Annotated in this window: 103 protein-coding genes and 6 tRNA genes (1 of these 109 running past the window's edge); 65 read left to right on the top strand and 44 right to left on the bottom strand. The window is 54.6% G+C overall.

Features of this window, described 5'->3' with window-relative positions:
- The 6 genes from DBY68_RS06070 to DBY68_RS06045 all read left to right on the top strand — a co-directional run.
- Positions 1-64, top strand: a tRNA-Leu gene (locus DBY68_RS06070); it begins 21 nt to the left of the window's first position.
- A 23-nt stretch (positions 65-87) separates the two neighbouring features.
- A tRNA-Gln gene (locus DBY68_RS06065) sits at positions 88-162 on the top strand.
- Between the two features lie 36 nt (positions 163-198).
- Positions 199-273 (top strand) — tRNA-Gln (locus tag DBY68_RS06060).
- Positions 274-292: 19 nt separating this feature from the next.
- Positions 293-369 (top strand) — tRNA-Met (locus DBY68_RS06055).
- A 44-nt stretch (positions 370-413) separates the two neighbouring features.
- Positions 414-488: transfer RNA gene (locus DBY68_RS06050), tRNA-Gln, on the top strand.
- A gap of 36 nt (positions 489-524) precedes the next feature.
- A tRNA-Gln gene (locus DBY68_RS06045) sits at positions 525-599 on the top strand.
- A gap of 92 nt (positions 600-691) precedes the next feature.
- On the opposite strand, the gene ubiF is transcribed toward DBY68_RS06045, so the two are convergent.
- Positions 692-1,867, bottom strand: a complete 1,176-nt coding sequence (ubiF, locus tag DBY68_RS06040; protein WP_108473919.1) for a 3-demethoxyubiquinol 3-hydroxylase — start codon at positions 1,865-1,867, stop codon at positions 692-694.
- A 162-nt stretch (positions 1,868-2,029) separates the two neighbouring features.
- On the opposite strand from ubiF, the gene miaB reads away from it, so the two are divergent.
- From miaB to rihA, 10 genes are all read left to right on the top strand, one after another.
- Positions 2,030-3,454, top strand: coding sequence for a tRNA (N6-isopentenyl adenosine(37)-C2)-methylthiotransferase MiaB (miaB, locus tag DBY68_RS06035; RefSeq protein WP_108474102.1), 1,425 nt, complete (start codon positions 2,030-2,032; stop codon positions 3,452-3,454).
- 186 nt (positions 3,455-3,640) lie between these two features.
- Complete coding sequence (locus tag DBY68_RS06030; protein ID WP_108473920.1) at positions 3,641-4,687, top strand: PhoH family protein; 1,047 nt, start codon at positions 3,641-3,643, stop codon at positions 4,685-4,687.
- A complete protein-coding gene (ybeY, locus tag DBY68_RS06025; protein WP_108473921.1) occupies positions 4,684-5,151 on the top strand; it encodes an rRNA maturation RNase YbeY in 468 nt (155 codons plus the stop codon). Before DBY68_RS06030 ends, ybeY begins: the two co-directional genes overlap by 4 nt.
- A gap of 97 nt (positions 5,152-5,248) precedes the next feature.
- Entirely contained in the window at positions 5,249-6,127 is an 879-nt protein-coding gene (corC, locus tag DBY68_RS06020) for a CNNM family magnesium/cobalt transport protein CorC (RefSeq protein WP_015965366.1), read from the top strand.
- A gap of 22 nt (positions 6,128-6,149) precedes the next feature.
- Positions 6,150-7,688, top strand: a complete 1,539-nt coding sequence (gene lnt / locus DBY68_RS06015) for an apolipoprotein N-acyltransferase (RefSeq protein WP_108473922.1) — start codon at positions 6,150-6,152, stop codon at positions 7,686-7,688.
- Positions 7,689-8,120: 432 nt separating this feature from the next.
- Positions 8,121-9,026 (top strand): amino acid ABC transporter substrate-binding protein, encoded by a 906-nt coding sequence (locus DBY68_RS06010; RefSeq protein WP_108473923.1) that lies wholly within the window; start codon positions 8,121-8,123, stop codon positions 9,024-9,026.
- A gap of 161 nt (positions 9,027-9,187) precedes the next feature.
- Positions 9,188-9,928, top strand: coding sequence for a glutamate/aspartate ABC transporter permease GltJ (gene gltJ, locus DBY68_RS06005; protein WP_015965369.1), 741 nt, complete (start codon positions 9,188-9,190; stop codon positions 9,926-9,928).
- Positions 9,928-10,605: a glutamate/aspartate ABC transporter permease GltK gene (gltK, locus tag DBY68_RS06000; protein ID WP_108473924.1), complete on the top strand. Its 678-nt coding sequence runs from the start codon at positions 9,928-9,930 to the stop codon at positions 10,603-10,605. The genes gltJ and gltK overlap by 1 nt, the downstream gene beginning before the upstream one ends.
- Positions 10,602-11,327: an amino acid ABC transporter ATP-binding protein gene (locus DBY68_RS05995; RefSeq protein WP_108473925.1), complete on the top strand. Its 726-nt coding sequence runs from the start codon at positions 10,602-10,604 to the stop codon at positions 11,325-11,327. The genes gltK and DBY68_RS05995 overlap by 4 nt, the downstream gene beginning before the upstream one ends.
- Before the next feature lie 122 nt (positions 11,328-11,449).
- Positions 11,450-12,388 (top strand): pyrimidine-specific ribonucleoside hydrolase RihA, encoded by a 939-nt coding sequence (gene rihA / locus DBY68_RS05990; protein WP_108473926.1) that lies wholly within the window; start codon positions 11,450-11,452, stop codon positions 12,386-12,388.
- Between the two features lie 83 nt (positions 12,389-12,471).
- Here rihA and DBY68_RS05985 read toward each other — a convergent pair whose 3' ends face one another.
- Complete coding sequence (locus DBY68_RS05985) at positions 12,472-12,954, bottom strand: zinc ribbon-containing protein (protein ID WP_108473927.1); 483 nt, start codon at positions 12,952-12,954, stop codon at positions 12,472-12,474.
- Positions 12,955-13,177: 223 nt separating this feature from the next.
- Between DBY68_RS05985 and leuS the strand changes: the two genes are divergently transcribed.
- From leuS to nadD, 4 genes are read left to right on the top strand one after another with little or no spacing between them, the layout of a single operon-like run.
- Positions 13,178-15,760, top strand: a complete 2,583-nt coding sequence (leuS, locus tag DBY68_RS05980; protein WP_108474103.1) for a leucine--tRNA ligase — start codon at positions 13,178-13,180, stop codon at positions 15,758-15,760.
- Between the two features lie 14 nt (positions 15,761-15,774).
- Entirely contained in the window at positions 15,775-16,356 is a 582-nt protein-coding gene (gene lptE, locus DBY68_RS05975) for an LPS assembly lipoprotein LptE (RefSeq protein WP_108473928.1), read from the top strand.
- Positions 16,356-17,387, top strand: coding sequence for a DNA polymerase III subunit delta (holA, locus tag DBY68_RS05970; RefSeq protein ID WP_108473929.1), 1,032 nt, complete (start codon positions 16,356-16,358; stop codon positions 17,385-17,387). The genes lptE and holA overlap by 1 nt, the downstream gene beginning before the upstream one ends.
- Before the next feature lies 1 nt (position 17,388).
- Positions 17,389-18,030, top strand: a complete 642-nt coding sequence (gene nadD / locus DBY68_RS05965; RefSeq protein ID WP_108473930.1) for a nicotinate-nucleotide adenylyltransferase — start codon at positions 17,389-17,391, stop codon at positions 18,028-18,030.
- Here the strand turns inward: nadD and cobD are convergent.
- Positions 18,005-19,099 carry a threonine-phosphate decarboxylase CobD gene (cobD, locus tag DBY68_RS05960; RefSeq protein ID WP_108473931.1) on the bottom strand — a complete coding sequence of 365 codons (1,095 nt, stop codon included), beginning with the start codon at positions 19,097-19,099 and terminating at the stop codon, positions 18,005-18,007. The genes nadD and cobD overlap by 26 nt on opposite strands.
- Positions 19,100-19,159: 60 nt before the next feature.
- On the opposite strand from cobD, the gene DBY68_RS05955 reads away from it, so the two are divergent.
- The 11 genes from DBY68_RS05955 (at position 19,160) to lipA (ending at position 29,787) form a co-directional block, all read left to right on the top strand.
- Complete coding sequence (locus tag DBY68_RS05955; RefSeq protein WP_108473932.1) at positions 19,160-19,771, top strand: adenosylcobalamin/alpha-ribazole phosphatase; 612 nt, start codon at positions 19,160-19,162, stop codon at positions 19,769-19,771.
- Positions 19,772-20,028: 257 nt separating this feature from the next.
- On the top strand, positions 20,029-20,346 hold the full coding sequence (gene rsfS, locus DBY68_RS05945; protein WP_041686290.1) for a ribosome silencing factor: 318 nt from the start codon (positions 20,029-20,031) through the stop codon (positions 20,344-20,346).
- 3 nt (positions 20,347-20,349) lie between these two features.
- Positions 20,350-20,817 carry a 23S rRNA (pseudouridine(1915)-N(3))-methyltransferase RlmH gene (gene rlmH, locus DBY68_RS05940; protein WP_108473933.1) on the top strand — a complete coding sequence of 156 codons (468 nt, stop codon included), beginning with the start codon at positions 20,350-20,352 and terminating at the stop codon, positions 20,815-20,817.
- A gap of 27 nt (positions 20,818-20,844) precedes the next feature.
- Positions 20,845-22,746, top strand: a complete 1,902-nt coding sequence (mrdA, locus tag DBY68_RS05935) for a peptidoglycan DD-transpeptidase MrdA (protein ID WP_108473934.1) — start codon at positions 20,845-20,847, stop codon at positions 22,744-22,746.
- 2 nt (positions 22,747-22,748) lie between these two features.
- Positions 22,749-23,861 carry a peptidoglycan glycosyltransferase MrdB gene (gene mrdB / locus DBY68_RS05930; RefSeq protein WP_108473935.1) on the top strand — a complete coding sequence of 371 codons (1,113 nt, stop codon included), beginning with the start codon at positions 22,749-22,751 and terminating at the stop codon, positions 23,859-23,861.
- Between the two features lie 10 nt (positions 23,862-23,871).
- On the top strand, positions 23,872-24,972 hold the full coding sequence (gene rlpA / locus DBY68_RS05925; protein WP_108473936.1) for an endolytic peptidoglycan transglycosylase RlpA: 1,101 nt from the start codon (positions 23,872-23,874) through the stop codon (positions 24,970-24,972).
- A gap of 145 nt (positions 24,973-25,117) precedes the next feature.
- A complete protein-coding gene (dacA, locus tag DBY68_RS05920) occupies positions 25,118-26,317 on the top strand; it encodes a D-alanyl-D-alanine carboxypeptidase DacA (RefSeq protein WP_015965385.1) in 1,200 nt (399 codons plus the stop codon).
- 104 nt (positions 26,318-26,421) lie between these two features.
- Positions 26,422-26,685 (top strand): DUF493 family protein YbeD, encoded by a 264-nt coding sequence (gene ybeD / locus DBY68_RS05915; protein WP_015965386.1) that lies wholly within the window; start codon positions 26,422-26,424, stop codon positions 26,683-26,685.
- Positions 26,686-26,776: 91 nt separating this feature from the next.
- Complete coding sequence (lipB, locus tag DBY68_RS05910; protein WP_108473937.1) at positions 26,777-27,418, top strand: lipoyl(octanoyl) transferase LipB; 642 nt, start codon at positions 26,777-26,779, stop codon at positions 27,416-27,418.
- Between the two features lie 250 nt (positions 27,419-27,668).
- A complete protein-coding gene (locus DBY68_RS05905) occupies positions 27,669-28,622 on the top strand; it encodes a YbeF family transcriptional regulator (protein WP_108473938.1) in 954 nt (317 codons plus the stop codon).
- 199 nt (positions 28,623-28,821) lie between these two features.
- Positions 28,822-29,787, top strand: coding sequence for a lipoyl synthase (lipA, locus tag DBY68_RS05900; protein WP_108473939.1), 966 nt, complete (start codon positions 28,822-28,824; stop codon positions 29,785-29,787).
- Positions 29,788-30,014: 227 nt separating this feature from the next.
- Here lipA and tatE read toward each other — a convergent pair whose 3' ends face one another.
- Both tatE and DBY68_RS05890 read right to left on the bottom strand, forming a co-directional pair.
- On the bottom strand, positions 30,015-30,221 hold the full coding sequence (tatE, locus tag DBY68_RS05895; RefSeq protein WP_108473940.1) for a twin-arginine translocase subunit TatE: 207 nt from the start codon (positions 30,219-30,221) through the stop codon (positions 30,015-30,017).
- A gap of 127 nt (positions 30,222-30,348) precedes the next feature.
- Complete coding sequence (locus DBY68_RS05890) at positions 30,349-31,137, bottom strand: deaminated glutathione amidase (RefSeq protein ID WP_108473941.1); 789 nt, start codon at positions 31,135-31,137, stop codon at positions 30,349-30,351.
- Between the two features lie 93 nt (positions 31,138-31,230).
- Here DBY68_RS05890 and crcB point away from each other — a divergent pair, with 93 nt between their 5' ends.
- The gene (gene crcB, locus DBY68_RS05885; RefSeq protein WP_108473942.1) at positions 31,231-31,608 is read left to right on the top strand and encodes a fluoride efflux transporter CrcB; all 378 of its coding nucleotides are present in this window, start codon (positions 31,231-31,233) and stop codon (positions 31,606-31,608) included.
- 59 nt (positions 31,609-31,667) lie between these two features.
- Here the strand turns inward: crcB and cspE are convergent, their stop codons facing one another.
- The 7 genes from cspE to DBY68_RS05850 form a co-directional block, all read right to left on the bottom strand.
- Positions 31,668-31,877: a transcription antiterminator/RNA stability regulator CspE gene (cspE, locus tag DBY68_RS05880; protein WP_000034825.1), complete on the bottom strand. Its 210-nt coding sequence runs from the start codon at positions 31,875-31,877 to the stop codon at positions 31,668-31,670.
- 193 nt (positions 31,878-32,070) lie between these two features.
- Positions 32,071-32,640 (bottom strand): lipid IV(A) palmitoyltransferase PagP, encoded by a 570-nt coding sequence (pagP, locus tag DBY68_RS05875; RefSeq protein ID WP_108473943.1) that lies wholly within the window; start codon positions 32,638-32,640, stop codon positions 32,071-32,073.
- Positions 32,641-32,795: 155 nt separating this feature from the next.
- Positions 32,796-35,915 carry an efflux RND transporter permease subunit gene (locus tag DBY68_RS05870; RefSeq protein WP_108473944.1) on the bottom strand — a complete coding sequence of 1,040 codons (3,120 nt, stop codon included), beginning with the start codon at positions 35,913-35,915 and terminating at the stop codon, positions 32,796-32,798.
- On the bottom strand, positions 35,912-37,348 hold the full coding sequence (locus tag DBY68_RS05865; RefSeq protein WP_108473945.1) for an efflux RND transporter periplasmic adaptor subunit: 1,437 nt from the start codon (positions 37,346-37,348) through the stop codon (positions 35,912-35,914). The genes DBY68_RS05870 and DBY68_RS05865 overlap by 4 nt, the downstream gene beginning before the upstream one ends.
- Positions 37,345-38,601, bottom strand: a complete 1,257-nt coding sequence (locus DBY68_RS05860; protein ID WP_108473946.1) for a TolC family protein — start codon at positions 38,599-38,601, stop codon at positions 37,345-37,347. The genes DBY68_RS05865 and DBY68_RS05860 overlap by 4 nt, the downstream gene beginning before the upstream one ends.
- Before the next feature lie 12 nt (positions 38,602-38,613).
- The gene (locus tag DBY68_RS05855; protein WP_108473947.1) at positions 38,614-38,946 is read right to left on the bottom strand and encodes a copper-binding protein; all 333 of its coding nucleotides are present in this window, start codon (positions 38,944-38,946) and stop codon (positions 38,614-38,616) included.
- Positions 38,947-39,000: 54 nt separating this feature from the next.
- On the bottom strand, positions 39,001-39,345 hold the full coding sequence (locus DBY68_RS05850; RefSeq protein WP_349254578.1) for a DUF2946 domain-containing protein: 345 nt from the start codon (positions 39,343-39,345) through the stop codon (positions 39,001-39,003).
- Positions 39,346-39,727: 382 nt separating this feature from the next.
- Here DBY68_RS05850 and dcuC point away from each other — a divergent pair, with 382 nt between their 5' ends.
- The 4 genes from dcuC to uspG all read left to right on the top strand — a co-directional run bounded on the left by dcuC (position 39,728) and on the right by uspG (position 43,159).
- The gene (dcuC, locus tag DBY68_RS05845; RefSeq protein ID WP_108473949.1) at positions 39,728-41,098 is read left to right on the top strand and encodes an anaerobic C4-dicarboxylate transporter DcuC; all 1,371 of its coding nucleotides are present in this window, start codon (positions 39,728-39,730) and stop codon (positions 41,096-41,098) included.
- Between the two features lie 89 nt (positions 41,099-41,187).
- Entirely contained in the window at positions 41,188-41,994 is an 807-nt protein-coding gene (rna, locus tag DBY68_RS05840; protein ID WP_108473950.1) for a ribonuclease I, read from the top strand.
- 159 nt (positions 41,995-42,153) lie between these two features.
- A complete protein-coding gene (gene rnk, locus DBY68_RS05835) occupies positions 42,154-42,564 on the top strand; it encodes a nucleoside diphosphate kinase regulator (protein ID WP_108473951.1) in 411 nt (136 codons plus the stop codon).
- A gap of 166 nt (positions 42,565-42,730) precedes the next feature.
- Positions 42,731-43,159 carry a universal stress protein UspG gene (gene uspG, locus DBY68_RS05830; protein WP_015965402.1) on the top strand — a complete coding sequence of 143 codons (429 nt, stop codon included), beginning with the start codon at positions 42,731-42,733 and terminating at the stop codon, positions 43,157-43,159.
- Between the two features lie 220 nt (positions 43,160-43,379).
- On the opposite strand, the gene ahpF is transcribed toward uspG, so the two are convergent.
- Complete coding sequence (ahpF, locus tag DBY68_RS05825; protein WP_108473952.1) at positions 43,380-44,945, bottom strand: alkyl hydroperoxide reductase subunit F; 1,566 nt, start codon at positions 44,943-44,945, stop codon at positions 43,380-43,382.
- Positions 44,946-45,135: 190 nt separating this feature from the next.
- Positions 45,136-45,699 carry an alkyl hydroperoxide reductase subunit C gene (gene ahpC, locus DBY68_RS05820; RefSeq protein ID WP_002894394.1) on the bottom strand — a complete coding sequence of 188 codons (564 nt, stop codon included), beginning with the start codon at positions 45,697-45,699 and terminating at the stop codon, positions 45,136-45,138.
- Between the two features lie 412 nt (positions 45,700-46,111).
- On the opposite strand from ahpC, the gene dsbG reads away from it, so the two are divergent.
- The 4 genes from dsbG to DBY68_RS05800 all read left to right on the top strand — a co-directional run bounded on the left by dsbG (position 46,112) and on the right by DBY68_RS05800 (position 49,963).
- The gene (gene dsbG / locus DBY68_RS05815; protein WP_108473953.1) at positions 46,112-46,858 is read left to right on the top strand and encodes a thiol:disulfide interchange protein DsbG; all 747 of its coding nucleotides are present in this window, start codon (positions 46,112-46,114) and stop codon (positions 46,856-46,858) included.
- Between the two features lie 203 nt (positions 46,859-47,061).
- A complete protein-coding gene (locus DBY68_RS05810) occupies positions 47,062-47,976 on the top strand; it encodes a LysR family transcriptional regulator (RefSeq protein ID WP_108473954.1) in 915 nt (304 codons plus the stop codon).
- 152 nt (positions 47,977-48,128) lie between these two features.
- Positions 48,129-49,352, top strand: coding sequence for a DUF3440 domain-containing protein (locus tag DBY68_RS05805; RefSeq protein WP_108473955.1), 1,224 nt, complete (start codon positions 48,129-48,131; stop codon positions 49,350-49,352).
- Complete coding sequence (locus tag DBY68_RS05800) at positions 49,337-49,963, top strand: ParB/RepB/Spo0J family partition protein (RefSeq protein ID WP_189623388.1); 627 nt, start codon at positions 49,337-49,339, stop codon at positions 49,961-49,963. Before DBY68_RS05805 ends, DBY68_RS05800 begins: the two co-directional genes overlap by 16 nt.
- On the opposite strand, the gene DBY68_RS05795 is transcribed toward DBY68_RS05800, so the two are convergent.
- Complete coding sequence (locus DBY68_RS05795) at positions 49,964-51,124, bottom strand: pyridoxal phosphate-dependent aminotransferase (protein WP_108473957.1); 1,161 nt, start codon at positions 51,122-51,124, stop codon at positions 49,964-49,966.
- A 114-nt stretch (positions 51,125-51,238) separates the two neighbouring features.
- On the opposite strand from DBY68_RS05795, the gene DBY68_RS05790 reads away from it, so the two are divergent.
- From DBY68_RS05790 to DBY68_RS05780, 3 genes are all read left to right on the top strand, one after another.
- Entirely contained in the window at positions 51,239-52,327 is a 1,089-nt protein-coding gene (locus tag DBY68_RS05790; RefSeq protein ID WP_108473958.1) for an oxidoreductase, read from the top strand.
- 184 nt (positions 52,328-52,511) lie between these two features.
- Complete coding sequence (locus DBY68_RS05785; protein ID WP_108473959.1) at positions 52,512-52,805, top strand: type II toxin-antitoxin system RelE/ParE family toxin; 294 nt, start codon at positions 52,512-52,514, stop codon at positions 52,803-52,805.
- The gene (locus DBY68_RS05780) at positions 52,786-53,190 is read left to right on the top strand and encodes a helix-turn-helix transcriptional regulator (protein ID WP_108473960.1); all 405 of its coding nucleotides are present in this window, start codon (positions 52,786-52,788) and stop codon (positions 53,188-53,190) included. The genes DBY68_RS05785 and DBY68_RS05780 overlap by 20 nt, the downstream gene beginning before the upstream one ends.
- Here the strand turns inward: DBY68_RS05780 and DBY68_RS05775 are convergent.
- From DBY68_RS05775 to entC, 7 genes are all read right to left on the bottom strand, one after another.
- Positions 53,187-53,384 carry a YbdD/YjiX family protein gene (locus DBY68_RS05775; RefSeq protein WP_108473961.1) on the bottom strand — a complete coding sequence of 66 codons (198 nt, stop codon included), beginning with the start codon at positions 53,382-53,384 and terminating at the stop codon, positions 53,187-53,189. The two genes, DBY68_RS05780 and DBY68_RS05775, sit on opposite strands and share 4 nt — an antisense overlap.
- 144 nt (positions 53,385-53,528) lie before the next feature.
- Positions 53,529-55,634 (bottom strand): pyruvate/proton symporter CstA, encoded by a 2,106-nt coding sequence (cstA, locus tag DBY68_RS05770; RefSeq protein WP_108473962.1) that lies wholly within the window; start codon positions 55,632-55,634, stop codon positions 53,529-53,531.
- 279 nt (positions 55,635-55,913) lie between these two features.
- Positions 55,914-56,327: a proofreading thioesterase EntH gene (gene entH, locus DBY68_RS05765; RefSeq protein WP_015965415.1), complete on the bottom strand. Its 414-nt coding sequence runs from the start codon at positions 56,325-56,327 to the stop codon at positions 55,914-55,916.
- Between the two features lies 1 nt (position 56,328).
- Positions 56,329-57,084, bottom strand: a complete 756-nt coding sequence (entA, locus tag DBY68_RS05760) for a 2,3-dihydro-2,3-dihydroxybenzoate dehydrogenase EntA (RefSeq protein ID WP_108473963.1) — start codon at positions 57,082-57,084, stop codon at positions 56,329-56,331.
- Complete coding sequence (locus DBY68_RS05755) at positions 57,084-57,938, bottom strand: isochorismatase (protein ID WP_108473964.1); 855 nt, start codon at positions 57,936-57,938, stop codon at positions 57,084-57,086. The genes entA and DBY68_RS05755 overlap by 1 nt, the downstream gene beginning before the upstream one ends.
- Positions 57,939-57,951: 13 nt before the next feature.
- Positions 57,952-59,562 carry a (2,3-dihydroxybenzoyl)adenylate synthase EntE gene (gene entE / locus DBY68_RS05750; RefSeq protein WP_108473965.1) on the bottom strand — a complete coding sequence of 537 codons (1,611 nt, stop codon included), beginning with the start codon at positions 59,560-59,562 and terminating at the stop codon, positions 57,952-57,954.
- Positions 59,563-59,571: 9 nt separating this feature from the next.
- Positions 59,572-60,747 (bottom strand): isochorismate synthase EntC, encoded by a 1,176-nt coding sequence (gene entC / locus DBY68_RS05745; RefSeq protein ID WP_108473966.1) that lies wholly within the window; start codon positions 60,745-60,747, stop codon positions 59,572-59,574.
- A gap of 247 nt (positions 60,748-60,994) precedes the next feature.
- On the opposite strand from entC, the gene fepB reads away from it, so the two are divergent.
- Positions 60,995-61,960, top strand: coding sequence for a Fe2+-enterobactin ABC transporter substrate-binding protein (gene fepB / locus DBY68_RS05740; RefSeq protein ID WP_108473967.1), 966 nt, complete (start codon positions 60,995-60,997; stop codon positions 61,958-61,960).
- 84 nt (positions 61,961-62,044) lie between these two features.
- Here the strand turns inward: fepB and entS are convergent, their stop codons facing one another.
- Positions 62,045-63,286 (bottom strand): enterobactin transporter EntS, encoded by a 1,242-nt coding sequence (entS, locus tag DBY68_RS05735; RefSeq protein ID WP_108474104.1) that lies wholly within the window; start codon positions 63,284-63,286, stop codon positions 62,045-62,047.
- Between the two features lie 112 nt (positions 63,287-63,398).
- Between entS and fepD the strand changes: the two genes are divergently transcribed.
- From fepD to fepC, 3 genes are read left to right on the top strand one after another with little or no spacing between them, the layout of a single operon-like run.
- Positions 63,399-64,406: a Fe(3+)-siderophore ABC transporter permease gene (fepD, locus tag DBY68_RS05730; RefSeq protein WP_108473968.1), complete on the top strand. Its 1,008-nt coding sequence runs from the start codon at positions 63,399-63,401 to the stop codon at positions 64,404-64,406.
- On the top strand, positions 64,403-65,395 hold the full coding sequence (gene fepG / locus DBY68_RS05725; RefSeq protein ID WP_108473969.1) for an iron-enterobactin ABC transporter permease: 993 nt from the start codon (positions 64,403-64,405) through the stop codon (positions 65,393-65,395). The genes fepD and fepG overlap by 4 nt, the downstream gene beginning before the upstream one ends.
- On the top strand, positions 65,392-66,195 hold the full coding sequence (gene fepC / locus DBY68_RS05720) for an iron-enterobactin ABC transporter ATP-binding protein (protein ID WP_108473970.1): 804 nt from the start codon (positions 65,392-65,394) through the stop codon (positions 66,193-66,195). Before fepG ends, fepC begins: the two co-directional genes overlap by 4 nt.
- Before the next feature lie 82 nt (positions 66,196-66,277).
- On the opposite strand, the gene wzz(fepE) is transcribed toward fepC, so the two are convergent.
- Positions 66,278-67,414, bottom strand: coding sequence for an LPS O-antigen length regulator Wzz(fepE) (gene wzz(fepE) / locus DBY68_RS05715; RefSeq protein ID WP_108473971.1), 1,137 nt, complete (start codon positions 67,412-67,414; stop codon positions 66,278-66,280).
- A gap of 409 nt (positions 67,415-67,823) precedes the next feature.
- Between wzz(fepE) and waaB the strand changes: the two genes are divergently transcribed.
- Positions 67,824-68,963 carry a lipopolysaccharide 1,6-galactosyltransferase gene (gene waaB / locus DBY68_RS05710; protein WP_108473972.1) on the top strand — a complete coding sequence of 380 codons (1,140 nt, stop codon included), beginning with the start codon at positions 67,824-67,826 and terminating at the stop codon, positions 68,961-68,963.
- Positions 68,964-68,992: 29 nt separating this feature from the next.
- Here the strand turns inward: waaB and entF are convergent, their stop codons facing one another.
- Genes entF through fes form a run of 3 tightly spaced genes read right to left on the bottom strand, consistent with a single transcriptional unit; the run spans position 68,993 to position 74,327 of the window.
- Complete coding sequence (entF, locus tag DBY68_RS05705) at positions 68,993-72,868, bottom strand: enterobactin non-ribosomal peptide synthetase EntF (RefSeq protein ID WP_108473973.1); 3,876 nt, start codon at positions 72,866-72,868, stop codon at positions 68,993-68,995.
- Positions 72,865-73,083: an MbtH family NRPS accessory protein gene (locus DBY68_RS05700; protein WP_108473974.1), complete on the bottom strand. Its 219-nt coding sequence runs from the start codon at positions 73,081-73,083 to the stop codon at positions 72,865-72,867. Before DBY68_RS05700 ends, entF begins: the two co-directional genes overlap by 4 nt.
- A gap of 29 nt (positions 73,084-73,112) precedes the next feature.
- Entirely contained in the window at positions 73,113-74,327 is a 1,215-nt protein-coding gene (fes, locus tag DBY68_RS05695; protein WP_108473975.1) for an enterochelin esterase, read from the bottom strand.
- A gap of 252 nt (positions 74,328-74,579) precedes the next feature.
- Between fes and DBY68_RS05690 the strand changes: the two genes are divergently transcribed.
- Positions 74,580-76,808, top strand: coding sequence for a TonB-dependent siderophore receptor (locus tag DBY68_RS05690; protein ID WP_108473976.1), 2,229 nt, complete (start codon positions 74,580-74,582; stop codon positions 76,806-76,808).
- A gap of 55 nt (positions 76,809-76,863) precedes the next feature.
- Entirely contained in the window at positions 76,864-77,517 is a 654-nt protein-coding gene (entD, locus tag DBY68_RS05685; RefSeq protein WP_108473977.1) for an enterobactin synthase subunit EntD, read from the top strand.
- Between the two features lie 38 nt (positions 77,518-77,555).
- On the opposite strand, the gene DBY68_RS05680 is transcribed toward entD, so the two are convergent.
- Entirely contained in the window at positions 77,556-78,656 is a 1,101-nt protein-coding gene (locus tag DBY68_RS05680) for an NADH:flavin oxidoreductase/NADH oxidase (RefSeq protein WP_108473978.1), read from the bottom strand.
- Between the two features lie 354 nt (positions 78,657-79,010).
- On the opposite strand from DBY68_RS05680, the gene DBY68_RS05675 reads away from it, so the two are divergent.
- From DBY68_RS05675 to DBY68_RS05665, 3 genes are all read left to right on the top strand, one after another.
- Entirely contained in the window at positions 79,011-80,576 is a 1,566-nt protein-coding gene (locus tag DBY68_RS05675) for an AbgT family transporter (protein WP_108473979.1), read from the top strand.
- A gap of 93 nt (positions 80,577-80,669) precedes the next feature.
- Complete coding sequence (locus DBY68_RS05670; protein WP_108473980.1) at positions 80,670-81,785, top strand: YbdK family carboxylate-amine ligase; 1,116 nt, start codon at positions 80,670-80,672, stop codon at positions 81,783-81,785.
- 73 nt (positions 81,786-81,858) lie between these two features.
- Positions 81,859-82,584, top strand: coding sequence for a phosphodiester glycosidase family protein (locus DBY68_RS05665; protein ID WP_108473981.1), 726 nt, complete (start codon positions 81,859-81,861; stop codon positions 82,582-82,584).
- An 83-nt stretch (positions 82,585-82,667) separates the two neighbouring features.
- Here DBY68_RS05665 and DBY68_RS05660 read toward each other — a convergent pair whose 3' ends face one another.
- The gene (locus DBY68_RS05660) at positions 82,668-85,382 is read right to left on the bottom strand and encodes a cation-transporting P-type ATPase (protein WP_108474105.1); all 2,715 of its coding nucleotides are present in this window, start codon (positions 85,380-85,382) and stop codon (positions 82,668-82,670) included.
- A 507-nt stretch (positions 85,383-85,889) separates the two neighbouring features.
- Here DBY68_RS05660 and DBY68_RS05655 point away from each other — a divergent pair.
- Positions 85,890-86,135, top strand: coding sequence for a DUF1158 domain-containing protein (locus DBY68_RS05655; RefSeq protein WP_108473982.1), 246 nt, complete (start codon positions 85,890-85,892; stop codon positions 86,133-86,135).
- On the opposite strand, the gene DBY68_RS05650 is transcribed toward DBY68_RS05655, so the two are convergent.
- The 3 genes from DBY68_RS05650 to DBY68_RS05640 all read right to left on the bottom strand — a co-directional run bounded on the left by DBY68_RS05650 (position 86,067) and on the right by DBY68_RS05640 (position 89,464).
- Positions 86,067-87,689: an alpha/beta hydrolase-fold protein gene (locus tag DBY68_RS05650; protein ID WP_108473983.1), complete on the bottom strand. Its 1,623-nt coding sequence runs from the start codon at positions 87,687-87,689 to the stop codon at positions 86,067-86,069. The two genes, DBY68_RS05655 and DBY68_RS05650, sit on opposite strands and share 69 nt — an antisense overlap.
- A 277-nt stretch (positions 87,690-87,966) precedes the next feature.
- A complete protein-coding gene (locus tag DBY68_RS05645; RefSeq protein ID WP_108473984.1) occupies positions 87,967-88,311 on the bottom strand; it encodes a RamA family antibiotic efflux transcriptional regulator in 345 nt (114 codons plus the stop codon).
- 37 nt (positions 88,312-88,348) lie between these two features.
- A complete protein-coding gene (locus DBY68_RS05640) occupies positions 88,349-89,464 on the bottom strand; it encodes an MBL fold metallo-hydrolase (RefSeq protein WP_199538652.1) in 1,116 nt (371 codons plus the stop codon).
- 173 nt (positions 89,465-89,637) lie between these two features.
- Between DBY68_RS05640 and DBY68_RS05635 the strand changes: the two genes are divergently transcribed.
- The 5 genes from DBY68_RS05635 to DBY68_RS05615 all read left to right on the top strand — a co-directional run bounded on the left by DBY68_RS05635 (position 89,638) and on the right by DBY68_RS05615 (position 94,161).
- Complete coding sequence (locus DBY68_RS05635) at positions 89,638-90,216, top strand: TetR/AcrR family transcriptional regulator (RefSeq protein ID WP_108473986.1); 579 nt, start codon at positions 89,638-89,640, stop codon at positions 90,214-90,216.
- A gap of 131 nt (positions 90,217-90,347) precedes the next feature.
- Positions 90,348-91,529, top strand: a complete 1,182-nt coding sequence (locus DBY68_RS05630; RefSeq protein ID WP_108473987.1) for a PLP-dependent aminotransferase family protein — start codon at positions 90,348-90,350, stop codon at positions 91,527-91,529.
- Between the two features lie 49 nt (positions 91,530-91,578).
- Positions 91,579-91,947: an MmcQ/YjbR family DNA-binding protein gene (locus DBY68_RS05625; protein ID WP_108473988.1), complete on the top strand. Its 369-nt coding sequence runs from the start codon at positions 91,579-91,581 to the stop codon at positions 91,945-91,947.
- A gap of 123 nt (positions 91,948-92,070) precedes the next feature.
- The gene (gene nfsB / locus DBY68_RS05620; protein ID WP_108473989.1) at positions 92,071-92,724 is read left to right on the top strand and encodes an oxygen-insensitive NAD(P)H nitroreductase; all 654 of its coding nucleotides are present in this window, start codon (positions 92,071-92,073) and stop codon (positions 92,722-92,724) included.
- A 189-nt stretch (positions 92,725-92,913) separates the two neighbouring features.
- Positions 92,914-94,161 (top strand): mechanosensitive ion channel family protein, encoded by a 1,248-nt coding sequence (locus DBY68_RS05615; RefSeq protein ID WP_108473990.1) that lies wholly within the window; start codon positions 92,914-92,916, stop codon positions 94,159-94,161.
- On the opposite strand, the gene DBY68_RS05610 is transcribed toward DBY68_RS05615, so the two are convergent.
- The 3 genes from DBY68_RS05610 to DBY68_RS05600 all read right to left on the bottom strand — a co-directional run bounded on the left by DBY68_RS05610 (position 94,162) and on the right by DBY68_RS05600 (position 99,318).
- The gene (locus DBY68_RS05610) at positions 94,162-95,142 is read right to left on the bottom strand and encodes a LacI family DNA-binding transcriptional regulator (protein ID WP_108473991.1); all 981 of its coding nucleotides are present in this window, start codon (positions 95,140-95,142) and stop codon (positions 94,162-94,164) included.
- A gap of 281 nt (positions 95,143-95,423) precedes the next feature.
- Positions 95,424-96,812 carry a phenylalanine transporter gene (gene pheP / locus DBY68_RS05605; protein WP_108473992.1) on the bottom strand — a complete coding sequence of 463 codons (1,389 nt, stop codon included), beginning with the start codon at positions 96,810-96,812 and terminating at the stop codon, positions 95,424-95,426.
- A gap of 301 nt (positions 96,813-97,113) precedes the next feature.
- Positions 97,114-99,318: a TonB-dependent siderophore receptor gene (locus DBY68_RS05600; protein ID WP_108473993.1), complete on the bottom strand. Its 2,205-nt coding sequence runs from the start codon at positions 99,316-99,318 to the stop codon at positions 97,114-97,116.
- Positions 99,319-99,539: 221 nt separating this feature from the next.
- Between DBY68_RS05600 and DBY68_RS05595 the strand changes: the two genes are divergently transcribed.
- Entirely contained in the window at positions 99,540-100,379 is an 840-nt protein-coding gene (locus tag DBY68_RS05595; RefSeq protein WP_108473994.1) for a DMT family transporter, read from the top strand.
- Here DBY68_RS05595 and DBY68_RS05590 read toward each other — a convergent pair.
- A complete protein-coding gene (locus DBY68_RS05590; RefSeq protein ID WP_108473995.1) occupies positions 100,369-101,589 on the bottom strand; it encodes an HD domain-containing phosphohydrolase in 1,221 nt (406 codons plus the stop codon). The genes DBY68_RS05595 and DBY68_RS05590 overlap by 11 nt on opposite strands.
- 458 nt (positions 101,590-102,047) lie before the next feature.
- Here DBY68_RS05590 and DBY68_RS05585 point away from each other — a divergent pair, with 458 nt between their 5' ends.
- The 4 genes from DBY68_RS05585 to DBY68_RS05570 are packed head-to-tail and all read left to right on the top strand — an operon-like array spanning position 102,048 to position 106,040.
- On the top strand, positions 102,048-103,394 hold the full coding sequence (locus DBY68_RS05585; protein ID WP_108473996.1) for an LLM class flavin-dependent oxidoreductase: 1,347 nt from the start codon (positions 102,048-102,050) through the stop codon (positions 103,392-103,394).
- A gap of 10 nt (positions 103,395-103,404) precedes the next feature.
- Complete coding sequence (locus tag DBY68_RS05580) at positions 103,405-104,241, top strand: ABC transporter permease (protein WP_108473997.1); 837 nt, start codon at positions 103,405-103,407, stop codon at positions 104,239-104,241.
- 52 nt (positions 104,242-104,293) lie between these two features.
- Entirely contained in the window at positions 104,294-105,256 is a 963-nt protein-coding gene (locus tag DBY68_RS05575; RefSeq protein ID WP_015965457.1) for an ABC transporter substrate-binding protein, read from the top strand.
- 10 nt (positions 105,257-105,266) lie between these two features.
- On the top strand, positions 105,267-106,040 hold the full coding sequence (locus DBY68_RS05570) for an ABC transporter ATP-binding protein (RefSeq protein WP_108473998.1): 774 nt from the start codon (positions 105,267-105,269) through the stop codon (positions 106,038-106,040).
- Positions 106,041-106,069: 29 nt separating this feature from the next.
- On the opposite strand, the gene DBY68_RS05565 is transcribed toward DBY68_RS05570, so the two are convergent.
- Genes DBY68_RS05565 through DBY68_RS05555 form a run of 3 tightly spaced genes read right to left on the bottom strand, consistent with a single transcriptional unit; the run spans position 106,070 to position 108,350 of the window.
- On the bottom strand, positions 106,070-106,792 hold the full coding sequence (locus DBY68_RS05565) for an amino acid ABC transporter ATP-binding protein (RefSeq protein WP_108473999.1): 723 nt from the start codon (positions 106,790-106,792) through the stop codon (positions 106,070-106,072).
- Entirely contained in the window at positions 106,779-107,543 is a 765-nt protein-coding gene (locus DBY68_RS05560; RefSeq protein ID WP_108474000.1) for an amino acid ABC transporter permease, read from the bottom strand. Before DBY68_RS05560 ends, DBY68_RS05565 begins: the two co-directional genes overlap by 14 nt.
- 39 nt (positions 107,544-107,582) lie before the next feature.
- Positions 107,583-108,350, bottom strand: coding sequence for a basic amino acid ABC transporter substrate-binding protein (locus tag DBY68_RS05555; protein ID WP_108474001.1), 768 nt, complete (start codon positions 108,348-108,350; stop codon positions 107,583-107,585).
- Positions 108,351-108,574: 224 nt separating this feature from the next.
- Between DBY68_RS05555 and DBY68_RS05550 the strand changes: the two genes are divergently transcribed.
- Entirely contained in the window at positions 108,575-109,393 is an 819-nt protein-coding gene (locus DBY68_RS05550; RefSeq protein ID WP_108474002.1) for an SDR family oxidoreductase, read from the top strand.
- Between the two features lie 18 nt (positions 109,394-109,411).
- On the opposite strand, the gene DBY68_RS05545 is transcribed toward DBY68_RS05550, so the two are convergent.
- From DBY68_RS05545 to DBY68_RS05525, 5 genes are all read right to left on the bottom strand, one after another.
- On the bottom strand, positions 109,412-110,308 hold the full coding sequence (locus DBY68_RS05545; RefSeq protein ID WP_108474003.1) for a helix-turn-helix domain-containing protein: 897 nt from the start codon (positions 110,306-110,308) through the stop codon (positions 109,412-109,414).
- A gap of 517 nt (positions 110,309-110,825) precedes the next feature.
- Positions 110,826-111,149, bottom strand: coding sequence for an NIPSNAP family protein (locus tag DBY68_RS05540; RefSeq protein WP_108474004.1), 324 nt, complete (start codon positions 111,147-111,149; stop codon positions 110,826-110,828).
- Positions 111,146-112,267: an NADH:flavin oxidoreductase/NADH oxidase gene (locus tag DBY68_RS05535; protein ID WP_233503878.1), complete on the bottom strand. Its 1,122-nt coding sequence runs from the start codon at positions 112,265-112,267 to the stop codon at positions 111,146-111,148. Before DBY68_RS05535 ends, DBY68_RS05540 begins: the two co-directional genes overlap by 4 nt.
- An 8-nt stretch (positions 112,268-112,275) precedes the next feature.
- Positions 112,276-114,012, bottom strand: coding sequence for an FAD-dependent oxidoreductase (locus DBY68_RS05530; RefSeq protein ID WP_108474005.1), 1,737 nt, complete (start codon positions 114,010-114,012; stop codon positions 112,276-112,278).
- Between the two features lie 459 nt (positions 114,013-114,471).
- A complete protein-coding gene (locus tag DBY68_RS05525; protein ID WP_108474006.1) occupies positions 114,472-115,137 on the bottom strand; it encodes a hypothetical protein in 666 nt (221 codons plus the stop codon).
- Positions 115,138-115,343: the final 206 nt, after the last annotated feature.

Genomic DNA, 115,343 nt, shown 5'->3' with positions numbered 1-115,343 from the left:
GACGCACCAGATTTAGGTTCTGGCGCCGCAAGGTGTGCGAGTTCAAGTCTCGCCTCCCGCACCATTCACCAATAAGCGTTGCACGGATGGGGTATCGCCAAGCGGTAAGGCACCGGTTTTTGATACCGGCATTCCCTGGTTCGAATCCAGGTACCCCAGCCATTTTTCTTCGATATGTGCGGATAACCGCGACGGTATTGGGGTATCGCCAAGCGGTAAGGCACCGGTTTTTGATACCGGCATTCCCTGGTTCGAATCCAGGTACCCCAGCCATCGAAGAAAGCAGTAAATTGGCTACGTAGCTCAGTTGGTTAGAGCACATCACTCATAATGATGGGGTCACAGGTTCGAATCCCGTCGTAGCCACCAAATTAGAAATTTATCGATTCTTTCGGTAAACTTGCAAGACTTGTTGGGGTATCGCCAAGCGGTAAGGCTCTGGTTTCTGATACCAGCATTCCGAGGTTCGAATCCTCGTACCCCAGCCATTTTCAAAAGACGTTCACGTTGTGAGCGCACCCTGTTGGGGTATCGCCAAGCGGTAAGGCACCGGATTCTGATTCCGGCATTCCGAGGTTCGAATCCTCGTACCCCAGCCATATAAAACAAAAAAGCTCGCTTCGGCGGGCTTTTTTGTTTTTGTCATTCAGGGGAAGAGCCGGATGCGCTGCGCTTATCCGGCCTACGAAAATTACAACCCTAACGCATACTTCAGCGCCTGCCGTTTCAGCACACCTGCGCGCTGGGCAGCCATTAACCCAATGTTGCGCACAACCTTCAGCGGGCTGAGATCGTTACTGAATCCCGCGTAGAAAAGATCCATACCTGACTGCATCAGGAAATTATCTGCGAGGCGGCGAGCCTGGTAGCGCTTCAGTACGTGCTCACTGGCCCAGTCTTCAGCATATCCGCGCGCATTCGCCAGCACGTCAATCAGCGCATCCACGTCGCGATAGCCCAGATTCACCCCCTGCCCCGCCAGCGGATGAATGGTATGCGCCGCATCGCCCACCAGCGCCAGCCCCGGCTGGACGTACTGCAACGCGTGACGACGCGTCAGCGGGAACGAACCAGCGGCAACCGGCGTGACCTGCCCTAAACGCTGCGGAAAATGCGTATGAATTTCCTGTTGCAGCTGCGCCATGGTGAGCGTCTGCAACTGGCGAATCCGCGCGGGGGTGTCGTACCACACCAGCGACGCCCAGTTCCCGAACAACGGTAAAAACGCCCGCGGCCCGGTTGGGGAAAACTGCTGCCAGGTGCTGTCACCGGGATCGTTTTCACACTGCACGGTGATCAACATGCAGGATTGCGGATACTGCCAGCCATGCGTGCCAATTCCAGCCATCTGACGAACCTGCGAAAATGCGCCGTCCGCGCCGACCACCAGACGCGCGGAAAGCGTCTCGCCTTCCGTCAACGTCACCAGACGTCGCCCGGCTTCCATCGTCATTGCACTGAACGTTTGCCCGATTTTCAGCGTGACCTGCGGATGCGCTTCCAGCGCCTGCCACAGCGCCAACTGTAAGACATTATTCTCGACCATGTAGCCCAGTTGCGGCAGCTTCAGCTCGGCGGCATCAAACACCACGTGCGCGTTTTGCCACTCCCAGGTCTCCAGGCGACGCCAGGCATGCACACGCATCGCCTGAATCGCATCCCAGACGTCAAGCCCGCGCAGGAGCGATACGGACGCAGCGCTGATGGCCGAAATGCGCACATCCGGCTGCGATGCCGGATCAAACGCAGCAGGTGCCGATTTCTCCAGCACGGTGACGGAGAAACCTTCCCGCGCCAGCCCTAACGCCAGCGCGCCGCCGACCATCCCCCCGCCTACCACGACGATGTCTGTTTGCTGAATTGTCATAGTCAATTATCCTTAACCGTTAATGCCTTAAGTTTACCGGATTTTATGCCGCTTGAGGTCATACTGGTCACAACCGCGTCAAAGCATTACAATACGCGCCCTGCATTCCTGGCTATTTCCCCGCCATTTTCGGGGTTTAAACATTTGAGCAAGAGCGAGTCGATGACAAAAAAACTCCATATTAAAACCTGGGGCTGTCAGATGAATGAGTATGATTCATCCAGGATGGCCGATCTGCTGGATGCCACTCATGGGTATCAACTCACTGATGTGGCTGAAGAAGCGGATGTGCTGCTGTTGAATACCTGCTCAATCCGCGAGAAGGCTCAGGAAAAAGTCTTCCACCAGTTAGGCCGCTGGAAATTATTAAAGGAAAAAAATCCGAAGCTGATTATTGGTGTAGGCGGCTGCGTGGCTTCTCAGGAAGGGAAGCTGATCCGTCAGCGTGCACACTACGTCGACATTATTTTTGGCCCACAAACCTTACACCGCTTGCCTGAGATGATTGATACCGTGCGTGGCAACCGCCGCCCGGTCATCGATGTCAGCTTCCCGGAAATCGAGAAGTTTGATCGTCTGCCGGAACCGCGCGCAGAAGGCCCAACCGCCTTTGTTTCCATTATGGAAGGCTGCAACAAATATTGTACTTACTGCGTGGTGCCGTACACCCGCGGTGAAGAAGTTAGCCGTCCGTGCGACGATATTCTGTTTGAAGTGGCGCAACTGGCGGCACAGGGCGTGCGTGAAATTCACCTGCTCGGCCAGAACGTTAACGCCTGGCGTGGTGAGAACTATGACGGCACAACCGGCTCGTTCTCCGAACTGCTGCGTCTGGTCGCCGCCATCGACGGCATCGACCGCCTGCGTTTCACCACCAGCCACCCTATCGAGTTTACTGACGATATCATTGATGTATATCGCGATACCCCGGAACTGGTGAGCTTCCTGCATCTGCCGGTCCAGTGCGGTTCCGACCGCGTACTGAACCTGATGGGTCGTACCCACACCGTGCTGGAGTACAAATCGATTATCCGCAAGCTGCGCGCCGCGCGTCCGGATATTCAGATTAGCTCTGACTTTATCGTCGGCTTCCCGGGCGAAACAACCCAGGACTTCGAGCAGACCATGAAGCTGATTGGCGAAGTGAATTTCGACGTCAGCTACAGCTTTATTTTCTCCGCCCGTCCGGGTACGCCAGCCGCTGATATGGTGGATGACGTACCGGAAGAGGAGAAAAAACAGCGTCTGTACATTCTGCAGGAGCGTATTAATCAGCAGGCCATGGCGTGGAGCCGCCGCATGCTCGGCACCACCCAGCGTATTCTGGTTGAAGGTTTGTCACGTAAGAGCGTGATGGAACTGACCGGACGCACCGAAAATAACCGTGTGGTGAACTTTGAAGGCACCCCGGATATGGTCGGTAAGTTTGTCGATGTCGAAATTGTGGATGTCTACACCAACTCACTGCGCGGCAAAGTGGTGCGTACGGAAGATGAAATGGGGCTACGTGTGGTCGAATCACCGGAGTCCGTCATTTCTCGTACCCGTAAAGAGAATGATCTGGGCGTCGGCGTTTATCAGCCGTAAACCTTTCGGCCTGCCGCTCCGGCAGGCCTTGTTTTCTCTGCCTTTCACCCAAATATCCACTGCAATGCTTGCGCCTTTATTCGCTGGCGTGAATAATTTCATCAATGATGACCCGATTGTCGGGATGAGCCTAATCGTAGGCCGGATACGCGTATTGCTTTCCGGCAAACATGAAAGAGGAACAGTTTGAACATAGACACTCGCGAAATTACGCTAGAACCAGCAGACAACGCCCGCTTGCTGAGCCTTTGCGGCCCGTTTGATGACAACATCAAACAGCTTGAACGGCGACTGGGCATCGAAATTAACCGTCGTGACAACCATTTCAAACTCACCGGACGCGCGATTTGCGTCACCGCTGCGGCAGATATTCTGCGCAGTCTGTATGTCGACACCGCTCCGATGCGCGGCCAGATTCAGGATATCGAACCGGAGCAAATCCACCTCGCCATTAAAGAAGCGCGCGTGCTGGAACAGAGCGCCGAAAGCGTGCCGGAGTACGGTAAAGCGGTCAATATCAAAACCAAACGCGGCGTGATTAAACCGCGTACGCCGAACCAGGCGCAGTACATCGCCAATATTCTTGATCACGACATCACTTTCGGCGTGGGCCCGGCAGGTACCGGTAAAACCTATCTGGCGGTAGCGGCGGCAGTCGATGCGCTGGAACGTCAGGAAATCCGCCGTATTCTGCTCACGCGTCCGGCGGTAGAAGCCGGTGAAAAGCTCGGCTTCCTGCCGGGGGATTTAAGCCAGAAAGTTGACCCGTACCTGCGTCCACTGTACGACGCGCTGTTCGAGATGCTCGGCTTTGAGAAAGTGGAAAAACTGATTGAGCGCAACGTGATTGAAGTGGCCCCGCTGGCCTACATGCGCGGGCGCACGCTGAACGACGCGTTTATCATTCTCGATGAAAGCCAGAACACCACCATCGAACAGATGAAGATGTTCCTGACGCGTATTGGCTTTAACTCGAAAGCGGTGATCACCGGCGACGTTACCCAGATTGACCTGCCGCGTAACACCAAATCCGGCCTGCGCCACGCCATTGAAGTGCTGGCGAACGTCGATGAAATCAGCTTTAACTTCTTCCACAGCGAAGACGTGGTACGTCACCCGGTCGTGGCGCGTATCGTTAACGCCTATGAAGCCTGGGAGGAAGCAGAACAAAAACGTAAAGCTGAGCTGGCTGCGGAAAGAAAACGCGAAGCTCAGGAACAGGAGCAGAAATGAGTCAGGTGATCCTCGATCTCCAGTTGGCCTGTGAAGACAACACCGGTCTGCCCGACGAAAGTCAATTTCAGACATGGCTGGATGCCGTTATCCCACAATTTCAGGAAGAATCAGAAGTGACGATTCGCCTGGTGGATACTGCGGAAAGCCATGAACTCAACCTGACCTATCGCGGGATGGACAAGCCAACCAACGTGCTCTCTTTCCCGTTTGAAGCACCGCCGGGAATGGAGATGCCGCTGCTGGGCGATCTCATCATTTGTCGTCAGGTGGTTGAGCGTGAAGCCAAAGAGCAGAATGTGTCGCTTGATTCCCACTGGGCGCACATGGTGGTGCACGGCAGCCTGCATCTGCTGGGCTACGACCATATCGAAGATGACGAAGCCGAAGAGATGGAAGGCATCGAAACGGAGATAATGCTTGCTCTGGGCTATGAGGATCCGTACATTGCCGAGAAAGAGTAACTGTCGGGCTTCGGCTCGTCAGTGCCTTATTGCCGCCCAACGCTGAGTTTGCGCGTGGCGGCCCAGATTAACTAACCATGAGAACCCAAACGACGCCATGAGCGACGACAATTCACACAGTAGTGACACAGTAAGCAGCAAAAAGGGATTTTTCTCCCTCTTACTCAGCCAGCTTTTCCACGGTGAACCGAAAAACCGCGACGAACTGCTGGAGCTGATCCGTGATTCCGGGCAGAACGACCTTATCGACGAAGATACGCGCGATATGCTCGAAGGGGTAATGGACATCGCCGACCAGCGCGTTCGCGATATCATGATCCCGCGTTCCCAGATGATTACCCTGAAACGTAACCAGACCCTTGATGAATGTCTCGACGTCATCATCGAATCTGCGCACTCCCGTTTCCCGGTGATCAGCGAAGACAAAGATCACATCGAAGGGATTTTGATGGCCAAAGACTTGCTGCCGTTTATGCGCAGCGATGCCGAAGCCTTCAGCATGGACAAAGTGTTACGCCAGGCGGTTGTCGTGCCTGAGAGCAAACGGGTTGACCGGATGCTCAAAGAGTTCCGCTCGCAGCGCTATCACATGGCGATTGTTATCGATGAGTTTGGCGGCGTCTCCGGCCTCGTCACCATCGAAGATATTCTGGAACTGATCGTCGGTGAAATTGAAGATGAGTACGACGAAGAAGATGATATCGACTTCCGTCAGCTCAGCCGCCATACCTGGACGGTGCGCGCGCTGGCCTCTATCGAAGATTTCAACGAAGCCTTCAGCACCCATTTCAGCGATGAAGAAGTCGATACCATCGGCGGGCTGGTGATGCAGGCGTTTGGTCATCTGCCGGCACGCGGCGAGACCATCGACATCGACGGTTACCAATTCAAAGTGGCAATGGCGGACAGCCGCCGTATCATTCAGGTTCATGTCAAACTTCCTGATGACGCGCCACAGCCGAAAATGGAAGACTAAACTAACAGGACATTTCGCCTAAATGGTATTTGCCTCTCTTATTGAACGCCAGCGCGTGCGCTTACTGCTGGCGCTGTTATTCGGAGCCAGCGGTACGCTGGCTTTTTCTCCTTATGACTTCTGGCCTGCCGCGCTCATCTCCTTAATGGGCTTGCAAGGGCTCACCTTCAATCGCCGCCCACTACAAAGCGCCTGGATTGGCTACTTCTGGGGGCTGGGGCTGTTCGGCTCAGGTATTCACTGGATTTATGTCAGCATCGCCCAGTTTGGTGGTATGCCAGGGCCGATTAACGTTTTCCTCGTGGCGCTGCTGGCTGCTTATATGTCGCTTTATACCGGGTTGTTTAGCGGTATTCTGTCGCGCCTGTGGCCAAAAGCCACCTGGATACGCGTCGCCATTGCTGCGCCCGTGGTATGGCAAATCACTGAATTCCTGCGCGGTTGGGTGCTGACCGGCTTCCCATGGTTGCAGTTTGGCTACAGTCAGATTGACGGCCCACTTAAAGGCATTGCGCCGATTATGGGTGTCGAAGCGATTAACTTCCTGCTGATGGCAGTCAGCGGTTTACTGGTGCTCGCGGCCTGTACCCGTAACTGGCGTCCTGCGGTTGTTGCCATCGTGCTCTTCGCGCTGCCCTTCCCGCTGCGTTACATTCAGTGGTATCAGCTTGAACCACAGCGCGCGACACAGGTTTCTCTGGTGCAGGGGGATATCGCGCAGTCATTAAAGTGGGATGAAAATCAGCTCATTAATACGCTGAAAATTTATCTCAATGCCACGCAGCCAGAGATGGGTAAATCGCAACTGATTATCTGGCCGGAATCGGCAATCCCGGATCTGGAGATTAATCAGCAGAACTTCCTGCGCATGATGGACGATCTGCTGCGCTCTAAAGACAGCACGCTGGTGACCGGTATCGTTGACGCGCGTCTGAATAAGCAGAACCGTTACGATACCTACAACACTATCATCACGCTGGGTAAAGACAGCCCGTACAGCTACGAATCGAAGAATCGCTACAATAAAAATCACCTCGTCCCGTTTGGTGAGTTTGTCCCGCTGGAATCGATTCTGCGCCCGCTGGCGCCGTTCTTCGACCTGCCAATGTCCTCTTTCAGCCGGGGCGCTTATGTCCAGCCACAGTTGCTGGCGCACAACCTGAAGCTGACGGCGGCAATTTGCTACGAGATTATTCTCGGCGAGCAGGTGCGCGATAATTTCCGCCCGGATACAGACTTCCTGCTGACCATCTCTAACGATGCGTGGTTTGGTAAGTCAATCGGCCCGTGGCAGCATTTCCAGATGGCGCGTATGCGTTCGCTGGAGCTGGCTCGCCCGCTGTTGCGCAGCACCAATAACGGCATCACCGCCGTAATTGGCCCGCAGGGCGAGATTCAGGCGATGATTCCACAATTTACCCGCCAGGTGTTAACCACCACCGTGACACCAACGACCGGCTTAACGCCGTATGCACGCACCGGCAACTGGCCGCTGTGGGCGCTCACCGCGCTGTTTGGCTTTGGTGCGCTGGTGATGAGTTTGCGTCAGCGTCGGAAGTAATCCCCTCACCCTACCCCTCTCCCACGGGGAGAGGGGACTGTTCGCCCCCCTTTTTACGCCCTGCGCGGATTTTCTTCCTCTTCCTGTGGGAGAGGGCCGGGATAAGGGCATCAGCGTGCCCCCCAACTCCCCATTCTGGCACGCCAATTGCTTAATCAATACAGGCAGTAACGAATTCTGCATGAGCGCAACCTGGTAGCACCAAAACGAATCACCGGTAGCACCTCTTTAGTGCAATCTGCGATTTTTGCCTCAAAACGGTGCGGTGCAGTTCGCAAAAATAAACAATAAATCAGCAAATTCTTTACATTAAGCCACACTAAATGTTAACAAACACAGATAACGCTGCACGCTGAAATTGCAGACGATAACAACACAAACATCACAATGGGTATCTATGCGTCGATGACGCAGAGGATAAAGGAGTTGGATATGCAATTACGTAAACTGACCGCTGCTATGCTGGCGATGGGATTATGCGCCGGGGCGGCACACGCAGAAGATGCGCCGGCAGCAGGTAGCACCCTGGACAAAATCGCCAAAAACGGCGTGATCGTTGTCGGACACCGTGAATCTTCCGTTCCGTTCTCTTACTACGACAACCAGCAAAAAGTGGTCGGCTATTCTCAGGATTACTCCAACGCCATCGTTGAAGCCGTGAAGAAGAAGCTGAACAAACCAGACCTTCAGGTCAAACTGATTCCTATCACCTCCCAGAACCGTATCCCGCTACTGCAAAACGGCACTTTCGATTTTGAGTGTGGCTCGACCACCAACAACCTCGAACGCCAGAAACAAGCGGCTTTCTCTGACACCATCTTTGTCGTCGGTACTCGTCTTCTGACCAAAAAAGGCGGCGATATTAAAGACTTCGCGGATCTGAAAGGCAAAGCGGTTGTTGTAACCTCCGGTACCACCTCTGAAATTCTGCTGCATAAGCTGAATGACGAACAGAAGATGGATATGCGCATCATCAGCGCTAAAGACCACGGTGACTCCTTCCGTACCCTGGAAAGCGGTCGTGCGGTGGCATTTATGATGGATGACGCCCTGCTGGCCGGTGAGCGCGCGAAAGCGAAAAAACCAGACAACTGGGAGATCGTCGGCAAGCCTCAGTCGCAGGAAGCCTACGGCTGTATGCTGCGTAAAAACGATCCGGACTTTAAAAAGCTGATGGATGACACCATCGCCCAGGCGCAAACCTCCGGCGAGTCAGCAAAATGGTTTGAGAAGTGGTTCAAAAACCCAATCCCACCGAAAAACCTGAACATGAACTTTGAACTCTCTGACGAGATGAAGGCGCTGTTTAAAGAACCGAATGACAAAGCTCTGAACTAACTATAACAACCAGGGCGGGACTACCTGCCCTCTCGATTGTTGAATAGCACGGACAGACTACAGGTCTGGCGGTCGTTCCCCGCCGGGCCCGAATATCGCAGTACGCCGTTCACCAATCTTCGAGGGTAGCACTGCTACCCTTTTTTTTCTGGAGTAGATTTATGTCAATAGACTGGAACTGGGGGATCTTTCTGCAGCAAGCCCCGTTCGGCAACACCACCTATCTTGGCTGGCTATGGAGTGGTTTTCAGGTCACCGTCGCCCTGTCGATTACCGCCTGGATTATCGCTTTCTTCGTTGGCTCCCTGTTCGGCATCCTGCGTACCGTCCCTAACCGCTTTCTTTCGGGTATCGGCACGCTGTACGTTGAACTCTTCCGTAACGTCCCGCTGATCGTACAGTTCTTTACCTGGTACCTGGTCGTGCCGGAATTGCTGCCGGAAGATCTGGGGATGTGGTTTAAAGCAGAGCTGGATCCCAATATTCAGTTCTTCCTCTCATCGATGATTTGTCTTGGCCTCTTTACCGCGGCACGCGTGTGCGAGCAGGTACGCGCAGCGATTCAGTCGCTGCCACGTGGGCAGAAAAACGCCGGCCTGGCGATGGGCTTAACCCTGCCGCAGACCTATCGTTATGTGCTCCTGCCGAACGCCTACCGCGTTATTGTGCCACCGATGACCTCAGAGATGATGAACCTGGTGAAAAACTCCGCCATCGCCTCGACCATCGGCCTGGTCGATATGGCGGCGCAGGCAGGTAAACTGTTGGATTACTCGGCCCACGCCTGGGAATCGTTCACCGCAATTACCCTTGCTTATGTCTTGATCAACGCCTTCATTATGCTGGTGATGACTCTGGTGGAACGTAAAGTTCGCCTGCCGGGCAATATGGGAGGCAAATAATGTACGAGTTTGACTGGAGTTCCATCGTTCCTTCCCTGCCCTATCTGCTTGCCGGGCTGGTGGTAACGCTGAAAATTACCGTAACGGCTGTGATCGTCGGTATTGTATGGGGCACCATCCTTGCGGTGATGCGCCTGTCGACCTTCGCGCCGATTTCCTGGTTTGCTAAAACCTACGTTAACGTTTTCCGCTCCATCCCACTGGTGATGGTACTGCTGTGGTTTTATTTGATTGTACCGGGGCTGCTGCAGGATGTGCTGGGGCTCTCGCCGAAAACCGATATCCGCCTGATCTCCGCGATGGTGGCGTTCTCGATGTTTGAAGCCGCCTACTACTCGGAAATTATCCGCGCCGGTATTCAAAGTATTTCGCGCGGTCAGTCCAGCGCCGCACTGGCACTCGGGATGACCCACTGGCAGTCAATGAAGCTCATCATTCTGCCGCAGGCGTTCCGCGCGATGGTGCCGCTGCTGCTCACCCAGGGGATCGTCCTGTTCCAGGATACCTCGCTGGTGTATGTCTTAAGTCTTGCCGATTTCTTCCGTACCGCGTCCACCATCGGTGAGCGTGATGGAACCCAGGTCGAAATGATCCTGTTTACCGGCGCCGTTTATTTTGTGATTAGCCTGAGTGCTTCGCTGTTGGTCAGCTACTTGAAAAGAAGGACAGTTCAATGATTACCCTGAAAAATGTTTCTAAATGGTATGGTCAATTTCAGGTGCTGACCGACTGCTCCACCGAGGTGAAAAAAGGTGAAGTCGTGGTCGTCTGCGGCCCGTCAGGCTCCGGGAAATCGACGCTGATTAAAACGGTGAATGGCCTTGAGCCGGTACAGAAAGGCGAGATCCTGGTGAACGGGATTCAGGTTAACGATAAAAAAACCAACCTTGCATCTCTGCGCTCGAAGGTTGGGATGGTGTTCCAGCATTTCGAGCTGTTCCCGCATTTGTCGATTATCGAAAACCTGACGCTGGCGCAGGTAAAAGTGCTGAAACGCGATAAAGACGCCTCCCGCGAAAAAGGGCTAAAACTGCTGGAGCGCGTGGGCCTTTCCGCGCATGCCAATAAGTTCCCGTCCCAGCTTTCCGGCGGTCAGCAGCAACGTGTGGCGATCGCCCGCGCGCTGTGTATGGATCCGGTGGCGATGCTGTTTGATGAGCCGACTTCAGCGCTCGATCCTGAGATGATCAACGAAGTACTGGACGTTATGGTTGAACTGGCCAACGAAGGCATGACCATGATGGTGGTAACCCACGAAATGGGCTTTGCCCGTAAAGTGGCGAACCGGGTGATCTTTATGGATGAAGGGAAAATCGTTGAAGACTCCGAGAAAGAGGCCTTCTTCGCCAACCCGAAATCGGAACGCGCCAAAGACTTCCTCGCGAAAATTCTGCATTAATCTTTTCGGCGCGTGCTTCAGAGTGCGCGCCGCTTCACGCTTTTCTGCACATCTCCTCGAATGCATTGCCACGCAGCGCTACCCTTGTCGCAAAAAAATACCTGACCAGACAAGGAGTAACTATGGCAACCCCAATCATACTCGACTGCGACCCAGGACACGACGATGCCATTGCCATCGTGCTGGCCCTCGCCTCCCCGGAACTGGACGTCAAAGCCATTACCTCCTCCGCCGGAAACCAAACGCCGGACAAAACCCTGCGTAACGTGCTGCGCATGCTCACGCTGCTGAAACGTACCGATATTCCGGTGGCGGGCGGTGCGATTAAGCCACTGATGCGTAAACTGATTATTGCCGATAATGTACACGGAGAAAGCGGTCTTGATGGCCCAACGCTGCCGGAACCCGGTTTTGCCCCGCTGAGTTGTACCGCCGTTGAGTTAATGGCGAAAACCCTGCGCGAATGCGACCAGCCGGTTACGATTGTTTCCACCGGCCCACAAACGAATGTCGCCCTGCTGCTTAATAGCCACCCGGAACTGCACGCGAAGATTGCGCAAATTGTGATTATGGGTGGGGCAATGGGCCTCGGTAACTGGACGCCTGCCGCTGAATTCAATATCTATGTTGACCCGGAAGCGGCAGAAATTGTCTTCCAGTCTGGCATTCCGGTGGTGATGGCAGGTCTGGACGTCACCCACAAAGCGCAAATTCACATCGAAGATACGGAGCGATTCCGCGCCATTGGAAACCCGGTTTCCACCATCGTTGCCGAGCTGCTCGATTTCTTCTTCGAGTATCACAAAGATGAGAAATGGGGCTTTGTCGGCGCGCCGCTGCACGATCCGTGCACCATCGCCTGGCTACTGAAACCCGAGCTGTTTACCACGGTAGAGCGTTGGGTTGGCGTGGAAACGCAGGGGAAATATACCCAGGGCATGACGGTGGTGGATTACTACTTCCTCACCGGCAATCAGCCAAACGCGCGCGTGATGGTTGATGTGGATCGTCAGGGATTTGTAGATTTGCTGGCGGAAAGATTGGCCTTTTACCCTTCATAAACGCCCGGTGGCGCTTCGCTTACCGGGCCTACGGAGAAGCCATATCGTAGGCCGGATAAGCGTAGCGCATCCGGCACACATCCTTAGGGCTCAAACGGCCTTCTCTGGAACTGATCATGCCCGCATTTCGGGCACAGTGGCAGCACGTCCGGCGTATATACCGCCAGGTGGAAGTGGCACTTCTCGCACACAAGATTGCCAAGCCCTACCACCTCACCGCTGTGATACACGCCGTGGTGATTGAGATCCTGAAAGACTTCGCGCCATTCCAGCTGCGTTTTATCGGTGATATCCGCCAGCTCCTGCCAGATACTCTCTTTGATGACGCGTAAAAATACGCTGTCTTCTTCATCGTCCTGGCTTTCGCTGTAGCTCATAGCGAACTCTTCCAGGTCGCGCCTGACGGCACGAATCAGTTCGTCCACTTCCGTTCGCGTTAACTCGCCGGTCTGAATAACCCGCGCACGCGCCTGTTCCACCAGCGCATCGATATCACGCTCGCCGTTGCGTAGACGTTCGGTCAGCGTCGTCACCAGTTCGCGGTAAAATTGAGCAACCTTGTTCATTGTTTCCTCTCCCGGGCAGTTAACCTACTCTTATAATAGACCTTATTTCTTCACTACTCTGTCAGCTACCCCACAGAGTTCGTAAATCCGTGTCCGGGCTTTTCATCGCCATAATGTGTGAAAGGCTGTTTTGACGATGCGCTTTGGGCTATGCTATGCGGATCTGATTACCACATCCATTGGCTACATCGTAGCTGTATTGAAAACAGGACCACTGGCTGCCATGCAAGAGCAATACCGCCCGGAAGAGATAGAATCGAAAGTCCAGCAACATTGGGACGAGAAGCGTACCTTTGAAGTAACTGAAGACGAGAGCAAAGAGAAGTATTACTGCCTGTCGATGCTTCCTTATCCTTCTGGTCGACTACACATGGGCCACGTGCGTAACTACACCATCGGTGACGTGATCGCCCGTTATCAGCGCATGCTGGGCAAAAACGTGCTGCAACCGATCGGTTGGGATGCGTTCGGTCTGCCGGCAGAAGGTGCCGCGGTTAAAAACAATACGGCACCGGCTCCGTGGACGTATGACAATATCGCCTACATGAAAAACCAGCTCAAAATGCTGGGCTTCGGCTATGACTGGAGCCGCGAGTTGGCGACCTGTACCCCGGAATATTACCGTTGGGAGCAGAAATTCTTCACCGAACTGTATAAAAAAGGCCTGGTCTACAAAAAAACCTCTGCGGTCAACTGGTGCCCGAACGACCAGACCGTACTGGCGAACGAACAGGTTATCGACGGCTGCTGCTGGCGCTGTGATACCAAAGTTGAGCGTAAAGAGATCCCGCAGTGGTTTATCAAAATCACCGCTTACGCTGACGAACTGCTGAACGACCTGGATACGCTGGATCACTGGCCTGACACGGTGAAAACCATGCAGCGCAACTGGATTGGCCGTTCCGAAGGTGTGGAAATCTCCTTCGACGTAAACGACTACGCCGATAAGCTGACCGTCTACACTACCCGTCCAGACACCTTTATGGGTTGTACTTACCTGGCTGTCGCCGCAGGCCACCCGCTGGCTCAGCAGGCTGCTGCCAATAACCCGACGCTGGCGGCTTTCGTTGATGAATGCCGTAACACCAAAGTGGCCGAAGCCGATATGGCGACCATGGAGAAAAAAGGCGTCGACACCGGCTTTAAAGCGATTCATCCGCTGACCGGCGAAGCCATTCCGGTTTGGACGGCTAACTTTGTTCTGATGGAATACGGCACGGGCGCGGTCATGGCCGTTCCGGGTCACGATCAGCGCGACTATGAGTTCGCTACCAAATATGGTCTGAACATCAAGCCGGTTATCCTGGCGGCAGACGGTTCGAAACCGGATCTCTCCGAGCAGGCGCTGACCGAAAAAGGCACCCTGTTCAACTCCGGCGAATTCGACGGTCTGAGCTATGAAGACGGCTTTAACGCCATCGCCGACAAACTGGCCTCAATGGGCGTGGGCGAACGTAAAGTGAACTACCGTCTGCGCGACTGGGGTGTTTCCCGTCAACGTTACTGGGGCGCGCCGATTCCGATGGTAACCCTGGAAGATGGCACCGTTATTCCAACGCCAGAAGATCAGCTGCCGGTTATTCTGCCGGAAGATGTGGTTATGGACGGCATCACCAGCCCAATCAAAGCTGACCCTGAGTGGGCGAAAACCACCGTTAACGGTCAGCCTGCGCTGCGTGAAACCGACACCTTTGACACCTTTATGGAATCTTCCTGGTACTACGCGCGTTACACCTGCCCGCAGTATCAGGAAGGCATGCTGGATTCCGATGCGGCCAACTACTGGCTGCCGGTAGATATCTACATTGGCGGTATCGAACACGCCATCATGCACCTGCTCTACTTCCGCTTCTTCCACAAACTGATGCGCGATGCAGGCATGGTGAACTCTGACGAACCGGCTAAACAGCTGCTGTGTCAGGGCATGGTGCTGGCTGATGCCTTCTACTATGTTGGCGAGAACGGTGAGCGTAACTGGGTTTCTCCGGTTGATGCTATCGTTGAACGTGACGAGAAAGGTCGTATCGTGAAAGCGAAGGACGCGGCGGGCCATGAGCTGGTGTATACCGGCATGAGCAAAATGTCCAAGTCCAAAAACAACGGTATCGACCCGCAGGTGATGGTTGAGCGCTACGGCGCAGACACCGTGCGTCTGTTCATGATGTTTGCATCCCCGGCGGATATGACCCTGGAATGGCAGGAATCCGGCGTCGAAGGGGCTAACCGCTTCCTGAAACGTGTCTGGAAACTGGTTTACGAGCACACCTCTCAGGGCCCGGTTGCGGCACTGAACGTCGATGCGCTGAGCGAAGATCAACAAGCGCTGCGCCGTGACGTTCATAAAACTATCGCCAAAGTCACCGATGATATCGGTCGTCGTCAGACCTTCAACACCGCCATTGCGGCGATCATGGAGCTGATGAACAAACTGGCAAAAGCCCCGGTAGAAGGTGAGCAGGATCGCGCCCTGATGCAGGAAGCGCTGCTGGCGGTTGTGCGTATGCTCAACCCGTTCACGCCGCACGCCAGCTTCACCCTGTGGCGTGAGCTGGGCGGTGAAGGCGATATCGACAACGCACCGTGGCCGGTGGCTGACGAAAAAGCGATGGTAGAAAACACCACGCTGGTCGTCGTCCAGGTGAACGGTAAAGTACGCGGTAAAATCACCGTGGCCGTTGACGCGACCGAAGAACAGGTGCGTGAACGTGCAGGCCAGGAACACCTGGTCGCGAAATACCTTGATGGCGTTACCGTGCGTAAAGTGATTTACGTGCCGGGTAAACTCCTTAACCTGGTCGTGGGCTAAGCGCGGGAGGAAGCGTGCGATATCTGACAACTCTGTTGTTATCTTTGGCGGTGCTGGTCACCGCCGGATGCGGCTGGCACTTGCGTAGTACGACGCAGGTGCCCAGCGAAATGAAAACGATGATCTTCCAGTCCGGCGATCCGAACGGCCCGTTAAGCCGTGCGGTGCGTAATCAGCTGCGTCTGAACGACATCACCCTGCTGGAAGACAGCACTCTGCGTAAAGACGTACCGTCGCTGCGTATTATCAGCTCCGGCATTTCGAAAGATACGGCATCCGTGTTCCAGAACGGGCAGACGGCGGAATACCAGATGGTATTAACCGTGCGTGCGTCGGTGCTGATCCCGGGTCAGGATATCTTCCCGATCTCGACCAAAGTGTACCGTTCGTTCTTCGATAACCCGCAGCGTGCGCTGGCGAAAGATGCCGAGCAGACGATTATCATCAACGAAATGTACGATAAAGCGGCTGAACAGTTGATCCGTAAACTGCCGAGCGTACACATCGCCGACAGTAAAACGGCGCCAGATACCGTACCAATGGCGGAAGAATCGCCGATTGGCCCTGGCCGCGTCTCCACCACTCTGGGTAACTGATGATTCGGTTGTATCCAGAACAACTCCGTGCGCAGCTCTCTGAAGGGCTGCGCGCGGCGTATCTGCTGCTCGGTAACGATCCGTTACTGCTTCAGGAGAGCCAGGACGCCGTGCGCCATGCGGCCACTGAACAGGGCTTTATCGAGCATCACACCTTTTCCCTCGACGCCAGCACCGACTGGAACGAGATCTTCTCGCTAAGCCAGGCCCTGAGCCTGTTCTCCAGCCGCCAGACGCTGTTACTGCTGCTGCCGGAAAACGGCCCGAATGCTGCGATCAACGAACAGTTAACGCGCCTGGTTTCGCTGCTGCATGACGATCTGTTGCTCATTATTCGCGGTAACAAACTCACCAAAGCGCAGGAAAATGCCGCATGGGTGAGCACTCTTGCCAGCAATGCCGTTCAGGTAAGCTGTCAGACGCCAGAGCAAGCCCAGCTTCCCCGCTGGCTGGCGACGCGCGCGAAACAGCTCAATATTCAGTTGGATGAACCGGCCAGCCAGCTATTGTGTTACTGCTACGAAGGCAACCTGTTGGCGTTGTCACAGGCGCTGGAACGCTTATCGCTGCTGTGGCCGGACGGTAAACTGACTCTGCCACGCGTGGAACAGGCGGTGAATGATGCCGCGCACTTTACGCCCTTCCACTGGGTTGATGCCCTGCTGGCGGGAAAAAGCAAACGTGCCCTGCATATCCTGCAACAGCTGCGGCTTGAAGGCAGTGAGCCGGTCATTTTGCTGCGTACGCTGCAACGCGAACTGCTGCTACTGGTGAACATCAAGCGCCAGAGCGCTCATACGCCGCTGCGCGCACTGTTTGATAAACATCGCGTCTGGCAGAATCGCCGTGGTCTGGTGGGCGACGCGATTAATCGCTTGAGCGGTGACCAGTTACGTCAGGCGGTCACCCTGCTGACGCGTGCGGAACTTACTTTGAAGCAGGATTTCGGTCAGTCTGTGTGGGCTGAACTGGAAAGCCTGTCGCTACTGCTTTGCCATAAAGCCTTAGCCGACGTATTTATTGACGGATAATATGACTAAGCTCCAGGCACTGTTTGGCGGTACTTTCGATCCCATTCATTATGGTCATCTGAAGCCAGTAGAAATTCTGGCAAATCAGATAGGGTTATCGCGCATAATTATTATGCCAAATAACGTGCCGCCGCACCGTCCGCAGCCAGAAGCCACCAGCGATCAACGCAAACATATGGTGGAACTGGCGATTGCCGATAAACCGTTATTTGTGCTGGACGAACGTGAGCTGCGCCGCGACATGCCGTCTTATACGGCGCAAACCTTACAGGAGTGGCGTCAGGAGGAAGGGCCGGAAACGCCGCTGGCGTTTATCATCGGACAGGATTCCTTACTGACGTTTCCCACCTGGCACCAGTACGAAACCATTCTGGATAACGCGCATCTGATTGTCACGCGTCGGCCCGGCTACCCAATGACGATGAAGCAGCCGGAGCATCAGCAGTGGCTGGATGACCGACTGACGCTGCGCTCGGAAGATCTGCACGCACTGCCTGCGGGGAAAATCTTCCTCGCCGAGACGCCGTGGTTTGATATCTCCGCCACCATCATTCGCGAACGATTACAAAACGGCGAATCCTGCGACGAAATGATGCCCGCACCGGTGCTGGAATACATCATGCAGCAGGGCTTGTACCGCTAAATACCTCTTTCAACGCCTGGCACAGCCGGGCGTTTTCTTCCCGACTGCGAATCGCCACGCGATAATAACGCCCGTCCAGCCCCGGATAATTCGCACAGCTACGAATGAGCACATGACGCGTCAGCAGCGCCTGCTGTAAATCCAGGCCCGGAATATTACAGCGTAAAAACAGGTAGTTCGCGCGCCCTTCCCAGACCGTCAGCGCGGAAAAGTCACGCAGCCGCGACAGCAACGCCGCTCTTTCCTTCGCCAGCCACTGCCAGGTTGCCTGCTGATATGCACGATCGTGCAGAACCATTTCGCCCGCCAACGCCGCAAATGCATTGATAGACCAGGGCATCTGGCGTTGACGTAATCGCGCCACGGCGTCAGCGTCGCTGTTCAGCAAATACCCCAGACGCAGCCCCGGAATGGCATAAAATTTGGTTAGCGAGCGCAGCACCCAAACATGCGGGTTATTCTCCAGGTGCGGGATCAGCCCTGGCTCGTCAGGAAGGAAATCAAGAAACGCCTCATCCACCACCAACGTTATCGACAGCGCCCGACAGCGTTCCATAATCGCCGCCAATAATGATGCATCAGGATAAAGCCCGGTCGGGTTATTCGGCGTACACAGAAACAGGCAATCCAGCTCAGCGGTCAGTGCCGGAAGCAAGCGTTCGGTAAGCTGCCAGCTCTCGTCTTCGCACAGGGAAAATTCGCTGATCTGACAACCGATCTGCGCCAGCGCGCGTCGATATTCCGCAAAACCCGGCGTCACCAGCATGGCTCGCTGCGGTTGAAGCCCCTGCGCCAGCGTATAAATGGATTCCGTTTCGCCATTACCGGCCAGAACCCACTCAACGGGAACCTCATGGTGCGCCGCCAGTTGCTGATGCAGACGCTGATACTCCACATCCGGATAGCGTTCCGCCACACCAATTTGCGCAAACAACGCCTGTTTGAGCGTCTCCGGCATACCCAACGGATTAATATTCGCGCTAAAATCAACGAGCAAAGCGGGTTCAATGCCCAGCAACTGCGCCGCCTCGCGAATATTACCGCCGTGCGTGCTGGTAAGCTTAGCCATGATACTTCTCCGCCAAAAAGCAGTATCTTACTTCAGTTTGTTGATTCAGGGAGAAACACAATGAAACTCTGGCTGGTTCGTCACGGAGAAACCCAGGCAAATGTCGATGGGCTGTACTCCGGCCACTCGCCTACCCCGCTGACGGCAAAAGGCATCGGGCAAGCCGAGACGCTCGGTACGCTCCTGCAACGGGTGCCTTTTGATCATGTGATGTGCAGCGAACTGGAACGTACGCAGCAAACCGCGCGCCTGCTGCTGGGCGATCGCCCGCTTGTGCCCGAAATTGTCCCCCAGCTCAATGAGATGTTTTTTGGCGACTGGGAGATGCGCCACCACCGTGATTTGGTTATCGAAGACGCAGCCAATTATGACGCCTGGTGTAACGACTGGCAGAATGCTATCCCCACCAACGGCGAAGGCTTCCAGGCTTTCTCTGCGCGGGTTAATGCCTTTATCGACAGACTTCCCGAGCGAGATTACCAGAACCTGCTGCTGGTCAGTCACCAGGGCGTCTTAAGTCTTTTGACCGCACTTTTACTGAAGATGCCATCATCAGCAATGTGGCATTTTCGCATCGACCAGGGCGCCTGGAGCGTTATTGAGTTTACACCTGCGTTTGCCACGCTTCGCGTCCTCAATAGCCGCGCACGCTGGCAGCCAGAAGCGGGATAATCCCGATTTCTACCGCCGCGTCCGGCGCAGCCATTGACACCCGCCGACAGACTGTTATTCTCCGCAGCCAGAATCATTCCAGATGCAGCTATTGGCAAAAATTGTTTTACAAAAATGGCGATGCATTCGTTATTAATGAATGGGATGATAGCCCGCCTTACGACCCGTCCGGTGACATTTGTCCCGACAACGCCTTCAGTTCGGGTATACTGTCGGGCTCTACGACGATTTTCTTCACACACCCAAGGGGAACACACTTGCAGGGTAAAGCACTCCAGGATTTTGTAATCGACAAAATTGATGACCTGAAAGGTCAGGACATCGTGGCTATCGACGTTCACGGTAAATCCAGCATCACCGATTGCATGGTGATCTGCACCGGCACATCCAGCCGTCATGTCATGTCTATCGCCGATCATGTTGTTCAGGAATCTCGCGCCGCGGGCTTAATGCCGCTGGGCGTGGAAGGCGAAAACGTCGCCGATTGGGTTGTTGTCGATTTAGGCGATGTGATTGTCCACGTCATGCAGGAAGAGAGCCGTCGCCTGTATGAACTGGAAAAGCTCTGGAGTTAAGTTGTGAAGCTGCAGTTGGTCGCCGTCGGCACCAAAATGCCGGATTGGGTACAAACCGGGTTTACCGAGTATCTGCGCCGTTTTCCGAAAGACATGCCGTTTGAACTGGTAGAAATTCCTGCCGGTAAGCGCGGTAAGAATGCGGACATCAAACGTATTCTCGATAAAGAAGGCGAGCTGATGCTCGCCGCCGCCGGTAAAAATCGCATTGTCACGCTCGATATTCCCGGCAAACCGTGGGATACGCCCCATCTGGCGGTCGAACTGGAGCGCTGGAAGCAGGATGGCCGCGACGTCAGCCTGCTGATTGGCGGGCCTGAGGGGCTTTCTCCGGCCTGTAAAGCCGCCGCTGAACAGAGCTGGTCGCTTTCGAACCTCACGATGCCGCACCCGCTGGTGCGCGTGCTGGTCGCCGAGAGTCTGTACCGGGCGTGGAGCATCACCACCAACCACCCTTACCACCGCGAGTAATGATGACCAGGGTAAATTAAGCAGCGAATGAAACTACAGAATTCTTTTCGCGACTATTCGGCTGAGTCTGCGCTGTTTGTGCGCCGGGCGCTGGTCGCCTTTACGGGGATTTTGCTGCTTACCGGCGTGCTGATCGCTAACCTCTATAATCTGCAGATTGTCCGTTTTACCGATTATCAAACCCGTTCCAACGAGAACCGCATCAAGCTTGTGCCAATAGCGCCAAGCCGCGGCATTATCTACGATCGCAACGGTACCCCGCTGGCGCTCAACCGCACTATCTACCAACTGGAGATGATGCCGGAAAAAGTCGACAGCGTGCAGGACACACTCGAAGCGCTGCGCGGCGTAGTCGATCTCAACGATGATGATATCGCCAATTTCAAAAAGGAGCGTTCGCGCTCGCATCGTTTTACCTCTATCCCGGTGAAAACTAACCTGACGGAAGTGCAGGTGGCGCGCTTTGCGGTGAATCAGTACCGCTTCCCGGGCGTGGAGGTGAAAGGCTATAAACGCCGCTACTATCCGTTTGGTTCTGCCCTCACCCACGTCATCGGCTACGTCTCAAAAATTAACGATAAAGACGTTGATCGACTCGACAAAGACGGCAAACTCGCTAACTACGCGGCAACCCATGATATCGGAAAGCTCGGTATCGAACGCTATTATGAAGATGTGCTACACGGTCAGACCGGATATGAAGAAGTTGAGGTCAACAACCGTGGGCGCGTTATCCGACAGCTGAAGGAAGTGCCGCCGCAGGCCGGGCACGATATCTACCTGACGCTCGATCTTAAGCTGCAACAGTACATTGAAACGCTGCTGGCCGGCAGCCGTGCGGCCGTTGTGGTTACCGACCCACGCACCGGCGGTATTCTGGCGCTGGTTTCCATGCCAAGCTACGATCCAAACCTGTTTGTGGACGGTATCTCCAGCAAAGACTATTCCGGGTTGCTAAACGATCCGAATACACCGCTGGTTAACCGCGCCACCCAGGGCGTTTATCCTCCGGCCTCTACCGTTAAACCCTATGTGTCCGTATCCGCCCTCAGCGCAGGCGTGATAACCCGCAATACCAGCCTGTTTGACCCCGGTTGGTGGCAGTTGCCGGGCTCAGAAAAACGCTATCGTGACTGGAAAAAATGGGGGCACGGCCACCTCAACGTGACGAAAGCGCTGGAAGAATCCGCGGATACCTTCTTCTATCAGGTCGCCTATGACATGGGTATTGACCGCCTGTCCGAGTGGATGGGGAAATTTGGTTATGGCCATTACACGGGAATCGACCTTGCGGAAGAGCGTTCCGGTAACATGCCGACCCGCGAGTGGAAGCAGAAGCGCTTCAAAAAGCCGTGGTATCAGGGCGACACCATTCCGGTCGGTATCGGCCAGGGCTACTGGACGGCAACGCCGATTCAGATGAGCAAAGCGCTGATGATCCTGATTAACGATGGCGTCGTGAAAGTACCGCATCTGTTGATGAGCACCACCGAAGCCGGGAAACAGATCCCCTGGGAGCAGCCACATGAACCGCCGGTAGGCGATATTCATTCCGGTTTCTGGGAAATCGCCAAAGATGGAATGTATGGCGTCGCCAACCGTGGCAACGGTACTGCGCATAAATACTTTGCCAGCGCGCCGTATAAAATTGCGGCTAAGTCCGGTACCGCACAGGTATTCGGCCTCAAAGCGAATGAAACTTATAACGCGCATAAAATTGCCGAACGTCTGCGCGACCATAAACTGATGACCGCCTTCGCACCGTACAACGATCCGAAAGTTGCCGTTGCCATTATTCTGGAGAACGGCGGCGCAGGCCCGGCGGTGGGGACGATTATGCGTCAAATTCTCGACCACATTATGCTTGGCGATAACAACACCGAATTGCCAGCCGAAAATCCGGCCGCAACGGCGGCGGAGGACCAATAAACATGACGGATAATCCGAACAAAAAATCGCTGTGGGATAAAATCCACATCGATCCGGCCATGATGCTGATCCTGCTGGCGCTGCTGACCTACAGTTCGTTGGTCATCTGGAGCGCCAGCGGCCAGGACATCGGCATGATGGAGCGTAAAATCGGCCAGATTGCCATGGGTCTGGTGATCATGGTGGTGATGGCGCAAATCCCGCCGCGCGTGTATGAAGGATGGGCGCCCTGGCTCTATATCTTCTGTATTATTTTGTTGGTGGCGGTCGATGCTTTCGGTGCTATCTCTAAAGGCGCGCAACGTTGGCTCGATCTTGGTATTGTGCGCTTCCAGCCGTCAGAGATTGCCAAAATTGCAGTGCCCCTGATGGTTGCGCGCTTTATCAACCGTGATGTCTGCCCACCGTCGTTGAAAAATACGGGTATCGCGCTGATACTCATCTTCATGCCCACGCTGCTGGTCGCGGCGCAGCCTGACCTCGGCACGTCAATACTGGTTCTGCTCTCCGGTTTATTTGTGCTGTTCCTCTCCGGTCTGAGCTGGCGGCTTATCGGCATCGCCGTCGTTCTTATTGCCGCCTTTATTCCAATATTGTGGTTCTTCCTGATGCACGACTATCAACGTCAGCGTGTCATGATGCTGCTCGATCCGGAGTCAGATCCGCTTGGCGCGGGTTATCATATTATTCAGTCTAAAATTGCGATAGGCTCCGGCGGCCTGCGTGGGAAAGGCTGGCTGCACGGCACCCAGTCGCAGCTGGAATTTCTGCCTGAACGTCACACCGACTTTATCTTCGCCGTTCTGGCGGAAGAACTGGGGCTGATTGGCATTCTGGTTTTGCTGGCGCTGTACGTGCTGCTGATTATGCGCGGGCTGTGGATTGCCGCCCAGGCGCAAACCACCTTTGGCCGCGTCATGGCCGGTGGCCTGATGCTGATTTTATTCGTTTATGTCTTTGTAAATATTGGTATGGTAAGTGGCATCCTTCCGGTGGTGGGCGTTCCGCTACCGCTGGTCAGCTACGGGGGCTCGGCCCTTATTGTACTGATGGCCGGGTTCGGTATCGTCATGTCGATACACACCCACAGAAAAATGTTGTCGAAAAGCGTCTAAGAGGTGCTCAATGCAAAAGCTTTGGCTGGGGATCTGCATCGCAGCAGGATTGCTGGCAGGTTGTTCGAATGATGATGTGCAACAAAAAACCGTCACCGTTCCGCAGCCCGCAGTATGTAATGGCCCGATAGTGGAAATCAGCGGGGCCGATCCGCGCTTTGAGCCGCTGAGCGCCACCGCAAACCAGGATTACCAGCGCGACGGTAAAAACTACAAAATCGTGCAGGATCCTGCCAATTTCAGCCAGGCAGGTTTTGCCGCTATTTACGACGCGGAACCCGGCAGCAATCTGACGGCGACCGGCGAAACATTCGACCCGATGCAAATCACCGCCGCGCATCCTACGTTGCCGGTGCCGAGCTACGCGCGTGTCACCAACCTGGCGAATGGGCGTATGATCGTCGTGCGGATTAACGATCGCGGCCCATATGGCAACGATCGCGTGATTTCCCTCTCGCGCGCGGCAGCCGACCGTTTGAATACGTCGAACAACACCAAAGTGCGTATTGATCCGATTATCGTGGCCCAGGACGGCACGCTGTCGGGCCCGGGTATGGCCTGTACAACCGTGGCAAAACAGACCTACGCACTACCCGCGCGCCCGGATCTGAGCGGTGGATTAGGCAGCGCGTCATCAGCCCCGCAAGCGACTATGCCCCAGGGCGATGTGCGTGCCATCAGCAACGATACGCTAAAACCTGAAGATACCGCCGGTGCGCCTGTCAGCAGCAGTGGTTTCCTCGGCGCCCCTACCCCGCTCAACAACGGTGTACTGGAGAGCAGCGAGCCTACCCCGCCGGTGCAAACCGCCGCGCCGGTGACCGCGCCCGCAGCAACGCCAGCCCCTGCGGCCGTCGCCGCACCAGTGGCTGCGCCTGCCGCAACCGGTGACTTTGTGGTTCAGGTTGGTGCCGTCAGCGACCAGGCGCGCGCGCAACAGTATCAACAGCGTCTGAGCCAGCAATTCTCTGTGCCGGGACGCGTCACGCAAAACGGTGCTGTCTGGCGTATTCAGTTAGGCCCGTTCAGCAATAAAGGCGAAGCCAGCACCCTACAACAACGTTTGCAGAGTGAAGCCCAGTTGCAATCATTTATTACACGCGCCAACTAAGATGTAGCAGGCTTCCGATAGCGTTTGCTAATGAATGTAAAAGTCATTAACAAAGTCGTATGCGATGTCGGATGCCTGCCCGCAGTGCATTTGCTATAGTAAGGCACTTTTTTTAATTCCATAAACGGACGTCGTTGTTCTGACCATGAAGACCTCTCTTTCTGCTTGCTTACTTATCCCAGCGCTCTCAGTCGCCGTACTGACTTCCGCTGCCCATGCCGATGATTTAAACATCAAAACCATGATCCCAGGCGTACCGCAGATTGACGCGGAATCCTATATCCTGATCGACTACAACTCAGGTAAAGTTCTGGCGGAACAAAACGCTGACGCCCGCCGCGACCCGGCCAGTCTGACCAAAATGATGACCAGCTACGTTATTGGCCAGGCGATGAAAGCGGGTAAATTTAAAGAATCCGATCTGGTCACCATCGGCAACGACGCATGGGCGACCGGCAATCCGGTGTTCAAAGGCTCTTCGCTGATGTTCCTGAAACCTGGCATGCAGGTTCCTGTTTCTCAGTTGATCCGCGGAATCAACCTGCAATCCGGTAACGATGCCTGCGTGGCAATGGCCGACTTCGTGGCGGGCAGTCAGGATTCCTTCGTGGGCCTGATGAACAGCTACGTCAGCGCGCTGGGCCTGCAAAATACCCATTTCCAGACCGTTCACGGCCTGGATGCTGACGGTCAGTACAGCTCCGCACGCGATATGGCGAAAATCGGTCAGGCGCTGATTCGCGATGTGCCAAACGAATACACGATTTATAAAGAGAAAGAGTTCACCTTTAATGGTATTCGTCAAACCAACCGTAACGGCCTGCTGTGGGACAACAGCCTGAACGTTGATGGTATTAAAACCGGGCACACCGATAAAGCAGGCTACAACCTGGTGGCATCCGCGACCGAAGGGCAAATGCGTCTGATCTCTGCCGTAATGGGGGGGCGCACCTTTAAAGGGCGCGAAAGTGAAAGCAAAAAACTGCTGACCTGGGGTTTCCGCTTCTTCGAAACCGTCAGCCCGCTGAAAGCCGGTAAAGAGTTCGCCTCTGAGCCCGCCTGGTTCGGCGATAGCGATCGTGCTTCCCTCGGCGTGGACAAAGACGTTTACCTGACTATCCCGCGCGGTCGCATGAAAGACCTGAAAGCCAGCTATGTGCTGACCTCTACCGAACTGCACGCGCCGCTGCAGAAAAACCAGGTGGTCGGTACAATTAACTTCCAGCTGGACGGCAAAACGATTGAACAGCGTCCGCTGGTGGTGCTGCAGGAAATTCCGGAAGGTAACTTCTTCGGCAAAATCATTGATTACATTAAATTAATGTTCCATCACTGGTTTGGTTAAAAATCACCCACTTGAAAGTGTGATTTCGATCCCCATATACTATGTAACGTTAAACAACTCCCGCCTGTCCGGCGGGAGTTGTTCTTTTTACCACTGGAGCTGACATGAAAACCAAACTGAACGAACTGCTTGAATTCCCGACTCCCTTTACCTACAAAGTGATGGGTCTGGCGAAACCTGAGTTGGTTGACCAGGTGGTGGAAGTGGTACAGCGCCATGCGCCTGGTGATTACTCTCCGCAGATAAAACCGAGCAGCAAAGGCAACTACCACTCGGTGTCCATTACCATCAACGCGACGCATATTGAGCAAGTGGAGACGCTGTACGAAGAGTTAGGCAATATCGAAATTGTTCGTATGGTGCTGTAATCCCTGCCACGTTACCCGGCCTGCCGGGTAACGTTAATTGTTTGTGATATACTCCCCGTCCATGAATTCCCTTCTCTACGGAGATGCTGTTTTGGACACCAATACCCTTCTCATTCGCCAGCTTGGTTTACAGCCGTATGAACCCGTCTCCCAGGCCATGCATGAGTTTACCGATCAACGCGACGACACAACGCTCGATGAAATCTGGCTGGTAGAGCATCACCCTGTTTTTACTCAGGGCCAGGCCGGTAAAGCGGAGCACGTACTGGTGCCGGGGGATATCCCCGTCATTCAAAGCGACCGTGGCGGCCAGGTGACCTATCACGGGCCGGGCCAGCAGGTCATGTATGTGCTGCTGAACCTGAAGCGTCGTAAGCTTGGCGTGCGTGAGCTGGTGACGCTGCTGGAACAAACGGTCGTGAATACGCTGGCGGAATGCGGTATTGACGCGCATCCCCGTGCCGATGCGCCTGGCGTTTACGTGGGAGAGAAAAAAATCTGCTCCCTGGGGCTACGAATTCGTAAAGGGTGTTCGTTCCACGGCCTGGCACTGAATATTGCGATGGATTTATCCCCGTTCCTGCGCATCAATCCTTGCGGTTACGCCGGTATGGAGATGACGCAGGTTCAGCAGTGGAAAACAGATGCCACACCTGACAATATTTCGCCACTTTTAGTCTCACATTTTTTAGCCCTGCTAAACAATCCGCCACACGAATATATTCACGCTTAATCTCTTTTCGTCTCGGCCCGATAATATCATTGGGCTGAGAACATTTCCCGTTCTCTCTCTTTACAAGAATATAAAACTTCTATATTTTTCACTCATTGCACCGTTCAGAAATTAACACATCCGACTTTCGCAGTATCACAACCCATTGAATAAATGCGATTAAAATAAAATCAGCATTTTTCATCACCGATAATAATAATGACACAGGCAATAAGATATTCACACGGTGAATATATACAGGGCAAACAGAGTGGAATATCAGCGACCATTAAAAGACAAATCACCGACACGTATCAAAAATGATTCAACCCAGCTTTTCCGCACCTTACGTAATATTGATCTTAATTTGCTGACAATTTTTGAAGCGGTCTATGTGCATAAGGGTATTGTTAATGCCGCAAAGGTGTTGAATATCACACCGTCTGCCATCAGCCAGTCGATTCAAAAACTGCGTGGACTGTTTCCTGACCCGCTGTTTGTCCGTAAAGGCCAGGGCGTGACGCCAACGGCCTATGCCACTCACCTGCATGAATATATTAGCCAGGGGCTGGAGTCGATACTTGGCGCGCTGGATCTTACTGGCAGTTACGATAAACAACGTATCCTCACCATTGGGACGACGCCCTCTGTTGGGGCGCTTGTCATGCCTGCAATTTACCAGGCCATAAAAGAACGCTTCCCGCAGATTCTGGTACGTAATATTGCCGTCAACGACACAGAAAACCAGCTTAGTCAGTTCCAGACGGATTTGATCATCGATAGTCATGCTCAGACAATGCCAGCGCTATACAGCCACACTCTTTTCCGCGACCCGCTGGTAGTGGTCTGTCGCCATGGGCACCCCATCTTACAGCAACCGATCACGCTGTCATTGTTGAAGGCATATGAATATACGCTGCTGACGCCCGATGGCAGCAGCCACAGCAGCCTGCATAAACGCATCCATGAAATGCTGCCAGACCGACAGGTGAGTTTCAGCAGTTACAATTTATTCACCATTGCATCACTGATTGGCGGCAGCGACCTGTTGGGGATCATGCCGCGCCGGTTCTTCTCTCTTTATCGCCAGTGCTGGCCGCTGACGAGCATTGATTTTGCCCCTATTCAGCAAGAAGAAGTTGAATTTTCATTGCATTACAACAAACTCAGCCTGCGGGATCCGGTTTTGCAGGGTGTCATTGATGTCATTCGTCAGGCATTCTGAACACGAAAAGAGCCAGTCCGTCCGATAACTAAAAAGCATAAAACAACAACTATTTTACAATTTGCCGCACTGGCAGGCTGCTTTGACACCCGTTTCAATGGTATACTGCTTACAATGAATTCAAAAATAGTTGATAAATGCAACATTTCATTGAATTGAAACGCTTTCCTTAAAGACTCGCAACTGGAACACGCATGCTATGAGTAAACCCATTGTGATGGAACGCGGTGTTAAGTACCGCGACGCCGATAAAATGGCACTTATCCCGGTCAAAAACGTGGCCACCGAGCGCGAAGCGCTGCTACGCAAACCCGAGTGGATGAAAATCAAACTTCCGGCGGACTCCTCCCGTATTCAGGGCATCAAAGCGGCGATGCGCAAGAATGGCCTGCACTCTGTTTGTGAAGAAGCCTCTTGCCCGAACCTGGCGGAATGTTTTAACCACGGCACTGCGACATTCATGATTCTGGGTGCGATCTGTACGCGTCGTTGCCCGTTCTGTGACGTTGCCCACGGTCGCCCGATTGCTCCGGATGCCAACGAACCGGGTAAACTGGCGCAAACCATCGCCGACATGGCGCTGCGTTATGTTGTGATTACCTCAGTTGACCGTGATGACCTGCGCGACGGCGGTGCCCAGCACTTTGCCGATTGCATCAGCGCCATCCGCGAGAAAAGTCCTGCGATCAAAATTGAGACACTGGTTCCTGACTTCCGTGGTCGCATGGATCGCGCGTTAGAGATCCTGACGGCAACCCCGCCGGATGTCTTTAACCACAACCTGGAAAACGTGCCGCGTATTTATCGCCAGGTGCGTCCGGGCGCGGACTACAACTGGTCGCTGAAGCTGCTGGAACGCTTTAAAGAAGCGCACCCGGAAATCCCAACCAAATCTGGCCTGATGGTCGGCCTGGGTGAAACCAACGCGGAAATCATCGAAGTGATGCGCGACCTGCGCAGCCATGGTGTCACCATGCTGACCCTGGGACAGTATCTGCAACCGAGCCGCCATCACCTGCCGGTACAGCGTTATGTCAGCCCGGATGAGTTTGAAGAGATGAAAGCGGAAGCGCTGGCGATGGGCTTCACCCACGCCGCGTGTGGCCCGTTCGTTCGTTCCTCCTATCACGCCGATCTGCAGGCGAAAGGGATGGAAGTGAAATAAACACAGGCGCTGCGTTTAACGAAGCCGTTGCCTTTAAGCAGCGGCTTTTTTATATCGGCATTAGAAACATCTGATTGCAACTTAATACCTTTCGTCATATTTCAGACATCAAAAAAGGCCAATGCGTCTCCGCGTTGGCCCTTTTTTACAGGCAGCTATCGCCCGTTATAAAGCATGCATCTGCTTAACGCAGAATTTGTCCGCACGCCTTATACAATGTCTGCTGCTTACTCTTTGTGAGAGAGTTTTTCCGCCGGGATGTCATCCGCATCAACGCTTTTCTTCGCGCTGACGTCATCCTCGTTCATGGCTTTCTTGAAGCCCTTGATTGCTGAGCCCAGGTCACCGCCCAGCGTACGTAATTTTTTGGTACCAAACACCAGAATAATCAGCGCTGCGACAACCAGCAGTTTGGTAATACTAATCTCACCCATAGATACCTTCTTCTCTAAAACAGGCTGCAAAATGCGTTAAATGACCATAGCGTATTAACGGTCATCTTACCGCGCGCACACAATAGCAATCTGTAACAAGGTGAATCAAGTGTTGTTTAAAAAAACGTCACAGTAATTGCGGTAGCGCAAAGCGGCGGTTAGTTAATACCGGTAATTGTGCGCGAACCTCTTTCACCTGCTGTTCAAAGACTTCTGCCATTATAAGTTGCGGCGTCGCCCCGGCACCGGCAAGCGTGACGCCTAAAGGGTCGATAATACGGCTCTGGCCAATATTCCGACTGCCGCATTCGCCCGAAGCGACGATATAGCAGGTCGTATCCAGCGCGCGTGCGGCCAGAAGCGTTGACCAGTGGTGCTCCTTCAGCGGCCCTCGCACCCATGCCGCCGGTAACACCAGCAGATTTGCCCCCTGAAGTGCCAGGCTCAATGCCAGTTCCGGAAAACGCAGATCGTAGCAGGTCATTAACCCCACGCGCATTTCGCCCACTTCAAGCAGCGGTGGTAGTACATCACCGGCATCCACAAGCCTCGACTCCTGCACGTTGAACGCGTCATAGAGGTGCAGCTTCTGGTAGTGCGCAATCACTTCTCCGCCACGCAGCGCCACCAGCGTATTCATCGCCCTGCCCGCCGTAGAAGGCACGTGCAGCGTCAGAATGGTCGTCAGGGTATCCTGACGACTCTGAGTCTTCAGTAGCTCCATAAAGCCGCCATCAAGCGTCTGAGCGGATTTCACGCTGAGATCCGGGTCGGCGGTATCACGCGCCAGCAATGCTTCAGGCAGAACCAGCAATGACACACCACGTTCAGCTGCCGTGCGCATCAACGCGACGCACTCCTGTGCATTGGCCTGCCAGTCGGCAGAAACGCTAAATTGACCCGCTGCGACCCACATATAACGCCCTCTTTATTACATTGTTTCTGGCAAGATTAGCAGCTTCGACGCTAAACTCACCCCATTCGATAGTTTGAAAACAGGAATAATCAGGTGTTCAACGTTCTCCTGGCCGTTTTTATCGGCGGCGGTACCGGTAGCGTCGCGCGCTGGATGCTCAGCACCCGGCTCAACCCAATGCATCATGCACTGCCGATTGGCACGTTAACAGCAAACCTGCTGGGCGCGTTTATCATTGGGGCGGGGCTGGCGTGGTTTAACCGAATGACGCATATCGATCCGATGTGGAAACTGCTTATCACCACAGGGTTCTGCGGCGGTTTAACCACCTTCTCAACCTTTTCAGCGGAAGTGGTCTTTCTGTTACAGGCGGGGAAGCCGGGATGGGCGCTGCTGAATATCGCGGTAAATCTGCTGGGCTCCTTTGCGATGACCGCCCTGGCCTTCTGGCTGTTTAACGCCAGCCGCTAAATAGGCGAAAAAAAACCCGCGATTAAGCGGGTTTTGAATTCTGACTGCTAATGCGCTGATTACAGAGCGATTACGTTAGCAGCAGAAGGGCCTTTGGCACCGTTAGTGATTTCGAACTCTACACGCTGACCTTCAGCCAGAGTTTTGAAACCATTGGTCTGGATTGCAGAGAAGTGTACGAACACGTCTTTGCTGCCATCTTCCGGAGTAATGAAACCGAATCCTTTGGACTCATTAAACCACTTAACGTTACCTTTAATCTTAGACATCAAAATTACCTTTATATGAAAAAACGACACAAATGCTGTGTCAGGTATCAGTACAACAATAATGCTGCGTTTTGTCTAGTGCAGGTTAGCTAAAAAGTGATAAATGTCTCTAACTTTTATACGGGGGTTGACTTTAATTCGAGTTTGTTAGCAACCCAGTCAACCCCACTGCTTCCGTGCGCAAAACCAGGGGTTAAAACTGGAAGCGCATCCAGGCAAAGTACACGTTACCGTTGTTGTAGGTGCCCGGAATGTAGGTCATCTGGAACGTGGCCGGGCCATAGCCGATTGACGCCATCGGCAGCAGCACCGGAATCGGCACATAGTTGTAGTTATCACGCGCCGTTACCCCAACTGTGTAACCGAGCCCCAGACGGAAATTATCGTCGGTCAGCGGTCGCCAGGTTTTCTCCCAGCCGTAGCCGCCAATGGGCTCCCATTTGTTCCAGGAGTCTTTAAACGCCATCAGATAGATGCCGTGCCAGTTTCCTTTTTCATCCCAGCGAGAGACACCGAAACCCGCGCCCCATGGACGCTCGTTGTAACGGTCGGTCTTCTCTTTATCGTAGGCAAAGCGCGCATGCCAGGTGATGGCCGGAACATAGAGATCGTAATGTTGAGGTTCATCCCAGGTTTGCGCAATATTATCGTTGAGCGTGGAGAAGCCGTTGCGCACCGTTTCGGTAAATGAGGCATTCGCCGCAGGCAGAATGCAGAGTTGAGCCGCAATTAGCGCAGCCACTAAATAAATTCGTTTGAGCATTAACACGTTAGCATTACCAAATCTTATTACATAATGGAAATAGCGTACCAATGCTAACCTTAATCAAGGCTTAACAATATCGGGTAATTCTTTATTTTAGGGTAATTCTGAGTAAAGAAAGTAAAGTAATTAAGCACCCCGCAGGGTGCTGATATTCATTGTTTACGGTGAATGATGCGATAGAGCGCGGGAATAACCAGCATCGAGAGTAACGGCGCGGAAATCATCCCGCCGATCATTGGTGCGGCAATGCGGCTCATCACTTCCGAACCCGTACCGCTACCCCACATGATAGGCAGCAGGCCAGCCATGATGGTCGCGACCGTCATCACTTTAGGGCGCACACGTAGCACCGCGCCCTCATGAATCGCGCGCATTAATCGCGGTGTACCGCCATCAGGATCGAGCTTTCGATGTTTCTCAAGCGCATGATTTAAATAAAGCACCATAATCACGCCAAATTCCGCCGACACGCCAGCAAGGGCAATAAATCCTACCGCACCGGCCACCGAGAGATTATACCCCAACAGCCATAACAGCCAGACGCCGCCAATCAGCGAAAAGGGAAGTGTTCCCATTATCAGTAATACATCTGAAATACGTCTGAAGGTGAGCCAAAGTAGTGTAAAAATAATCACTAAGGTTACCGGAAGCACTATTTTCAGTTTCGCCGTGGCGCGTTCAAGATATTCAAATTGCCCGGACCAGGAGAGCGTTACCCCCTGCGGCAAGGTCACCTGTTGCGCAACACGCTGCTGCATCTCATCCACCGCCGATTTCAGGTCACGCCCGCGTAAATCGACATAGATCCAGTTCGACAGTCGCGCATTTTCGCTTTTCAGCATCGGTACGCCTTCGGTGATACGGATATCCGCCAGTTCGCTGAGCGCCACCTGGTTCCCATTTGCTGTCACTACCGGCATTGCCCGCAGTTTGTCGATATTATCGCGCCATTCGCGTGGATAACGGATGTTAATCGGGTAGCGTTCACGCCCTTCGATAGTTTGACCGACGTTTTCGCCGCCCACCAGCGTCGACACCAGCGATTGCAGCTCTTTCACCGACACGCCATAGCGCGCCGCCTGCTGGCGGTTGATCGCGATATCGACATACCGCCCGCCGGAAAGCCGCTCCGCCAGCGCGGAAGTTACACCCGGCACGCCTTTTACCACCTGTTCGATTTCGCGGGCGACACGTTCGATATCCGCGAGATTGTTGCCGTTTACTTTGATCCCCACCGGGCTCTTGATGCCGGTTGCCAGCATATCAAGACGGTTGCGAATCGGCGGTACCCAGACGTTGGCAATCCCCGGTACTTTCACCGTTTTATCCAGCTCCTCAATCAGTTTGTCCGGCGTCATGCCCGGTCGCCACTGGTCGCGAGGCTTGAACTGAATGGTGGTTTCCAGCATGGTCAGCGGCGCAGGGTCGGTCGCCGTTTCCGCGCGTCCGGCCTTACCGAATACACTGGCCACTTCCGGCACACTTTTAATCAGCCGATCGGTTTGCTGCAGCAGGCGGCTCGCTTCACGTGCAGAAATGCCCGGCAGCGTAGACGGCATATAGAGCAAATCTCCCTCGTCGAGCGGCGGCATAAATTCGCTGCCCAGTTGGCTTAGCGGCCAGAGCGTAACACCCAGCAGCAGCAACGCCAGCGCCAGCGTGGCCTTTGGCCAGGCCAGCACCTTATCAAGCAGCGGTTCATAGGCGCGAATCAGCCAGCGGTTGATCGGGTTAGATTGCTCATCGGGAATTTTCCCGCGAATAAAATAGCCCATCAACACCGGTACTAAGGTGATGCCGAGCCCCGCCGCCATTGCCATCGCCCAGGTTTTGGTGAACGCCAGCGGCGCGAACATCTTCCCTTCCTGCGCTTCCAGTGAGAAGACGGGAATAAACGACAGCGTGATGATCAACAGGCTGCAAAACAGCGCGGGCCCCACTTCGGTAGCCGCTTGCCCGGCAATGTGCCAGTAATCGGGGCCGGACGGCGTTTTATCGGGATGATCGTGCCGCCACTGCTCCAGCACTTTATGCATGTTTTCGATCATCACGATCGCCGCGTCCACCATGGCACCGATGGCAATCGCGATCCCGCCCAGCGACATAATGTTGGCGTTGATCCCCTGATAGTGCATGACGATGAACGCGCCAAGTATGCCCAGCGGTAGCGAGACAATCGCCACCAGCGCCGAGCGGAAATGAAACAGAAACAACGTACACACCAGAGCGACAACGATAAACTCTTCAATCAGCTTATGGGTTAACGTTTCGATCGCGTGGTCGATAAGCTGCGAACGGTCGTAAACCGGGACGATCTCCACCCCTTCCGGCAAGGTTTTTTGCAGCGACTGAAGTTTCGCTTTCACGTCCATAATGGTCTGACGGGCATTCTTGCCATAACGCATGATGATAATGCCGCCGGCCACTTCCCCCTCGCCGTTAAGCTCCGCGACGCCGCGCCGAATTTCCGGCCCCATCCGCACATCGGCGACATCGGCCAGCAGCACCGGCACGCCATCACGGCTGGTCACCACCACCTTGCGGAACTCATCAAGCGAATGCAGATAACCGGTGGTGCGCACCATGTATTCCGCTTCACCCATCTCCATCAGTGCGCCGCCGCCCTCCTGGTTGGCAGATTTCAGCGCATCGACAATTTGCTGATGCGTCACGTTTAGCGCCCGCATCCGCGTCGGATCGGCTATCACCTGATACTGGCGCACCATCCCACCGACGCTGGCGACTTCCGAAACATTAGGCACGGTTTTCAGTTCGTACTTCAGCGTCCAGTCCTGGAGCGCACGCAGATCCGCAAGGCTGTGTTTGCCGGTACGGTCAACCAGCGCATACTCGTAAATCCAGCCCACGCCCGTGGCATCCGGCCCTAATGCGACCGTGACGCCCTCCGGCATTTGCGCCTGAATCTGACTCAGATACTCCAGCACGCGCGAACGCGCCCAGTAGAGGTCGGTACCATCTTCAAACAACACGTACACATAGGCGTCGCCAAACATCGAAAAGCCACGCACCGTCTTCGCGCCAGGCACCGAAAGCATGGTGGTGGTAAGAGGATAAGTGACTTGATCTTCAATAATCTGCGGCGCTTTTCCCGGATAACTGGCACGGATAATCACCTGCACATCAGAGAGGTCCGGCAGCGCATCCAGCGGCGCGCGTTGCACCGCCCAGGCGCCCCACAGCGCCATCCCCAGCGCCGCGAAAATCACCAGCAGGCGATTACGCAACGCGGCACGAATCACGGCGGCAATCATTTCTCGCCTCCCGTCATTGGCATCCATTGTGAAATCAGCGGCCCCTGCGCATCATCCAGCGTAAAGTGGAACATGATGTTATCGCCGGTTTTTGGTTTTGCCGCACTGGCGTCGAGGGTGAAATCCATAGTCATCGCGCCCCAGTGCAGTTCAGGAATGGGCTGGTGCGACAGCGTTACCGTGTTCCCTTCGATAGCCTTGACGACGCCGTTGCCGACATACTCTTGCGCCTTTTTCGTTTCCTGCGGCAAGGCGCTACGCAGGCTGGCTTCGGAGTCAATCAGGAACTGACCGGAGGTCACCACCTTATCGCCCTCTTTCAGCCCCTCTTTGACTTCCGTCCAGCCGTTGGCGGTTACCCCGGTGGTGACGCGCGCGGGTGCAAAATGCCCGTCGCCGGTAGCGACAATCACCCGATTTTCACTGCCGGTGGCAATCAGCGCTTCCTCCGGAATAGCCAGCACCGGCGGCTGCGCGGATTCATCCTGCAAACGCACGGTTAAAAACATGCCGGGCTTCAGTTTGTGCTGCGGGTTATCCAGCACAATGCGCGCCTTCAGCGTGCGCGTGCTGGCTTCCATCTGCGGCAGCAGTTCACTTACCTTGCCGTGGAACGGCTCGCCAGGCCAGCCGTCAGCGCTCGCCACAACATCGCTTCCCGGTATCAGACGTTGCGCCTGGGTTTGTGGATAATCAATCACCACCCATACCGGGTCCTGGCTTGCCAGTTCAAACAACGGCGCGGTGGCGGTCACCTGCGCGCCTTCACGCGTATCAAGCTTCGACACGTACCCCTCTTGCTCAGCACGTAACACCATCCGCGACTGCGGTTTGCCGCTGCGTTCTACCTGGCGAATGACGGATTCGGGCATAAACGTCAGCGTCAGGCGCTCGCGAGCGGCACGGCTCAATGCGGCATCGCCCAGTTGACGTACGGCCAGATACTCCTGCTGTGCCGCCGTCCATTCGGGGATCCACAACTGCGCCAGCGGCTCACCGGCTTTCACCCATTGCTGCGGGGCGCGAACGAACAATTTCTCGACGACGCCGTTGGCCGGAGACGGAATAATTTGCAGGCTACGCTCATCGGTGGTGACCGTCGCAAACGCGGAAAAAGGCTGAACCAGCGCGCGTTTTTCCACACTGCCGATTCGCATGCCGAGACTTTGCTGCTGTTGCGGGCTAATGCTAACGCCGCCGTTATCCGGCGTTTCATCGGCATAACGCGGCACCAGTTGCATATCCATAAACGGTGATTTCCCCGGCTTATCAAAGCGCTGGCCGGGGACCATCGGGTCATACCAGTAGAGCACTTTGCGCGCGGGAGATTCAGTAGCAGGGGCATCTGCCACTGGGTTACGATGTCCGGCGTAATAGCCCGCGCCCGCCGCCACCGCGGCCACAATCGCCAGGGTCAGTAAGTTCTTGTTCATAACGCCAGCTCCTGTGGAATCAAATAGTGAATGGCCGCCCAGGTCCGGGCGACCTCGCGCTCGGCCTGACTGGTGGCGAGGGTGCTGTCCAGCACATCGCGACGCGCGGCAAGTAAAGAAGGAAGGTCAGACTGCCCGGCGCGATACTGGGCAGTCAGTAAGGAAAGGCGCTGCTGCTGAAGTGGTAGTGTTTCATCGCGCAGGCGCAACCAGATATTTTGCGCGGCCTGATAGTCGGCAATCAGCGAGCTGACCTGGGCGGCATGATCGCGTTCCGTCAGCGAAAGCTGATCGTTCGCCTGCATCGTGCGAGAGACATCTGCCGCGTAATCTTTATCCTGGCGTTTATCCTTAAACAGCGGCAAATCCACGGTAAACATCACCCCCGCCATATCGTCATATCCTTCCGAGCGATGACCGTAATACACCTCGACATCGACATCGGGGATGGCCGCCACCGCGGATTGCGCCGAACGCGCTTTAGCTTCGTTGGCTTCCCGCGCGGCGGCAATCACTTCCGGGTGTTGATCCACGCCGGCCAGCAACGTGGCTTCATCCGCAGGCAAACGCTGATACGGCGGCAACGTGCCGGAAACTGATTCGATCGGCTGACCGGTAAACTTCATCAGTTTTGCCCGCGCCACCTGTACATCACGCTCCGCCAGCGTAACGTTATTGCGCATTGCGTTCAGCGTGACTTTAAGCGCCAGTACGCTGTCCGGCGCGGCGGTTCCGCTGCCGACGCTGGCGCGCTGCGTACCCTGTTGTCGCTCGGTTTCCGCCACCAGCTTTTTGGCCGATTGCAGCGCTTTTTCCGAGAGCGCGAGGTCGAGCCACGCCTGCGCGGTATCGCGTTGCAGCGCGGCGCGAATCGCTTCTGATTTCGCGCTAACGCTTTGCGCCTGCGCCTGCAACGTCTGCGCCTTGCGTTCGCGTTTTTCAGCGCTGACGTAGCGCTGCATAATGCCCACGCGCTGCATGGTCATCCCTTCGCGTGTCAGACGTTGGTTATTACTGCCCTGTACCGGAACGTTTTCAATGCCAAATTTCAGTTTCGGATCCGGCAATTCTCCTGCGGAGTCGGCCATATTCTCCAGCGCCCTCGCTTCATTGCGGTTCGCGGAAAGTTCAGCGGAATAGCGCTGGGCTTGCGACAGGGTTTGCGTGAGCGTCCATGACTCCGCCTGCACGGCGGAGCCAAAAAGCCCAAGCAACACCCCGCCGAGCCAGAGGCTCAACGTGTGTTGTTTCATATCACCTCCGGCTTAGCGGTGCGGATTCAGGGAGACAATCTGGTAACCGCCCTCACCTTCGGTGAAGGTGAAATCCACCTCCTCGCCCACGCGTTGCGCGGTCACAGGATGGCTTGTCGGTTGCGCAAATTGCATCGTCATCGCAGGCCAGTTCAGCGCGGGGATAGGATGATGGGCAATAGTAATGGTAGTGGGGGTCACTTTTTTGATAATGCCTTCCCCCTGCCAGCTGGCGGCGGAGGGCATTGTCATGGTGGTGTGCGCGCTCATATCGTGCGCGGAAACGGAAAAAGCGGATACAGCAAACAGTACGCCAGCCAGCGCACGGGAGAAAATTGCAGACATAGTAAACTCCTGATAATCGTTAATGAATTGATAGTTAAACGGATTATCAGGTTTCTATTCGCGGAACCGGCAAAAACGAATCGTTGCCGGCGGCCCTACGGCGGGAGGTGCCAGTGACCACGCATCTTCCTGGACGGCTTCACAGGTCGGCATAACCAGCGCAAGGCTGGAAGCCACCGGAATCGCGACTAAAGAGGCGTTATCGAGCGTTTTCTGCGAGGAGTCGGGCACACAGTGCTGCCCACACAGCGACATATTGGTTTCGGTCGCATGGGATGACATCTGGTGATCCATATGCTGGATCATCGCCGTCTCCCCCGCCGGGCTTAACTGACAGTCATGAGAAGCAATCGCCACCTGGCACTGGATAAACCAAAAACCGAACGCGAGCAGAAGCATCAGAAAATGTTTTCTGATGAAGCGTAAGCGCCAGTTCCAGGATGCGTACATAATCACGATTCAGTTAATGAAAGTAACCGGAGTATACGCAGGCAATATTCGCGAAATAAAGTCTTTTTTAATTGCTTTACGATTCAACAAACTGGAAATAATTATAACAATTAATTCACTTATCGCTTTCACAGTCCTCCTGCCCCACTATAATTAAACGGTTTGCAGCTTTGTGATTTACTCGATCAATTGCCTGTTGTATTACTACAAATAATCATTTTATTGATTTCCATCAGCAAGTATTGCCGCTTATTTCGGCACATTCCCGTTATTATTCTTTTTTATGCGTCATTTGTAGCGCATATTTTCGACAATGGTGACAGGTATAAATATGTTAACGGCATTTGAGCTCCTGATAGGGGTCGTGGTCATTGTAGGCGTTGCCCGCTATATCATTAAAGGCTTCTCCGCCACGGGCGTCTTGTTCGTCGGCGGGATTGTATTGCTGATCGCCAGCGCACTGATGGGCCATAAAGTGTTACCGGCCAGCGAAGCAAGCACCGGTTATTCCGCGACCGACATCGTTGAATATATTAAAATCCTGCTGATGAGCCGCGGCGGCGACCTCGGCATGATGATCATGATGCTGTGTGGTTTTGCCGCCTACATGACGCATATTGGTGCCAACGACATGGTCGTGAAGCTGGCCTCAAAACCGCTGCGTTATATTAACTCACCCTATTTACTGATGATTGCCGCCTATTTCGTCGCCTGCCTGATGTCGCTGGCCGTATCGTCCGCAACAGGTCTTGGCGTATTGTTAATGGCGACGCTGTTCCCGGTGATGGTTAACGTCGGCATTAGCCGCGGTGCGGCTGCCGCGATTTGCGCCTCCCCGGCGGCGATTATTCTTTCCCCTACCTCCGGCGATGTCGTGCTGGCGGCAAAAGCGGCAGAGATGCCGTTGATTGATTTTGCCTTTAAAACGACGCTTCCAATCTCCATCGCCGCGATTATCGCCATGGCGATTGCCCACTTCTTCTGGCAGCGCTATCTCGATAAAAAAGAGAATGTGTCTCATGAAATGCTCGATGTGAATGAAATCACCACCACCGCACCGAGCTTCTACGCCATTCTGCCGTTCGCGCCGATTATTGGCGTACTGATTTTCGACGGTAAATGGGGCCCGCAGCTGCACATTATTACCATTCTGGTTATCTGCATGCTGCTGGCAGCGGTGCTGGAATTTTGCCGCAGTTTCAACACGCAAAACGTGTTCTCTGGCCTGGAAGTGGCCTATCGCGGAATGGCAGACGCCTTTGCAAGCGTGGTGATGTTGTTAGTCGCAGCGGGTGTCTTTGCGCAGGGGCTGAGCACGATCGGCTTTATCGATAGCCTGATCTCCATCGCCACCTCGTTCGGTTCCGCCAGCATTATTCTGATGCTGGTGCTGGTGGTGTTGACCATGCTGGCGGCGATGACCACCGGTTCCGGGAACGCGCCGTTTTATGCATTCGTCGAAATGATTCCTAAGCTTGCGCACACTTCAGGTATCAACCCGGCTTATCTTTCCATTCCGATGCTGCAGGCCTCCAACCTTGGCCGTACCATCTCCCCGGTTTCCGGCGTGGTGGTTGCAGTGGCCGGGATGGCGAAAATCTCGCCGTTCGAAGTGGTAAAACGCACCTCCGTTCCGGTGCTGGTTGGCCTGGTCGTGGTGATCATCGCGACCGAAATCTTGGTGCCGGGCAGCGCGCTGTAAGTATTCGCTAAACTGATAAAAGGCGTCTAACGACGCCTTTTTTATGTTTTAATAATTGCCTTGAATCGTTAACACCCCGGATACGTACTATGTTCAGGAAGGATCTTCTGGCCGGATGCGTCGGCACCCTGCTGCTCGTCGCGCAAAGCGCCAGCGCCGCCCCCCTCACGCCCTCGCAATATGGCGATTTTGACCGTTATGTGCTGGCGCTTTCGTGGCAAACCGGTTTTTGTCAGAGCATGAACGACAGAAATCGCAAAGAGCCGCAGGAGTGCAAAATCCAGAAAGAGACGGCGAATAAAGCCGACCACCTCACCGTCCATGGTCTCTGGCCGGGGCTGCCAAAATCCATCGCCTCTCGCGGCGTGGATGAAGGCCGCTGGATGCGCTTTGGTTGCGCGACGCGCCCGATTCCGAACATGCCGGAAGCCAAAGGCAGCAGAAAATGCTCTGCCCCTGAAACCGGTTTATCGCTGGAAATGGCGAACAAGCTGAACGGCGTGATGCCCGGCAGCGGCGGAAAATCCTGCCTTGAGCGTTATGAATATGCCAAACACGGTGTCTGTTTTGGTTTCGACCCGGATGCATATTTTGGCACCATGGTGCGCCTGAACAGCGAAGTGAAAGCCAGTGCGCTGGGGCAATTTTTAGCCGCTAATTATGGGCAAAAAGTGAAGCGCAGCGATTTTGATGCCGCCGTCGCCAGCGCCTTTGGCAAGGAGAACGTCAAAGCGTTTAAGCTGACCTGTAATGGCAACCCGGGCTATCTCACAGAGATGCAAATTTCACTAAAAGCCGGGAACATCAATGCCCCACTTTCTCCCGCGTCGTTCCTGCCTCAGCCGCACCCAGGTAACTGTGGTAAACAGTTTGTGCTGGATAAAGTGGGATACTGACAATAATCGCGATAAATCGATAATTTTCAGTGATTGAATGTGCGTTGTATCACTTCAAACCTGATGATTGAATGCGTATGATAGAGTGAGATTAACCCTTGCCGCTGGCGGTGAGGGTTTTCTTTTGGAAAGACGTATCTGGAACGACATGGAGTAACTATGACCAGACCTGCCATCATCATTAATGAGTTCGATGCGGAGCGTATCGACAGACTGCTGGAACTGCCTGCTTACGCAAACTCTCCGGTGGCTGGCGCGCTGAATGAAGAACTGGACCGCGCGCAAATGTGCCCGCCGGAACAGGTTCCGCCTGATGTCGTAAGCATGAACAGCCAGGTGAGATTTCGCGATCTGACCAGCGGCGAAGAGCGCGTGCGAACGCTGGTATTTCCTACGCAAATGACAGACAGCAACACGCAGCTTTCCGTGCTGGCCCCTGTGGGCGCGGCGCTGATTGGCCTGCGCGTCGGCAGCACCATTCACTGGGAGCTCCCCGGCGGCGCATCCACGCATCTGGAGGTGCTGGAACTGCTCTACCAGCCGGAAGCAGCCGGTGATTACCAACGCTAAGCGCGATGAATTAAGAGGATGCCCCGGCATCCTCTTTCTGTATCTGGTGACATTGAAAAAACTTTACACCCATCCACACAGCGAACGAGAAATTTGCGATATCAATGACAAACTAAAACGTCGTAATATGCTTTGATATCAAATACAGAGACAAGGAGGAATGCATATGTACAAGACAATCATTATGCCCGTTGACGTATTCGAGATGGAATTGAGTGATAAAGCTATCGCTCACGCTGAATTTCTGGCGCAGCAGGATGGGATCATTCATCTGCTCCACGTGCTGCCCGGCTCGGCCAGCTACACCATGAGCCGTTTTGCCGCGGATGTTCGTCGCTTTGAAGAGCATCTTCATCAGGAAGCGATCAACCGTTTAGAAACAATGAAAAGCCACTTCAGCATCGACCCTGAGCGCCTGAAACTGCACGTGCGCATCGGCAGCGTTCGCGACGTGGTAAATGAGCTGGCGGAAGAGCTGAAAGCGGATGTCGTGGTGATCGGCTCCCGCAACCCGTCCATCTCCACTCACCTGCTGGGTTCGAACGCCTCCAGCGTTATTCGCCACGCCCATGTGCCGGTAATGGTGGTGAGATAAAAAAAAGAGGCTACCTTTCGGTAGCCTCTTCAGCTTGCTAACAAAATGCGCTTTGTTCTTGCCGGATGCGGCGTAAACGCCTTATCCGGCCTACAAAATATTGCCAAACCATGTAGGCCTGATAAGCGCAGCGCATCAGGCGTTTTACATTTGTCATTTGTGTTAAAAGGCTACCTTTCGGTAGCCTTTTTCATTTGCAGGTGTCGTCTTACTTCTTTTTTTATGCCGTTTTGGTACGAATCAGATAATCAAAGGCGCTGAGTGACGCTTTCGCGCCTTCGCCTGCGGCGATGATAATCTGTTTGTACGGAACGGTGGTGCAGTCACCCGCGGCAAAGACGCCTTTGACGCTGGTTTCACATTTCGCATCGATGATGATTTCACCCATCCGGTTGCGCTCAATCGCGCCTTCCAGCCAGGTGGTGTTCGGCAGCAGACCAATCTGTACGAAGATCCCCGCCAGTTCAATCTGATGCGTATCACCGCTGACACGGTCACGGTATTCCAGGCCGGTCACTTTACTGCCGTCGCCTTTCACTTCCGTGGTTTGCGCATTCAGAATGATATCGACGTTTTTCAGGCTGCGGACTTTATCCTGCAGAACCTGATCCGCTTTCATTTCCGGCGCAAATTCCAGCAGGGTAACGTGTTCAACCACGCCAGCCAGGTCAATGGCCGCTTCCACACCAGAGTTACCGCCACCGATAACCGCTACGCGTTTGCCTTTAAACAGCGGGCCGTCGCAGTGCGGACAGTACGTTACGCCTTTGGTGCGATACTGATCTTCACCCGGCACGTTCATATTGCGCCATTTCGCACCGGTTGCGATGATGATGCTGCGCGCTTTCAGCACCGCGCCTGAGGCAGTTTCAATCTGGTGTAAGCCACCTTCCTGCGCCGCCGGAATCAGTTTTGAAGCACTTTGGCTATCAATCACATCAACATCATATTCGCTTACGTGGGCTTTCAGTGCGCCAGCCAGTTTCTGACCTTCGGTTTTCGGCACAGAGATATAGTTTTCGATATCAACCGTATCCAGCACCTGGCCGCCGAAACGTTCGCCCATCAGGCCGGTACGGATGCCTTTACGTGCTGAATAGACAGCAGCGGCCGCACCAGACGGGCCAGAACCCACGATCAGCACTTCATAAGCATCACGGGTGCTCAGCTCTTCCGCCGCACGTTTTTCTGCACCGGTGTCAATCTTCGCCACGATTTCCGTCAGCGTCATGCGACCCTGACCAAACTCCTGACCATTCACGAACACAGCCGGAACGCCCATCACGTTACGTTCCGTGATTTCGTTCTGATAGGTGCCGCCATCGATCGCCGTGTGTTTAATGCGCGGATTAAGCACGCTCATCAGGTTCAGCGCCTGCACCACGTCAGGGCAGTTGTGGCAAGAGAGTGAATAATAAGTTTCGAATTCAAAATCACCGTCGATATTGCGGATCTGCTCCAGCAGAGACTGCGCTTCTTTCGACGGATGACCACCGGTCCACAGCAGCGCCAGTACCAGCGAGGTGAACTCATGTCCCAGCGGGGAGCCGGCAAAACGCGGGCCCTGGTGGGAACCTGGGTTGGTAATCAGGAACGACGGTTTACGAACGGCCAGCGTGTTATCTTCTTTGAAGGTCACTTTATCTGACAGTTCTGCAATCTCAGCCAGCAGTTCCTTGATTTCTGCCGATTTGGCGCTGTCATCCAGCGTGGCAATCAGCTCAACAGGTTTGGTCAGCTTTTCAAGATAGGCTTTGAGCTGGGTTTTCATGTTGGTGTCGAGCATTGTTAATCTCCTGGGCTAAATACATCATCATGCAAGCTGCCTCATTCGGGCGGCCTGGATGCAACTTGCATCATAGTGCGTGGGGAAGAAAAACGGGTGCATAGCACCCGTTGGTTGCCGGATGACACAGCGTTTACACGGCCTACATTTGTAGGCCCGGGCACGCGTCGCGCCGCCGGGCAATAAAGACTTAGATTTTGCCAACCAGGTCCAGGGACGGAGCCAGAGTCGCTTCGCCTTCTTTCCATTTAGCCGGGCAAACTTCGCCTGGGTGAGAAGCAACGTACTGTGCTGCTTTGATTTTGCGCAGCAGGTCAGATGCGTCACGGCCAATGCCTTCAGCGGTAACTTCGATAGCCTGGATGATACCCTGCGGGTCAACTACGAAGGTCGCACGGTCAGCCAGACCTTCATCTTCACGCATGTTGTCGAAGTTACGGGTCAGGGCGCCAGTCGGGTCACCGATCATCGCGTATTTGATTTTCGCGATGGTTTCAGAGCTGCTGTGCCATGCTTTGTGAGTGAAGTGGGTATCGGTAGAGACAGAGTACACGTCCACACCCAGTTTCTGCAGTTCTTCGTAGTGGTCTGCTACGTCGCCCAGTTCAGTCGGGCAAACGAAGGTAAAGTCAGCCGGATAGAAGAAGAATACGCTCCAGCGACCTTCGGTATCTTTTTCGGTGACTTCGATGAATTCGCCGTTTTTGAATGCCTGGTTTTTGAAAGGTTTAATTTTAGTGTTAATCAAGGACATCTATACTTCCTCCGTGTTTTCGTTGAGTTGTAAGTTAACGAATTTTGATTGATAGAGCCAATGCGTTTCTATTATCAAATCAATAAGCGTTACCTTACAACCGACTCAAGACAACATTGTGAACCTGAAAATGGGTAAGGCACAAAATGCCCCTTGCCCGTTTAAATCTGCGTAAAGTAAAAAGGCCCCCTCTTCAGGCGGCCCCGTTACCTGAACACCCGTCGGTGGATTCAGCACCAGCCAGGCTGGCAATATGTTGCGCTCTACATTACCTTAACAAAGGTTGTAACAGCTAAGGGATTACATCACCCCACCCTTCAAAGGGCAATCCGCTGCCGGTTGGTCTTATCTATGGTTGTGATAGGCTACACCATTTCATTCATCTTACGGACTGATTTTACAGAGATTTTCTATGTTAAAACGTTCTTTACTCCTCACTCTTCTCCCTCTCCTCGCCCACGCGGAAGAACTCCCTGCACCGGTAAAAGCCATCGAAAAACAGGGTATTACCATTATTAAACCGTTTGATGCACCCGCAGGTATGAAAGGGTATCTGGGCAAGTATCAGGATATGGGCGTGGCTATCTATGTGACACCAGACGGCAAACACGCCATTTCCGGCTATATGTATGATGAGAAGGGGCAAAATCTCAGCGAGCAGCTGTTCCAGAAGGAGATTTATACCCCGGCCGGGCAGGAAATGTGGAAGCGTATGGAAAAAAGCACGTGGTTACTGGACGGTAAAAAAGACGCGCCGGTCAAACTGTATGTATTTGCCGATCCGTTCTGCCCTTATTGCAAGCAGTTCTGGCAGCAGGCTCGCCCATGGGTCGATGCGGGAAAAGTTCAGCTTCGCACGCTACTGGTTGGCGTTATCAAGCCAGAAAGCCCGGACACTGCTGCGGCAATCCTGGCGGCGAAAGATCCCGCCAAAACCTGGCATGACTATGAACAATCCGGCGGGAAGATGAAACTCCCCCTGCCCGCCACGCCATCTGCGGATGCCATGCGCACATTAAACGAGAATCAGAAACTGATGGATGATCTGGGCGCTAACGTTACTCCTGCCATTTACTATATGAATAAAGAAGGCCAGTTACAGCAGGTCGTCGGTCTGCCTGATGCTCAAAAACTGAAGGTCATGATGGGCGAAGAGTAATAAATCCAGGGTGATTGTATAAAAATAAAATATCAATCACCTTGTTTTCTAGGATCTATAGTAAAACGCAATTTTCTGATATATATTTAGTCAGGATGTAAGGTGCTTTAAGTTTTACGAAAACATGGAATGTTAATAATCTTCGCGGTACAGGAGAGCATCAGTGCCTTCTCTGCTACCTGCACCGAAACAAGGACAACAAAATGGCCAACCTCTATGATCTAAAGCGGTTCGATCTTAACTTATTAGTTATTTTTGAATGCATTTATCAACATCTCAGCATCAGTAAAGCCGCGGAGACGCTGTTTATTACCCCCTCCGCGGTCAGTCAGTCATTACAGCGCTTGCGTATTCAGCTCAACGACCCGCTGTTTGTTCGTTCCGGTAAAGGGATCACTCCCACTACGGTCGGCGTTAACCTGCATCATCACCTTGCGGATAACCTGAATCAGCTGGAAAAAACCATCAATATTATGAGCAATTCGGAGCTCACGAAGCGCTTTGTCATTTATGGGCCGCAGATTTTCATTTCCGGCCCAGTCATCAATATCGTGACACGTTTGCTTGACGATCCCAGCATTGAAATTGCCCATTACGATTACGTCGCAACTTCCGATAACATCGAAGATTTAATGAGTTACAGGAAGGCTGATCTGGTTTTAAGCACCTCGCCTATCATCAACCGTTCGGTTGTCTGCGAGCCATTTAAAGAAGTCTCTACCGTTCTGGTTTGCCGCAAAGATCACCCTCGTCTGGAAGGGAGCGCGACACGGGAAGAGATTCTTCAGGAACGTTTCGCGACCTACACAACTGAAGAACCCGGTATTAAGGGATATCAAACGGAAGTGGATGAGCAGTACCTGGGCAGACGCACTGGTTTACGCACTAATTCACTTATAGGTATGGTCAACATTATTCAAAAAACCGATTTAATTGGCATTATTCCGCGTGAATTTTTCGATTATTTAGGTGGTAATGGCCAGCTGAAAGAGATTATCACGCCTGAACCATTACCCTCGATAATGATATACATTATCTATAATCGCTCGTCGATGAATACACCCTCATTTGCAAAAGTGATTGAAAGAATCTCAGCGCATGATAAATTTATTGAATGAATTAATAATAGTCATGCATTCACTCGTAAGATACATATTTATCAATATCTGTATCTTACAGTAACCATTAATTAAAAATATTACATTCGCCATCCTTGTCGTTATATGATAGCTAATAAATTAAGCCACATATTTCGCAAGGATTGCCAACAATGTCATTATTAAAGGTTCCACTATCCTGTACCGTGCTGGAAGCCAGCCAGCATCGAGCAGTCTGGGCCTTACAAAATTTCCCCCGCGTTTGCGTTTCGTTTTCCGGTGGCAAAGACTCCACGGTAATGCTGCATATCACCGCGCTACTGGCACGGGAAATGGGCAAGAAAATCAGCGTTCTGTTTATTGACTGGGAGGCGCAGTTTTCGAGCACTATCGCCCACTGCAAACGCATGCGCGATCTCTATAAAGATGTTATTGACGATTTTTACTGGGTGGCAATTCCCCTTACCACTCAAAATGCGCTTACCCAGTTTGAACCCGAATGGCAGTGCTGGGAACCCGGCGCGCAATGGGTCAGGCAACCCCCTAAAGGCGCGATTACCAACCCGGCATTTTTCCCTTTTTACCGTCCTGGCTGTACTTTTGAAAGCTTTGTCCAGAGCTTTGCAGAGTGGTTTTCGCAACAGCGCCCGGCCGCCATTCTGGTGGGTATCCGCGCCGATGAATCCTACAATCGATTCCTGACTATCGCATCAAGACGCAAGCAGCGTTTTGCCGACGATAAACCGTGGACTACCGCCGCGCCTGGCGGCCATGCCTGGTATGTGTATCCACTGTACGACTGGAAAACGGCGGACATCTGGACATGGTTTGCTCACTCGCAACAGTGCTACAACCCTCTTTACGATTTGATGTACCAGGCCGGTGTCCCCCCTCGCAACATGCGTATTTGCGAACCGTTCGGGCCGGAACAGCGCCAGGGATTGTGGCTCTACCATGTGCTGGAACCTGAGCGCTGGGCCGCGATGTGCCAGCGCGTAAGCGGCGTGCACAGTGGCGGCGTCTACGCCGGGCGTGACAATCAGTTTTATGGTCATCGCAAAATTGAAAAACCCGCGCATCACAGCTGGCGAAGCTACGCAATGTTTCTCTTGCAAAGCATGCCGCAAACCACCGCTGAGCATTACCGTAATAAAATCGCGGTCTACCTGCGCTGGTATCAAAAACAGGGCATGGAGGATATTCCGGACAGCCAGGAAGGTGACGTCGGCACAAAGGATATCCCCTCCTGGCGTCGTATCTGCAAGGTCATGTTAAACAACGACTACTGGTGTCGTGCGCTCTCTTTCAGCCCAACAAAGTCCGTCCACTATCAACGCTATCGTGAGCGGATGAACCATAAACGTCAACAATGGGGGATCCTGTGCAACAACGATTAATTAATGATATGACTACCTGGCTGCAATCGCTTGATTTTGAGGCACGCGTAGAAGCCATCAATCACTTTCGGCAGGCGCTACACGGCATCAGCCCGTTTAAGGATCAGCCGGTTGATTGCGTCATTTGGGTAAAAGAGGAACAGGTAACGCCCAATGCCTATAACCCGAATAATATGGCGCCACCTGAAAAACGCCTGCTTCAGAAATCTCTGGAGGCAGATGGTTTCACACAACCGCTGGTGGTTATGGACAAAGATGGCGATCAGTATGAAATCGTTGATGGTTTCCACCGTTATGCGCTCGCCAGCAGCAAATCAGCGCTAAAAAAACAGTTTAAAGGCTATCTGCCGGTTACCAGTATTGATCATCGTAGCGCCACGCTGCCTTCGCGTATGGCGGCTACCGTGCGCCACAACCGCGCACGTGGGCGACATCAAATTAATGCCATGTCAGATATCGTGCTGGAGCTGGCGCGTTTAGGCTGGAATGATGAGAAGATCAGTAAAGAACTGGGGATGGACAGTGATGAAGTGCTGCGACTGAAGCAAATTAATGGCCTACTCGAAATGTTCGGAAATCGTCATTTCTCACAGGCCTGGACCGTTAAATAATCAAAGCTGGCACAAGCGTTCTGCTGCTGCAAGCAGCGTCGATTCCTGCTTGGCAAAGCACAGGCGAATCAACTTATGCGGGAACGGATCGGCGCAAAAAACCGATAGCGGAATTGCGGCAACGCCGACTTCAGTGGTTAGCCACTGGCAGAAGCTCACATCGTCCATGTCGGAGATAGCGCTGTAATCGGCCAGCAGGAAGTAGGTGCCTTCACAGGGCAGAATGTCCAGTCGGCTCTCTCTTAATGCGTCAATAAACAGATCTCGCCGCTCACGGTAAAACGTGGGCAACTGGCGATAATGCTCCGGCTGGGCGCGCAGCATATCGGCCAGTGCCAGCTGCGCCGGGGTATTGACTGCAAAGGTCAAATACTGGTGCACCTTCCGTAATTCGGCGCTTATCGCGGGCGGCGCAACGCAATAGCCGACTTTCCAGCCTGTCATATGATAGGTTTTACCAAACGAAGATACCGCGATAGCCCGTTCACGCAACTGAGGATGAGCCAGCACGCTGGCGTGGCCCTGCGGGTCAAAGCAGATATGTTCGTAAACTTCATCGCTCAACACGTAGATTTCCCGTTCCGCAATGGCCTGCCAGAGCGCGGCGAAATCTGCCGCGTGCCAGACGGTGGCGGAAGGATTATGCGGCGTATTAAGAATAACCAGACGCGTTTTATCGCTCAGTAATGCGCGAAACGCGGCCCAGTCGACACGGAAATGTGGCGGCTGTAGCGCAATGCGCTTGAGGATGCCGCCCGACAGTTCAACCGCTGGCGCATAACTGTCATAGCTTGGGTCAAAACAGATGACTTCATCACCAGGGCGAACAAGTGCAGTAATCGCCGCATAAAGCGCTTCCGTTGCACCGGCCGTCACGGTGATATCGCTGTTCGCGTCCGGCGTGTAACCGTAGAGCGCACCGGTTTTTTCAGCAATAGCTTCACGCAGCGCCTGTACGCCGGTCATCGGCGCATACTGATTCGCGCCTGCGGCAACGTGATACGCCAGCCGCTCCTGGAGATAACGTGGGCCGTCGAAATCAGGGAAACCCTGCGACAAATTTATCGCCTGATGTTTAAGGGCCAGCGCACTCATTTGCGTGAAAATCGTGGTGCCGAGATTAGGGAGTTTACTCTGTGGAATCAGTGGGTTGTGCGTCATTATTGTTGTTCCATCTGTGATGCGGTGTTGAAGCCACTATAACACGATGTTAGTATTTGGCAATCAAGACGTTTAGACGTCCATACAACAATAATAGCCTGAGGCACAACATCTATGAGTCATACCGATATACGCGTGGTTCCCGGCCCCGCCAACTACTTCTCGCATCCCGACTGTCTGCAACGTCTGAATGATTTTTTCAGCCCAGAGCAACTCGCACGTGCGGTCTGGATTTACGGCGAAAAAGCGATAGCAGGCGCGCGGCCTTATCTGCCGGAATGCGCCACCGCGCCGGGGTCAACGCAGATTCTTTTCACCGGTCACTGTAGCGAACGGGATGTAAACACGTTGGTTTCACAGGCAGGCGACGATCGCAGCGTCGTGATTGGCGTGGGGGGCGGCGCGTTGCTTGATACGGTGAAAGCCGTAGCCCGCAGGCTGAATCTGCCGTTCGTTGGTATTCCGACAATCGCCGCCACCTGCGCCGCGTGGACACCACTTTCCGTGTGGTACAACGATGCCGGTCAGGCGCTGCATTTTGAGATTTTCGACGATGCCAACTTCCTGGTGCTGGTTGAGCCGCGCATTATCCTCGACGCACCGGCAGAATATCTGCTGGCAGGCATTGGCGATACCTTAGCGAAGTGGTACGAAGCCGTGGTTCTCGCCCCGCTGCCTGAAACGCTGCCGCTGACGGTGCGCTTAGGCATTAACGGCGCGCTGGCGATTCGGGATGTGCTGCTGGTAAGCAGTGAGCAGGCGCTAAATGATCAGCAGCAAGGGAAATTAACCCAGGCATTTCGCGACGTGGTGGATGCCATTATCGCCGGTGGCGGTATGGTTGGCGGCCTGGGCGAACGCTTCACCCGCGTTGCCGCCGCACATGCGGTGCATAACGGCCTCACCGTACTACCGCAGACGGAGAAGTTTCTCCATGGCACGAAGGTGGCCTACGGTATTCTGGTACAAAGCGCCCTGCTTGGTCAGGATGATGTGCTGGCGCAGTTGGTTCATGCCTATAAGCGCTTCCATTTACCCACTACGCTTGCGCAGCTTGACGTAGATATTCATAACCGCGCCGAGCTGGATAAAGTCATCGCCCACACGTTGCGTCCGGTGGAATCCATTCATTTCCTGCCTATCACGTTAACCGCGGATACACTGTTTGCGGCCTTCGAAAAAGTGGAAAACTTCGCGGGTTAATCTACGTCGAGTGCAAGCCTCTGTCGGTTGACATAGGTTTTTGCGAGCCTTCACGAAGCCTTGCCTTTTGCCTCTTCCTCCTCTCCCCAGTCTTGCTTATCGTGACGTTTATTAGAAATAAATCATTTTCTAATAAACTTATATTTTACTTATTCAACACGAAAGCGTACAGTGGAGGTACAGGATGGTTATTACCTGGTCAAGAGTGGCAAGGCGGCAGTTAGAAAGCATTGATGTGAGATATCGGCAAAAAGTCACCGAGAAGATAATGGCGTTGAATGACAGAAACGCACCGATGCCCGATCTCGTTAAACTCTCTACGCCAAAGGGCCACTATCGCCTGCGCGTGGGCGACTATCGCATTATTTTTACGGTGATAGACGACGAAAACACCTGCCACATTGTGGCCGTGAAGCGCAGAACAACAACGACATATCTGCACGAGGAGAAGGCGCCCTATGGCTATTCAGCTAATTAAGGATGAAAACGGGAAACCGCAGTACGTTGTGATCCCTTACGACGAATATTATCGCCTGCGTTTGCAACTGGCAGAGTCCGCGAGCGACGATGACGATGAATGGGAAGATATTCCCTGCGAACATGATGACGATGACAACACCAGCCTCCCCGGCATTGTGTGTGACATCATGGATAAAGAAGGGGTGAGCTTACAGGCAGCATGGCGCATTCATTGCGGCTTATCACAAAAGGACGTGGCGGAGAAACTGGGAATCAGCCAGTCTGCCGTCTCACAACTCGAATCTGCCGAATCTCGCCCGCAAAAACGCACACGCGAAAAACTGGCGGCGATTTACGGCTGTAAGCAGGAACAAATCAGTCTGTATCTGCCAAAAGAGGGTTAACAGCAGCGCGCGCCGCCTTTTCCCCCATAGCGAGCGTCCTGGCGATCGCGGAAAAACTCTTCATACGTCATTGGCGTCTGCTCAGGATGGGTCACGCGCATATGTTCGACATAGTTGTCGTAGTCCGGCACGCCAATCATCATCTTCGCGGCCTGGCCTAAATATTTACCTGCTTTTGATAACGTGTCGAACATGGTGATTTCTCATTGATTGTGGTGCGTTTTGTTCCCCTCACCCCGCCCTCTCCCACAGGGAGAGGGAGAAAACCGACGCAAATGTCACAACGAGCTCGGTCGGTCCCCTCTCCCTGAGGGAGAGGGTTAGGGTGAGGGCATCTGTCAATGTGCCCCTTTCGCCTGGCTTACAATCTCTTCGAGATTTTCAGGCATCGGCTCATAAGGGGTTTCTTTCGCCGTCGGTTTATCCTCTTTCAGTGCCGCCAGCGCAGTCTTAATCGAGAACAGGGCCAGCACCACAACCACCACCATAAAGAAGATGGTCAGGCCAGCATCCAGACGGTTATTGAATACCAGTTGCGCCAGCTGAGATTCCGTATACTGCGGAGGAATCGCCCCGCTGTCGATCATCGCCTGGAATTTATTGGCGATGGCCAGGAAGCCCACGCGTACGTCCGGACTGAACGCTTTCTGCCAGCCCGCCGTTAACGTACATACCAGCAGCCAGGCCGTTGGCACCAGCGCCACCCACGCATAGCGTTGGCGTTTCATCTTAAACAGTACCACCGCGCACAGCATCAGCGCCATACCTGCCAGCATCTGGTTGGCAATACCAAACAGCGGCCACAGGGTGTTGATACCGCCTAACGGGTCAACCACGCCCTGGTGCAGGAAGTAGCCCCAGGCCAGTACACACAGTGCCGTCGCCAGCAGGTTCGCCGGCAGCGAGTCCGTTTTCTTAAGGTTCGGGTTAATGACGCCCAGCAGATCCTGCAACATGAAGCGCGCCGCTCGCGTACCCGCATCCACCGCCGTCAGAATAAACAGCGCCTCAAACAGAATGGCGAAGTGATACCAGAATGACACATCCATCAGGCCGCCCAGCGCGCCGTGCAGAATGTACGCCATACCGACCGCCAGCGTCGGCGCACCGCCCGCACGGGAGATAATCGACTGCTCGCCCACTTCGTTAGCGATATGGTTCAGGGTTTCCGGCGTCACCGTAAAGCCCCAGCTACTGACCACCTGTGCCGCAGAAGCCACCACATCAACGGTACCTGCAGGTGCCAGCATCGCCATCGGGCTGTTCATCGCGAAGTAGACACCCGGATCGATGATACAGGCGGAAACCAGCGCCATAATAGCGACGAAGGATTCCATCAGCATTCCGCCGTAGCCAATCAGGCAAGCCTGGCCTTCATTCGCCAGCATCTTCGGCGTGGTACCGGAAGCAATCAGCGCATGGAAGCCCGACACCGCGCCACAGGCGATGGTGATAAACAGGAACGGGAACAGGTTGCCGGTCCACACCGGGCCGGTACCATCGACGAATTTGGTCAGCGCAGGCATGGTCAGCGTCGGACGCATGATCAGAATACCGACGGCCAGCCCAACAATAGTACCGATTTTAAGGAAGGTAGAGAGGTAATCGCGCGGCGCCAGCAGCAGCCACACTGGCAGCACCGCCGCCACAAAGCCATAACCCACCAGCATCCAGGTCAGCTGTACGCCTGTAAAGTCAAACCACGGTGCCCAGGTTTCACTTTCCGCCACCCAACCGCCAGAAATAATGGCAAAAATCAGGAAGAACAGGCCGATGACAGAGACTTCGCCAATGCGCCCCGGGCGCAAATAACGAATGTAGATCCCCATAAACAGCGCCAACGGGATGGTAAACGCTACGGTGTAGGTTCCCCATGGGCTGTGCGTCAGGGCTTTCACCACGATCATCGCCAGCACCGCCAGAATGATCACCATGATCATAAAGGTGGCAATCAGCGCGATAACCCCGGCGGTTGGCCCCATTTCCTCTTTCACCAGTTCACCCAGCGAACGACCGTCGCGGCGCGTGGAGACAAAGAGCACCATAAAGTCCTGCACCGCACCGGCAAGTACCACACCCGCGAGGATCCAGATCATCCCCGGCAGATACCCCATCTGCGCCGCCAGCACCGGGCCCACCAGCGGCCCCGCTCCGGCAATTGCCGCAAAATGGTGACCGAACAGCACTTTCTTGTCGGTCGGTACATAATCCAGCCCATCGTTATGACGCACGGCGGGTGTCATACGCGTTGGGTCAACCGCCAGCACATTTCTGGCGATATAGCGTCCATAAAAACGGTAAGCAATCAGATAGATACAGACTGACGCCACCACTATCCAGAGGGCGTTAATCTGTTCACCACGATTGAGGGCGATATAGCCCAGGGCAAACGCTCCGACAATGGAGAGCAATGCCCATGTAAGGTATTTCCCTGAATTGTTCATAGATGTTGTCCGTGTGAGTCGCTGAGAGTGTTACATTTTATTTCTGTATCAACAGGTTTGATTTAACAACTCAGAAACCAATAAGTACAACAAGAACACTACGTATTTACATCACATTGTTAACGGGATCACTTAAGTTACGAAAAGAAGTGTAAAAACAGGCAGGATGAGTGAGGTAGGTCGCTGCTTTGCCCCGTGGCGCATACGCTTACCAGGCCTACATATTCTTGCAAATCGTAGGCCTGATAAGCGAAGCGCATCAGGCATATTGATGTCGCTTTAGCCAATCACCGCCGTTCCTAAACGGCAGGTGCAACAGCGACGCCCCTGTTCATCAAACACGACGATTTCCCAGCTTTGGCTTTGGCGGCCTAAATGCAGCGGGCGGCAGACACCGCGCACTTTGCCCTGTGAGACCGGGCGATGATGCGAGGCGTTAAGTTCCGTTCCCACCACACACTGCCCATCGCGGGTCATCATAAAGCCCGCCATTGAACCGAGCGTTTCAGCCAGCGCCGCCGAGGCTCCACCATGTAACAGGCCAAACGGCTGATGGGTACGCGCATCCACCGGCATTTCCGCTTCGAGAATGTCATCCCCAAGATGGGTGTAAACAATCCCCAGATGCGCCACCATCGTATTCAGGCTGGTGGCATTCAGTTCTTCAAGCGATAAGTGACGTTTCCAGATCATCTTACGCCCCCAGCGTTGAGCCGCCGTCAACCACGATGTCCTGCAACGTGATATGGCTGGCGCAATCAGAGGCGAGGAATAGCACCGTGTTAGCAATTTCCTGCGGCTGTGCGATTTTCCCCAGTGGAATGCCGAGCTTAAATTGTTCGCCAAAACCGCGAATACGCTGCTGTTCCGCATCGTCGCTTTGCCACATTCCGCGCTGCATATCGGTATCCGTCGATCCCGGCGAGACCAGATTACAACGTACGCCGGAACCCGCCAGTTCGAGGCCTACCGTCAGTGCCAGGCTTTTCAGCGCCGCTTTCGACGCACCATAGGCGCTCATGCCGATGCGCGGCGTATGCGCGGCGTCGGACGCCACGGTGACAATCGCCCCGCCCTGCTGGTGGCGGAAGGTCGCCATGGTCTGCTGGAAAAAGTTGAATGCTCCACCGACGTTGACCGCAAAGGTCTGCTGCCAGTCGTCAATGCTCAACGCATCCGTCGCGCCCATACGCAGAATACCGGCAGCGTTCACCAGCACGTCGAGACGCGGCGTGGTCGCGAGCAGGCGCTCACACACCTGCGCCACCTGACGCGCGTCGGAAACATCCAGCACCTGCGTGGTAAAGGGATACGCCTCGTCTGAGAAGGCGAGATCAAACCCCACTACCGTTGCGCCCGCATCGACAAACGCCTTAGCGGTGGCAAAACCAATGCCTCGGCCCGCGCCGGTGACCCACACCGTTTTGCAGCTGAAATCGAAGCCGCTCATCACTTCACCTCACGGGAAAGCAGCGCCCACCAGGCGTCAATCGTCGGATTCTTCGCCAGCATCACAAAATCGATATCGCCGTACACTTTGCGCCAGCGGGCGGCCAGGGCCATCATGCGCACGGAATCCAGGCCGTAGTCGATCAGGTTCTCATCATCCATCGGCTCGTCGGATTCATCCAGCAGCGGCAGCACCAGCGCACGCAGTGCGTCTTTACTGGCCGGAACAGAAGGCAGCAGTTCATCCGTCATCACCACGCGGCCACTGCGCCCGGCGACATAATTCAGCGACATTAAATGCTCCTCACGGCTGAAGTCCGCCAGCGCATCAGCCACAAAGAACGGCTTAATATCACGCATAAATGCATCAGTCGCGGTGGTCATGCAGCCAATGTGCGCATACACGCCGGTAATGATCAGTTGATTGCGGCCCGTCTCTTTTAGCATCAGTTCCAGCGGCGAGCGGTGGAATGCGCTGTAGCGCCACTTCACCAGCACCGTATCCGCTTCGTCTGGCGTCAGCGCGGCGACAATTTCCTGCTGCTCAGGCGAACGGGTCAGGCCCGGCCCCCACATATCATTCAGCAGGGCGCGATCTTCATCGCTCTGCTCTTTCGGCTGCGCGGTGTAGTAGACCGGAATATGATTCTTTTTGCAGAAATCACGTAGCGCGGCGATGTTCGCCACTACGGTTTCCATCATCTCGCTGTTATCACCCCAGAAGTTGAGGAAATATTCCTGCATATCATGGATAAGCAGCGCCGCACGCTCAGGCTCAAACGCCCAGCTCACTTTGTTATCCGGAAGCTCCATTGCCGTCGGCAGTGCATAACCCTTTAATTTTGGAATAGCCATTCTCTTCTCTCCTTCAGCCCAGCGCGCGGGAAGCCAGCCACTGACGCAGTTGTTTTTTATCGACTTTACCGACGTGGGTCAGCGGCAGTTCATCTACACACTCGACGCGATCCGGCAGTTTAAAATCAGCAACGCCCTGCTCACGCAGGAAACGACGAACCTGAACGGCGCGCAGGGGTTCTTTCACCACCAGATACGCGCAGCTTTTTTCGCCCATCAGCTCGTCTTCCATACTGACCAGCGCGGCGTGGACAACCGACTCATGCTTGAGAAGCAGGTTTTCTATCTCTTCGGCAGCGATCTTCTCACCGCCGCGGTTGATCTGATCTTTTTCGCGTCCCTGCACGGTGATGTAACCGTCTTCATCAATGGAGATGAGATCGCCGGAACCATAGAAACCGTTAGCATCAAAGGCGCTGGCGTTGTGCTGCGGGCTTTTGTAGTAGCCACGGAAGGTATATGGGCCGCGCGTCATCAGCCGCCCTACTTCGCCACGCGGCAGCGGTTCGCCGTTTTCATCGGCAACCCACACTTCATCGTCCGGGCACATCGGGCGGCCCTGGGTATTGATGATGCGTTCCAGGGAATCATCCAGCCGGGTGTAGTTGACCAGCCCTTCCGCCATGCCGAACACCTGCTGCAGCTGACAGCCAATCTCTGCCGGAATACGCGCGGCAAGCGATGAAGACAGTCGCGCCCCGCCCACCTGCAGCAGCTTCAGCGAACGCAGCGACGCATTACTGCCCCACTCAGTGATGGCCTGTAGCCACAAGCTGACGGCAGGCGGTACCAGTGCCGCCACGTTAACCTGATGCTTTTCAATCAGCGGGAAACAGAGTGTCGCGCTCGGATCGGCGGCCAGTACGACGGTGCCTTCGGCCAGGAACACGCCCAGCGCGCCCGGCGAGCTCATCACATAGTTGTGCGCCGACGGAATCGCGCATAAGAAGCGGGTTTCCGGGCCGAAATGGCAAATTTCATTACTGCGGCGAATACTGTAGTAGTAGTCGTTGTGCGTGCGCGGAATCAGCTTCGGTGTACCGGTGCTGCCGCCGGAAAGCTGGAAGAACGCCACTTCATCGGCGGGCGTTGGCGTGGCGGTAAAGTTATCCGCCGCCTGGGTTAGCGCAGCATCGAGTGAGTGCTCACCTTCCCCACCGCGCAGCAGCACCACGCGTATTGACGGATGGTTTTCGATAAAGGTGTTCAGGAAACTGTCATCGGCGAATAACGCGTGGTCGCGATCGGCAATCAGCAGTGACGGTTCGATTTGATCGGCATAGGCGTTAAGTTCGGTGCGCTGATGGCTGAAGAGTGCGTTAACCGGCGCGACGCCAATTCGCAGCAGCGCAAACAGTGTCATATAGAACTCGACGATATTACCGAGCTGCACCAACGCCGTTTCGCCCTGCTTCAGCCCCTGACGCTGAAGCGCCGAGGCCAGGTTATCGACTGCCTGATTAAGCTGGCGATAGGTGATTTCACGAGAGCCATCAATAACCGCAACGGCATCGCTATTCGCGTGGCGGGTCAACATATCGGTCAGTGGCAGATCCTGCCAGTAGCCTTTTTCACGATAGCGTGCCGCCAGTTCGGCTGGCCAGCGGGTAAATTCCACAGACATCGTTGCTCCTTAGTGCAAACCAAAAACGTTCAACATGGTGGAAAGCTTCACGCCCGTTTCACGCCACTCCGCTTCGGGAGAGGAAGCTGGCACAATGCCGGCTCCGGCAAACAGACGTACTTTGTTCGCATTCACTTCAGCGCAGCGGATAGTGACCACCCACTCGCCGTTTCCTTCGGCATCACACCAGCCCACAATGCCGCCGAACAGATCGCGTTCAAAAGGCTCCAGTTCGGCGATAATGCGTTTCGCCGCCAGATGCGGGAAACCGCTCAGGGCAGGCGTCGGGTGCAGCAGGCATGCCAGCGAAAGTGCGTTCTCAGCCGGGTTCGCCTCACCTTCAATCGGCGTCGCCAGATGCCAGAGCGTTGGCGTGGTAATCAGCTGCGGGGTTTCCGGCAGTGACAACGCGCGGCTACGCGGGGCCAGCGTGGCTTTCATCGCCTGGGTCACCAGTTCGTGTTCGTGGCGATCTTTTTCCGATGCCAGCAGCTTGTTGCCCGCTTCCCTGTCCAGTACGTCATCCGGTTGACGACGCGCGGAACCGGCCAGCGGCAGAGAGCTGAAATGGCTCCCCTCTTTGCGCAGCAGCAGTTCAGGGCTGGCGCCCAGTAACACCCCGCCGTTTTCCAGCGGGACATGGAAGTTAAAGCTCGCCGGGTTTTGTGCGACCAGACGCTCCAGCAGTACGCCGCTATCCAGCGGGCGGTCGGTGGCGATTTCAATCAAACGGGAAAGCACGACCTTATCGACCTGCGGCGTGGCGGTCAGCGCCGCGGCGCGGGCAACCATCTCCATAAACACCGGCTGCTGCGGAATTTCGCGGCGCTCGGTGACGCCAACCGGCGAGGCCGATGCGATATAGCGTGCAGAGTGCTGCTTCCCGGTGCGCGAGAAAGATTGCCACTGTTTCGGGATAAAGAGTGAAGAGGGTTGGTTGGTATCGAAGGGGATCGCGCCGACCATCACAGGTTTTTCGATCCCCGCCGCTTTCGCCTCGGCAAATGCGGCGGCAAGTTGTTGCTGGAAAGGACTGTTCAGGGCATCGCCACCTGCCGCCGGGCAGGAAAAACGACGAAAACAACCGGTGGCAGTAAAGCTCCGGTAAGGCGACATAAAGAAGAAGTTATCCGCGCAGAGTGTTTCTTGCTGCTCGTTCGTATCCACAGCCAGTGACGTTTCCATATCATCCTCCAAAAAACGATAAAGATATTACGAATAATTATCATTTATATTTTCGGTCGGTAACCTAAAAGTAAATGCTCCGTATGTCAACAGCCCGGGGTAGTAAGTTGTGCGCAATAGACGGCTTTGCAGCGCAAGTGCGCAATACCCCGCGCTTTTTACGGTATTTCTTCATAGACTTGCATCAGGCAGGCACAATGATTGAAAATGAGAAGCATTCACCACATCATAAACAGGATACTGCGTTGTGAACTTTCCTACTCTGCCCCACAAATTGTTGCTGTTATGCTTTGTCAGCCTTTTAGGACTATCCTCAGCCTCCGCCGCCGACTGGCCGCGCCAGGTTAGCGATAGCCGTGGCACAATCACGCTTGAACACAAGCCGGAACGGATTGTCTCCACCAGCGTCACCCTTACCGGTTCACTGCTGGCGATTGATGCGCCAGTGATTGCCAGCGGGGCCACCACGCCGAACAACCGCGTGGCCGACAGTCAGGGTTTCCTGCGCCAGTGGAGCGATGTGGCGAAGCAGCGCAAACTGGCGCGCCTCTATATTGGCGAACCCAGCGCTGAAGCCGTCGCCGCACAAATGCCGGATTTAATTCTCATCAGCGCCACCGGTGGTGACTCGGCGCTTGCGCTCTACGACCAGCTTTCCCCTATCGCCCCGACGCTTATCATCAACTATGACGATAAAAGTTGGCAGGAACTGCTGACGCAGCTTGGACACATCACCGGCCAGGAAAAAGCTGCCAGCGCGCGCATTGCAAGCTTTGATAAAAAACTCGCCGAGGTGAAACAGCACATCACCCTGCCGCCACAGCCAGTCAGCGCGATGGTATACACCGCGGCGGCACACAGCGCGAACCTGTGGACGCCGGAGTCTGCACAGGGCAAGCTGCTGGAACAACTGGGCTTTAAACTGGCGACGCTGCCCGAAGGTCTGCATGCCAGCCAGAGTCAGGGAAAACGTCACGATATTATTCAACTTGGCGGGGAAAATCTGGCAACGGGCCTTAACGGCAAAAGCCTGTTCCTGTTCGCGGGTGACCAGAAAGATAGCGACGCTATCTATGCCAACCCGCTGCTTTCCCATCTGCCTGCGGTACAGCAAAAGCATGTTTATGCTTTAGGCACCGAAACCTTCCGCCTGGACTACTACAGCGCGATGCTGGTGCTGGAGCGGTTGTCTGCGCTGTTTAGCGCGAAGTAACGTTTTGCCGGATGCGGCGCGTTGCGCCTTATCCGGCCTACCGACATTCGCAGGGGTTGCCGGCCGCAACGGTCACAGGTCGATTTACCCTTCAACAATCACCGGCTGCTGGCGGAAACGTCGCAGCTCGGTTAACAAGCCAAACAGGATCACGCCAACAATCGCCAGTGCCCAACCGCTGGCACTGGCCGACGCAACTGGCGTCAGAATGGCCCCTAATCCGCCAAGCAACGCCGCGCCAATGGCATCGCCCGTCACGTTCTGTGCCGTCCATAATCCGTTGATACGCCCAAGCATTGCTTCCGGTGTTTGCGTCTGAATCAAGGTGTACTGCAACAGCGAGCTAATTGCGCTCAACCAGCCGAACAGCGCCAGACACACCACGCCCATTGCCCACACGGGCATTAACGCGAACAGGCCAATCGCCACGAACGCCGCCACAGTGGACACCAGCATGATGCGCCCAGGGCGCTCATGGCGCGCCAGATTACCGCTGGTCAGCGCGCCAAACGCCGCACCCAGCGGGATCGCCGCATACAGCAGGCCAATCTGCGCCGCCGACATCTGCCAGTTAAGCGCAAGCGCCGGATAAAGCACGCGCACCGCACTCGCCATGGTCAGCAAACCGCCCAGCAGGGCAATGCCGCCAATCAACGGGCTGGCGAGCAGAAAGCGGAAGCCCGCCACCAGCGAGGCCAGCGGATGTTCCCGCTGCTGCGGCGGAGGGGGTAATTGCGGCAGGCGCAGCAGGGTCAACGTGGTAATAAAGGTGCCCAGCGCCGCCAGCAGGTAGTTCCAGGAGACACCGCCGGATGCCAGCAGCAGGCCGCCCACCATCGGTGAAATCACCGAACCCAGACGTACCGTCAGCATGGTGATCGCCCCGGCTTGCATTAAATTCTCGCGCCCGACCAGCACCGGCGTCGCCGCCAGCAACGCCGTTACGCCAAGCGAGGCAAAGAAGCCATCCCATAAGCCCAGCAGATAAATCGCAATCAGCGAGGGTTCCGGCAGCAGGGCATTCAGCCACAGACCAATAAAACCGATGCCGCAGGTGCCACGCGCCAGCAGAATCAGCTTGCGGCGCTCGTACCGGTCGGCCAGCACGCCGCCGACCATCAGGCCGATAAACATCGCCCCGCCAGTGAGTGTGACCGAAAGCCCCACCTGCCAGGTGGAATGGGTCATCATTTGGATTTGGACTGGAACGGCTACGCCGAGGAGCCCCAGAGAGAGAATAGAGATAAATCGGGCGATAAAGACGGCACGAAAGGCCGGATGCGTTTTGAGCAGGCTAAGGTTCAGCAGCCAGGATTGTCGATTCATTACAGCGCCTTGATGCTTTTTTTTCATACCATTTTCGTGGGCGCACATGCTAACATAAACGAATAAGATAGATAACGATAATTACTATCATTATCAACTTCAGGGATGTGTTATGTCGTTTTCCACTACCGCGCTACGCGCCTTTGCGCTGCCCGGTTTATTTTTGCTGCTCCTCCTCGCAGTAACACTCAGCTTACTTATCGGCGCGAAAGCGCTTCCTGTGTCCGTGGTCGTCGATGCCTTTAGCGGAACTTGTCAGAGTGCAGACTGCACTATCGTGCTTGATGCCCGTCTACCCCGAACGCTGGCAGGATTACTGGTAGGGGGGGCGCTGGGCCTGGCCGGGGCATTGATGCAAACGCTCACCCGTAACCCGCTGGCTGACCCCGGCCTGCTCGGCGTCAACGCCGGGGCCAGTTTTGCCATCGTGCTGGGCGCGGCGCTACTCGGTATTGCCTCACCGGAACAGCAGCTGGTAATGGCCTTTTGTGGCGCGTTTGTAGCGTCATTGATTGTGGCCTTTACCGGCAGCCAGGGCGGCGGCCAGTTGAGCCCGGTTCGCCTGACGCTGGCCGGTGTCGCGCTGGCGGCAGTGCTGGAAGGCTTAACCAGCGGCATCGCTCTCCTCAACCCGGACGTTTATGACCAACTGCGTTTCTGGCAAGCGGGATCGCTGGACATTCGCACCTTTACCACGCTGAAAGTGGTGCTGGGCCCCGTACTTATTGCCGGTATCGCTGCCCTGATGCTCAGCCGCGCGCTCAACAGCCTGAGCCTCGGCACTGACACCGCCACCGCGCTCGGCAGTAAAGTGGCGCGTACACAAATTTTCGGCCTGTTGATCATCACCGTACTGTGCGGTAGCGCCACGGCGGTTGTCGGCCCGATTGCCTTTATTGGCCTGATGATGCCGCATATTTCTCGCTGGTTGGTCGGGGCCGATCACCGGAGATCGCTGCCTGTGACGTTACTGGCAACCCCTTCCCTGCTGCTGTTCGCCGATATTATTGGCCGCTTAATCGTGCCCGGTGAGATGCGCGTCTCGGTCGTCAGCGCGTTTATCGGTGCGCCGGTGCTTATCTTCCTGGTACGACGTCAGCGCGCGGGAGGTGGTCGATGATTGCCCCGTCTCGCCGTTTAGTCGTGACCTGTCTGCTGCTGGCTGCCGCTTGTCTGCTGGTGATGATCTGGAGTCTTCGCAGCGGCGCGGTCACGCTGGAGTTTAGCCAGGTGCTTTCCGCCCTGTTGGGGGATGCGCCGCGCGCTATCACCATGGTGGTGACCGAATGGCGTTTGCCCCGCGTGGTCATGGCGCTGGTGATTGGCGCGGCGCTCGGCGTCAGCGGCGCTATTTTTCAGTCACTGATGCGCAATCCGCTCGGCAGCCCTGATGTGATGGGCTTTAATACCGGCGCATGGAGCGGCGTGCTGGTCGCTATGGTGTTCTTCGATCAGCACCTTACCGCCATTGCGGTCGCCGCGATGGTGGGCGGTATTCTGACCGCGCTGATTGTCTGGCTGCTGTCCTGGCGCGACGGCATTGATACTTTCAGGCTTATTATCATCGGCATCGGCGTGCGAGCAATGTTGGTAGCCTTCAATACCTGGCTGCTGCTACGCGCGTCGCTGGAAACCGCGATCTCTGCCGGGCTGTGGTATGCGGGCTCACTCAACGGTCTGACCTGGGCAAAAGCCTGGCCGTCGGTGCCGATTATTATCGTGATGTTGGTCTGCGCCGCTCTGCTGGTGCGCCGCTTACGGCTACTGGAGATGGGCGATGACACCGCCTGCGCGCTTGGCGTTCGCGTAGAATATTCGCGCCTGCTGATGATGTTTGTTGCCGTCTTCCTGACGGCGGCGTCCACCGCGCTGGCAGGGCCGATCTCCTTCATTGCGCTGGTCGCACCGCATATTGCCCGCCGTCTCAGCGGCACTGCGCGCTGGGGTCTGATGCAGGCAGCACTCTGTGGCGCGCTGCTGCTGGCCGCCGCCGATTTCTGCGCACAGCAGTTGTTCCTGCCTTATCAGCTTCCGGTCGGCGTCGTCACCGTAAGCCTGGGCGGTATTTACCTTATTGTGTTGCTTATTCAGGAGTCCCGCAAAAAATGACCGTTTCTCAGCCCCGTTTGCGCGGTGAACAGTTAACGCTGGCCTATGGTAAAAAGACGATTGCGGAAGACCTTAACGTCACCATTCCCGATGGCCATTTCACCGCAATTATTGGCCCCAACGGCTGCGGAAAATCGACCCTTTTACGTACGCTCAGCCGTTTGATGACGCCCACGCAAGGGCATGTTTTTCTCGATGGCGAACATATTCAGCATTATGCCAGTAAGGAAGTCGCGCGCCGCATTGGGTTACTGGCGCAAAATGCCACCACGCCGGGCGATATCACCGTGCAGGAACTGGTAGCACGCGGACGTTATCCGCATCAGCCGCTGTTCACTCGCTGGCGTGAGGAGGATGAACGCGCGGTGGCGAAGGCGATGCAGGCCACGGGGGTGACAAATCTCGCCAGCCAAAGCGTCGATACACTGTCGGGCGGTCAACGTCAGCGCGTGTGGATAGCGATGGTGCTGGCGCAGGAAACGGCCATTATGCTGCTGGATGAGCCGACCACCTGGCTTGATATCAGCCATCAAATCGACCTGCTGGAACTGCTGAGCGAACTTAATCGTCAACAGGGTTACACGCTGGCGGCGGTACTTCACGACCTGAACCAGGCCTGCCGTTACGCCACGCATTTGATTGCATTGAAGGAAGGAAAGATTGTCGCGGAGGGCGCACCGGGCAAGATTGTCAGCGCAGAACTTATTGAGCAGGTTTACGGTTTAAAATGCATGATCATTGAAGACCCGGTTGCCGGCACACCGTTGGTGGTGCCGCTTGGACGAACCGGGCGTGCCTGATATTTGCCCGGTGGCGCTACGCTTACCGGGCCTACGTGAGTGGCCGGATAAGGCGCTACGCGCCGCATCCGGCAAATGCTCATTAGGCTAATTGCTCTTCCAGGGGAGTCGCTTCTTCAAGCTTGCGAGAAAGCATTGCATTTTGCAGCAGCACCGCACCGCAACCCACCATGCCTCCCACCAGCCCGGCCAGCAGAATGATCAACGCTTTACCCGGGCCATCTTTCTTCACTGGCAATGATGGCGTGAGCTGATATTTAAACGGCTCGAACGACACATCGGAGATATTCAGCGCAGTTAACTGCTGAACATGATATTGCAGGTTACGCAGGTCACCATTAATATCCGCAAGATCCGTTACGCCCTTTTCAATCTGCAGTTTTTTCGCAATACCATCGGCACCTAATGCAATAGAGAAATCAGGATCGTCTTTAACCGCCTGGCCATTGCTGTATACCGGTTTTGCAATACCCGCTGCGGTCGCAATCTCCAGCGAATAATGCAGACGATTAATCTTCGCATCGAGCTGGTTCTTTAATTTTATCAGCTCCAGCGCCAGTTTTTCTTTCTCAAAATGGGTTTTAATATCGAGACGGTTACGCATATCGTCCAGCGTCTCTTTCACCACAATTGCTGAGATGTAATCGATGTAGCCCTTGAGAACCTTCTGTGCTTCTTCCGGGTTTGGGCCGGTAAAGCTCAGCGTCCAGGAGGTGAATAACGCAGGCTCATTCTTCTTACCGAAGTTGTTATCTACCGCTTTCATTTTATCGCTCAGGCCAACAATGGCCCGGTGCAGATCCAGCGGGTCAATTTCAGCCCCTTTCAGCTGATCCATAATCACCGGCGATGTGCGCAGATACTCTTCCAGCAGCGAAAGTGAATTAAATTTCTTAATAAACTGGGTGAACACCTCGGACTTTTTGACGCTCACATCAACATCCAGCACGCGTAATGCCACCAGCGTCTTCTCAAGCTCCTGCCACTGGCTCGGTTCGGCGGTGGTGATCACCGCCTGGCTGGTCCATTTTTGCGGCATCAGGAACGACGCTAATAGTCCTACCACGGCAAATCCGAACGCGATTGCAATAATGCGTGTTTTCGCGCGCCATAAAATATCCACCAGGTGGAGCAAATCAATTTCTTTACTGTTTGAAGAGAGAGCTGGATAGGAAGAGAAGTCTGAATCTTTGTTAGGTTTTATATTAATTGATGACATGCTGTATGTCCTGCAGCGGTTCTGATAGATAACATCCCGACAACATAATACCAGAACTTCAGATTATTCCTACTCTAAATTGCCTATATTGTAAGCACGCTACCAATAATGGCAGGAAAACCGGGCTCGATGTTACTGCCATGTAACAAAACAGCACTCCCTCAAATAAAATGCATTCGAATAATTCATATCGATAATAATGCATCAAGAACAGTTGCCACTCTCAAATAGTCAGAACGGCAATAACCCGTGATCACGATCACATTTTGACAGTTCCACTCCCCTTCCGGAAATATTCCAAATTGAGCCCTATTTTGAGCAAAGTTAAAATTAGTCTAAGACTGCCAGTCTCCTTTCGGCTATTTCATTAACAGCATCATCACAATAAGGTTCAAGTGGATAAAAAATAATGAAAATAGTATTTATTGGTGAATCTATTTCAGGTTTTGGCGGAATGGAAACGGTGATTCGCAATGTCATCAAGACATTAAGCGCCGAACCGTTCTCCGCGCAATGTAAAATATTTTTTACCTGTCGCAAGAATGACATGGATAAGAAATGGCTTAAAGACATTGATGCACATTACTCCATTTCGACTATCAAAATTTCATCTTTACGCAGAGCGAAACACCTTCGCGCCCTGCGTGGCTGGCTTGCTGATGAACAGCCCGACGTGGTTATCGCTATCGACCCACTATCATGCTTCTATGCCAGTAAGGCGCGCTTAAAAATTAACGGCCACTTTACGCTATTTTCCTGGCCACATTTTTCGCTGGACCATAAAAAGCACGCAAAATATATCACCTGCGCCGATGAGCATCTGGCTATTAGCTGCGGCATCCGCCAGCAGATGATTAAGCGAGGCGTACCCGAAAAGAATATTCACGTCATCTATAATCCAACAGATAAAACGCCGATCGTTATTCCCGCCCATAATCAGGAGGATATTCCAACCTTTATCTATGTTGGGAGATTAAAATTCGAAGGGCAGAAACGGGTTAAAGATTTACTCGACGGTTTATCCCGCGTACCCGGACGCTGGAAATTACATGTTATCGGTGACGGCTCTGACAGCGATCGCTGCAAAACATATGCCCAGGAGTTATGTATTGCGAGTCGAATTACCTGGCATGGCTGGCAGGCACAACCGTGGAAAGTGGTGCAGGAAGAGATAGGCCAGGTGACGGCACTGCTGCTGACCTCCTCTTTTGAAGGTTTCCCCATGACGCTGCTGGAAGCGATGGCGCGGGGTATTCCTTGCATCAGTGCAGACTGTGTCTCCGGGCCGGGCGATATCATCATTCCCGGAGTGAATGGTTGCCTCTATCCGCCAGGCGAACGGGCAGAACTTTCAGCGCTTATTTCAGCCATGATAAACGGTGAGATAACGTTCGACCATACGGCAATTCCGGCCACCATCGAAGCGTTTTATGCCGATAATTACTATCGCAGATTAAATGACATCTTGTGTTCGCGCGCCAGGACACCTTCCCTTTCATTTCAGGAAAGCCAAAAAAAGCGCACGCGACTGACTACCGCACTGAACTAATACCCTCCCCCGAAAGGGAGGGTAAGCGGTTATTGTTCGCCAAGAATACGCTTCAGTACCGGGCCAATCGTCACAAAGGCCTGCGGTGAGATAATATCGACGTGGGCGCAATCCTGACGATAGACTTCCAGCTCACCGACCCACGGAGCCCAGGCCTGCTGCGGATCCATGCCTTCCGGTAGCGTGCGTTCAGCGACAAACAGCGTCGCCCTGCCATCGAACCGGGCGCTATGCGCGGTGGTCAGTAACCTCACCGCATCGGCATAGTTGCCTTCGATAGCGGTAAACAGTTCACCAGAGGTTTGCCCTTGTTGAGCGGCGAGAAACGCCTCGCGCTCGCGGGCGATTTCAGCCAGCACTTCCGGATCCAGACCGTTGGCTTCTTTTTCCGACCAGTTTTGCGTTTCCGGCGGCCAGGTATCGAGTAAGCCCAGGAATGCCACCGCTTCACCGCGTGCACGCAGCCGCGCGGCAATGCCTTGCGCCAGCGTGCCGCCCAGCGAATACCCGAACAGATAGTACGGCCCATGCGGTTGCTGCGCCAGAAGCGTAGCAAGATGATGGTCGCAAACCTCGTCCAGTGTCGCGGCATGCTGCATCGGCCCTTCCGGGCGCGGCGACTGGATACCGGTAATCGACCAGTTTTCTGGCAGATAGCGCGCCAGCACGCTGAATTGCCAGGCAAAACCCGAGGCCGGATGGAAGCAAAACAGCGTTGGCCCATGGATTTCACGCAGCGGAAGCAGCGTCTCATAGCCCAGGCGCTGCGCCTGTTCGTCATTTTCAGCCTCCAGCAGCGCGCTGAGTTTGCTCACCGTAGAGGCCACCATCACCTGCCCCGGCGTCACCTGACGCCCGGTTTCCTGACTCAACTGGGCGGCAAGGCGCATCGCCAGTAGCGAATGTCCGCCCAGCGCGAAGAAATCCGCTTCCACATCCCTAATCTCGCAACCGAGAAGCGTGCTGAACGCCTGCGCCACCAGCGTTTCCGTGCCTGCCAATGGCGGGCGGCTTTGCGTGCTTACGGTCAGTTGCGGCAGCGGTAAGGCTTTACGATCGAGCTTCCCGTTAGCGCTCAGCGGCAGAGAATCCAGTTGAAGCAGCACGACCGGCACCATATGCGGCGGCAATTGTTCACGTAGCTGCGCCAGTAAAGTGTCACGATCCAGCGGTAAACCCGATTCTGACACCAGATAACCGACCAGCTGACGCGCGTCGCCGCCGGTGGCTGCCGCCTGGTTGATGACGCAGGCATGGGTGACCGCCTGCGCCACATCCGGCAGGCTTTGCATTACGCGGTCAATTTCCCCCAACTCAATACGCTGGCCGCGAATTTTCAGCTGATCGTCACTGCGTCCCAGATACTCCACCGCGCCGTTTTCCAGCCAGCGTGCGACATCCCCGGTGCGATACATACGCTCACCCGGCGCAAACGGATCGGCAATAAAGCGGCTGGCGGTGAGATCGGGTCTCCCCAGATAGCCTTGTGCCAGTTGAATGCCGGTCAGATACAGATCGCCCGCAATTCCCATCGGAACCGGGCGCATCATTGCATCAAGAATGCGTAATCCGGTATTCCACACCGGATAACCAATCGGCACGCTATTTCCGGTGGTATTCGCCAGTTCCTTGCCAAACGCCGGATACCAGCTCACGTCCACGGCGGCTTCCGTCGGGCCATACAGATTATGCAGTGGGGCGTGCGTAAGCTGTTCCCACTCGCGGCAAAGCTGTGCAGGCAGTGCTTCGCCGCTACAGAACACGCGCTTCAGCGTACGGCAACAACGTGCCGTCTCCGGCGTCAGCGAGGCCACAAACGCCGCCAGCATCGACGGGACAAAGTGTGTGGTGGTGACGCCATATTCTGCGAAGAATTGCTGCATCGCCTGCGGATCGCGGTGAGCTTCCGGCTCGGCCATCACCAGTTTCGCACCGGCGATAAACGGCCACCAGAATTCCCAGACCGAGACATCAAAACTGCACGGTGTTTTCTGCGCGACCACATCATCAGCCGTCAGCGGATAGTGATTCTGCATCCACAACAGACGGTTGACGATGGCTTCATGTCCGACCATCACACCTTTTGGTCTGCCAGTAGAACCTGAAGTAAAGATGATATAGGCCGTCTGTTGCGGCGTCGTCAGGCCCAATGGTTCACAGCCATCTACCGGCAACGGTTCGTTGTAGCAAAGGCTTTCAATGTTCGGGAAACGATCACGCTGATCGGCTGAGGTGATCAGCAGTTTCGGTTTCGCATCTTCCAGCATCATGTGCAGGCGATCGTCCGGGTAGCCCGTATCAAGCGGCAGCCATGCGGCTCCGGCTTCCACGATCCCGTGCAACGCCAGCGTCAGGAACACAGAACGCGGCAGCGCCACTGCGACACTGTCGCCCGGCTGAACGCCGTGAGCGCGTAATAACCGCGCAAGTGCCAGCGTCTGCTCGCGCAATTCACGATAGCTAAACTGATAACGTGCGTCCGCCAGCGCCGGGGCATCTGGCGTTTTTGCCGCCTGCTCCGCCACCAGCGAATTCAGCGTGGCCGCCGGGATCGCATGCGCGGTGGCGTTAATTTTTTCTAACTGCGCGTACTCGTCGTCAGAGAGCAAATCCGCATCGCCGCAGGCTAACGCCGGGTTATCCGCGAATTGCTGCAATAAAGCACTGAGGCGTGCAATGTGGCGTGTAAGCGTCGGCTCGTCATAGCGCTGCTGGTTTGCCAGCACTTCCAGCGTCAGGCCGCCCGACTCATCCGGGAACAGCGCCAGTTCCAGATCATTCACCGGGCCGGTCGCCAGCGTATGGGTCGTCGCCCGTACATCCGTGAAGGCCAGATGGTAATCAAATACTTTGACGTTAAAGACCGGGCCAAACAGCGGTTCATCGCCCGCCGCGCGACCGCTGTCGCGCACAATCTGCTCGGCATCGTAACGTTGATGACGACGCATTTTCTTCAGTTGCCCGGAAAGGCGTACCGCCAGCTCTGCCAGCGTTTCTTTTCCATTCAGGGTGACGGAGAGCGGCAACACATTCAGCACCGGCCCGGTGGCGGTTAACGCCGCCGATCCCATACGACGCATAAAAATAAACCCGGCGGCAAAGTCGCTGCGCCCGCATAAACGCCCAAGCCAGAGCGCGCTCAATGCCAGCGCCAGATCGGCACGCTGGCACTGCGGCGCCGAGGCCGCCAGACGTGAAAATGCGTGGCGATCGGTGGTCAGTTTTAGCCGCCAGACATCGGTGGTTTCCGCGCGACCTGGCAGCGGAACGGGAGAGAGTGATATCGGTGACGGCAGCGATTGACGCTGCTCGCGCCAGAACGCGCCGTCACGCTGATACGCCTCGCTTTCCCGATAGCGCTGGTATTCCTCCACCACCTCAGTAAACGGGGTAAATGGCGATGCTGGCGTCGGTTCCCCCTGCTGCCAGGCGCGGTAAATTTCGCTGATTTGGCGGGTAATTGCCGGGAAACTGAAGCCATCTACCAGCAAATGATGATAACGCTGATACCAGTACCAGCGTCGGTCACCAACGCGATAAAGCTGATGACACAGCAGCGGATTACCGCTGTCCAGACGCAGGTTTTGCGCCAGATCGGCCTGCATCAGGTGCATTGCGGCCTGGTGCGGGTCGGCATCCGCGCGAAGATCGTGTATGCCAGGCGTTGTGAACGTCAGGCTGTCGTCAACCTGCTGCCACGGCTCGCCGTTGTCCTCGCCAAAACGCATACGTAACGTATCGGCCTGATTCACCCCGGCGACAATCGCGCGCGCCAGCAGTTCGCCATCCACTTCGCCTTCCAGCTCAACATAATGCGCCACGCTCCAGGCATTGGGTAACGTTGAGAGTTTTTCCGCCATCCAGATCCCCGGTTGGGCGGCGACTAACGGTAAACGCGGGCTCATGCGGCCCCCTTCTCAGACGCATAGTGCGACGGGGTAAGCGTTGACCAGTTATCCGTGAGCCAGGCATTGCAGGCGTCAATAGATTGCGGCTCACTCATCACGCGCCAGCCCGCGGGCAGCGCGCACTGGGCAGGCCATAGACTAAACTGCTGCTGTTCATTTTGCAGAAGATAAAACAGCCCCTGCACATCGTCGAAGGGGTTACTAACTTGCATACCAAACTCCTGTCGTTAATCGTGCTTTGCTAGTCGGCGTGAACCAAAGGTTCCCAGAGCGTCATCAGCCCCGCGGTTAACCCGCCACGCCAGCAAAGCGCATCATGCCCGCCGTCAACCTGACGCCAGAAAATCGACTGCTGTGTTTGCTGTAGTTGTGATAAGAGCGCCTGATTGGCGCGAAAGATAATCGGCTCGCGTACACCGGCTTCCAGCACGATGCGCAAGGCTGCTGGCTGTATCTCACCGCTTTTGAGGCGTTGCAAAATCAGCCCTTCTTCCTGGCCGCCGCGATGCGGCCACCAGTACGATCCCGACTGGCTTAATATGCAGCCAAAACGCTCCGGCCAGTAAAGCCCGGCGTAGAGCGATGAGAGGCCGCCGAAACTCTGCCCGGCCACCACGGTGCGATCGGCGCGATCGCTAAACGGCGCGATGGCCTGAACTTGTGGCAGGAGTTCCTGCTGTACCGCCTGCCAGAACGTCGGGTTACACGGCAGTTCTACGCTGCGGTGCGCATTGTCGATCACGTCGATCAATAAATAGACCGCCGGAGGCAGTTTTCCAGCCTGGGTTAACGCCGTCAGCGCCGGCCACACGGGCATGCTTTCCGCCCAGAACTGACCATCCAGCAGCACCGCCAGCGGCCTGTCGGAATCACGCTCCTCACCGGTAGTAAAAATCCACGCTCGCCGGGTATTATTCAGGATCGTGCTATGCCATTTAACACACTGCGGCGCGTTCCAGTGCGCCGCAGGCACCGTCCATCCCGGCTGTTCCGGGGCATCGGGCATCTCCAGCGCCGAGACCGCATGGCCGCGCCCGCCCTTCCAGCTTTGGGGATTTGACGGATCCGCCACCGCACGTGGCAAGAGCTTGCGCCAGCCTTCGCGCAGCAGCGCACGATCCGGCACGCTTTGGCTAAAGATCGCTGCCGGAAAATCATCTTCGCGTTCAGAAGGGGCAAAGCAGTAGCTTCCCCGCCAGGTGGCAGGCAGCGTCGTTTGCCAGAACCAGGCATCCGTATCAGGCAGGCGTTCCAGCGTTTGTGGCGCGGAGTTGTGGTGATGATCGGTGACGCCGGTGATGTAAATCCACACCCGACGAACAGGGGATGTTTGCGCGGTTCCTTCGGGATCGCGCCACCAGAATGTGACCTGATAGCGATCGCCAACGCGTTCATAATGTGGGCCTTTTATCGTCGCCCACCAGGCATCGCTTCCTGTTGCTAACTTCTCCGTCACGTTAACCCCATGTTTAGTGTGGAATTTTTTGTTACATGTAAAAATCTATTGATAATATTATTGATAACTATTTGCATTTGCAATAACGTATTGGCGCGCAAGAGATGTCTTTCAAATTAAAAGATTAGTCAGGAACCGCTTTCTTCCCCATGGATGGCAGCTTTCGCAGTTCCCTGACACAACTCATGCCGCCTCTCCTCCCCGTGGGAATGGAGCAAGTGGAGAAAGCGGCGAAGAAAAGCAGGATTAGTGATGAATAACAAGATCAAATCCCTGGCCTTACTGGTCAATTTGGGTATCTACGGCGTCGCCTTCCCCCTCAACGCCGCAGAAACCGCCTCCACCAGCGAAACCGAATCCACTGGCGAGACGATGGTCGTCACCGCCGCGCAGCAGAATCTCCAGGCGCCGGGCGTTTCGACCATTACCGCTGATGAAATCCGTAAAAATCCGGTTGCGCGCGATGTGTCGGAAATTATCCGTACCATGCCAGGCGTGAACCTGACCGGTAACTCCACCAGCGGCCAGCGCGGCAACAACCGCCAGATTGATATTCGCGGGATGGGCCCGGAAAACACCCTGATCCTGATTGACGGTAAACCGGTCAGCAGCCGTAACTCTGTGCGTCAGGGCTGGCGCGGCGAGCGTGATACCCGTGGCGATACCAGTTGGGTACCGCCGGAGATGATCGAACGTATTGAGGTCATCCGTGGCCCGGCGGCAGCCCGTTATGGTAACGGCGCAGCGGGCGGCGTGGTGAATATCATCACTAAGAAAGGCGGCAATGAGTGGCACGGGTCGTGGGATACCTACTTCAACGTGCCGGAGCACAAAGACGAAGGTGCCACCAAGCGTACTAACTTTAGCCTGAGCGGCCCGATGGGCGGTGATTTCAGCTTCCGTCTGTACGGTAACCTGGATAAAACGCAGGCGGATGCGTGGGATATTAACAAAGGGCATCAGTCAGAACGTACAGGAATCTACTCCGACACGCTGCCTGCAGGCCGTGAAGGCGTCATCAACAAAGATATCAACGGCCAGGTGCGTTGGGACTTTGCGCCGATGCAGTCTCTGGAGTTCGAAGCGGGCTATAGCCGCCAGGGTAACCTCTACGCCGGTGATACCCAGAACACCAACAGCAACCAGCTAGTGAAAGATAACTACGGCAAAGAGACTAACCGTCTTTACCGTCAGAACTACTCTGTCACCTGGAACGGCGGCTGGGATAACGGCGTGACTACCAGCAACTGGGTACAGTACGAGCACACTCGCAACTCCCGTAAAGGTGAAGGTCTGGCGGGCGGTACGGAAGGGATCTTCTCCACCAACGACTATGTGAATATCGATCTGGCCGATCTGATGTTGCACAGCGAAGTGAGCATTCCGCTCGACCTGCTGGTTAATCAGAACCTGACGCTGGGCACCGAATGGAACCAGCAGCGCATGAAGGATTTAGGTTCGAATACCCAAACCTTTATGGGCGGCGACGTTCCGGGCGCAACCAGCACGAACCGTAGCCCTTATTCGCAGGCTGAGATTTTCTCTCTGTTTGCCGAAGACAACATTGAGCTGACCGACAGCACCATGCTGACGCCAGCGCTGCGTTTCGACCACCACACCATTGTCGGCAACAACTGGAGCCCGTCGCTGAACCTGTCTCAGGGTCTGGGCGATGACTTCACTCTGAAAATGGGTATCGCGCGTGCTTATAAAGCGCCAAGCCTGTATCAGACTAACCCGAACTACATTCTCTACAGTAAAGGTCAGGGTTGCTATGCCAGCGGCGGTGCCTGCTATCTGCAGGGTAACGACGACCTGAAAGCAGAAACCAGCATCAACAAAGAGATTGGTCTGGAGTTCAAACGTGATGGCTGGCTGGCCGGTGTGACCTGGTTCCGTAACGATTATCGCGACAAAATTGAAGCGGGCTACTCTGCGGTTTCCAGTAACGCCAGCGGTACCGATATCTATAAATGGGAAAACGTGCCGAAAGCCGTAGTTGAAGGCCTTGAAGGAACGTTGAACATTCCGGTTAGCGAAACGGTGAACTGGACCAACAACATCACTTACATGCTGCAAAGCAAGAACAAAGAGACCGGCGATCGCCTGTCCATCATTCCGGAGTATACGCTGAACTCAACTCTGAGCTGGCAGGTACATCAGGATGTCTCCTTGCAGTCGACCTTCACCTGGTACGGCAAGCAGCAGCCGAAGAAGTACAACTATAAAGGGCAACCGGCCACGGGCCCGGAAACGGAAGAAGTCAGCCCTTATAGCATCGTTGGCCTGAGCGCAACCTGGGATGTGACCAAAAACGTCAGCCTGACCAGCGGCGTGGATAACGTCTTCGATAAACGCCACTGGCGTGAAGGTAATGCCCAGACCACGGGCGGGGCGACCGGTTATATGTATGGCGCAGGCGCGAATACCTATAACGAATCTGGCCGTACCTGGTTTATGAGCGTGAACACCCACTTCTAATTGTAATGTTGTTCCGGATCCTCTCCCCGCCAGGGGAGAGGATGATGGGGAAAAGATGCAAACCTACCATTCTACATTTACCCTCGCCCACCATCTTCTACACCGTATTGATTTTCAGCCAGAAACCTTTAGCGACGGCGATTTGCTGTGGTTACCGCATCACGCCGACCTGCCGCATTTCGGCAAAAAACGACGTATTGAGCATCTTGCCGGACGCATTGCCGCCGCGTATGCGCTGCAGCCCTTTGGCCTGAAAGCCATTCCCGGCATCGGTGAACAGCGCCAGCCACTGTGGCCGGAAGGCATTTTTGGCAGCATCAGCCACAGTGGAAAACGGGCGATCGCCGCCGTTTCCCGCAAGCCCGTTGGCATTGATATCGAGCACATCTTCAGCTCGCAGTTAGCTGCCGAAGTGGCGACGCAGATTGCCTCGCCTGCGGAAATATTTCGTCTGCAAACCAGCGGCCTGCCTTTTGCGATTGCCCTGACGCTGGCGTTTTCCGCCAAAGAGAGCGTCTATAAAGCATTCTCTTCACAGGCAGAGCCCTGCCCGGGATTTGCAGCAGCAGAGATGACCGCGATTGATGAGAATGCGCTTTGTCTGCGCTTAGCACCGGCGTTTTCAGCCCGGCTTGCCGGGAAGGAAATCAGCGTGGCTTATGAGATAGAGGGCGACGAGGTGGTGACCTGTACGGTGACTCCTCTTTAATGGAAGCGCGATACGTTGTCTCGCATCGCGCACTCAGACTATTTAAATAAATGCTTCAGGTTGTGTGGCTGGCAGCGAAGATATTGATTCGACGCGTGAACCTGCGCGCCCAGCGCCGCCGCCGCATGCCATGGCCATCTCGGATTATAAAGTACGCCACGCGCGAGCCCGATAAAATCAGCATCGCCACCCGCCACAATTGACTCGGCATGTTCTGGCTCGGTAATTAAGCCCACCGCAACGACCGGGATAGTAACGGCGGATTTCACCGCCCGGGCCAGCGGAACCTGATAGCCTGGGAAAACGTCAATCTGCTGATCAGGATGCAAACCGCCGCTGGAAACATGTATTGCATCCACCCCACGTTCTTCCAGCAGTCTTGAAAATTCGACCGCTTCCTGAATATCGAACCCGCCCTCAACCCAGTCGGTTGCAGAGATGCGCACACTGATGGCTTTATCCGCCGGAAACGCGGCGCGAACGACGTCAAAAATCTCCAGCGGGAATCGGACTCTATTCTCAAAAGAGCCGCCATAATTATCCGTTCTTTGATTCGACAGCGGCGATAAAAATTGATGCAGCAGATAGCCGTGAGCTGCGTGTATCTGGATAAGATCCACATCCAGCCGGGCCGCGCGTTTCGCAGCATCCGCAAATTGCTGGCGCACGGTGTCTAACCCTTCGCTATCCAGCGCCGCGGGTGTGGAATGCCCCTCATTATAGGGAATGGCCGAGGGCGCGACGGTCTGCCAACCGCCCTCTTCATCGGGCGCGAGTGGCCCTTTTTGCTCCCACGGTTTGGACGTGGATGCTTTCCTGCCCGCATGAGCCAACTGGATTGCGATAGGCATATCTGACCACTGACGAATGGAAGCAATCACCCGGCCCATGGCTTCTTCACAACGATCGTCGTACAAACCTACATCCGCAAAGGTAATGCGCCCTTCGGGAGAAACGGAGGTTGCTTCAATGGTCAGTAACCCTGCGCCCGACTGCGCCAGTTGCCCCAGATGCTGCACATGCCAGTCATTCATGCAGCCATCCGTTGCCGAGTACTGGCACATAGGGGCAATCACGATGCGATTATCAAGTTCAAGGTTGCGAATGCGAAAAGGCGTGAACAGCTTGGGTTGCGACATATCTTTTACTCCAGAGTGACTGTTGGATTTCGATAACATTAACTATCGCGCAAAAAAATCAACGGGTCATGTTTGTCATCCACCTTACGCCCAAAATCAGGAAATTCTTCGCGTAAAACCAACCATGGCGTGCTTCCATTGCGATGAAGAAACAGACAGAACGGCAAATTAATTCGGCAGCATCGAATAATCCACCAACAATTACCGAATAATCAGCACAGCAAGTAAATAAATCAGACATTCGTCGAGTTTTTACGGGCAAAAAAGATAGTTTAGCCGCGTAATTACCCCTATCATCCCCGGTGATACATTCAGACAAATTATGAAACACTTTGTCAGTGTTAAGGGAAGCGAATGAGTACACACACTACAACACCAGGGAACGGGGCCGGTGAAAGCCGTCTGATGAGCGGTTTCCTCAATGCGATTGAACGCGCCGGGAATAAACTTCCTGAACCGGCGTTAATATTTTTCTACTTTTTGCTGGTCGTCATGGGGCTGTCTGCCGTCCTGTCGTTGATGACTTTTGATGTCGTCAATCCTATGACGCAGGAGACCGTTCAGGTCAACAACCTGCTCTCCGCCGAAGCGCTCACCAATACGCTGGCCAATATGGTGACGACGTTCACCACCTTCGCCCCGCTCGGTATTGTGCTGGTGGCGATGCTCGGCGTCGGCGTAGCCGAAAGCTCCGGCTTTATTAACGTCGGCCTGAAGAAGATGCTGCGCGTGACGCCGAAGAAACTGCTGACGCCAATGCTGATTTTTGTCGCCATGTTCAGCCACGTGGCGGCAGATGCAGGCTATGTACTGGTGATTCCGCTGGGTGCAATTATCTTTATGTCCGCCGGGCGTCACCCGCTGGTAGGGATCGCCGCTGCATTCTCGGGCGTCTCGGGCGGGTTTGCCGCTAACATGGTGCCTACCGGAAACGATGCCCTGTTGCAGGGCTTTACCCAGGCCGCGGCGCAGTTGCTCGACAGCACCTATACCGTCAACACGCTGTGTAACCTCTTCTTCGGAATTGCCTCTTCGATTCTGATTACCCTGGTCGGCTGGTGGGTCACCGAGCGCATCGTTGAGCCGCGCGTCAGCAAAATGACCATCGACGGCGATTATAAGCATGAAGAAGATATGTCCAGCGTCTCAGACAAAGAGAGCCGCGCCTTTAATCGCGCGTCGCTGGTAATGCTGCTGGGCCTTGCGGCGCTGGCGGCAGCGGCCTGGCCGGAAGGCTCGATGCTGCGCGGCACCGACGGCTCGCTCACCTCTTACAGCGCGCCAATCATGAAATCCATTGTGCCGCTGATTTTCCTGATCTTTATTCTGCCGGGGATTGTGTACGGCTTTGCATCCGGCACGTTTAAAACCGGAAAAGATGTCATCGCGTCGATGAATGACGCGATGAGTAAAATGGGCTCATACATGGTGATGGCGTTCTTCTGCGCCATGTTCATTAAAGCGTTCAGCGACTCGAACATTGGCACACTGCTGGCGCTGGTCGGCGCGGATGGCCTGAAAGCGATGGAACTGCCGGGTGAAGCGACGATTATCGGCATGATCCTGCTGACCGCCGCCGTGAACCTGCTGATTGGTTCCGCCTCGGCCAAATGGGGTTTGTTATCGCCGATTATGGTACCGATGCTGATGGCTGTCGGTATCTCCCCGGAACTGACCCAGGCGGCATTCCGTATCGGGGATTCCAGCACCAATATTATCACCCCGTTGATGGTCTTCTTCCCACTGGTGGTGGTCTATTGCCAGCGCTATGTGAAGGGCGCGGGCGTCGGCACGCTGGTATCCATGATGATGCCTTACTCCATCGCCTTCTTTATTAGCTGGAGCCTGTTCCTGCTGGCCTGGTGGGGGCTGGGAATGCCGCTTGGCGTCGCTGCGCCGTACACCTGGAGCGCGGGTTAACCCTAACGTTACGGACGGTACTTAATCGCACCGTCCGATCTCTTTTTTTCTCCCACCTATACTAAAGGCACCAGTCACCATCGTGAGACGACTATGCCTTTACCTGACTTTCATGTTTCTGCACCTTTTACGCTCGGCATTGAGCTTGAGCTTCAGGTCATTAACCCGCCAGGTTACGATCTTTGCCAGGACTCTTCAGCCCTGATAACCGCCGCCAGCCGTGGGGTAGCACAGGGGGAAATCAAGCATGACATCACTAACAGCATGCTGGAGGTGGCAACGGGCGTGTGTGACGATATCCACCAGGCCGCCACCCAGCTTGCCGCCATTCAACGCGCCGTACTCCGTGCGGCGTCCGAGCAGCATGTCAAAATTTGCGGCGGCGGAACGCATCCGTTCCAGCGCTGGCAAAGTCAGGAGGTCGGGGATAATCCCCGTTATCAGCACACTCTCGAAGCCTATGGCTACCTTGCCCGTCAGGCGACGGTGTTTGGTCAACACGTGCATGTCGGCTGCACCAACGGCGACGATGCGCTGTATCTGCTGCACGGCCTTTCGCGCTACGTTCCACATCTGATTGCGCTCAGTGCCGCGTCGCCCTATCTGCAAGGTGCCGATAGCAGCTTCGCCTGCGCGCGGCTCAATATTTTCTCGGCGTTTCCCGATAACGGCCCCATGCCCTGGGCCGCAAACTGGCAGGAGTTTACCCGGCTGTTTCGCCAGTTGAGCTACACCAGCATGGTCGACAGCATTAAAGACTTACACTGGGATATTCGCCCCAGCCCGCATTTTGGCACGGTAGAGGTGCGCGTCATGGACACGCCGCTCACCCTCGGCCACGCAGTGAATATGGCCGGGCTGATTCAGGCGCTGGCGCACTGGCTGCTTGATAAACGCCCGCATAAAGTCAGTCCGCAGGATTACCTGCTGTATAAGTTCAATCGCTTCCAGGCCTGCCGTTATGGTCTTCAGGGCGTGGTGACCGATGTCGCCAGCGGCGAACAGCGCACCATTGCCAGTGAACTGGAAACGCTGCTGGAACAGCTACAACCGTACGCCGACGTACATCGCGCCGGAAGCGCGCTCGAAGAACTGGCGCTGATGGTAAAACACGGAAAAAGCGAAGCCCAGCGCATGCGCGAGTTTATCGCCGGGGGTGGCTCGTTGATAAGCCTGGTACAACAGCACTGCGACACCTGGGCGGCCTGAGCACAGAAAACCTTTGCATGAGCGGGATTACGCGCTATTTTGCCCTCCCGCTCATCGCACAAGGAACGAAGATATGCTGCGTCTTTGGCTGTTGCCCGCTCTGCTTGCGCTAACGCCGTTCGCCCATGCCGCCTGCACGCTGACCGACCCGTCACTTAAGCTTCAAAGCTATGAAGTCGATCTACAACAAGAAAATATCACCCTGCGCTGGAAGAAAAAGGACGGCAAAGCCTGGGGTTCGCTCTATTCGCTGCTGGCGGATATCAACGGCAACGGGCAGGTGCTGATGGCGATGAACGGCGGGATTTATGGCAAAGATTATGCGCCACTGGGGCTCTATATCGAAAAGGGAAAAAAGCTGGCGCCGATTAACCGCGCATCCGGCGGCGGCAACTTCTTTATTCGCCCGGGCGGCGTGTTTTATCTCAAGAATCAAAAAGCAGGCATCGTGACGCTCGATGCGCTAAAAAGCACCAAAGGGATGGAATACGCAGTGCAGTCCGGTCCGATGCTGATTGAAAACGGCATCATCAACTGGCGTCTAAAGCCGTCGGCCAGTTCGCGAAAATTACGTAATGCGGTGGGCATTAACCGTCAGGGCCGCGTGGTGTTTATGCTGAGCGCCAAAGAAACCAATTTTTATGATTTCGCCTGCTATGCGCAGTCAAAGCTGGATATCAAGCAGATGCTGTATCTTGATGGCACGATTTCGAAGATGTATCAGAAGGAAAATTCGGTACCGTGGCAGTATCATCCGTTTGTCACCATGATTACGGTGGAGAGTAAAACGTCTTCCTGAGCATTGCCGGATGGCGGCTACGCCTTATCCGGCCTACAAGTAAACAGGCCCGGTAAGCGACGCGCCACCGGGCCTTTTTTCAATTAAGCAGCCTTGCGGAATCTCCGCGTCAGGCGCTTCTCTATCTCGACGATGAAGAACATCACCGCCCCCATCGCCAGCGTCACGAACCAGTAGCGAGCAGGCAGCGCTTCGGTACCGAACATCATCTGCATCACCGGCAGATAGATAATCGCCAGCTGGAGCAGCAACAGAACGCCCGTCACCATCCAGATACCTTTGTTCTTCAGCAGGCCGCGGTTGATAGAGAAACCATCGGTGTTGCGACAGTTAATCATGTACAACCACTGCGCGGTCACCAGCATCTGCAACAGCACGGTACGGACAAACTCTGCGCTGTGGCCGCGTGGCGCCAGCCAGGCTTCCAGAATGAAGGCGCTGATGGCAATCATCGAGCCGACAAACGCCACACGCCAGACCGCAAACGCGTCCATGACGTGCTGGCCGGTTTTACGCGGCGGGCGATTCATCACGTTACGCTCGGCGGCTTCGAAGGCCAGGCCGAAGGAAAGCGTCGCGGAGGTCGCCATGTTCATCCACAAAATCAGCACCGGCGTCAGCGGGATCATATTCCCTGCCAACAGGGCAATCACCACCAGCAGACCCTGCGCCAGGTTGGTTGGCATGATAAAGAGGATCGTCTTCTTCAGGTTGTCGTACACCCGACGCCCCTCTTTGACCGAGCTGGCGATGGTGGCGAAGTTGTCGTCGGTCAGCACCATGTCCGCCGCCTCTTTGGTGACTTCGGTGCCTTTAATCCCCATCGCAATGCCGACATCAGCCTGACGCAGCGCTGGCGCGTCGTTCACACCGTCGCCGGTCATCCCGACCACTTCACCGTTCTTCTGCAACGCTTTAACCAGACGCAGTTTATGTTCCGGGCTGGTGCGGGCAAAGATGTCATACTCCATCGCCGCTTTCGCCAGCTCGTCGTCATCCATGTGCTCCAGCTGGTAGCCGGTCATCGCTTCGGTCGCATTGTGGATCCCCAACATCTGACCAATGCTCATCGCCGTTTGCGGGTGATCGCCGGTGATCATTTTCACGCGGATCCCTGCCGTCTGGCAGGTGTGGATCGCATCGACCGCTTCCGGGCGTGGCGGGTCCATCATCCCGGCGATACCAAGGAAGATAAGCCCCTGCTGGAGGTCGCTGTGATCCAGCGTGGTCGCGCCGATATCAGCGGGTTTAATAGCCGCTGCCACCATACGCAGGCCCTGACGGGCAAAGCGCTCCATCTCGGACTCCCAGTAGGCGCGGTCGAATGTCGCCAGGCCACGTGCGGTCTGCTGCTGCTCACACAGCGCAAACAGGACATCCGGCGCGCCAGTAACCATCACCCACTCTTCCGCATCCAGCTTATAGTGCGTTGCCATGTACTTGTACTGGGAATCAAACGGGATCTTCGCCACCAGTTCCGTGGTCACCGGCTCCAGCGACGCTTTCGTTGCCAGTACCTTCAGTGCGCCTTCGGTCGGCCCACCGGTAATTCCCCAGTGGCCCAGCTCATTGCGTACCAGTTGGCTATCGTTACAGAGATCAATCGTGCGCAGGTATTTTTCCAGCACCGTATAAGGCTGAACTTTTACCGGCTCATTGCTGCCCTCAAGGTAGAGATTGCCAACCGGCTCGTAGCTGTCGCCGTCCACGCGGTAGCAGCTATCGGCGGTGATCACCGCTTTCACGGTCATCTCGTTCATGGTCAGGGTGCCGGTTTTATCGGAGCACACCACGGTCATCGCGCCCAGCGTCTCAACGGTTGGCAGCTTACGAATAATCGCCCGCTTACGCGCCATCGCCTGTACGCCCAACGAGAGGATAATCGAGATAATCGCCGGTAAACCCTCGGGTACCGCCGCGACAGCAAGGCTAATCAGCGACAGCAGCAATTCGCCCATCGGCATATCGCGCAGCAGCACGCTGAACACGAACAGTACCGCCATCATCGCCAGAATAATGACGAAAATCGCTTTACCGAGTTTGTCCATCTGCACCAGCAGCGGCGTACGGTTAGTTTCGACATCAGCCATCATCTGGTTGATGCGGCCAAGCTCGGTCGCCTGCCCGGTTGCCACCACCACACCTACGCCGCCGCCCGCGCTCACGGTGGTGCCGGAGAACAGCATATTGGTGCGATCGCCCAGCGGCAGGTCGCCGGTCAGCGCGTCGGTGTGCTTATCGACAACCGTCGACTCACCGGTGAGAATCGCCTCTTCCACGCGCAGGTTATGCGCTTCAATCAGGCGCATATCCGCCGGGATACGGTCGCCCGCGCGCAGCACTACGATATCACCTGGCACCAAATCGGTGGTCGGGATCGTGGCGTGTTTGCCGTCGCGGATCACCTGAGCGTCGCTGGAGAGCATGTTGCGAATGCTTTGCAGCGATTTCTCCGCGTTGCTCTCCTGGATATAACCAATTAGCGCGTTAATCACCGTAACGCCGAGAATCACAGCGGTATCGACCCAATGACCCATCACCGCCGTCATCACAGCAGCGGCCAGCAGGATGTAGATCAGGACGTCGTTGAAGTGCGCGAGGAAGCGCAGCCACGCGGGCTTACCTTTCTTCTGCGGCAGCGCATTAGGGCCGAGCTTCTGCAAGCGAGCGGCGGCTTCAGCCCGGCTCAGACCTTCCGGCTGGGTTTGCTTTTGCTCAAGGATCTGGGCAAGGGTTTGCTGATAAGCCTGCCGGTGGGTGTTACCGCCCGTTGGCGGTATGTTCTGCGGGTTCATCATTTTAGACACGATAAATTTCCTTCTAAATTCCTGTATACGGAAGGCCTGAAATCATTTCTGGCCAAGGCTAAGACGTTTTAATAATTATTAATCCTTGCGGATGAAAAAATTGATCTCACGCAATATTCGATATCCATTAAAATTCAAAGATGATGCCAGTTGATTTAATAATATTAATATTACAGAATGTTCTTAAACTCAAACTAAACGAGGTAAATTATGTTCGGAATCTACCGCGGACGCCGCCTGGCGCTGTACATCGCCGCTGCAATCATCGTTGCAACGCTGATTGGCTACAGCACTTATACATTTGTAAAACTACTGGGTTAAACATGACGATTATTTACGTAAATTAGCGTTCATTTAAACCCAGAGTATTTATTTAATTCATCTACGAATTAATACGTAGCGGCTGTTTTTTATTTTCCAAAATATGTTTACACAGAGTCATTGCGTTATGCCGCCTATTGCCGGAAAATATAGTTTTTAACCTAAGATTAACATCGCATGAAACACCCGCTCGAAACCCTGATTTCTGCCGCCGGTATTTTGCTTATGGCGCTACTCTCTTGCCTGCTGCTACCGGCGCCCTCTCTCGGCTTAACGCTGGCGCAAAAACTGGTCGAGGCCTTCCATCTGATGGATCTCGACCAGCTTTATACCCTGCTGTTTTGTCTCTGGTTTTTAGTGCTTGGCGCTGTAGAGTACTTTGTTCTGCGCTACGTATGGCGCCGCTGGTTTGCCGTGCGCTAAGCCGGTTAAATCGCGCAGCCCCAGCACCAGCGCTTCACTCCATCCGGCGTAATCATGGCCGCTGGATGAGGCATGAAAACTCACTGGATACCCTTTTTCACGCAGCACCTGCTCAAACGCCAGCGTGTGGCGATAGTTGCCACCGCCGGGCCCGCTGCTCTCAAACTGCCCGGCCTGTAACCAGAAGCGTAATGGGTAGCGCGGCGACTGAGCATATTGCCGGGCAAGCCAGTTCACCGGCTCGCCTTTCGGCGCCCACCAATAGGAGCCCGACAGGCTCAACACATTGCCAAACAGACGCGGATAGCGCAGCGCCACCCACGAAGAAGCCAGCCCGCCGTAGCTCGACCCGGCCAGAATCGTCTTCTGCCGCGTTAGCGTAATGCCTTGCTGTTGCAGGAATGGCACCAGCTCATGGGCCATAAAATCCGCAAAATGAGGATTCGGCGGCAGCTCTTTTCCGCGTCTTGCGTGGTCCAGGCTATCAATGAAAACAATATTGATTGGCGGCAGCAGATGGCGAGCAATCAGGCCATCCAGCACGTTAGCGGTGCGATACTCATCCTGCCAGTTTTGCCCATCAAACATAAACATCGTCCATCGCGCGGGCTGCGCGACGCGGGGGCGATAGATTTTGATTTCGCGGCTGTTGCCAAGATGGTGGCTACTCAACGTATGGCGCGTCAGGCTACCGTAGCGGATCGGCTGCGCCATGCGTTGTGCGGAGAAGTAACGGGAAGCTGGCAGCGCCAGTAGAGAAAAGCGGTTCCAGCGATCGAGCGTCAAAGGGCTCAGCGTCAGCGGGTTAAGCGGATCGGCCTGCGCACTGACCTGAATAGCGCGCTGTTGCTCGCGCAAACTGCCCGCGACTTTAGGCACATCCGGGGCGAGTTTATATTGCATCAGCGTATCGGCAGGCACGACATAACTGCGAAACCAGACGTCCGACTGCCCTAAGCGAAACAGCGCATCATGATCGCCACCGGGCGAGCCCAGAAGATAAACATTGCTGCGCGCGCCGCGCCACAGGAAGGTCACGCGTTTATGCTGCGCGTCGACGGGCTCTACCATCGGGGTTCCTTCCTGCTGACGCGCCAGCCAGAACGCGTCAGTATTCCCACCGGCGGCAAGTTCACGTGCGAGTTTTTGCAGTTGCGGGCTGGCGGGCGATTGCTGCTCTTCCACCGCCAGCGCGTGAGTTTCATTGATTTGCCACTGGAAATGCCAGGCCGAGCCCGCTTCACCGTGTAATACCAGTGAAGAGGCCTGCTTAACCGGCAGAGAAAACAGCAACATATGCTGCCCATCCGTCGGGCCACCGGAAACCAGCGTGCGGATGGCGCGGTTTTGCTCATCCAGTAACTGCGCATCGGTCACGCCCGATAAGCGCGCCGAGACATAATTTTCGCCCAGCGCTGGCAGAGTAAAACAAACCTCGCCGCTGGCATCAAATTTGCCCTTCTGCTCCCCCCGGTTGGGAGAGGTTTCACACTCCATCGCTGATGCAGGCAACGCCGTCAGCCCAATCAGTAATCCACTCCACGCCAGTTTCATCGAACACACATTCCCGTTGAAATTTGTTAACAACGCTAATGCAAATGGGAATTGTTTTCAATAGATGAAGTGAGACCAGGTAAGGGTTGTTTCCCCTCACCCCGGCCCTCTCCCACAGGGAGAGGGAGAAAACCGCACATGCCTCACCACCAGCACAATCGGTTCCATCTCCCTGCGGGAGAGGGAGAAAACCGCACATACCTCACCACTGGCACCATCGGTCCCCTCTCCCTGTGGGAGAGGGTTAGGGTGAGGGGAAAAAGGCCGCACCTCACCCCTAATGCATCTGACTACAAAAATTCTCCCGACGATACGCTCCCGGCGACTGGTTAAACGTCCGGGTGAAGACGCGGGTAAATGTCTGCTGTGAATCAAATCCATATTTCAGACAAATGTCATACACGCGCTGGTTGGTCGTACGTAACTCCTGCGCCGCCAGGCTGAGTTTGCGCTGGCGGATATAGCGCCCCAGACTCTCGCCTTTGTACTGCAAAAAGAGCCGTTGCAGATGCCATTTCGAGTAGCCCGCGTGACGTGCGATATCGTCAATGCGAAGCGGTTGGTGCAGGTTGTCATCGATCCACTCAACGATAGTGTCGATAACCTGAGCGGAAATAGTCATGCTTCCCTCTCCTTCTCTTTTTTATTACTGCTGGTGATTATTCCCACCAGGCCCGGAATTGCTGTGTACGGTCGGCAAGCGCTACGGGCTCGCCCTGCATCGGTGTCAGCAGACGATAAGCCTTACCCTTGCTGGCCTGAGCAAGCCGTTTATACGGGTCATCCCACGTGTGTTTTGCCAGCACAAAGCGTCCGGAGTGGCCCGGCAGCACAGCAGCGGCATGCAGGTCGACGGCGGCCTGAGCGGTCTCTTCAGGGTGCATATGGATATAGCGCCAGTCCTGGTCATACTGACCATTTTCCAGAATCGCGACATCGACAAAACCAAACTGCTCACCAATGGCTTTGAAGTGCGGCCCATAGCCGGAGTCACCGCTGTAGTAAATTTTTCGCTGCGGCGTGACGAACATAAAGCTGGCCCACAGGGTCTGGTTGCGCTTGATACCGCGCCCGGAGAAATGCCGCGCGGGCAGCACGTGCACGCTCAGCGACGGGCTGATTTCAACCTCTTCCTGCCAGTCTGCCTCGGTCACCCGCTCGTCATTCATTCCCCAGTAACGTAGATGCGACCCCACGCCCAGCGGCACCACCGCCCTTTTTACTTTCGGGATCAGCGCGTTAATCGTCGCGTAATCCAGATGGTCGTAATGATCGTGCGAGATAATCAGCAAATCGATTTCCGGCATGTTTTTCGCCTGCCAGGGATAATCCCCGGCAAATGCTTTATTCAGAAACGAGAACGGCGCGGCGTAGCTGCTGAACACCGGATCGATCAGAATGCGTTTCCCGGCCAGTTGCAGGTACCACGATGAATGGCCCAGCCAAACCGTGACGTCTTCCTGCAACGGAATATTTGCCAGATCGGTGGCGACCATCGGCAGCGGTTGTGCCGGGCGCGCGTTCTCGCGTTTGACCGTCAGAAACTCCCACCAGGCCACCAGCATGTTTTTGTCGCTGGTAAACCCCGGCGTTGGCAGCTGATTGTGGAATACACCGTCACGGTAGTTTGGCGACGCCTCTACCCGACTTTTCTCCGTGCCTTGCGGAGCCTGGCCGAAACCGGCATTCAGAACAAATGGCAGACTCGCTGCGGATGCAATAAGCATGATGACAACCACACTGATGATGAAAGGTTTCATTTCCTGACCAGACAGATGCCTCATCCTGAAGCAGCGTGAAAAACTTGATTATGAGTGAGTAGGCACTCATTATAGAGAGAGGGAGAAAAAATCGTCAAGCCGATTTTCGAATTTTGACCTGCCTCGTTGAAGTGAGGCCGGGTTGCGTGTTTCAATCTCTTCTTTTGTACGCAGTGAGGTAAAGTGTAGTGGCTCGTCCCAAGAGTGAAGATAAAAAGCAGGCGTTACTGGATGCCGCAACGGTGGCTTTTGCCCAATCCGGCATTGCCGCCTCGACGGCGCTAATCGCCCGCAACGCGGGGGTCGCAGAAGGCACCCTGTTCCGCTATTTTGCCACCAAAGACGATCTGCTTAATGCGCTTTACCTGCATCTGAAATACGACCTTTGCCAGGCGATGATTGCCGGGCTCAGCAATTCTGAAGCCCCGAAAGAGGTGATTCACAGCATCTGGAACAGTTACATCGACTGGGGCGTACGTAATCCGGTCGGCAACCGCGCGATGCGCCGTATGTCGATGAGCGAGAAGATCACCGAAGCGACAAAACAGCAGGTAAAAGAGATGTTCCCGGAACTCAACCGCCTGTGCCAACGTTCTGTGCGCCCGGTGTATCTGTCCGGCGAGTTCGAAACCTTTGGCGACGCGCTGTTCCTTTCGCTTGCGGAAGCCACCATTGAATTCGCCAGTCAACAACCCGCGCGTGCGGATAAACTCAAAGCGCTGGGCTTTGAAGCAATGTGGCGCGCTCTGGCCGAGGAAAAGCCTTAACGCTATCCGTCCGGTAGCGGATTCCCCCATGTTGACAGCACGATATTCTGAAAATTAAAAAGCTGCGGCCATTCTACGGCAGACTGTTTTATAGTAGACCCTCTTCTCATCATCATGAAATCAGGGTCATTATGTTCGAACATCAGCTGGCATCGCGCGCCACAGGGCTGAAACCTTCCGCCGTCCGCGAACTCCTCAAACACAGCAAATTGCCCGGCGTTATCTCGCTTGGCGGTGGTATTCCTGCGCCAGAACTGTTTGATAACGAAGGTATTCAGCTCGCGGTACAGCAGGTTATGGCGTCACAATTTCAGGAAGCGATGCAGTACAGCCTGAGCGAAGGTTACCCGCCGCTGCGTCAGGCGATTGCCGATATTTGTCGCGCGCGCGGCGTGGCCTGTGACGCGTCACAGGTTTACATCACGTCCGGCTCTCAGCAGTCGCTGGATATTGTTGCCCGCACGCTCCTTAACCCTGGCGATGTGGTCGTCGTCGAGCGCCCAACTTATCTGGCGGCGTTGCAGGTTTTCCAGCTGGCGCAGGCCAACATTCAGAGCGTCGATACCGACGAAGACGGCATGCTGGTGGAACAACTGGCCGATTTAGTGCAGACCAGCCCGGTTAAAGTAGTGTATCTGGTTCCTACCTTTGGCAACCCTGGCGGCAAGACGCTCAGCGAACCGCGCCGCCGTCGTCTGGTCGAGCTGGCAAAACAGCACGGCTTTATCATCGTTGAAGACGACCCGTACGGTGAAATCAGCTTTACGGATGAACGCCCGCAGCCGCTTTATCAACACGCGATGGCGCTCGGCTGCACCGACCAGGTCATCTATACCTCAACCTTCTCCAAAATTCTGGCGCCGGGGATGCGCGTGGGCTGGCTGGTGATGCCGGAATGGCTGGCAAACAAAGCCATTATCGTGAAACAGGCGACCGATCTGCATACCAGCACCCTGTCGCAGCAAATCACGGCACAGTATCTTTCTCTGAATCGTCTGCCCGCACAAATTGCGCTGATCCGCGAAGATTATCGTAAAAAATGCGAAACGCTGGCGAGTGCGCTGGAAGCCAAACTGGGCGATCATCTTGCTTTCAGCCGCCCGAAAGGCGGGATGTTCCTGTGGGCCCATTTTCGCTACCCGTTCAATACTACCGAATGGCTGAAAAAGACGCTGGAAAACCGCGTGGTCTTTGTGCCGGGCGAAGCGTTTTATAACGATGCGCCTGACGTCACGACGCTGCGTCTCTCTTACTCCACCGTTTCTCACGAAGGGTTGGTTGAGGCGGTCGATCGTCTGGCAAAATCACTGTAAGCCTGACGGGGACGGTGCCGCCGTTCCCGTTTTGCACAACGGAGGAGCGATGGACAGTGAAGCATTACACGCCAGCGCAAAACGCCTGGCGCTGGAGATGCCGTTTGCCGAGCTGACCTGGCCTTTTGGCCCGGAGTACGATGTGTTCTGTATCGGCGGAAAAATCTTTATGATCAACCTGTGGACTCGCGGCTTGCCCGTTATCAATCTCAAGTCAGATCCGGAAATTTCGCTGCTCAATCAGGCTATCTATCCCAGCATCAAACCGGGATACCATATGAATAAAAAGCACTGGATCTCCGTCTATCCGGGTGATGATATTACGCCTGAGTTACTGGAATCGCTGATTACCGATTCATGGGAACGCGTTGTCGATAAGTTGCCAAAACGCGAGCAAAAACGGTTTCGTCCTCAATGATTTTCCGTTTTTATCAATAACTGTTATCGCATTTTTCACACTTCTCAAATCGCCTTCTGCGCTGTACCCTTTTCCGACTTAACGCACCGTTTGCGCGGTGCTTTTTATCATTCAGGAGTTGTTATGGATATCATTTCCGTTGCCAAAAAGCGCTATTCCACTAAAGCCTTCGACGCCAGCAAAAAACTGACCGCTGAGCAGGCAGACAACCTGAAGACGCTGCTGCAATTCAGCCCGTCCAGCACCAACTCTCAGCCGTGGCACTTTATCGTTGCCAGCAGCGATGAAGGCAAAGCACGCGTGGCGAAATCTGCAGCCGGGAACTACGTCTTCAACGAACGTAAAATGCTGGACGCCTCTCACGTGGTGGTCTTCTGCGCCAAAACCGCAATGAATGACGCATGGCTTGAGAAAGTGGTCGATCAGGAAGAGGCCGATGGCCGCTTTGCCACTCCGGAAGCGAAAGCCGCTAACCACAAAGGCCGTACGTTCTTTGCTGATATGCACCGCAAGGATCTGAAAGATGACGATCAGTGGATGGCAAAACAGGTTTACCTGAATGTCGGTAACTTCCTGCTGGGCGTCGGCGCTATGGGCCTGGATGCGGTACCGATTGAAGGTTTCGACGCCGCCGTGCTCGACGCCGAATTTGGCCTGAAAGAGAAAGGCTTCACCAGCCTGGTGGTCGTGCCAGTGGGTCATCACAGCGTGGAAGATTTCAACGCTGCTCTGCCGAAATCGCGTCTGCCACTGTCAGAAATCTTGACTGAGATTTAATTTATCCCCCTCACCCTAGCCCTCTCCCACAGGGAGAGGGAACCGATCGCGCCAGGTTAAATTTTGCTGCTGGTTTTCTCCCTCTCCCTGTGGGAGAGGGCCGGGGTGAGGGCACCAGACCGCACCGCACCCAATTTGCATAATATCTCCCCAGCCGCCATTATAGGCACTGGTTATAAAGGAGATGTTATGCAGGAATTGATAGCTCAGGTCGAAGAACTCGGCATCGAAATTAATCACACCAGCTCTCTGGTGATTATCTTTGGTATTATTTTACTTACCGCAATTGTCGTACATATTATCCTGCACCGTATTGTGCTACGGACATTTGAGCGACGCGCACAGGCCAGCAGCAAATTATGGCTGCAAATCATTACCCAAAATAAACTTTTCCATCGACTGGCGTTTACCCTGCAAGGGATTATCGTCAACGTACAGGCCGTTTTATGGCTACAAAAAGGCAGCGATGCGGCGCAAATTCTTACAACCTGCGCTCAACTGTGGGTCATGCTTTATGCCCTGTTGTCTTTCTTCTCGTTATTAGATGTTATCTTTAATCTCAGCCAGAAATTTTCCGCGGCGTCTCAGTTACCGCTTAAAGGGATATTCCAGGGGGTGAAACTAGTCAGTGCCATCCTGGTCGGTATTCTGATTATTTCTCTGTTACTGGGGCAATCACCGGCGATTCTGATTAGTGGCCTTGGCGCGATGGCCGCCGTGCTGATGCTGGTGTTTAAAGACCCGATTCTTGGCCTGGTCGCCGGTATTCAGCTCTCAGCCAACGATATGCTGAAGCTCGGCGACTGGCTGGAGATGCCGAAATATGGCGCTGACGGCGCGGTAACGGATATCGGCCTGACCACCGTAAAAGTGCGTAACTGGGATAACACCATTACCACCATTCCTACCTGGTCGCTGGTCTCTGACTCTTTTAAAAACTGGAGCGGTATGTCTGCATCCGGCGGGCGTCGAATTAAGCGCAGCATTAATATCGACACCACCAGCGTGCATTTTCTCGATGAGCAGGAACAGCAGCGTCTGATTCAGGCCAAATTGCTTAAACCTTATATGAATTCGCGCCATCAGGAAATTGATGAATGGAACCGCGAGCACGGCAGCGAAGCATCGGTACTGAATCTGCGTAAAATGACTAACGTCGGCACGTTCCGCGCGTATCTCAACGAATATTTACGTAACCACCCACGTATTCGTAAAGATATGACGTTGATGGTTCGCCAGCTTGCGCCAGATAATAACGGCCTGCCGATGGAGATATATTGCTTTACCAATACGGTAGTCTGGGCGGAATATGAAAGCATTCAGGCGGATATCTTCGACCATATTTTTGCAGTAGTGGAAGAGTTTGGCCTGCGCGTATATCAGTCGCCTACCGGGAACGATATTCGTTCACTGGCAGGCGCCATTCAAGCGCAATAATCAGGCACTGGCGCGCGAAATAAAGCGCCAGTCCATCATCACTCGCTCGGCCACAGAGGCCGGGTTGTCAATTTTATTCAGTAGCAGTTCTACCGCTTTCGCGCCTATTTCGCGCGAAGGCTGCTGCACCGTTGTCAGTTGCGGAGACACCATCTCCGCAAGCTCGGTACCATCGAATCCCACTACGGCGATATCCTGCGGAACGTTCAACCCCGCCTGTTCAATCGCGCGCATTGCCCCGGCGGCCAGGGTATCAGAAACGGCGAACACCGCGTCCGGCCTCGGCTGTTGCGCCAGCAATTTTTCCATTGCCGCTTTCCCCGCCGCAGAACTCAGCTCGGCCGCGTACTCCACGGAGTGATAGTCCAGTTCGCGCACATGCAGCACGCTTTTGTAGCCTCGCTCGCGCAGGCGGGCATATTTATAGCTCAGGTCGTGGTTAATCAACGCAATGCGCTTTCGACCCTTGTCGGCCAGATAACTCACCACATGCTGCGCAGCCTCGACATCGTTAATTCCCACGCAGGAAACCGAGCCGGTATCGGCATACTCCGCACACTGCACCCACGGCGCATCACCGATAAAGGTCTTTAGCTCCGGCAACTTGCTGAATGCATCCATGGTGATAATGCCGTCAACCATCTTACCGGTCAGCAAGCGCAAACCAGATTTCGAACGTTCGATATCCGAACCGGAATGGCACAGCAAAATGCGATAACCTTTTTTCTCGGCCTGTTCTTCGATGCCCTTCACCACCTCGGCGCAAAACGGGTTGGCGATGTTAGAAACCATCACGAGGATCATCGAACTGCGCGCCGTGCGAAGCTGACGCGCCAGCAGGTTTGGCTGGTAATTGCTCTCTTTAATCGCCTGCAGTACCCGCTCGCGGTTTTTCGGCTTTACGGTATCGCTGTTGTTCAGCACGCGCGACACCGTGGCGACCGACACACCGGCCAGCCGCGCAATTTTCTGAATGGACATAGGAAGGAGATATCCTGCTATTAACGCGTTGGTTGCAGGCTATCACAAAAACGCCGCCCGGCGAACCGGGCGGAGGCTTAATCCGCCACGCGCACCCAACGCTGTTGATGATGGCTTTTCATAATTGCGTCAATGATATACATCATGTTTGCACCGTTCTGGAAGGATGACAGCGCACAGGTCTTACCCGGCCTACGGGGACATTCCTGTAGGCCCGGTAAGCGCAGCGCCACCGGGCAAAAATGCGTGTACGAAAACAGAAAGTTTTCGCCGACCGAGTTTTACCCTTTGCGCCGCAACGTCTTAAACGCAATAAACAGGAACACCACCCACACCGGCAGCAGAATTGCCGACAGGCGCATGCCATCCATGGTGCACATCAGGCCGAGGATCAACAGCAGGAAGGCGATGCAGATATAGTTGCTCGCAGGCGACAGCAGCGCTTTAAACTTCGGCTCACGGCCTTTACGACGCATCGCTGCGCGGAACTTCAGGTGCGCCATGCAGATCATCACCCAGTTGAGCAGCAGCGTGGCGACAACCAGCGCCATCAGCAGGCCGAAGGCCTCTTTTGGCAACAGATAGTTCACCAGCACTACCAGCGAGGTGATCGCCCCGGAAAGCAGCAGTGAATTCACCGGTACGCCGCGACGGCTGACTTTGGTGAGGAATTTCGGCGCGTTGCCTTGCACGGAAAGACCAAACAGCATACGGCTGTTGGAGTATACGCCGCTGTTGTACACCGAAAGTGAAGCTACCAGAATCACGAAGTTCAGCGCCGATGCCACGATGTTGCTGTCCAGATTATGGAAAATCATCACAAACGGGCTGCTGTCGGACTTGATCTCGCCCCACGGGTAAAGCGCCAGCAGAACCACCAGCGAGCCGATATAAAACAGCAGAATACGGTACACCACCTGATTAACCGCTTTTGGAATGGTGGTTTCCGGGTTACGCGCTTCTGCGGCGGTAATACCAATCAGCTCCAGCCCGCCGAAGGAGAACATAATCACCGCCAGCGAGGTAATCAGCCCATTCCAGCCTGTGGCGAAGAAACCGTTGTAGCGCCACAGATTATCAATGCTGGCACGATCGCCGCCGTGATCGGTGAACAACATCCACAGACCGAAACCGATCATACCGATGATGGCCAGCACCTTAATTAGCGCAAACCAGAACTCCGTTTCGCCATATAAGCGGACGTTCACGAGGTTGACGGCGTTAATCAGCACAAAGAAGCCCGCCGCCCAAATCCAGGTGGGCACATCCGGTAGCCAGTACTGCATATAGATGCCCGCGGCGGTGAGTTCCGCCATGCCAACCAGTACGAACATCACCCAGTAGTTCCAGCCGGAGAGGAAGCCCGCAAACGGCCCCCAGTACTTGTAGGCGAAGTGAGCAAATGATCCAGATACCGGCTCTTCCACAACCATTTCGCCGAGCTGGCGCATGATCAGAAATGCGATAATCCCGGCAACGCCGTAGCCCAGCAGCACCGCGGGGCCCGCCATCTGAATCGCCGGGCCAATGCCGAGAAACAGACCGGTGCCAATCGCGCCGCCGAGGGCAATCAATTGAATATGTCGGTTTTGTAAGCCGCGTTGCAGCGTCGGAACCTGTTCCGACGAAGCATCCTGAATACTCCCGGATGCTGAGGACGTGTCTTTCACGTCAAACCCCTGTAGCTTTTTTATGAAGGCGCATCTTTTAACACTTCAATGCCGATGTCGCAAGGCAATACATTCAGAGCGGTAATTAATGAAACGCCCCGATAAGCCAGGCTTACCGGGGCGTAGAAGCAGAAAATAGCGACATCAGGAGACTAATGACAAACGCAAAATTGCCTGATGCGCTACGCTTATCAGGCCTACAGGGCGCCTGCAATAGATTGAATTCGCAACATCTTGTAGGCCGGATAAGGCGTCTACGCCGCATCCGGCAAGAACAAAGGGCACGTTGTCAGCAATCTGATTAGAAGTCGTACGACATCGACACTTTCAGCGTTCGTGGTTCACCCTGGAACAGGTAAACGCCGGTATCATCCACGCCAGACCAGTACTTCTCGTTGGTCACATTGGTCACACCGACACGCCAGACCATTTCGTTCTGATCGGCGTTCAGGCGCATGCGATAACGCATCCCGAGGTCGAGGGTGGTATAGCTATCCAGTTTCTTGGTGTTTGCCGCATCGGCATATTGAGAGCCTGTATGATTGACGCGTGCGGTGGCGGTTAAGCCCTCCACCGGTTTGATATCGTACTCAGCGCCCAGCACCATATAGAAGTTCGCCACGCCCACAGCATCTTTGCCGTCGGTTACGCCATTGGCGGTTTTACGCTGTTCCGCGTTCAACCACTGGGTGCTGCCGTTCAGGCGCAGGCCCAGCATCGGTTCGCCAAAGACATTTAACTCAACGCCACGGTTGCGCTGCTCGCCGTCCATTTTGTAATAATTCTGCGCATCGGAAATAGCGTTCGGTTTTTTGATTTCAAACAGCGCCAGCGAGCCGCCGACGTTGCCGTAATCCACCTTCACGCCCAGCTCATTCTGTTTGGAATGTGCGATACCGGTGCTTTGCCCGGCGTTGGCGGCGGTACTCGGTGCGTTGGAGCCCGGTTGCAAGGCTTCGGTATGGTTAGCGTAGAACGAGACTTGTTCCCACGGTTTGTAGACCAGGCCCACGGTCGGCGTCCAGCGGCTTTCCGTGTAGCGACCAGAAAGGTCTTCATTACCTGTGGCATTGCTGTAGTTGCGTACCACCACTTTCTGGTAGCGCGTTGCCGCCGTCAGCAGCACGCTGTCGTCAAAGAAGCCCAGCGTATCGCTGAACAGCCAACCCTGAACGCGGCTGCGCGAGGTGGTCAGCGGGTCAGTATAATTTCCACCAAACCATGCATTATCCGGCATCGTGACATCATGATTATCATAGATGTTTGTAGTCGGGTTATTGGAGGACATGCGCCACGCCGTCGCGTCTTTGCGAACCTGTGCGGCATAGCCAATATTCACCTGATGACTGACCGGCCCGGTCTCGAAGTTGCCGCGCACGCCGCCCATTCCACTGTAGGTATCAATCAGACGATTAGTGTCCAGACGACCAACCGTCGCATCACCATTGGCATTGACCAGCTTCGGCGCGCTGTAGGTTCCCAGCTCATGACCATGCTGCATACCCCAGGCCGCGTAGGTCGTCCAGTTATCGGTCAGATCGTACTCGGCTTTCGCCATACCGAATTCGTTTTCGATATCGCTGTAGCCCCATTTCTGGCTGTAGTTTTTGGTGGTATCCGGAACGGAAGGAACGAAATCGACGCCGCTGATGTTAACGCCCATCGTGCCGCCGTGGAAGGTTTTCTTCTGGTAGCCGAAATCAAGCGATGAACGGAAACGGTCGCCGCGATAGTCCAGCCCCACCGAAGCCAGCGTGGTGCGACGTTTATCGTTATCGACCGCCCCTTCCCCTTCGCGATGCAGCACGTTCACGCGTGCGCCAAACTGGTTGTTATCCCCAAAGCGACGCCCCAGATCCAGCGAACCGCCTACCTGCGAGTCAGAGGTGTAGTCCACGCCCACGCGAGTAATTGGCGTGTCTTCGGCACGTTTAGGCTCAAGGTTGATCATCCCACCGACACCGCTGCTCGCCGCGCCATTCAGCAAGGCGTTCGCGCCTTTAAAGACTTCCACGCGCTCCAGCATCTGGGTATCCATGACCTGACGTGGCACCACGCCGGCCAGGCCGCCCATGGTCATGTCATCGCCATCAAGCTTAAAGCCGCGAATACGATAGGTTTCCGCAAAGTTACCGTAGCCCTGCACCGTCTGCACGCCCGCATCATTGCTGACCACATCGGCGATGGTTTTCGCCTGTTGATCGGCCATCAGCTTTGAGGTGTAGCCAATGACGTTAAACGGCACATCCATCGCTTTCTGCTCGCCCAGCATCCCCAGACGCCCACCGTGGGCGATTTGTCCGTCGAGGTAGGCCGGAACCGGTTGATCGCCACCCGGTTTAAAATCGCTGCCCTCAACGGCCTGAACCACCATCGTCTCTTCCTGCGCTTTTTTAGCCGGTGTATCAGTGGTGGTTGCCGCGCTGGCGGAGTGCGCTACGCTGCCTATCGCTAACGCCAGCAGCGTTTTGCGTAATGGAGAAGTGAAACCCTGTGTGTTGTGCATAATTCGCTCGTGAAAGACGCTGAAGATGACGTTTGCGGCGATGCTTATTTATCTGCCTGTACGTCCGATGAAGGGCGTCAGAACTCACCACAAACGATAAAGAGAACGAGAACTATACTCATTAAAAATTAGCAATCAAGCATAATTAGCCGGTTAATGAAAGGGATGACGCACGAAGCAGAGCCTGTAGAATGGAGCGCTTACACAGAGGGGGAATACCGGTGCTGCTGAAAATTATTCTGGCGATGGTCGCGTTCGCGGCAAATTCCCTGCTTTGCCGTCTGGCGTTAAAGGGCCTGCATATGGACGCGGTCTCTTTCAGCAGCGTGCGCCTGCTCAGCGGCGCGATTGCACTTTTCCTTCTGCTGCAGCTTCCCGCCCTTAAAAAGAAACCAGAATTTAACGGGCTGAATGCCAGCCTGCTCGCGCTCTATGTTTTCGCATTTTCAATTGCTTATGTCTCAATGGGCGCGGCAATGGGGGCACTGCTGTTATTCGGCACGGTACAACTGGTGATGACCGGGTGGGGTTTCATGCTCGGCGAGCGCCTGACGCCGCTGAAAGCCGTCGGCATCGTTGCCGCCATGGTGGGTCTGGTGCTATTACTGCTGCCTGGCGCAGTGCATCCCCCGCTCACCGCGGCGTTGATGATGATCGTATCCGGCATCGCCTGGGGGCTGTACTGCATCACCGGGAAACGGGTACAAAATGCCGCCGCCGCCACCGCCGGAAATTTTATACTGGCCGTGCCTATTGCGCTGGTCGTGTTTCTGCTGAGCGGAATGCAAACCCATATGGATGCGAGCGGATTGATGCTGGCGGTCACCTCGGGGGCACTGGCGTCAGGCGCTGCCTATTTGCTGTGGTATTCTCTGCTGCCAATGCTCAGCCCCGCGACTGCAAGCACGCTACAACTCAGCGTTCCTTGTCTGGCGGCGTTAGGTGGAATGGTGTTTCTGGGCGAAGCGCTCACCGCCCGTATGCTGATCTCTATCGCAGTGACCTTGTCGGGGATTGGGTTGGTTATCTATGCCGATCGCAGCCGAAACACTAAGGAATAGACGCCACATCCCGCACCAGCGCCCGGCCACCTGCGCGAGCCTGGTTTACAATACTGTAAAAGGCGTCTTTGTGCTGATGCAGCAACGCAACGATTTCACCGTCAATTGAGCCGTCCTCTACGGCTTTATCCATAATGTCCAGCGCATCCTGAATGCTCAGTGGGCCACGATATGGACGTACTTCTGTTAATGCGGTGAAGAAGTCTGCCACCGCCACAATACGACTGGGGATATCGAGATAAATACGGTTCAGATGATAAGGATATCCTGAACCATCAAGACGTTCATGATGGTTCGCCGCCCATGCAGCAATATCGCCTAATTCCGCCACAACGCTAAGTATTTCTGCGGTCTTATAACTGTGCTCTTTCAGCATGCTGTACTCTTTCCTCGACAACGCGCTTTTTTTCTCCAGTAGCCTGATAGGAACATACAGTTTGCCGATGTCGTGAAGATAACCGGCTATTTCAATTCGCTGCTGATCGTGGCTGGTCATTCCGCTGTAATAAGCCAGTTCGCGGGCCACCAGCCCGACAGTCATGCTGTGGGCAGCGGTAAACCCGCTGTGAGTGTCAACAATACGGGCAATCAGCGTACAAATTTGCTGGAAGTCATCGATATCCAGGTGAATAACTTTAATAGGAGAGATAACCTTCACAACCCGAGGAATATTATCGGTTTGCAAACGAAACCAAAAATATTCTCTCTGACTGATAACCTTCAGAAAATCATAAAACTCAACGGGAAAATCAGCGTAACGCTGAGCAAATCCGTTGCAGATATCTTCACTACAGGTTGCAAGGTTTTCCGGGTACAGGCGTAAATCGTATTCAAACCGATCGCAGAAAGAGAGAATAGCTTTTTCCAATCGATAGTTGTCTTCATACCCGGGACGACGGGTGTAGAGAATTGCTTTTGTCTTGTCAAAAATCTCAAGGCCATTCAGCATGTTATAAGAATAACGCTGATGTAATTCATTGTTAGAATGAAAATCGCCGTGTTCGCGACTACGGATATCGATAAGCTCGCCGATATCATGGAGTAATGCTGCAATGTAGAGATTCTTCTGCTGCTCTTTACTCAGCCCAAGATACTCGCAAAGCTCCATTGCGACGATAGCCGTTCGCTCCATGTGTTTCACTAACTCTGGAGAGACAACTTTAATGAGTTCGTTAATAAACTTTATTGATAATTGCAGGGATATATCCATGATTCGATTCTATTTTTCTCTCTTTTACCCAATGATACACCCGCTTCATTTCGTTGCGAAACGAAGATCCTGCAATTATGATTGTCACGATTATTTTAATTATAAATGTCGGGCATATCCAGTAAAACCCAGCCATTATAGCTCTTCTGCGTTATTTTATACTCATCAGCAACACAGATTATATGTTATCGCAAATTAAAAAGAGGCGAACTATTGGTAAAACTAAATAATAATCTACCTACTTAGTCGTACTCTCGATGACAGGCAAAGTTATTGCTAATTTAGCTTAACAATTAATACAAAACTCGCTCATATCAGCCTGCATTCTCTTGTCGTCATCAAACTATAATCAAAAAACAGATAATCTATTCAACATTTGTTATTTCAAATTAGCGGAACTCCCTCGCTATTCTGGCCTCCAGGCGGAACATCCCGTATCCCATCAGGAGGTAAGGCACATGACTAAACAGATAAAGCTCGGCGCTTTTCTGCCCGGCGGTGGACAACACATCGCGGCGTGGCGTCATCCGGACCAGCCGGCAGATGGCGCAACCAGCTTTGAATTTCATAAACAGCTCGCACAAACGGCTGAGCGCGGCTTGTTTGACGCCTATTTTCTGGCGGATGGCCTGGCAGCTCCCGCCGCTGGCGGAACCGAAGGCGGCAGCGCCAAAGTGGCTGGTTTTGAACCCGTCACCTTATTCAGCGCCCTCGCCCCGTTGACCAAAAATATCGGTTTTATCGCCACCGCCTCCACCACTTATGAAGAACCCTACAACCTGGCGCGCAAATTCGCCTCGCTGGATCTCATTTCCGGCGGCCGAGTGGGCTGGAACGTGGTGACGACCGCGACCGATGCCGCCGCGCACAACTTTAATCTTGATACGCAGCATCCCCATGAATATCGCTACCAGCGCGCGGCAGAGCATGTTGAGGTGGTGAAAAAACTGTGGGACAGCTTCGAAGACGACGCATTCATCCGCGATAAAGCCTCCGGCGTTTTCTTTGATGCGCAGAAGGTACACGCCACGCATCACCAGGGAAAATTCTTCAAAGTGAAAGGCCCGCTGAACGTGCCGCGCTCACCGCAGGGGCAACCGGTAATTGTCCAGGCCGGGCAATCCGAGAGCGGACGCGCGCTGGCCGCCGCCACCGCAGAAGTGATTTTTACTTCCCATCAGCATCTGCACACCGCGCAGGCGTTCTACCGCGATATCAAAGCACGCGCCAGAGCGGCAGGCCGTAATCCTGACCATGTGTTGATCATGCCGGGCGTCGCGCCGTTTGTCGGGCGTACAGAAGAAGACGCGCAGGAAAAGTACCGCAAAATTACCTCGCTGATTGTCGAGTCTGACGGTATCGCCTTGTTGAACGGACTGGCCGGGGGAGCGATCAATCTGGCGGACTACGATCTCGATGGGCCGCTGCCGCCGCTGCCGGTAACGGAAGGGATGAAATCGCGTCCGGAGCTGATCCGCCAGATCGCCGATGAAAACAACTTCACCATTCGCGAGCTCTATCAGTGGGTCGCTACCGCCCGCGGTCACTTTACCCTCGTCGGCAGCGCTGAACAGGTGGCGGATACCCTCCAGGAATGGTTCGAGAACGAAGCCGCCGACGGGTTTAATATTCTGCCGCCGTGGCTGCCAGGGGGGCTGGATGACTTTATTGAACTGGTGCTGCCCATCCTGCAACAGCGCGGGCTGTTCCGCACCGCGTACGAAGGGACAACGCTGCGCGAAAACCTCGGGCTGCCGTTTGCCGAGAATCGGCATGCCGCCCAGCACCGCGCCAAAGTCGCCTGAGGAGTGAATCATGAGCATGTTATATCCTTCCACCGGGGCCACCGTCTCCCGCCCACGTAAGGCGGCGAAAACCGCGGCGCTTTGGTCAACGCGCAGCCTGAATTTCTTCGCCCGCTACGGCCTGTTGATGCTTTTCTTCGCGGGGTGGCAAGTCGCCAGCAGCGTCGGCTGGCTGAATCCGGCAGTGATCCCACCGCTCGATAAAGTGGTGCTGGCATTGTGGAACGGCGTCCATTCTGGCGCGCTGTTGGGCGATATCACAATCAGCCTGCAACGCGCCGGGCTGGCGTTCTTCTCGGCAGTGATTATCGGTATTCCACTGGGCCTGTTTATGGGGCAAATTCGCCCGATTGAACGCGCACTGGATCCGATTCTGCAACTTTTCCGTCAGACCTCCGCGCTGGCGCTCTACCCGGTCTTTATTCTGCTGTTCGGCCTTGGCGAAACGTCGAAAGTGTTCGTCATCTTCTGGGCCGCCCTCTTCCCGGTGCTGTTATCAACCATTAGCGGCGTGAAGCAGGTCGATAGCAAACTGCTGGAGATGGCACGCACCTTCGGCGCAGGCGAACTGACGCTGTTCCGCCGGGTGATCGTTCCGGCCTCAATTCCGGGCATTTTCGTCGGTCTGCGTTTATCCGCCACCACCGCCCTGCTGCTGCTGATTGCCGCCGAGATGATTGGCGCAAATCGCGGAATTGGCTTCCAGGTGATGAACGCACAGTACAATTTCCAGATCCCGCTGATGTTTGCCGCCATCTTCCTGCTGGCGCTGGCCGGGCTGCTCGCCAACAGCATTCTGGTGTTCCTGCAACGCCGCCTGTGTCGCTGGAATCCGCGTGACCAGTAATGTTTTGCACCACCCACTATAAGAAAACACTCATCGCAGACAGGAACAGATCATGAAAAAAATTCTTCCGCTTTTTTGGGCGACCACGCTGATGCTTTTTGGTGCTTCCTCCGCAGCACAGGCGCAGGATGAAGTCACGATGCGCTATATGACCAGCCACGGTGGCATTGCGGCCCATGAACTGGCGGATGCGTTAGGGTATTTCAAAGGGACGGGGATTACCTTTAAAAGTGCCGGTTACGCCAGCGGCGGGCCTGAATCCCTGTTCGCGCTGGCTTCTGGCAGCATCGATATTGGTTCTGCGGCTACGCCTGCGGTGATCAACTCCATCGCCGGAGGCAATCAGTTTGTCGCGGCCTATCCAACCAACGGCATTGATAACACCACCAAATCGATTTTCTATGTTCGGGAAGACAGCCCGATTAAATCAGTGAAAGATTTGGCAGGGAAAAGTATCGCTATCAATACGTTAGGTGCACATCTCGATTACACGGTTCGCGAGGCGCTGCATAAAGCCGGGCTACCGGAAAAAGCCGCACGCCTGGTGGCGGTGCCGGGCCCGCAGCTTGAGCAAACGCTGCGTTCCGGCCAGGTGGATGTTGCCGCGTTTGGCTACTGGCAGACCACCTTTGAAGGCGTGGCCCGCAGCCACGGCGGCCTGCGTCCGATTCTGAATGACACGGAGGTGCTTGGCCCTATCGCCGGTGGATTTACCGTTCTGCGCGCGGATTTCGTGAAAGCGCATCCGCAGGCGGCACGTGACTTTGTGCTGCAATCCGCACGCGCGCTCGATTTTGCCCGCGAGAACCCGGAGAAAACGCGCGAAATTCTGGCGCAGAAGCTGAAAGAGCGCGGCGAAAATCCGGAGCTGGCGAAATACTTCACCGGCTACGGCGTGCGTAAAGGCGGGCTGGCGGAAGATCACGACGTGCAGTTCTGGCTGGATGTTCTGCAACGCGGCGGTGTGCTGCAAAAAGATCAGCTGAAAACCAGCGATATTCTGTTAAAAGTCTGAGGAGATCGTCATGACGATACCAAATACGGATTTACCGCGCGGTGATATCGCTATCCGCCGCCTGCATAAAGCGTTCTCTCTCGACGGTCAGCCGTTTGATGTATTTCGCGATTTGAATCTGCATATTGAGAGCGGGCAGAGCATCGCTATCGTCGGGCCCAGCGGCTGCGGGAAAACCACCCTGCTGCGTATTCTTGCCGGGCTCGAGCAGCCTGATGCCGGAGAGGTGGTCATCGACGGGCGCGCGGTGCAGGGAATGAGCCGCGAGCGCGCGGTCATTTTCCAGGAGCCTCGCTTGCTGCCCTGGCTGTCGGTACTGGATAACGTCAGCTTCAGCCTGGATGTGCAGGGAAAGTCAAAAACGCAGGCGCGCCTTCGTGCGAAACAATCCATTGAGCTGGTCGGTTTAAGCCAGTATGAAAATGCCCTGCCCGGCCAGCTTTCCGGCGGCATGGCGCAGCGCGTCGGCATCGCCCGTGCCCTGGCGATCGACCCGGAAATTCTGCTGCTGGATGAACCACTCGGTGCGCTGGACGCGATGACAAAAATCACCATGCAGGAAGAGCTGGAACGCATCCGTGCCACGGAAAATATCACCATGGTGCTGGTGACGCACGACCTGGAAGAAGCGATTTATCTGGCAGATCGGGTGCTGATTTTGCCGAAAGAGAAAGGCAACGCCATCAGGATTATCGATGTGAATCTGCCCCGCCCGCGCGAACGCAGCGACGGCGCATTTGTGGAACTGCGCCAGCAGTTAATGGCGGAGTTTGGTCTGCACTGAAATAACGCCCGGCAGAGGCCGGGCGAAACTCACAACACTTTACTCAGAAATGCCGCCGTGCGTGGGTTTTGCGGCGCGGTAAAGATCTGCTCCGGCGTACCCTCTTCCTGAATAATGCCCTGATCGATAAACAGCACGCGATCGGCTACTTCCCGCGCAAAGCCCATTTCATGAGTCACGATCACCATCGTCATCCCTTCCTGGGCGAGATTTTTCATCACGTCCAGCACTTCGCCCACCAGTTCAGGATCCAGTGCGGATGTCGGTTCATCAAAAAGAATGATAGAAGGATCCATGGCCATAGAGCGGGCAATGGCTACGCGCTGCTGCTGACCGCCAGAAAGGCTGGCGGGCCAGGCGTCGATTTTGTCGAGCAGCCCGACTTTTCGCAGCAGCACTTCCGCACGGCTAATCGCTTCAGAGCGCGACAGCCCTTTCACCGACACGGGTGCCATGATCAGGTTTTCCAGCACCGTCATGTGCGGGAAAAGATTAAAGCGCTGAAACACCATGCCAACGCTTTCGCGCATTTTGTTGAGGTTGGTTTTCGGCTCATGAATATCAAAACCATTCACCGAGACTTTACCGTCATCGGGCGTTTCCAGCGCATTCAGGCAGCGCAAAAAGGTGCTTTTCCCCGAGCCGGAGGGACCGATAACGCACACCACTTCCTGAGGCTTAATCTCGCAGGAGATCCCGCGCAGCACGTGAGTCGCACCAAAACGTTTTTGCAGATTTTCAATGTGAATCACTTTTGCTCAACCTCTTTTCCATATGCTGAACCAGCAGCGACAAGATAAACGTCAGCACCCAGTAGATAATCGAGATAGCCAGATACGGTTCCCAATAGGTGGCATACGCGCCAGAAACCGTCCGCGCCGCGTAGGCGAGGTCGGCCAGGCCAATCGCCGAAGCCAGCGAAGAATCTTTCACAATAGCAATCGCGTTATTGCCGAGCGGCGGCAGAATACGTTTAAACGCCTGCGGCAGGATGACCTTGCGCATGGTTTTGCCCCACGTCATGCCCAGCGCGCGTGAGGCTTCCATCTGCCCACGGTCGATAGACTGAATGCCTGCGCGGAAGATTTCAGAGACATACGCCCCGGCATTGAGGGTAATCGCCACAATACACGATAGAAACGCGCCGTAGTCTGAGCGCAGCATACGGGCGAAATCGACTGACATGATGCCGCTCGTCACCAGCACACCATCGCGCGGGTTGATGAGCAACGGCACCAGCGCGAAGTGCACGACCATAATCTGCACAAACAGCGGCGTACCGCGAAATGCGCTGACGTAAACGCGCACCGGCAACTGCACAAAATAGCGCAGAATAACGCGCCACGGGCCATGCTCGGCTTTCGCCATCCGCCCGAGGCCCAGTAATAACCCCCACAAGGTGCCCAAAATCACGCAGATAATGGTGCACTTAATGGTCATCCACGCGCCTTCAACAAAGAGCGGCGCATACTCCTGGATGATTTCCCAACGAAATCCAGTCATGACACATCCTGTCCGTTTTTAAAATAAGTATCCGCGTTGTTATTGCGCAGGTAAGACAGGCACATCGGCATCAAACCACTGGGTGTAAATTTTGGCGTAGGTACCGTCTGCGACGATTTTCTTCAGGCCAGCGTTGATTTTGCCCAGCAGTTCATCGTTTCCTTTGGCGACCGCAATACCAAAATATTGACGCTGGAATTTGGCATCCTGCACCAGTTTAAACGCTTTTTCCGGATGATTTTTGATGTAGTACTTCACGACCCCCACATCGCCTACCGCCGCACCGAGGCCATCTTCATACAGTTCCTGCAGCATCAGCGGCGTATTATCAAAACGTTTGATATCGGTGCTGTTTTTACCCAATACATCCGAAACCACGATATCGCCGGTGCTGGAGTTCACCACGCCGACTTTCTGGCCTTTTAACGCACTGAGGGAATTCACCGCAGAGTCTTTCGCCACCACAATGGACTGATCGGCCGGGAAATAAGGCGCAGAGAAATCCACCATTTGCTGACGTTTGTCGGTGATAGTAATACCGGAAATAATGATGTCACGATCGCCGGAGTTCAGGGTGGCGAAAATGCCTTCCCACGGCGTGTTCACCAGCTTAATGTCGAAACCTTCTGCTTTGGCGATCGCTTTGATGATGTCGATATCAAAGCCTTCCAGCTGCTTTTGGCTGTTTTCAAACTCAAATGGACGATAGGTTCCGCCAGAGCCCACTACATAGGTTTGCGCCGCCGCGACAGTCTGCGCGGCTAATGCCGCCAGTAAACATCCTGCCAGTGCCATTTTCTTCAACATGATACATCCCCTAAATAATCAATTTTGTTAATTATGCGATTTTAGTGAATAAAAATACACTAACAGTTTTATGAACTCAACCACGCGCGGGTTCGCAAAAAGCGTTTTCGCATCGAAAAGTGTCAGTCAGCTTTCTTTTCGTCCATTCCCTTTTTTCCGTGTGCATCAAACAATTAACAGACGTCTGACACCTGCATTCATCACCATAAAAAGGGAGTAACCCTATGAGCGAATCACATCATTCTCAAGACTGGCTGGGCCTTGCCGGGCGCATCTTTGCGGTAAGTGCCGCGGCAAGCGGCATTGGCGAGGCCATCGCCACAGCATTGGCGCAACAGGGGGCAGATGTCGCCCTGCTCGACCGTAATCCCGAAGGCTGCGAAGAGGTAAAACAACGACTGGCGGCCTATCCGGGGCGGCGTTTAGTGGTGGCCTGCGACGTCAGCAGCGAAGCACAAATCAAAGAGGCGGCGTTGAGCGTACGAGAAAAACTGGGGCCGTGCTGCGGGCTGGTGAACGCCGCCGGGATTTTGCGCCCGGCGGGGCTTGCGGAGATTAGCGTTGAGCAATGGCAAGCTCAACTGGCGGTGAACCTGACCGGTTATCTGCTATGCGCGCGCGAGTTTGCCCATGATATGCGCAAAGCGGGTAGCGGCAGTATTGTGCATATCGGCTCCATTTCCGGGCGCATTCCGCAGCCGTGGAGCGGCGCGTACAGCCCGGGCAAAGCGGCTGTGAGCCTGTTATCACAACAGATTGCCGTGGAATGGGGTAGCGACGGAATACGCAGTAATGTGGTCGCGCCAGGGATGATCGAAACCGCACTGACCGCAGACTATTATGCGCAACCCGGCGTGCGCGAGAGCCGCGAAGCCTTCACCGCCAGCCAGCGCATCGGCAAGCCGGAAGATATCGCTCACGCGGTACTGTTCCTGCTGAGCGACAAATCCGGGTATATCAACGGCGCGGAACTGGGCGTCGATGGCGGCCTGCCCACCATGTTGATGGGAAAACTGCCGCGACCCGGGTTTAGCGGAAAATAAACCAGGCCCTGCTCGCGGTTATGCGTGGGCAGGCGTCTCACAGCCCATGGTCGGTTTCTCACGAAATCCGCGTGGAGACGCTCCCGTTGCACGGCGGAAAAAGCGTGAAAAGTAGGTCGCATCGCTGAAGCCGAGATAATCCGAAATCTGACTGACAGTCATGCTGGTGTACAGCAGGCTACGTTTCGCCTCCAGCAGCAGACGCTGATGTAACACGCTCAGGGCGCTGCAACCGTGAAATTCCCGACACAAGGTATTGAGATGAACACCGGACATGCCAATCTCACTGGCATAGTGCGCCACGGGTAAGTGTTCGCGATAATGATTTTCCACCAGTTGATTAAAGCGACGAATGGCAGCACGTTTGCGCTCAACTTTATCGCTGGCGCTCGGCTGCGGTGCGGCCTGGCGGTTCAGCCAGACCATCAGGGCACTGAGTAGCGAATGAATCATCATATCGCGCGCGTCGTTATCGGACTGATACTCCTGCTGGAGGGTCTCGAAAAGTGACTGAATTTTCTCCCGCGAGTCGCCAACCGGGACGCAGGTGGCCTGATTTAACACCTGTAGCGGGCGGCCAAACTGCTGCTCGAACTGCGCCACCAACGGCGCGGCAAGCGAGAGGGAAAACCCTTCGGTTCCGGGCGAAAAACGAAAGCCGTGCACGCAAAGCGCAGGGATTATCTGGATACAGGCGTCATCGAAGGCGTGCGTCACGCCTTCGATTTCAATTTCGCCCTGCCCTTTGTGAACGTAAAGAAGCTGGATAAGATCCGTATGCTGATGCACGCGGATACACCAGTCATAGAGGCTACTGCGGCTGTGGATCGATTCACAATGCAGCAAATCCGGCGTCGGCCAGTGCAGGCTTTCACCGTAGAGCTTAAAGACCGGAATGCTGTTGGTCAGGTTCATGGTGCCTCCATTGGATGGAAATCATGGGGAATATCGGTGCGAGCATTCTCCCCCTCACCCTAACCCTCTCCCTCAAGGGAGAGGGGATTGATTGTGCACGGTGTTGAGTCCTGCGCTGGTTTTCTCCCTCAAGGGAGAGGGGACTGATTGTGCACGGTGTTGAGTTCTGCGCCGGTTTTCTCCCTCGCCCTGTGGAAAAGGGTCGGAGTGAGGGCATCGGCGCGCACATTTCCCCCTCACCCTAACCCTCTCCCTCAAGGGAGAGGGGACTGATTGTGCACGGTGTTGAGTTCTGCGCTGGTTTTCTCCCTCTCCCTGTGGAAAAGGGTCGGGGTGAGGGCATCAGCGCGCACATTTCCCCCTCACCCTCAAGGGAGAGGGGATCGATTGTGCACGGTGTTGAGTTCTGCGCTGGTTTTCTCCCTCTCCCTGTGGGAGAGGGGACCGATTGTGCACGGTGTTGAGTCCTGCGCTGGTTTTCTCCCTCTCCCTGTGGGAGAGGGCCGGGGTGAGGGCATCAGCGCGCACCCTCCATCGTCGCCCGAATTAACCGCGTCTCCTGCGCCACAATAAAGGGTTCCGACGCCTTTAAATAGGCGGCAAATCCTGGATGGGAATCGCGCAACTGACTCCGGCGTTCATACTCCGCCAGGCTTTCATACCCCCACAGGTGAACAAACTGGTTCTGCGGCCCCACAAAGCTTGTGTAAAAACCCAGCGGATGCCCCAGCGTTTCCAGCAAAATCGGCATCGCCAGCGAATCAAACACCTCGATGAACTCGTTCATCTTACGCAGACGTATGGTGTAAATGCGGTGATCGACAATCGGCATCGTATTCATTTGGCCTCCTGAGTCTGATGCGTCGGCCAGCCAAACGGCCCAAAGCGGTCATACGGTTTCGGCCACGGCGGCGTTTCGCCCAACGCAATCGCGGCATGGATCGGCCAGTTCGGGTCGTCGAGCATCCCGCGTCCAATCGCGACCAGATCCGCCCTTCCCTCCTGCAAGATCTCTTCCGCCTGCTGCGCTTCATAAATCAGCCCAACGGTAATCACCACCGCGTCCGGCAATGCCTCTTTGACCGCTGCCGCAAACGGCACCATATAGCCAGGCTTATCAGCCGGCGGAGTTTGGTTGTAGATATTGTAGCCGCCAGAAACGTGAAGATAATCATAGCCCAACGTATGAAGTTCGCGGGCAAACTGCACCACCTCTTCCAGCCCTAAACCGCCTTCGGCAAATTCGCCGCCGTTGAAACGCACACCCAAGAGGTGCGTTTTAGGCCACGCATCACGCAGCGCTTTTGCAACGCGCAGCGGAAAACGCATTCGATTTTCCGGGCTGCCGCCGTACTCATCTTTGCGTTGGTTGCTGAGCGGCGACAGGAACTGATTCAACAGATAACCGTTGGCGGCGTGCAGCTCAACAAAATCGACGCCCGCCGCCAAAGCACGTGACGCCGCCGCGACAAAACCGTCGATAATGCGCGTCATGCCCGCTTCGTCGAGTTCTTCCGGCACCCGCCAACCGGGTTTGTAGGCAATGGCGGAGGGGGCGACCGTCGGCCAGCCGCCCTCTTCGTCAGCCAGTGAAGCGCCCTGATTGCGCCACGGCGGATTGGTGCCCGCCTTGCGCCCTGCATGGTTAAGCTGCACACCAATCGGTGTGGCGCTGTAGGTGCGAATATCCGCCAGCAGCTTTTTCAATGCCTGCGCCTGTTCGTCATGCCACAAGCCGAGGCAGTGCGGCGTAATGCGCCCGTCAGGCGTGACGCCGTTCGCTTCACAAATCACAAGCCCCGCACCGGAAATCGCCAGACCGCCAATATGCTGGGCGTGCCACGGCGTAGCGATACCATCGTGGGCGGCGGAATATTGCGACATCGGCGGGACGACAATACGGTTGGCTAACGTTAAGGGCCCCACGGTAAGGGGGGTAAAAAGTGTAGACATCATCATCTCCGAATTCAGGATGCTTCACGCTGAAGCAGCGCAGAGGTTTCACCGCGTGCGGCAAGGGAGTTGGCGGCGATATAACCGAAGGTCGCGGCAGGGCCGATGGTGATCCCCGCGCCCGGATAACTGCCGCCCATGATGCTTGCCATCTCATTTCCGGCGGCGTACAGGCCGGGAATGGGCAAGCCCTGTAAGTCGAGCACGCGCGCTTCACTATCGGTTTTCAAACCGTGGAAAGTACCGAGATCGCCCATAAACAGCTTCACGGCGTAAAAGGGCCCTTGTTCAATGGGCGCGACACAAGGATTTGGCTGATGGTTGGCATCGCCAAGATAGCGGTTATACGCTGACTCACCGCGCCCAAACTGAGTATCTTTCCCACGCTTTGCATCGGCATTAAAGGCCGTAACCGTATGATTTAACGCAGCAACGGGCACGCCCATTTTCTCTGCCAGCGCCGTCAGCGTTTTGCCTTTCAGCAGATAACCGTTGCGGGTATAGAGCGAAACGGGCAATGGCGCAGGCTTGGCGAATCCCATACCATATTTACGCAAGGCTTTGTGGTCACAGATTTGCCACGCGAAGGTTTCGTTATCGTCGCGGCAGGTTTCAATCATGGCGATGCCGACGTCATGATAGGAGTCCGCTTCATTACAAAAGCGCACGCCATGGCGATTGACCATGATAAAACCTGGCTTATAGCGATCGACCAGATGCGGGAAGACAAATTGCTGGCGACCAATCTGCACTTTCGATGCCGGGATCCACGCCGCACCGTTCGGATAACTGTTATCAAAACGCGCGCCAATGCGTTCGGCCATCGCAATACCGTCGCCGGTGTCCGCGCCCGGTGGCGTCGGTGAAAGCTGAATGCCGCCGCGTTTAACATGCGGATATAAGTTCTTCAACCGCGCATCATCGCGGGCAAAACCACCGGAAGCCAGCACCACGCCGCGCTTCGCATACAAAGACACGCGCTCACCGTCGCGCTCAGCCACCACACCGCGTACCACGCCGTTTTCCACAATCAGCTCTTTGACGGCCATCCTGGTATGAATCGGCACGCCAAGATCACGCGCCGAGCACGCCAGCCTTGCGACCACCGCATTCCCGCCGTTAGCGGTGATCCCGCGCCCATAGCGGGCAATTTCCAGCAGATGACGGCTCAGCCTTTTCACCACGTAGGCGAAAGATTTCAGTGACCGGGTAGCATTAAAGAAGTGTTTGAGATCGTTGTTCGACGAGCTAAACATCATTCCCAGAAAGGTGATCGTGCGGAGAGGTTTACGCAGCCGCTTCATGTCATCGCCCAACTGGCGAATATCGAACGCTTCCGGTACCACCGAGCGCCCGCGCATCACGCCGCCCGGCGCATCCGGATGGTAATCGGGATACTGATAGAGGTTGCAGCAAAAACGGGTTTTCTCTTCAAAAACGCGCAGCATCTTCGGGGCCTGTTCCAGGAAAGCTTCCACCAGCTCCTGGCGATAGCTTTCGCCCGCTTCGCTACGCAAATAGGTACGCGCCGCGTCGATAGAGTCCTCAATGCCCTGTTGCTGCGCCAGATGGTTGTTTGGGATCCACAGCACTCCGCCGGAAAACGCCGTCGTACCGCCGAAAACGGCCTCTTTCTCAATGACCTGTACATCCAGCCCCTTCAGGCCCGCCGTCACCGCAGCCGAGAGGCCGCCTACCCCGCTGCCGACCACCAGAACGTCGCACTCGCGTGCCGGTTGCTTCATCGTCATAATCCCCTCCCCTTATCCCTAAGAAGAAGAAACTTGCCAGGACTGTTCATAGGATACCTCGCAGATGAATGTTCTAATTTGTTTAATTTATGTTTTAATTTTGTTTCATCTGCATTTTTGACAGGCTGAAAGGGAAAAAGAAGGCCACTTTGTAAGTAAAACCTGCACTTTTCGACAATGACGCAGAAGTGTGGAGTGAATCAAAGTTTTGCCCGGGGGAAAGGAGCAGGAGCAAGAGCGGGTTCCGATCTGTGCGATCGGAACGAAAAAATAGAGTTTAGAAAACAAACAGCAAAATAAAAATATTCATCACCGCGACAATCGATAATAAAGCGTATAAAGTAAATTTGTCATGCATATGATAAGTAATACTTTTTAGAAAAACTTGAAGATTACGGCCTTAACGTTAAATGTTATAACGACTATCGTTAAAACATATCAAAATAGAACAGTAGACTTTTACACAGCATAGGAATAACGGAAAAGATCATTAATATCCGCCCCCATTTTTTTCTCTACGCGTTGCTTTGCGGCATAAACGCTACGTATCCCCAGATTAAATGTCTCAGCTACTACGACACAATCCTGCCCCGCGCTTAAATCATGCAGGATGTTAAATTCTAGCCTGGATAAAACTTCACCACGTATGGACATTGCGTGATGCCCGAGAAATTTCCTTTTGATTTTTTCAGCAACCGCGTCGATTTTCTCTCCAGGATACAAAATCAAAAAAATATTATCGTCATTTTTGAACCAATAGTTAGCCAATGCCTGCAGATGCCTGTCACAGACAAGGATGATTTTAAGTTTGGTTTCTATCAACGTATCCAGCCAGAGTCTGCTTAAATAGCTTCTAAAATAACTTATTGAAAAATCAACAAAAACACAACCAGAATAAATCCACGTATGGCTTTTTTTCAACACACCTTCCGTGATACCCAGAGCAAAATAACGACTGCCTTCTGGCCAGGTGCTAAAACAAAAACTCTGGCAAAAAGCAATACGCACTGATGTTGTAGGTTTTATCTCACAATTTAAAGGGCATGTAATACAGCTTAATTTTTTTAAATTAACTTCAGACAACATACTGCCACCCTCCTCCCTTTTGTAAATATATAGTTCCATTGACATAAATCCTTGTCAATGGCTTCCCTGCCCGGCCTGAAGCATACCAATACCGATAAAACCAACATATACGATAATATTCCTGGTTTAATAAATAAACGCAAAAAAAACACGTTTTAAAAATCAACACTTAAATAATAAACATTCTTCTAACACAAACATCATCCAGGACAATTGCGGCTATCTGTAAGAATTTTACCACGAAA

The organism is Pseudocitrobacter sp. RIT415 (assembly GCF_003057695.2).
Lineage (GTDB): Bacteria > Pseudomonadota > Gammaproteobacteria > Enterobacterales > Enterobacteriaceae > Pseudocitrobacter > Pseudocitrobacter faecalis.
This window is presented reverse-complemented; position numbering and strand designations above follow the sequence as displayed.

Excerpts from the sequence above, each read along its gene's own strand:
- ubiF (WP_108473919.1), bottom strand. The coding sequence starts at position 1,867 with ATGACAATTCAGCAAACAGACATCGTCGTGGTAGGCGGGGGGATGGTC.
- miaB (WP_108474102.1), top strand. The coding sequence starts at position 2,030 with ATGACAAAAAAACTCCATATTAAAACCTGGGGCTGTCAGATGAATGAG.
- ybeY (WP_108473921.1), top strand. The coding sequence starts at position 4,684 with ATGAGTCAGGTGATCCTCGATCTCCAGTTGGCCTGTGAAGACAACACC.
- corC (WP_015965366.1), top strand. The coding sequence starts at position 5,249 with ATGAGCGACGACAATTCACACAGTAGTGACACAGTAAGCAGCAAAAAG.
- lnt (WP_108473922.1), top strand. The coding sequence starts at position 6,150 with ATGGTATTTGCCTCTCTTATTGAACGCCAGCGCGTGCGCTTACTGCTG.
- DBY68_RS06010 (WP_108473923.1), top strand. The coding sequence starts at position 8,121 with ATGCAATTACGTAAACTGACCGCTGCTATGCTGGCGATGGGATTATGC.
- gltJ (WP_015965369.1), top strand. The coding sequence starts at position 9,188 with ATGTCAATAGACTGGAACTGGGGGATCTTTCTGCAGCAAGCCCCGTTC.
- gltK (WP_108473924.1), top strand. The coding sequence starts at position 9,928 with ATGTACGAGTTTGACTGGAGTTCCATCGTTCCTTCCCTGCCCTATCTG.
- DBY68_RS05995 (WP_108473925.1), top strand. The coding sequence starts at position 10,602 with ATGATTACCCTGAAAAATGTTTCTAAATGGTATGGTCAATTTCAGGTG.
- rihA (WP_108473926.1), top strand. The coding sequence starts at position 11,450 with ATGGCAACCCCAATCATACTCGACTGCGACCCAGGACACGACGATGCC.
- DBY68_RS05985 (WP_108473927.1), bottom strand. The coding sequence starts at position 12,954 with ATGAACAAGGTTGCTCAATTTTACCGCGAACTGGTGACGACGCTGACC.
- leuS (WP_108474103.1), top strand. The coding sequence starts at position 13,178 with ATGCAAGAGCAATACCGCCCGGAAGAGATAGAATCGAAAGTCCAGCAA.
- holA (WP_108473929.1), top strand. The coding sequence starts at position 16,356 with ATGATTCGGTTGTATCCAGAACAACTCCGTGCGCAGCTCTCTGAAGGG.
- nadD (WP_108473930.1), top strand. The coding sequence starts at position 17,389 with ATGACTAAGCTCCAGGCACTGTTTGGCGGTACTTTCGATCCCATTCAT.
- cobD (WP_108473931.1), bottom strand. The coding sequence starts at position 19,099 with ATGGCTAAGCTTACCAGCACGCACGGCGGTAATATTCGCGAGGCGGCG.
- DBY68_RS05955 (WP_108473932.1), top strand. The coding sequence starts at position 19,160 with ATGAAACTCTGGCTGGTTCGTCACGGAGAAACCCAGGCAAATGTCGAT.
- mrdA (WP_108473934.1), top strand. The coding sequence starts at position 20,845 with ATGAAACTACAGAATTCTTTTCGCGACTATTCGGCTGAGTCTGCGCTG.
- mrdB (WP_108473935.1), top strand. The coding sequence starts at position 22,749 with ATGACGGATAATCCGAACAAAAAATCGCTGTGGGATAAAATCCACATC.
- rlpA (WP_108473936.1), top strand. The coding sequence starts at position 23,872 with ATGCAAAAGCTTTGGCTGGGGATCTGCATCGCAGCAGGATTGCTGGCA.
- dacA (WP_015965385.1), top strand. The coding sequence starts at position 25,118 with ATGAAGACCTCTCTTTCTGCTTGCTTACTTATCCCAGCGCTCTCAGTC.
- ybeD (WP_015965386.1), top strand. The coding sequence starts at position 26,422 with ATGAAAACCAAACTGAACGAACTGCTTGAATTCCCGACTCCCTTTACC.
- lipA (WP_108473939.1), top strand. The coding sequence starts at position 28,822 with ATGAGTAAACCCATTGTGATGGAACGCGGTGTTAAGTACCGCGACGCC.
- tatE (WP_108473940.1), bottom strand. The coding sequence starts at position 30,221 with ATGGGTGAGATTAGTATTACCAAACTGCTGGTTGTCGCAGCGCTGATT.
- DBY68_RS05890 (WP_108473941.1), bottom strand. The coding sequence starts at position 31,137 with ATGTGGGTCGCAGCGGGTCAATTTAGCGTTTCTGCCGACTGGCAGGCC.
- cspE (WP_000034825.1), bottom strand. The coding sequence starts at position 31,877 with ATGTCTAAGATTAAAGGTAACGTTAAGTGGTTTAATGAGTCCAAAGGA.
- pagP (WP_108473943.1), bottom strand. The coding sequence starts at position 32,640 with ATGCTCAAACGAATTTATTTAGTGGCTGCGCTAATTGCGGCTCAACTC.
- DBY68_RS05870 (WP_108473944.1), bottom strand. The coding sequence starts at position 35,915 with ATGATTGCCGCCGTGATTCGTGCCGCGTTGCGTAATCGCCTGCTGGTG.
- DBY68_RS05865 (WP_108473945.1), bottom strand. The coding sequence starts at position 37,348 with ATGAACAAGAACTTACTGACCCTGGCGATTGTGGCCGCGGTGGCGGCG.
- DBY68_RS05860 (WP_108473946.1), bottom strand. The coding sequence starts at position 38,601 with ATGAAACAACACACGTTGAGCCTCTGGCTCGGCGGGGTGTTGCTTGGG.
- DBY68_RS05855 (WP_108473947.1), bottom strand. The coding sequence starts at position 38,946 with ATGTCTGCAATTTTCTCCCGTGCGCTGGCTGGCGTACTGTTTGCTGTA.
- DBY68_RS05850 (WP_349254578.1), bottom strand. The coding sequence starts at position 39,345 with ATGCTTCTGCTCGCGTTCGGTTTTTGGTTTATCCAGTGCCAGGTGGCG.
- dcuC (WP_108473949.1), top strand. The coding sequence starts at position 39,728 with ATGTTAACGGCATTTGAGCTCCTGATAGGGGTCGTGGTCATTGTAGGC.
- rna (WP_108473950.1), top strand. The coding sequence starts at position 41,188 with ATGTTCAGGAAGGATCTTCTGGCCGGATGCGTCGGCACCCTGCTGCTC.
- rnk (WP_108473951.1), top strand. The coding sequence starts at position 42,154 with ATGACCAGACCTGCCATCATCATTAATGAGTTCGATGCGGAGCGTATC.
- uspG (WP_015965402.1), top strand. The coding sequence starts at position 42,731 with ATGTACAAGACAATCATTATGCCCGTTGACGTATTCGAGATGGAATTG.
- ahpF (WP_108473952.1), bottom strand. The coding sequence starts at position 44,945 with ATGCTCGACACCAACATGAAAACCCAGCTCAAAGCCTATCTTGAAAAG.
- ahpC (WP_002894394.1), bottom strand. The coding sequence starts at position 45,699 with ATGTCCTTGATTAACACTAAAATTAAACCTTTCAAAAACCAGGCATTC.
- dsbG (WP_108473953.1), top strand. The coding sequence starts at position 46,112 with ATGTTAAAACGTTCTTTACTCCTCACTCTTCTCCCTCTCCTCGCCCAC.
- DBY68_RS05810 (WP_108473954.1), top strand. The coding sequence starts at position 47,062 with ATGGCCAACCTCTATGATCTAAAGCGGTTCGATCTTAACTTATTAGTT.
- DBY68_RS05805 (WP_108473955.1), top strand. The coding sequence starts at position 48,129 with ATGTCATTATTAAAGGTTCCACTATCCTGTACCGTGCTGGAAGCCAGC.
- DBY68_RS05795 (WP_108473957.1), bottom strand. The coding sequence starts at position 51,124 with ATGACGCACAACCCACTGATTCCACAGAGTAAACTCCCTAATCTCGGC.
- DBY68_RS05790 (WP_108473958.1), top strand. The coding sequence starts at position 51,239 with ATGAGTCATACCGATATACGCGTGGTTCCCGGCCCCGCCAACTACTTC.
- DBY68_RS05785 (WP_108473959.1), top strand. The coding sequence starts at position 52,512 with ATGGTTATTACCTGGTCAAGAGTGGCAAGGCGGCAGTTAGAAAGCATT.
- DBY68_RS05780 (WP_108473960.1), top strand. The coding sequence starts at position 52,786 with ATGGCTATTCAGCTAATTAAGGATGAAAACGGGAAACCGCAGTACGTT.
- DBY68_RS05775 (WP_108473961.1), bottom strand. The coding sequence starts at position 53,384 with ATGTTCGACACGTTATCAAAAGCAGGTAAATATTTAGGCCAGGCCGCG.
- cstA (WP_108473962.1), bottom strand. The coding sequence starts at position 55,634 with ATGAACAATTCAGGGAAATACCTTACATGGGCATTGCTCTCCATTGTC.
- entH (WP_015965415.1), bottom strand. The coding sequence starts at position 56,327 with ATGATCTGGAAACGTCACTTATCGCTTGAAGAACTGAATGCCACCAGC.
- entA (WP_108473963.1), bottom strand. The coding sequence starts at position 57,084 with ATGAGCGGCTTCGATTTCAGCTGCAAAACGGTGTGGGTCACCGGCGCG.
- DBY68_RS05755 (WP_108473964.1), bottom strand. The coding sequence starts at position 57,938 with ATGGCTATTCCAAAATTAAAGGGTTATGCACTGCCGACGGCAATGGAG.
- entE (WP_108473965.1), bottom strand. The coding sequence starts at position 59,562 with ATGTCTGTGGAATTTACCCGCTGGCCAGCCGAACTGGCGGCACGCTAT.
- entC (WP_108473966.1), bottom strand. The coding sequence starts at position 60,747 with ATGGAAACGTCACTGGCTGTGGATACGAACGAGCAGCAAGAAACACTC.
- entS (WP_108474104.1), bottom strand. The coding sequence starts at position 63,286 with ATGAATCGACAATCCTGGCTGCTGAACCTTAGCCTGCTCAAAACGCAT.
- fepD (WP_108473968.1), top strand. The coding sequence starts at position 63,399 with ATGTCGTTTTCCACTACCGCGCTACGCGCCTTTGCGCTGCCCGGTTTA.
- fepG (WP_108473969.1), top strand. The coding sequence starts at position 64,403 with ATGATTGCCCCGTCTCGCCGTTTAGTCGTGACCTGTCTGCTGCTGGCT.
- fepC (WP_108473970.1), top strand. The coding sequence starts at position 65,392 with ATGACCGTTTCTCAGCCCCGTTTGCGCGGTGAACAGTTAACGCTGGCC.
- waaB (WP_108473972.1), top strand. The coding sequence starts at position 67,824 with ATGAAAATAGTATTTATTGGTGAATCTATTTCAGGTTTTGGCGGAATG.
- entF (WP_108473973.1), bottom strand. The coding sequence starts at position 72,868 with ATGAGCCCGCGTTTACCGTTAGTCGCCGCCCAACCGGGGATCTGGATG.
- DBY68_RS05700 (WP_108473974.1), bottom strand. The coding sequence starts at position 73,083 with ATGCAAGTTAGTAACCCCTTCGACGATGTGCAGGGGCTGTTTTATCTT.
- DBY68_RS05690 (WP_108473976.1), top strand. The coding sequence starts at position 74,580 with ATGAATAACAAGATCAAATCCCTGGCCTTACTGGTCAATTTGGGTATC.
- entD (WP_108473977.1), top strand. The coding sequence starts at position 76,864 with ATGCAAACCTACCATTCTACATTTACCCTCGCCCACCATCTTCTACAC.
- DBY68_RS05680 (WP_108473978.1), bottom strand. The coding sequence starts at position 78,656 with ATGTCGCAACCCAAGCTGTTCACGCCTTTTCGCATTCGCAACCTTGAA.
- DBY68_RS05675 (WP_108473979.1), top strand. The coding sequence starts at position 79,011 with ATGAGTACACACACTACAACACCAGGGAACGGGGCCGGTGAAAGCCGT.
- DBY68_RS05670 (WP_108473980.1), top strand. The coding sequence starts at position 80,670 with ATGCCTTTACCTGACTTTCATGTTTCTGCACCTTTTACGCTCGGCATT.
- DBY68_RS05665 (WP_108473981.1), top strand. The coding sequence starts at position 81,859 with ATGCTGCGTCTTTGGCTGTTGCCCGCTCTGCTTGCGCTAACGCCGTTC.
- DBY68_RS05660 (WP_108474105.1), bottom strand. The coding sequence starts at position 85,382 with ATGATGAACCCGCAGAACATACCGCCAACGGGCGGTAACACCCACCGG.
- DBY68_RS05655 (WP_108473982.1), top strand. The coding sequence starts at position 85,890 with ATGAAACACCCGCTCGAAACCCTGATTTCTGCCGCCGGTATTTTGCTT.
- DBY68_RS05650 (WP_108473983.1), bottom strand. The coding sequence starts at position 87,689 with ATGAAACTGGCGTGGAGTGGATTACTGATTGGGCTGACGGCGTTGCCT.
- DBY68_RS05645 (WP_108473984.1), bottom strand. The coding sequence starts at position 88,311 with ATGACTATTTCCGCTCAGGTTATCGACACTATCGTTGAGTGGATCGAT.
- DBY68_RS05630 (WP_108473987.1), top strand. The coding sequence starts at position 90,348 with ATGTTCGAACATCAGCTGGCATCGCGCGCCACAGGGCTGAAACCTTCC.
- DBY68_RS05625 (WP_108473988.1), top strand. The coding sequence starts at position 91,579 with ATGGACAGTGAAGCATTACACGCCAGCGCAAAACGCCTGGCGCTGGAG.
- nfsB (WP_108473989.1), top strand. The coding sequence starts at position 92,071 with ATGGATATCATTTCCGTTGCCAAAAAGCGCTATTCCACTAAAGCCTTC.
- DBY68_RS05615 (WP_108473990.1), top strand. The coding sequence starts at position 92,914 with ATGCAGGAATTGATAGCTCAGGTCGAAGAACTCGGCATCGAAATTAAT.
- DBY68_RS05610 (WP_108473991.1), bottom strand. The coding sequence starts at position 95,142 with ATGTCCATTCAGAAAATTGCGCGGCTGGCCGGTGTGTCGGTCGCCACG.
- DBY68_RS05600 (WP_108473993.1), bottom strand. The coding sequence starts at position 99,318 with ATGCACAACACACAGGGTTTCACTTCTCCATTACGCAAAACGCTGCTG.
- DBY68_RS05590 (WP_108473995.1), bottom strand. The coding sequence starts at position 101,589 with ATGGATATATCCCTGCAATTATCAATAAAGTTTATTAACGAACTCATT.
- DBY68_RS05585 (WP_108473996.1), top strand. The coding sequence starts at position 102,048 with ATGACTAAACAGATAAAGCTCGGCGCTTTTCTGCCCGGCGGTGGACAA.
- DBY68_RS05580 (WP_108473997.1), top strand. The coding sequence starts at position 103,405 with ATGAGCATGTTATATCCTTCCACCGGGGCCACCGTCTCCCGCCCACGT.
- DBY68_RS05575 (WP_015965457.1), top strand. The coding sequence starts at position 104,294 with ATGAAAAAAATTCTTCCGCTTTTTTGGGCGACCACGCTGATGCTTTTT.
- DBY68_RS05570 (WP_108473998.1), top strand. The coding sequence starts at position 105,267 with ATGACGATACCAAATACGGATTTACCGCGCGGTGATATCGCTATCCGC.
- DBY68_RS05560 (WP_108474000.1), bottom strand. The coding sequence starts at position 107,543 with ATGACTGGATTTCGTTGGGAAATCATCCAGGAGTATGCGCCGCTCTTT.
- DBY68_RS05555 (WP_108474001.1), bottom strand. The coding sequence starts at position 108,350 with ATGTTGAAGAAAATGGCACTGGCAGGATGTTTACTGGCGGCATTAGCC.
- DBY68_RS05550 (WP_108474002.1), top strand. The coding sequence starts at position 108,575 with ATGAGCGAATCACATCATTCTCAAGACTGGCTGGGCCTTGCCGGGCGC.
- DBY68_RS05545 (WP_108474003.1), bottom strand. The coding sequence starts at position 110,308 with ATGAACCTGACCAACAGCATTCCGGTCTTTAAGCTCTACGGTGAAAGC.
- DBY68_RS05540 (WP_108474004.1), bottom strand. The coding sequence starts at position 111,149 with ATGAATACGATGCCGATTGTCGATCACCGCATTTACACCATACGTCTG.
- DBY68_RS05535 (WP_233503878.1), bottom strand. The coding sequence starts at position 112,267 with ATGATGATGTCTACACTTTTTACCCCCCTTACCGTGGGGCCCTTAACG.
- DBY68_RS05530 (WP_108474005.1), bottom strand. The coding sequence starts at position 114,012 with ATGACGATGAAGCAACCGGCACGCGAGTGCGACGTTCTGGTGGTCGGC.
- DBY68_RS05525 (WP_108474006.1), bottom strand. The coding sequence starts at position 115,137 with ATGGAACTATATATTTACAAAAGGGAGGAGGGTGGCAGTATGTTGTCT.